Annotated in this window: 95 protein-coding genes and 2 pseudogenes; 36 read left to right on the top strand and 61 right to left on the bottom strand. The window is 70.1% G+C overall.

The window, feature by feature from the left end; all coding sequences use genetic code 11:
- The 4 genes and pseudogenes from G3I54_RS30080 to G3I54_RS30060 all read right to left on the bottom strand — a co-directional run.
- Positions 1 to 486, bottom strand: a pseudogene (locus G3I54_RS30080) (hypothetical protein); the annotation flags it as partial.
- A gap of 175 nt (positions 487 to 661) precedes the next feature.
- Positions 662 to 1,135 (bottom strand): DUF6113 family protein, encoded by a 474-nt coding sequence (locus G3I54_RS30070; protein WP_164619099.1) that lies wholly within the window; start codon positions 1,133 to 1,135, stop codon positions 662 to 664.
- Positions 1,132 to 2,061: an N-acetyl-1-D-myo-inositol-2-amino-2-deoxy-alpha-D-glucopyranoside deacetylase gene (gene mshB, locus G3I54_RS30065; protein WP_164619097.1), complete on the bottom strand. Its 930-nt coding sequence runs from the start codon at positions 2,059 to 2,061 to the stop codon at positions 1,132 to 1,134. Before mshB ends, G3I54_RS30070 begins: the two co-directional genes overlap by 4 nt.
- An 84-nt stretch (positions 2,062 to 2,145) precedes the next feature.
- Complete coding sequence (locus G3I54_RS30060) at positions 2,146 to 2,340, bottom strand: hypothetical protein (protein WP_010063247.1); 195 nt, start codon at positions 2,338 to 2,340, stop codon at positions 2,146 to 2,148.
- 176 nt (positions 2,341 to 2,516) lie between these two features.
- On the opposite strand from G3I54_RS30060, the gene G3I54_RS30055 reads away from it, so the two are divergent.
- Positions 2,517 to 4,643 (top strand): prolyl oligopeptidase family serine peptidase, encoded by a 2,127-nt coding sequence (locus G3I54_RS30055; RefSeq protein WP_164619094.1) that lies wholly within the window; start codon positions 2,517 to 2,519, stop codon positions 4,641 to 4,643.
- 50 nt (positions 4,644 to 4,693) lie between these two features.
- Here the strand turns inward: G3I54_RS30055 and G3I54_RS30050 are convergent, their stop codons facing one another.
- Positions 4,694 to 5,728, bottom strand: a complete 1,035-nt coding sequence (locus G3I54_RS30050) for a hypothetical protein (RefSeq protein ID WP_164619092.1) — start codon at positions 5,726 to 5,728, stop codon at positions 4,694 to 4,696.
- A 343-nt stretch (positions 5,729 to 6,071) separates the two neighbouring features.
- Here G3I54_RS30050 and G3I54_RS30045 point away from each other — a divergent pair, with 343 nt between their 5' ends.
- The gene (locus G3I54_RS30045) at positions 6,072 to 6,548 is read left to right on the top strand and encodes a DUF3515 family protein (protein WP_164619090.1); all 477 of its coding nucleotides are present in this window, start codon (positions 6,072 to 6,074) and stop codon (positions 6,546 to 6,548) included.
- Between the two features lie 20 nt (positions 6,549 to 6,568).
- Here G3I54_RS30045 and G3I54_RS30040 read toward each other — a convergent pair whose 3' ends face one another.
- The 12 genes from G3I54_RS30040 to G3I54_RS29985 form a co-directional block, all read right to left on the bottom strand.
- The gene (locus G3I54_RS30040; protein ID WP_164619088.1) at positions 6,569 to 7,846 is read right to left on the bottom strand and encodes a dipeptide ABC transporter ATP-binding protein; all 1,278 of its coding nucleotides are present in this window, start codon (positions 7,844 to 7,846) and stop codon (positions 6,569 to 6,571) included.
- A complete protein-coding gene (locus G3I54_RS30035) occupies positions 7,836 to 8,813 on the bottom strand; it encodes an ABC transporter ATP-binding protein (protein ID WP_164619086.1) in 978 nt (325 codons plus the stop codon). Before G3I54_RS30035 ends, G3I54_RS30040 begins: the two co-directional genes overlap by 11 nt.
- Before the next feature lie 13 nt (positions 8,814 to 8,826).
- The gene (locus G3I54_RS30030) at positions 8,827 to 9,804 is read right to left on the bottom strand and encodes an ABC transporter permease (RefSeq protein ID WP_164619084.1); all 978 of its coding nucleotides are present in this window, start codon (positions 9,802 to 9,804) and stop codon (positions 8,827 to 8,829) included.
- Positions 9,797 to 10,720, bottom strand: coding sequence for an ABC transporter permease (locus G3I54_RS30025; protein WP_164619082.1), 924 nt, complete (start codon positions 10,718 to 10,720; stop codon positions 9,797 to 9,799). The genes G3I54_RS30030 and G3I54_RS30025 overlap by 8 nt, the downstream gene beginning before the upstream one ends.
- Before the next feature lie 103 nt (positions 10,721 to 10,823).
- Positions 10,824 to 12,458, bottom strand: coding sequence for an ABC transporter substrate-binding protein (locus tag G3I54_RS30020; RefSeq protein ID WP_164619080.1), 1,635 nt, complete (start codon positions 12,456 to 12,458; stop codon positions 10,824 to 10,826).
- 164 nt (positions 12,459 to 12,622) lie between these two features.
- Positions 12,623 to 13,765, bottom strand: coding sequence for a dipeptide ABC transporter ATP-binding protein (locus tag G3I54_RS30015; RefSeq protein ID WP_164619078.1), 1,143 nt, complete (start codon positions 13,763 to 13,765; stop codon positions 12,623 to 12,625).
- A complete protein-coding gene (locus G3I54_RS30010) occupies positions 13,758 to 14,816 on the bottom strand; it encodes an ABC transporter ATP-binding protein (protein ID WP_164619076.1) in 1,059 nt (352 codons plus the stop codon). Before G3I54_RS30010 ends, G3I54_RS30015 begins: the two co-directional genes overlap by 8 nt.
- A gap of 11 nt (positions 14,817 to 14,827) precedes the next feature.
- Positions 14,828 to 15,781 (bottom strand): ABC transporter permease, encoded by a 954-nt coding sequence (locus G3I54_RS30005; protein ID WP_164619074.1) that lies wholly within the window; start codon positions 15,779 to 15,781, stop codon positions 14,828 to 14,830.
- Positions 15,774 to 16,703 carry an ABC transporter permease gene (locus tag G3I54_RS30000; RefSeq protein ID WP_164619072.1) on the bottom strand — a complete coding sequence of 310 codons (930 nt, stop codon included), beginning with the start codon at positions 16,701 to 16,703 and terminating at the stop codon, positions 15,774 to 15,776. The genes G3I54_RS30005 and G3I54_RS30000 overlap by 8 nt, the downstream gene beginning before the upstream one ends.
- Before the next feature lie 128 nt (positions 16,704 to 16,831).
- Positions 16,832 to 18,451: an ABC transporter substrate-binding protein gene (locus G3I54_RS29995; RefSeq protein ID WP_164619070.1), complete on the bottom strand. Its 1,620-nt coding sequence runs from the start codon at positions 18,449 to 18,451 to the stop codon at positions 16,832 to 16,834.
- Positions 18,452 to 19,007: 556 nt separating this feature from the next.
- On the bottom strand, positions 19,008 to 20,882 hold the full coding sequence (gene typA / locus G3I54_RS29990; RefSeq protein WP_164619068.1) for a translational GTPase TypA: 1,875 nt from the start codon (positions 20,880 to 20,882) through the stop codon (positions 19,008 to 19,010).
- 409 nt (positions 20,883 to 21,291) lie between these two features.
- Positions 21,292 to 23,718 carry an ABC transporter family substrate-binding protein gene (locus G3I54_RS29985; protein WP_164619066.1) on the bottom strand — a complete coding sequence of 809 codons (2,427 nt, stop codon included), beginning with the start codon at positions 23,716 to 23,718 and terminating at the stop codon, positions 21,292 to 21,294.
- Between the two features lie 364 nt (positions 23,719 to 24,082).
- On the opposite strand from G3I54_RS29985, the gene G3I54_RS29980 reads away from it, so the two are divergent.
- Positions 24,083 to 25,153, top strand: a complete 1,071-nt coding sequence (locus G3I54_RS29980) for a LacI family DNA-binding transcriptional regulator (RefSeq protein WP_164619064.1) — start codon at positions 24,083 to 24,085, stop codon at positions 25,151 to 25,153.
- Positions 25,154 to 25,277: 124 nt separating this feature from the next.
- Entirely contained in the window at positions 25,278 to 25,742 is a 465-nt protein-coding gene (locus G3I54_RS29975; RefSeq protein WP_137231879.1) for a PaaI family thioesterase, read from the top strand.
- A 176-nt stretch (positions 25,743 to 25,918) separates the two neighbouring features.
- Here the strand turns inward: G3I54_RS29975 and G3I54_RS29970 are convergent, their stop codons facing one another.
- Complete coding sequence (locus tag G3I54_RS29970; RefSeq protein WP_164619062.1) at positions 25,919 to 26,932, bottom strand: acetylxylan esterase; 1,014 nt, start codon at positions 26,930 to 26,932, stop codon at positions 25,919 to 25,921.
- Between the two features lie 253 nt (positions 26,933 to 27,185).
- On the opposite strand from G3I54_RS29970, the gene G3I54_RS29965 reads away from it, so the two are divergent.
- The 6 genes from G3I54_RS29965 to G3I54_RS29940 all read left to right on the top strand — a co-directional run bounded on the left by G3I54_RS29965 (position 27,186) and on the right by G3I54_RS29940 (position 34,077).
- Positions 27,186 to 28,430: a sugar ABC transporter substrate-binding protein gene (locus G3I54_RS29965; protein ID WP_164619060.1), complete on the top strand. Its 1,245-nt coding sequence runs from the start codon at positions 27,186 to 27,188 to the stop codon at positions 28,428 to 28,430.
- A gap of 2 nt (positions 28,431 to 28,432) precedes the next feature.
- Complete coding sequence (locus tag G3I54_RS29960; protein WP_164619058.1) at positions 28,433 to 29,413, top strand: sugar ABC transporter permease; 981 nt, start codon at positions 28,433 to 28,435, stop codon at positions 29,411 to 29,413.
- Positions 29,410 to 30,294 (top strand): carbohydrate ABC transporter permease, encoded by an 885-nt coding sequence (locus G3I54_RS29955; RefSeq protein WP_164619056.1) that lies wholly within the window; start codon positions 29,410 to 29,412, stop codon positions 30,292 to 30,294. Before G3I54_RS29960 ends, G3I54_RS29955 begins: the two co-directional genes overlap by 4 nt.
- A 97-nt stretch (positions 30,295 to 30,391) precedes the next feature.
- Positions 30,392 to 31,615, top strand: coding sequence for a family 1 glycosylhydrolase (locus G3I54_RS29950; protein ID WP_164619054.1), 1,224 nt, complete (start codon positions 30,392 to 30,394; stop codon positions 31,613 to 31,615).
- Between the two features lie 220 nt (positions 31,616 to 31,835).
- Complete coding sequence (locus G3I54_RS29945) at positions 31,836 to 33,299, top strand: glucoamylase family protein (RefSeq protein WP_164619052.1); 1,464 nt, start codon at positions 31,836 to 31,838, stop codon at positions 33,297 to 33,299.
- Between the two features lie 211 nt (positions 33,300 to 33,510).
- The gene (locus tag G3I54_RS29940) at positions 33,511 to 34,077 is read left to right on the top strand and encodes a DUF1345 domain-containing protein (protein WP_164619050.1); all 567 of its coding nucleotides are present in this window, start codon (positions 33,511 to 33,513) and stop codon (positions 34,075 to 34,077) included.
- Here G3I54_RS29940 and G3I54_RS29935 read toward each other — a convergent pair.
- The 9 genes from G3I54_RS29935 to G3I54_RS39825 form a co-directional block, all read right to left on the bottom strand.
- On the bottom strand, positions 34,071 to 34,268 hold the full coding sequence (locus G3I54_RS29935; RefSeq protein ID WP_343240465.1) for a hypothetical protein: 198 nt from the start codon (positions 34,266 to 34,268) through the stop codon (positions 34,071 to 34,073). The two genes, G3I54_RS29940 and G3I54_RS29935, sit on opposite strands and share 7 nt — an antisense overlap.
- Before the next feature lie 133 nt (positions 34,269 to 34,401).
- Complete coding sequence (locus G3I54_RS29930; RefSeq protein WP_164619047.1) at positions 34,402 to 35,595, bottom strand: methyltransferase domain-containing protein; 1,194 nt, start codon at positions 35,593 to 35,595, stop codon at positions 34,402 to 34,404.
- 237 nt (positions 35,596 to 35,832) lie between these two features.
- A complete protein-coding gene (locus tag G3I54_RS29925; RefSeq protein ID WP_164619045.1) occupies positions 35,833 to 36,681 on the bottom strand; it encodes a helix-turn-helix transcriptional regulator in 849 nt (282 codons plus the stop codon).
- Between the two features lie 12 nt (positions 36,682 to 36,693).
- Positions 36,694 to 37,212, bottom strand: coding sequence for a DUF6879 family protein (locus G3I54_RS29920; protein WP_343240464.1), 519 nt, complete (start codon positions 37,210 to 37,212; stop codon positions 36,694 to 36,696).
- Complete coding sequence (locus G3I54_RS29915; protein WP_164619041.1) at positions 37,193 to 37,474, bottom strand: hypothetical protein; 282 nt, start codon at positions 37,472 to 37,474, stop codon at positions 37,193 to 37,195. The genes G3I54_RS29920 and G3I54_RS29915 overlap by 20 nt, the downstream gene beginning before the upstream one ends.
- Positions 37,475 to 37,645: 171 nt before the next feature.
- Positions 37,646 to 38,023 (bottom strand): hypothetical protein, encoded by a 378-nt coding sequence (locus tag G3I54_RS29910; RefSeq protein WP_164619038.1) that lies wholly within the window; start codon positions 38,021 to 38,023, stop codon positions 37,646 to 37,648.
- Positions 38,024 to 38,047: 24 nt separating this feature from the next.
- The gene (locus G3I54_RS29905) at positions 38,048 to 38,521 is read right to left on the bottom strand and encodes a hypothetical protein (protein WP_164619036.1); all 474 of its coding nucleotides are present in this window, start codon (positions 38,519 to 38,521) and stop codon (positions 38,048 to 38,050) included.
- Positions 38,522 to 38,525: 4 nt separating this feature from the next.
- Positions 38,526 to 38,954 (bottom strand): hypothetical protein, encoded by a 429-nt coding sequence (locus G3I54_RS29900; RefSeq protein WP_164619034.1) that lies wholly within the window; start codon positions 38,952 to 38,954, stop codon positions 38,526 to 38,528.
- Between the two features lie 43 nt (positions 38,955 to 38,997).
- Positions 38,998 to 39,258: a hypothetical protein gene (locus tag G3I54_RS39825; protein WP_164619031.1), complete on the bottom strand. Its 261-nt coding sequence runs from the start codon at positions 39,256 to 39,258 to the stop codon at positions 38,998 to 39,000.
- 93 nt (positions 39,259 to 39,351) lie between these two features.
- On the opposite strand from G3I54_RS39825, the gene G3I54_RS29890 reads away from it, so the two are divergent.
- From G3I54_RS29890 to G3I54_RS29875, 4 genes are all read left to right on the top strand, one after another.
- Positions 39,352 to 40,191, top strand: a complete 840-nt coding sequence (locus tag G3I54_RS29890; RefSeq protein WP_164619029.1) for a DUF5753 domain-containing protein — start codon at positions 39,352 to 39,354, stop codon at positions 40,189 to 40,191.
- The gene (locus tag G3I54_RS29885) at positions 40,188 to 40,394 is read left to right on the top strand and encodes a DUF397 domain-containing protein (RefSeq protein ID WP_164619027.1); all 207 of its coding nucleotides are present in this window, start codon (positions 40,188 to 40,190) and stop codon (positions 40,392 to 40,394) included. Before G3I54_RS29890 ends, G3I54_RS29885 begins: the two co-directional genes overlap by 4 nt.
- Before the next feature lie 47 nt (positions 40,395 to 40,441).
- Positions 40,442 to 40,660, top strand: a complete 219-nt coding sequence (locus G3I54_RS29880; protein WP_164619025.1) for a DUF397 domain-containing protein — start codon at positions 40,442 to 40,444, stop codon at positions 40,658 to 40,660.
- A gap of 112 nt (positions 40,661 to 40,772) precedes the next feature.
- Complete coding sequence (locus G3I54_RS29875; RefSeq protein WP_164619115.1) at positions 40,773 to 41,297, top strand: GNAT family N-acetyltransferase; 525 nt, start codon at positions 40,773 to 40,775, stop codon at positions 41,295 to 41,297.
- On the opposite strand, the gene G3I54_RS29870 is transcribed toward G3I54_RS29875, so the two are convergent.
- Positions 41,294 to 41,728, bottom strand: coding sequence for a hypothetical protein (locus G3I54_RS29870; RefSeq protein ID WP_164619023.1), 435 nt, complete (start codon positions 41,726 to 41,728; stop codon positions 41,294 to 41,296). The genes G3I54_RS29875 and G3I54_RS29870 overlap by 4 nt on opposite strands.
- 279 nt (positions 41,729 to 42,007) lie before the next feature.
- Between G3I54_RS29870 and G3I54_RS29865 the strand changes: the two genes are divergently transcribed.
- Complete coding sequence (locus G3I54_RS29865; RefSeq protein WP_343240467.1) at positions 42,008 to 43,453, top strand: PQQ-binding-like beta-propeller repeat protein; 1,446 nt, start codon at positions 42,008 to 42,010, stop codon at positions 43,451 to 43,453.
- Between the two features lie 145 nt (positions 43,454 to 43,598).
- On the top strand, positions 43,599 to 44,369 hold the full coding sequence (locus tag G3I54_RS29860) for a D-Ala-D-Ala carboxypeptidase family metallohydrolase (protein ID WP_164619019.1): 771 nt from the start codon (positions 43,599 to 43,601) through the stop codon (positions 44,367 to 44,369).
- A 95-nt stretch (positions 44,370 to 44,464) separates the two neighbouring features.
- On the opposite strand, the gene G3I54_RS29855 is transcribed toward G3I54_RS29860, so the two are convergent.
- Positions 44,465 to 45,475 carry a YdcF family protein gene (locus tag G3I54_RS29855; RefSeq protein WP_164619017.1) on the bottom strand — a complete coding sequence of 337 codons (1,011 nt, stop codon included), beginning with the start codon at positions 45,473 to 45,475 and terminating at the stop codon, positions 44,465 to 44,467.
- Positions 45,476 to 45,600: 125 nt separating this feature from the next.
- Positions 45,601 to 46,053 (bottom strand): hypothetical protein, encoded by a 453-nt coding sequence (locus tag G3I54_RS29850; protein WP_164619015.1) that lies wholly within the window; start codon positions 46,051 to 46,053, stop codon positions 45,601 to 45,603.
- 458 nt (positions 46,054 to 46,511) lie between these two features.
- Between G3I54_RS29850 and G3I54_RS29845 the strand changes: the two genes are divergently transcribed.
- Entirely contained in the window at positions 46,512 to 47,564 is a 1,053-nt protein-coding gene (locus G3I54_RS29845; protein WP_164619013.1) for a hypothetical protein, read from the top strand.
- A 199-nt stretch (positions 47,565 to 47,763) separates the two neighbouring features.
- A complete protein-coding gene (locus G3I54_RS29840) occupies positions 47,764 to 48,774 on the top strand; it encodes a glycoside hydrolase family 6 protein (protein WP_164619011.1) in 1,011 nt (336 codons plus the stop codon).
- A gap of 63 nt (positions 48,775 to 48,837) precedes the next feature.
- Here G3I54_RS29840 and G3I54_RS29835 read toward each other — a convergent pair whose 3' ends face one another.
- Entirely contained in the window at positions 48,838 to 49,446 is a 609-nt protein-coding gene (locus tag G3I54_RS29835) for a TetR/AcrR family transcriptional regulator (protein ID WP_164619009.1), read from the bottom strand.
- A gap of 87 nt (positions 49,447 to 49,533) precedes the next feature.
- Here G3I54_RS29835 and G3I54_RS29830 point away from each other — a divergent pair, with 87 nt between their 5' ends.
- Positions 49,534 to 50,220 (top strand): SDR family NAD(P)-dependent oxidoreductase, encoded by a 687-nt coding sequence (locus G3I54_RS29830; RefSeq protein WP_164619007.1) that lies wholly within the window; start codon positions 49,534 to 49,536, stop codon positions 50,218 to 50,220.
- Between the two features lie 60 nt (positions 50,221 to 50,280).
- Here the strand turns inward: G3I54_RS29830 and G3I54_RS29825 are convergent, their stop codons facing one another.
- The gene (locus tag G3I54_RS29825) at positions 50,281 to 51,171 is read right to left on the bottom strand and encodes a LysR family transcriptional regulator (RefSeq protein ID WP_164619005.1); all 891 of its coding nucleotides are present in this window, start codon (positions 51,169 to 51,171) and stop codon (positions 50,281 to 50,283) included.
- A 120-nt stretch (positions 51,172 to 51,291) separates the two neighbouring features.
- On the opposite strand from G3I54_RS29825, the gene G3I54_RS29820 reads away from it, so the two are divergent.
- A complete protein-coding gene (locus G3I54_RS29820) occupies positions 51,292 to 51,975 on the top strand; it encodes a hypothetical protein (RefSeq protein ID WP_343240463.1) in 684 nt (227 codons plus the stop codon).
- Positions 51,976 to 51,999: 24 nt separating this feature from the next.
- Here the strand turns inward: G3I54_RS29820 and G3I54_RS29815 are convergent, their stop codons facing one another.
- Together G3I54_RS29815 and G3I54_RS29810 are read right to left on the bottom strand one after the other, a co-directional pair.
- Complete coding sequence (locus G3I54_RS29815) at positions 52,000 to 53,544, bottom strand: DUF6056 family protein (RefSeq protein ID WP_164619003.1); 1,545 nt, start codon at positions 53,542 to 53,544, stop codon at positions 52,000 to 52,002.
- A gap of 7 nt (positions 53,545 to 53,551) precedes the next feature.
- The gene (locus G3I54_RS29810) at positions 53,552 to 55,063 is read right to left on the bottom strand and encodes a glycosyltransferase (protein ID WP_164619001.1); all 1,512 of its coding nucleotides are present in this window, start codon (positions 55,061 to 55,063) and stop codon (positions 53,552 to 53,554) included.
- A 361-nt stretch (positions 55,064 to 55,424) separates the two neighbouring features.
- Between G3I54_RS29810 and G3I54_RS29805 the strand changes: the two genes are divergently transcribed.
- On the top strand, positions 55,425 to 57,530 hold the full coding sequence (locus G3I54_RS29805) for a TPM domain-containing protein (protein ID WP_164619111.1): 2,106 nt from the start codon (positions 55,425 to 55,427) through the stop codon (positions 57,528 to 57,530).
- A 73-nt stretch (positions 57,531 to 57,603) separates the two neighbouring features.
- Positions 57,604 to 58,317, top strand: coding sequence for a PspA/IM30 family protein (locus G3I54_RS29800; protein ID WP_164618999.1), 714 nt, complete (start codon positions 57,604 to 57,606; stop codon positions 58,315 to 58,317).
- 18 nt (positions 58,318 to 58,335) lie between these two features.
- Here the strand turns inward: G3I54_RS29800 and G3I54_RS29795 are convergent, their stop codons facing one another.
- The 5 genes from G3I54_RS29795 to G3I54_RS29775 form a co-directional block, all read right to left on the bottom strand.
- Complete coding sequence (locus tag G3I54_RS29795) at positions 58,336 to 60,903, bottom strand: SpoIIE family protein phosphatase (protein WP_164619109.1); 2,568 nt, start codon at positions 60,901 to 60,903, stop codon at positions 58,336 to 58,338.
- Between the two features lie 214 nt (positions 60,904 to 61,117).
- Complete coding sequence (locus G3I54_RS29790; RefSeq protein ID WP_164618997.1) at positions 61,118 to 61,561, bottom strand: ATP-binding protein; 444 nt, start codon at positions 61,559 to 61,561, stop codon at positions 61,118 to 61,120.
- Positions 61,562 to 61,726: 165 nt separating this feature from the next.
- On the bottom strand, positions 61,727 to 62,131 hold the full coding sequence (locus G3I54_RS29785; protein WP_343240462.1) for an NUDIX domain-containing protein: 405 nt from the start codon (positions 62,129 to 62,131) through the stop codon (positions 61,727 to 61,729).
- A 194-nt stretch (positions 62,132 to 62,325) separates the two neighbouring features.
- Complete coding sequence (locus tag G3I54_RS29780) at positions 62,326 to 62,526, bottom strand: hypothetical protein (protein WP_103510091.1); 201 nt, start codon at positions 62,524 to 62,526, stop codon at positions 62,326 to 62,328.
- A gap of 237 nt (positions 62,527 to 62,763) precedes the next feature.
- The gene (locus G3I54_RS29775; protein WP_030630823.1) at positions 62,764 to 63,516 is read right to left on the bottom strand and encodes a GntR family transcriptional regulator; all 753 of its coding nucleotides are present in this window, start codon (positions 63,514 to 63,516) and stop codon (positions 62,764 to 62,766) included.
- 284 nt (positions 63,517 to 63,800) lie between these two features.
- On the opposite strand from G3I54_RS29775, the gene G3I54_RS29770 reads away from it, so the two are divergent.
- Complete coding sequence (locus tag G3I54_RS29770; protein WP_164618993.1) at positions 63,801 to 65,216, top strand: glycoside hydrolase family 18 protein; 1,416 nt, start codon at positions 63,801 to 63,803, stop codon at positions 65,214 to 65,216.
- A gap of 113 nt (positions 65,217 to 65,329) precedes the next feature.
- Here the strand turns inward: G3I54_RS29770 and G3I54_RS29765 are convergent, their stop codons facing one another.
- Positions 65,330 to 66,925 carry a S8 family peptidase gene (locus G3I54_RS29765; protein ID WP_164618991.1) on the bottom strand — a complete coding sequence of 532 codons (1,596 nt, stop codon included), beginning with the start codon at positions 66,923 to 66,925 and terminating at the stop codon, positions 65,330 to 65,332.
- A gap of 240 nt (positions 66,926 to 67,165) precedes the next feature.
- On the opposite strand from G3I54_RS29765, the gene G3I54_RS29760 reads away from it, so the two are divergent.
- From G3I54_RS29760 to G3I54_RS29750, 3 genes are all read left to right on the top strand, one after another.
- Complete coding sequence (locus tag G3I54_RS29760; protein WP_239144646.1) at positions 67,166 to 68,302, top strand: threonine synthase; 1,137 nt, start codon at positions 67,166 to 67,168, stop codon at positions 68,300 to 68,302.
- Positions 68,303 to 68,559: 257 nt separating this feature from the next.
- Entirely contained in the window at positions 68,560 to 71,280 is a 2,721-nt protein-coding gene (locus tag G3I54_RS29755) for a glycosyl hydrolase family 65 protein (RefSeq protein WP_164618989.1), read from the top strand.
- Between the two features lie 73 nt (positions 71,281 to 71,353).
- Complete coding sequence (locus G3I54_RS29750; RefSeq protein WP_164618987.1) at positions 71,354 to 71,602, top strand: SCO4226 family nickel-binding protein; 249 nt, start codon at positions 71,354 to 71,356, stop codon at positions 71,600 to 71,602.
- A gap of 146 nt (positions 71,603 to 71,748) precedes the next feature.
- On the opposite strand, the gene G3I54_RS29745 is transcribed toward G3I54_RS29750, so the two are convergent.
- From G3I54_RS29745 to G3I54_RS29735, 3 genes are all read right to left on the bottom strand, one after another.
- The gene (locus G3I54_RS29745; protein WP_164618985.1) at positions 71,749 to 72,387 is read right to left on the bottom strand and encodes a hypothetical protein; all 639 of its coding nucleotides are present in this window, start codon (positions 72,385 to 72,387) and stop codon (positions 71,749 to 71,751) included.
- A gap of 77 nt (positions 72,388 to 72,464) precedes the next feature.
- Positions 72,465 to 73,562, bottom strand: a complete 1,098-nt coding sequence (locus G3I54_RS29740) for an SPFH domain-containing protein (protein WP_164618982.1) — start codon at positions 73,560 to 73,562, stop codon at positions 72,465 to 72,467.
- Positions 73,563 to 73,630: 68 nt separating this feature from the next.
- Positions 73,631 to 74,068 carry an NfeD family protein gene (locus G3I54_RS29735; RefSeq protein ID WP_164618980.1) on the bottom strand — a complete coding sequence of 146 codons (438 nt, stop codon included), beginning with the start codon at positions 74,066 to 74,068 and terminating at the stop codon, positions 73,631 to 73,633.
- 165 nt (positions 74,069 to 74,233) lie between these two features.
- On the opposite strand from G3I54_RS29735, the gene G3I54_RS29730 reads away from it, so the two are divergent.
- Genes G3I54_RS29730 through G3I54_RS29720 form a run of 3 tightly spaced genes read left to right on the top strand, consistent with a single transcriptional unit; the run spans position 74,234 to position 77,165 of the window.
- A complete protein-coding gene (locus G3I54_RS29730) occupies positions 74,234 to 74,986 on the top strand; it encodes a hypothetical protein (RefSeq protein WP_239144645.1) in 753 nt (250 codons plus the stop codon).
- Positions 74,974 to 76,149, top strand: a complete 1,176-nt coding sequence (locus tag G3I54_RS29725) for a hypothetical protein (protein ID WP_164618978.1) — start codon at positions 74,974 to 74,976, stop codon at positions 76,147 to 76,149. The genes G3I54_RS29730 and G3I54_RS29725 overlap by 13 nt, the downstream gene beginning before the upstream one ends.
- Positions 76,146 to 77,165, top strand: coding sequence for a hypothetical protein (locus G3I54_RS29720; RefSeq protein ID WP_164618976.1), 1,020 nt, complete (start codon positions 76,146 to 76,148; stop codon positions 77,163 to 77,165). Before G3I54_RS29725 ends, G3I54_RS29720 begins: the two co-directional genes overlap by 4 nt.
- A 27-nt stretch (positions 77,166 to 77,192) precedes the next feature.
- Here G3I54_RS29720 and G3I54_RS29715 read toward each other — a convergent pair whose 3' ends face one another.
- The 6 genes from G3I54_RS29715 to G3I54_RS29690 form a co-directional block, all read right to left on the bottom strand.
- Entirely contained in the window at positions 77,193 to 77,543 is a 351-nt protein-coding gene (locus G3I54_RS29715) for an isomerase (protein WP_164618974.1), read from the bottom strand.
- A gap of 163 nt (positions 77,544 to 77,706) precedes the next feature.
- Positions 77,707 to 80,811, bottom strand: coding sequence for a glycoside hydrolase family 38 C-terminal domain-containing protein (locus G3I54_RS29710; RefSeq protein WP_164618972.1), 3,105 nt, complete (start codon positions 80,809 to 80,811; stop codon positions 77,707 to 77,709).
- A gap of 57 nt (positions 80,812 to 80,868) precedes the next feature.
- The gene (locus G3I54_RS29705) at positions 80,869 to 82,047 is read right to left on the bottom strand and encodes a glycoside hydrolase family 76 protein (RefSeq protein ID WP_343240461.1); all 1,179 of its coding nucleotides are present in this window, start codon (positions 82,045 to 82,047) and stop codon (positions 80,869 to 80,871) included.
- Positions 82,048 to 82,099: 52 nt separating this feature from the next.
- Positions 82,100 to 82,960 (bottom strand): carbohydrate ABC transporter permease, encoded by an 861-nt coding sequence (locus tag G3I54_RS29700; protein ID WP_164618970.1) that lies wholly within the window; start codon positions 82,958 to 82,960, stop codon positions 82,100 to 82,102.
- A 2-nt stretch (positions 82,961 to 82,962) separates the two neighbouring features.
- On the bottom strand, positions 82,963 to 83,922 hold the full coding sequence (locus G3I54_RS29695; protein ID WP_164618968.1) for a sugar ABC transporter permease: 960 nt from the start codon (positions 83,920 to 83,922) through the stop codon (positions 82,963 to 82,965).
- Positions 83,919 to 85,106, bottom strand: a complete 1,188-nt coding sequence (locus G3I54_RS29690) for an extracellular solute-binding protein (RefSeq protein ID WP_343240460.1) — start codon at positions 85,104 to 85,106, stop codon at positions 83,919 to 83,921. Before G3I54_RS29690 ends, G3I54_RS29695 begins: the two co-directional genes overlap by 4 nt.
- A 413-nt stretch (positions 85,107 to 85,519) precedes the next feature.
- On the opposite strand from G3I54_RS29690, the gene G3I54_RS29685 reads away from it, so the two are divergent.
- The 4 genes from G3I54_RS29685 (at position 85,520) to G3I54_RS29670 (ending at position 92,566) form a co-directional block, all read left to right on the top strand.
- On the top strand, positions 85,520 to 87,229 hold the full coding sequence (locus G3I54_RS29685) for a class I mannose-6-phosphate isomerase (protein WP_164618965.1): 1,710 nt from the start codon (positions 85,520 to 85,522) through the stop codon (positions 87,227 to 87,229).
- Positions 87,226 to 88,230 carry an ROK family protein gene (locus G3I54_RS29680; RefSeq protein ID WP_164618963.1) on the top strand — a complete coding sequence of 335 codons (1,005 nt, stop codon included), beginning with the start codon at positions 87,226 to 87,228 and terminating at the stop codon, positions 88,228 to 88,230. Before G3I54_RS29685 ends, G3I54_RS29680 begins: the two co-directional genes overlap by 4 nt.
- Positions 88,231 to 88,418: 188 nt before the next feature.
- Complete coding sequence (locus G3I54_RS29675) at positions 88,419 to 89,402, top strand: LacI family DNA-binding transcriptional regulator (RefSeq protein WP_203687370.1); 984 nt, start codon at positions 88,419 to 88,421, stop codon at positions 89,400 to 89,402.
- A 101-nt stretch (positions 89,403 to 89,503) separates the two neighbouring features.
- Positions 89,504 to 92,566, top strand: a complete 3,063-nt coding sequence (locus G3I54_RS29670; protein WP_164618959.1) for a glycoside hydrolase family 38 C-terminal domain-containing protein — start codon at positions 89,504 to 89,506, stop codon at positions 92,564 to 92,566.
- Here the strand turns inward: G3I54_RS29670 and G3I54_RS40190 are convergent.
- The 8 genes and pseudogenes from G3I54_RS40190 to G3I54_RS29635 all read right to left on the bottom strand — a co-directional run.
- Positions 92,493 to 92,697 (bottom strand): annotated as a pseudogene (locus G3I54_RS40190) (hypothetical protein); the annotation flags it as partial. The gene G3I54_RS29670 and the pseudogene G3I54_RS40190 overlap by 74 nt on opposite strands.
- A 583-nt stretch (positions 92,698 to 93,280) precedes the next feature.
- Positions 93,281 to 94,093 (bottom strand): hypothetical protein, encoded by an 813-nt coding sequence (locus G3I54_RS39820; protein WP_239144644.1) that lies wholly within the window; start codon positions 94,091 to 94,093, stop codon positions 93,281 to 93,283.
- 361 nt (positions 94,094 to 94,454) lie between these two features.
- Positions 94,455 to 95,861: an N-6 DNA methylase gene (locus G3I54_RS29660; protein WP_343240459.1), complete on the bottom strand. Its 1,407-nt coding sequence runs from the start codon at positions 95,859 to 95,861 to the stop codon at positions 94,455 to 94,457.
- Positions 95,858 to 96,043: a hypothetical protein gene (locus tag G3I54_RS29655; RefSeq protein WP_018100890.1), complete on the bottom strand. Its 186-nt coding sequence runs from the start codon at positions 96,041 to 96,043 to the stop codon at positions 95,858 to 95,860. Before G3I54_RS29655 ends, G3I54_RS29660 begins: the two co-directional genes overlap by 4 nt.
- A gap of 225 nt (positions 96,044 to 96,268) precedes the next feature.
- A complete protein-coding gene (locus G3I54_RS29650) occupies positions 96,269 to 99,592 on the bottom strand; it encodes a type I restriction endonuclease subunit R (RefSeq protein ID WP_164618957.1) in 3,324 nt (1,107 codons plus the stop codon).
- Positions 99,589 to 100,692 carry a restriction endonuclease subunit S gene (locus tag G3I54_RS29645; protein WP_164357148.1) on the bottom strand — a complete coding sequence of 368 codons (1,104 nt, stop codon included), beginning with the start codon at positions 100,690 to 100,692 and terminating at the stop codon, positions 99,589 to 99,591. Before G3I54_RS29645 ends, G3I54_RS29650 begins: the two co-directional genes overlap by 4 nt.
- Positions 100,685 to 102,319 carry a class I SAM-dependent DNA methyltransferase gene (locus G3I54_RS29640; RefSeq protein ID WP_164357149.1) on the bottom strand — a complete coding sequence of 545 codons (1,635 nt, stop codon included), beginning with the start codon at positions 102,317 to 102,319 and terminating at the stop codon, positions 100,685 to 100,687. The genes G3I54_RS29645 and G3I54_RS29640 overlap by 8 nt, the downstream gene beginning before the upstream one ends.
- A 17-nt stretch (positions 102,320 to 102,336) precedes the next feature.
- Complete coding sequence (locus G3I54_RS29635; RefSeq protein WP_164618955.1) at positions 102,337 to 104,502, bottom strand: hypothetical protein; 2,166 nt, start codon at positions 104,500 to 104,502, stop codon at positions 102,337 to 102,339.
- Positions 104,503 to 104,853: 351 nt separating this feature from the next.
- On the opposite strand from G3I54_RS29635, the gene G3I54_RS29630 reads away from it, so the two are divergent.
- On the top strand, positions 104,854 to 106,602 hold the full coding sequence (locus G3I54_RS29630; protein WP_164618953.1) for a DUF6119 family protein: 1,749 nt from the start codon (positions 104,854 to 104,856) through the stop codon (positions 106,600 to 106,602).
- Between the two features lie 351 nt (positions 106,603 to 106,953).
- On the top strand, positions 106,954 to 107,913 hold the full coding sequence (locus G3I54_RS39815) for a hypothetical protein (protein WP_239144643.1): 960 nt from the start codon (positions 106,954 to 106,956) through the stop codon (positions 107,911 to 107,913).
- Between the two features lie 234 nt (positions 107,914 to 108,147).
- Here G3I54_RS39815 and G3I54_RS29620 read toward each other — a convergent pair whose 3' ends face one another.
- The 4 genes from G3I54_RS29620 to G3I54_RS29605 form a co-directional block, all read right to left on the bottom strand.
- Positions 108,148 to 108,561, bottom strand: a complete 414-nt coding sequence (locus tag G3I54_RS29620) for a DNA-binding protein (RefSeq protein WP_164618951.1) — start codon at positions 108,559 to 108,561, stop codon at positions 108,148 to 108,150.
- Positions 108,543 to 108,827, bottom strand: a complete 285-nt coding sequence (locus tag G3I54_RS29615; protein ID WP_164618949.1) for a hypothetical protein — start codon at positions 108,825 to 108,827, stop codon at positions 108,543 to 108,545. Before G3I54_RS29615 ends, G3I54_RS29620 begins: the two co-directional genes overlap by 19 nt.
- A 287-nt stretch (positions 108,828 to 109,114) precedes the next feature.
- A complete protein-coding gene (gene ychF / locus G3I54_RS29610) occupies positions 109,115 to 110,203 on the bottom strand; it encodes a redox-regulated ATPase YchF (protein ID WP_164618947.1) in 1,089 nt (362 codons plus the stop codon).
- Between the two features lie 214 nt (positions 110,204 to 110,417).
- Positions 110,418 to 111,341 carry a carbohydrate kinase family protein gene (locus tag G3I54_RS29605; RefSeq protein ID WP_164618945.1) on the bottom strand — a complete coding sequence of 308 codons (924 nt, stop codon included), beginning with the start codon at positions 111,339 to 111,341 and terminating at the stop codon, positions 110,418 to 110,420.
- A gap of 301 nt (positions 111,342 to 111,642) precedes the next feature.
- Here G3I54_RS29605 and G3I54_RS29600 point away from each other — a divergent pair.
- A partial coding sequence (locus tag G3I54_RS29600) for a DUF6542 domain-containing protein (protein ID WP_343240466.1) occupies positions 111,643 to 112,171 on the top strand: 529 nt, incomplete at its 3' end.

Below are 112,171 nucleotides of genomic sequence, written 5' to 3'. Positions count from 1 at the left end.
GCCGCTCTTCTCCCGGGCCGGCTTCTCCGCGGGCGTCGGGTCGGCGGCCGGGCCGCCGCCCCGGGACCGGTCCGCGGGCGCTCCGCCGTCCGGGCCCGCCGCACGGGCGGAACGATCGGAGGGGCCCGAGCCGCCCCCGACGCCGCTTCCGGCCGCGGGCGCCGACGGCGGCGTGCCGGGGCGCGGGGTGGCGCCGGTGCGCTCCGCGTCGGAACGGCCGCCGGAGATGTCGCTCTCCGCCATCGGCGTACGCATCACGACCGGCGGGATGGGACGCGATCCGGGGATGTTGATCCGGATGCGCGTCGTCAGCGTCGTCTCGGTCTTGGGTTCCTCGGGCCGGGGCGGATCCACGGATTCCGGGTTCTCGTCAGAGCCGTCCTGCGACGGATACTGGCGGGATCCGTACGGCGGCGTACCCGACGGGTACGCGGCTCCGCCGCGACCCTGGGGCCCGGAGGACGAACTGTCAGTTTCACGACTCAAAGCAGGTTCTCCCGATTGGCTCCGCCGCCCGTACTTCCCCCATGCCGCAGGCCAGGGGACGGCTCGGCGCGCGCACCACCATACTGGCCGCCGCCGTCGGACACTCCGCGACCGGGGGAAACCTCCACCCCTGCATCACACCTGTGGGGGTCGCGGCGGACCCGGACTTGGCACTTCACGTACCGGACCGGCCGCTGCGGATGGCTGATTGCGGCACTTTGGACGTGGTGGCACAGATCACAGCGGCGGCCGTCCCGCCGAGGACGAAGAGCGCCAGGCCGAGTTCGTCGCCGAAGACGTAGTCGCCCTCCGACGTACCGCTCAGCAGAAGGAAAACCGTGACGAACCAGCCGGCCGCCGGGGCGAGCGCGCCGAGCTGGGTGCCGACCAGGATCCGGCCGCCGTAGAAGAGGCCCGCGCAGGCCACCAGCGCGATGATCAACCCGCCCGGGAACCAGGCGGCTTGGACGAGGGTTCCGGCGATCGCGACGAGTACGCCGAGCACGCCGAAGCCCAAGTAGGCGGCGATCCGGGCCGGGTTCGGACGCGAGAGAAGACCGGTGGGCTCGGGCGGCCTGGGCGGCGCGTTGCGCAGCGACGCGCGGGCGGACTGCGCGCGGTCCCGGCCCTTGCCGGTGTTCCCGCTCATTCCGTGCCTCCAGCGGCGCCCGTGGAGTCCGTACCGTTCGTACCGTCCGGCAGGCCCGCGAACAAGTCGTCCTCACGCGCGCCCTTCGGCACACCCGCCACACCCCGCACCAGTTGGTAGCACTCGGACGTCAACAGGGGCTGGCCGAGGTCGTTGGAGAGGGCGAAGAAGGGGCCGTCGACCGCGATCTGGGTGGCGTGGGCGCGCATCGCCGCCGACTTCGCCCCGGCGTACGCCGATCCGTCGATCTCCGCGGTGATCTGCTCCCCGCCGGTCACGCCCGGGACATCGCCCACAGCGGCGATGCCGGGGAAGGCGTCCGGCGCGGTGGCGCGGAGGCGGTCGAAGGCGGCCTCCAGCACGGTCCGCTCCACCCGGTTCCAGTAGATCTTGGCGATGGTGTGCGGTGCGCCGGAGCCGTACGCCGGGTCGGCGGCCAGGTCGGCGGCGCGCATCGCGACCCGGTGGGCCTGGATGTGGTCGGGGTGGCCGTAGCCGCCGTCCGGGTCGTAGGTGACCAGGACCTGGGGGCGGACCTCGCGGATCACCTCGACGAGGTGGGCCGCCGCCTCGTCGACCGGGGTGGACCAGAAGGAGCCGGGGCGGTCGTTCTGCTCGGCGCCCATCATTCCGGAGTCGCGGTAGCGGCCCGCTCCGCCGAGGAAGCGGTGGTCGCCGACGCCGAGCTCCTTCATCGCCGCGGCCAGCTCGCCGACGCGGTGGGGGCCCAGCGCGTCGTCCCGGTCGGCGGTGAGGCGGGCGAGCGAGGGCGGGATGACCTCGCCCTCCTCGCCGAGCGTGCACGTCACCAGGGTGACGTGGGCGCCCTCGGCCGCATACCTGGCCATGGTGGCGCCGTTGTTGATCGACTCGTCGTCGGGGTGCGCGTGCACGAGCAGCAGACGGCGGGCGGGGAGGTCCTTCATGGGGACCACCCTACGAGCCCGGAGCCCCCCTGTGCCCCCGCGCCCCTGCGCCCGCCACCCCTCGCCCGCCGCTCGCCGCCCGGGTCAGAACTTGATGCTGCTGATCATCCCCGCCACATTGGTCGTCAGGTCGGAGATGGTCGGTGCGATGGACGAGCTCGCGATGTAGAACCCGAGCAGCATGCAGACCACCGCGTGTCCTCCCTTCAGTCCGGATTTCCGGATCAGCAGGAAGACGATGATCGCCAGCAGCACTACCGCCGAAATCGAGAGCGCCACGGCGGTTCACCTCCATCAGTACGGTCGGGACGGGAGCACACGCGGAGTCAGCAGGTTCCTACCCACCGAGCGCTACGGATCATAACTATCCGTGCCAACGCATTGATCGGGGCACAGCAGCACGAGGGGCGCACGAACCGTGCCGCGCGGCCGAGTTCGCGGCTAGGTTCGGAGCCATGACCTCGCAGAAGCTGTCCTTTCCCCGCCAGCAAGCACGGACCCAGCGCTTCACTCTCGGCGCACCTCGCGCCTTCACCGTCTCACCGGATGAGACGCGGGTGATCTTCCTCCGGTCCGCCTCCGGAACGGACCGGACCAACCGGCTCTGGGTGCACGACCCGGCGACCGGCGAGGAGCGCGTCGCCGCCGATCCCGAAGTCCTGCTGGGCGGTTCGGCGGAGAAGCTGTCGGCGCAGGAGCGGGCCCGGCGCGAACGGACCCGGGAGGGTTCGTCGGGCATCGTCTCCTACGCGGTGGACGCGGCGGCGGAGTTGGCGGCGTTCGCCCTGTCCGGAAAGGTGTACGTGGCCGAGCTGCGGGCCGGGACCGCGCGGGCGCTGCCGGTGCCGGGCCCGGTGATCGACCCGCGCCCCTCCCCCGACGGCCGGCACATCGCGTACGTGGCCAAGGGCGCGCTGCGGGTCGTGACGGCGGGCGGCGAGGAGGACCGGGCGCTGGCCGAGCCGGAGGACTCCCATGTCACCTACGGTCTGGCCGAGTTCATCGCGGCCGAGGAGATGCACCGCCACCGGGGTTTCTGGTGGTCGCCGGAGTCGGACCGGCTGCTGGTCGCGCGGGCCGACGACAGCCCCGTACAGCGGTGGTACATCGCCGATCCGGCGCACCCGGAGCGCCGGCCGACCGAGATCGCCTACCCGGCGGCGGGCACGCCCAACGCCGAGGTGCGGCTCTTCGTCATGGACCTGGCGGGGGCCCGTACCGAAGTGGTCTGGGACCGGGCCGCGTTCCCGTACCTGGCCCAGGTGCACTGGTCGTCCGCGGGCGCCCCGCTGCTGCTGGTGCAGGCCCGTGACCAGCGCAGTCAGCGGTATCTGGCGGTGGATCCGGAGACCGGTGCGACCCGGATCGTCCATGTCGACGAGGACCCGGTGTGGCTGGATCTCTTCCCCGGGGTGCCCGCGTGGGCGCCGGACGGGCGGCTGGTGCGGATCGTGGACGAGGGCGGCGCGCGGGTGCTGGCGGTCGGGGACCGGCTGCTCACCGGGGCGCAGCTGCACGTCCAGTCGGTGCTGGACATCGGCGAGTCGGACATCCTGGTCTCGGCGGTGGCCGGTGAGGACGCGGTCGAGCCGGAGATCGGGCAGATCCATGTGTACCGGGTGAACGAGCTGGGAATCGAGCGGATTTCCGAAGGGGTGGGTGTGCACTCCGCGGTCCGCTCGGGCGGTCTCTCGGTCGTGGTCTCGGCCGTTCCCGAGGAGCCCGGGGCCGCCGCGTGGGTGGTGCGGGACGGCAAGCGGCTGACCCGGATCGCGAGCTTCGCCCAGGAGCCGGTGCTCGCCGCCCGGGTGACGCTCACCGAGGGGGGCGCACGGCGGATTCCGTGCGCCGTGCTGCTCCCCTCGGACTACCAGGAGGCGGACGGTCCCCTTCCGGTCCTGATGGACCCGTACGGCGGTCCGCACGGCCGCCGGGTGGTCGCCGCCCACAACGCGCACCTGACCTCGCAGTGGTTCGCGGACCAGGGCTTCGCGGTGGTCGTGGCGGACGGGCGGGGCGCGCCGGGCCGTTCGCCCGCCTGGGAGAAGGCCGTACGGGACAACCTCGTGCTGACCATGGAGGACCAGGTCGAGGCGTTGCACGGGCTCGCGGACCGGTTCCCGCTGGACCTGTCCCGGGTGGCGATCCGCGGCTGGTCCTTCGGCGGCTATCTGGCGGGGCTCGCGGTGCTGCGGCGGCCCGATGTGTTCCACGCGGCGGTCGTGGGGGCGCCGGTGACGGACCAGCGGCTCTACGACACCCACTACACCGAGCGCTATCTCGGCGACCCGGCCGAGCGGCCCGAGGTGTACGCGTACAACTCGCTGCTCACCGACGACGGGCTGTCCGAGCCCGCCGCCGAGGTCCGGCCGATGATGATCGTGCACGGTCTGGCCGACGACAACGTGGTGGTCGCGCACGCCCTGCGGCTGTCCTCGGCGCTGCTGGCGGCCGGCCGGCCGCACGAGGTGCTGCCGCTGAGCGGGGTGACGCACATGACTCCGCAGGAGCAGGTCGCGGAGAACCTGCTCCTGCTCCAGGTGGACTTCCTCAAGCGGTCGCTGGGGCTGACCGGAGCCTGAGCCCCGCACGCCCGGACCGCCCGGCCCGCCCCGGACCCCCCGTCACCGGCTCACCAGCGCGGCGGCGGGGAGGAGGGCGGCGGCCCGAAGCCGCCGCCCTGCGGAGGCCCGAAGCCGGGGGCGGGTGCGGGCGGGTGGCCGGGGGCCTGGGGCGGCACGCCGGGGCCGGTGGCGGGCGGGTGGCCGGGAGGCTGGACGCCCCAGGGGCCGGAGCCGCCCCACGGGCCCGGGGAGCCGCCGGAGGTCCTGGGGCTGCCCTTGAGGGCGAGGACGATGAGCACGATGGGCGCGACGACGAGCGAGAAGACGGAGCTCAGCATGTTCAGCTGCGCCTCGAATTCCATGTCGAGGAACTGCTCGTACATCTCGTAGTGGACGATGCGCACCACGCCCAGGACACCGGAGGAGAGCATGAACCCGCCCGCGATCAGGCCGAGCGGTCGTGCGTGGGCCGCCCCGGCGACCGCGCCGACGGCCGCCACCAGGAGCATCAGGATGAGCACCCCGCCGACCCAGCCGGGCGGGCCCTCGGTCAGCGGGATGTTCAGAGGCTCCCCGCCGATGAACCACGCGGGGTAGAGCTCGGACGGATAGACGAAGGGCTGCCGGATCTCCCAGCCGGCGAAGACCACCGCCTGGAAGCCGAGGAGCAGGAAGGCCGCCACCCCCGCGCCGCGGCCGGGTCCGGCGGGGCGCTGCTCGCCCTCCGGCACGGGGCTGCGGCCCGCGGCCCCGGCGACGATGAGGCCGATCGCCGCGGCGAGCACGGCGTACGTGGTGAGCAGGGCCCGGTCGCGCAGCTCCTCCGGGGCCGGGGCGTCGGCGACCATCCAGACGCCGGGCAGTCGCAGGGCGAAGGTGACGACGCCGGTGACGATCAGGACCGAAGCGGCCGAGGCGGACCGGAGTGCCGCGACGGCGGCGGCGATGTAGGCCACCAGCAGGACGAGGCTGGTGGACGAGGTGGTGGGCCGGACCGTGTCCCGGAGGTCCGCGGTGCCCGCCCAGTAGTCCCAGACCGGTCCCGGTCCGTCGGCGGCCCGGATGTCCCGCACGATCCAGGCGATGGTCAGTAGTGCCAGCACCGCGCAGAGAACGGCGCCGGTGATTCTTGCTCCCCGTGTAAGTGTCACCCGGTGATACTCCATTGCCCCGAACGGATGAACAAGGGCGCTCGCCGGGCAAGGCCGGGCGGAGGCGGCGGGCGACCGGCCGGAGCGACAAGACGACGCTCCGACCGGTCCACGGCACCCGCACGGCCGTACGTTGTTCAGCATGGAGCGTCCGTATATCGGAGTGACGACGGCTGAGTTGCCTGCCTGTTAACGGATCGGCCGACGGTGCGGAAGGTGTCCGCCCCGAGGTCGGCGTGCCGCCGGGCGATAGATTTCCGTATCGACCGACAAATCACCCGCACGGGGGAACACGTTGACCAGCAACACACGTGGGGCGCTCCGCCTCACGGCCGCTCTGACCGTATGTACGGCCGCCCTCGCCGGCTGCGGCAGCGGAGACGGCTACAACCTCACCAAGCCGCCGTATTCGGGCAGTCCGGCGTGCGGCACGCTCACCGGCAAGCTCCCCGGCGAGCTGGGCGGATACGGCATCGAGAAGTCGCAGGTGACCGGCGCCGCCGCCTGGGGGGACGGCGGCGACATCATCCTGTACTGCGGCATGCCCGAGCCCGAGGCCGGCGCCGAGTGCACCGACGAGGGCGGGGTCGGCTGGGTCGCCCAGAAGCCCGCGGACGACCGGACCGCCAAGATGTTCGCCACGCGGGGCCGCACCCCCGGCGTCCAGGTCCGGATCCGCAACGAGAGCGTCGAGGCCTCGGCCGTGCTCTCGGCCCTGGCCCCGGCCGTGAAGGAGATCGAGGCCGACCGGCCCTGCGGCGCCACGGACTGACCGCGCGACGGGAGCCGGGCTCAGGGCTGCGTAGGCGCCCCGGGCTCCGGCGGCTCGTCCGGGGAGTCCGGCCCCCCGGGTCCGGGCACGTCCTCGACCGGGCGGCCCCGGGTCGTCGTGCCCGGGGCCTCCACGTCGGGGCCCGGCGGCCGCCCCGGGACCTCCAGCTCGCCCTCCGGCGGCACCACCCGCTTCTCCTCCGCGAAGTGGCACGCGGAGTCGTGCCGGGCCGGGGTGTCGACGAGCCGGAACTCCGCGGGGACCGCCAGCAGCGGGACCTCCAGTTCGCACCGCTCCTGCGCCTTCCAGCAGCGGGTGCGGAAGCGGCAGCCCGAGGGGATGTTGGCGGGCGAGGGGACGTCGCCGTGCAGGATGATCCGTTCCCGGTGCTCGCGGGCCGTCGGGTCCGGGACGGGCACGGCGGAGAGCAGCGCCTGGGTGTACGGGTGGGTGGGGTGGTCGTAGATCTCCGCGTCGGAGCCGATCTCCACGATCCGGCCGAGGTACATCACGCCGACCCGGTCGGAGATGTGCCGGACGATCGAGAGGTCGTGGGCGATGAAGACGAAGCTGAGGCTGAATTCGGCCTGGAGCCGGTCCAGCAGGTTGACGACCTGGGCCTGTACGGAGACGTCGAGCGCGGAGACCGGTTCGTCGGCGACGATGATCTCCGGGTTGAGCGCGAGACCGCGGGCGATGCCGATGCGCTGGCGCTGGCCGCCGGAGAACTGGTGCGGATAGCGGTTGATGTACTCCGGGTTGAGGCCGACGACGTCCAGCAGGTCCTGCACCTTCTGCCGTCGGCTGCCCTTCGGGGCGACCTCGGGGTGGATCTCGTACGGCTCGCCGATGATGTCGCCGACCGTCATCCGCGGGTTCAGCGAGGTGTACGGGTCCTGGAACACCATCTGGATGTTGCGCCGCACCGCCTTCAGCGCCCGGCCGGACAGCTTGGAGATGTCCTCGCCCTTGTAGCGGATCGCACCGGCGGTGGGACGTTCCAGGTGGACGAGCATCTTGGCGACGGTCGACTTCCCGCAGCCCGACTCCCCCACGATGCCCAGCGTCTCGCCCGCGTGCAGGTCGAAGTCGACGCCGTCGACGGCCCGGACCGCGCCGATCTGCCGCTTGAAGAGGATGCCCTGGGTGAGCGGGTAGTGCTTGGCGAGGTCGCGGACCTGGAGGATCGGGTCGCCCTCCGTGTACGGCGTGACGGCGTCCTCGCGGGCCTTGGAGAGCAGCGTGGAGCCGGCCGCGCCACCGCCGGCCCCCGCACTTCCGTCGCGGTCAGCGTGCATCGAGCGTCTCCTTCCAGAAGTGGCAGGCGCTCCGGCGCTGCTCGTCCACCTCGTAGAGCGGCGGCACATCGCTGCGGCACACGTCCTGGGCCATCGGGCAGCGGGGGTTGAACGCGCAGCCCGGCGGGATGCGCGTGAGGTTGGGCGGCAGGCCCTTGATCGCGTAGAGCTCCTGGCCCTTCTGGTCCAGGCGCGGGATCGACTGGAGGAGGCCCTTGGTGTACGGGTGGGCCGGGGCCTTGTAGATCTCGTGGACGGGGGCGGTCTCGACGATGCGGCCCGCGTACATGACGGCGATCTTGTCGGCGACGTCGGCGACCACGCCGAGGTCGTGGGTGATCAGGATGAGGCCCATGTTCAGCTCGCGCTGGAGCTCGGCGAGGAGGTCCATGACCTGGGCCTGGACGGTGACGTCCAGGGCGGTGGTCGGCTCGTCGGCGATGATCAGCGACGGTTCCAGGGCCATCGCCATGGCGATCATGATGCGCTGGCGCATACCGCCGGAGAACTGGTGCGGGTAGTTGCCGACCCGTTCCTTGGCGGCCGGGATGCGGACCCGGTCCATCAGCTCGACCGACCTGGCCTTCGCGTCCTTGCGGGACATGCCGCGGTGCACGACGAACATCTCGCCGAGCTGCTCGCCGACGGTGAGGACCGGGTTCAGCGAGGAGAGGGCGTCCTGGAAGATCATGGCCATCTCCTGGCCGCGGATCTTCCGGCGCTCCTCCGGCTTGAGCTTCAGCAGGTCCTGGTCCTTGAAGAGGATCTCGCCGCCGGCGATCTTCCCGGGCGGCATGTCGAGGATGCCCATGATGGCCTGGGCGGTGACGGACTTGCCGGAGCCGGACTCGCCGAGGACGGCGAGCGTCTCGCCCTCGGCCACCGAGTAGTTGACCCCGTTGACGGCCTTGGCGACGCCTTCGCGGGTGTGGAACTCCACGTGCAGATCGCGCACTTCGAGCAACATGGCAACCGGCTCCTCAGCGCAGCTTGGGGTCGAGGGCGTCGCGCACCGCGTCGCCGAGCATGATGAACGCGAGCACGGTGATCGCCAGCGCTCCGGCGGGCCAGAGCAGCATGTGCGGGGCGTTGCGGATGTAGTTGGCGGCCGCGGAGATGTCGATGCCCCAGGAGACGGCCGGGTCCTTCAGGCCGACGCCGAGGAAGGAGAGGGTCGCCTCCAGCGAGATGTACGTGCCGAGCGCGATGGTCGCCACGACGATGACGGGCGCGATGGCGTTCGGGGTGATGTGGCGCAGCATCATGCGGGAGTTGGAGGCGCCGAGCGCGCGGGCCGCCTGGACGTAGTCGTTCTGTTTGGCGGTGATGACCGAGCCGCGGGCGATGCGGGCGATCTGCGGCCAGCCGAGCAGGACGATGAAGCCGATGACGGGCCAGACGGTGGAGCTGGTGACGACGGACAGGAAGACCAGGCCGCCGAGGACGACGGGGATGCCGAAGAAGACGTCGGTGAGGCGGGAGAGGATCGAGTCCCACCAGCCGCCGAAGAATCCGGCGAGTCCGCCGAACACGCTGCCGAGGATCGCGACACCGAGGGTGGCGCAGACGCCGACGGTCACCGAGGTCCGGGTGCCGTACACGACCCGGGTGTAGACGTCGCGGCCCTGCGGGTCGAAGCCGAAGGGGTGGCCGGGCTCGGAGCCCTTCTGGGCGTCGTCCAGGTTGGCCTGGAGGGGGTCGCCGCTCGCGATGAGCGAGGGCCAGATCGAGATGATCACCAGGAAGAGGATGACCAGCGCGGAGATGATGAAGACCGGGTTGCGCCGCAGGTCGCGCCAGGCGTCCGACCAGAGGCTGCGCGGCTTTCCGGTCGGCCCGGCGCCGTCGGGGCCGCCCGGGTTCTTCTCCAGGCTGGCGCCCTCCTCCAGGGCGAGGTCCATGGGGCCGCCGGCGCCCGCCGGGGAGATCGCTCCGTCCGATGACTGCGGCTCAGGCATAGCGGATCCTCGGGTCGAGTACGGCGTACAGGAGGTCGACGATCAGGTTGGCGGCCAGGAAGACCAGGACGAGGATCGTGACGAATCCGACGACGGTCTGGGAGTTCTGGCGCAGGATCCCCTGGTAGAGCTGGTAGCCGACCCCGTGGATGTTGAAGATCCGCTCGGTGACGATGGCCCCGCCCATCAGCGCGCCGACGTCGGTGCCGATGAAGGTGACGACGGGGATCAGCGAGTTGCGCAGCAGGTGCCGTACGACGACGCGGCGGCGGGGCAGGCCCTTGGCGACGGCGGTGCGTACGTAGTCGGCGCGGGCGTTCTCGGCGATCGAGGTCCGGGTGAGCCGGGTGACGTAGGCGAGCGAGACCGAGGCGAGGACCAGTCCGGGGACCAGCAGTTCGTCGAAGGTGGGGTCCGCGGAGACCGAGGGCTTGATGATGCCCCACTTGACGCCCAGGAGGAGCTGGAGCAGCAGACCGGTGACGAAGGTCGGGACGGCGATGACGACCAGCGTCAGGATGAGGACGGTGGTGTCGACGGGGCGGCCGCGCCGCAGGCCGGTGACGACGCCGAGGCTGATGCCGATGACGACCTCGAAGACGATCGCGACGATGGTGAGCCGGATCGTGATGGGGAAGGCCGTGGCCATCAGCTCGGTGACCTTCTGCCCGTTGAACGCGGTGCCGAAGTCGCCGGTGAACACGTTGCCCATGTACGTGAGGTATTGCTGCCAGACCGGCTTGTCGAGGCCGAACTCGGAGCGCAGCTGGGCGGCGGTGGCCGGGTCGCACTGGCGGTCGCCGCAGAGGCCCGCGATGGGGTCGCCCATCACGTTCACCATGAGGAAGATCAACAGCGTGGTGCCGAAGAAGACGGGGATCATCTGCAGCAGCCGCCGGATCACATAACGTCCCATGAGGGGCTCCGGGGGTCGGTTCGAGCAGTACCGGGGACGGGGTGCGCGGACGGCCGGGGCGCTGGTGGTTCGGGCGTCCCGGCCGTCCGCTTCGCTCAGCGCGTCACTTGACGGTGATCTCTTCGTAGACCGGGACGCTGAAGGGGTTCAGCGCGACGTTGTCGACCCGGTCCGAGTAGCCGGCGCTGCCGTTCTGGTACCAGAGCGGGATGACCGGCATCTCGGTGACGAGGATCTTCTCCGCGTCCTGGAAGGTGGTGACAGCCTTCGCCTTGTCGCTCTCGGCGTTGGCCTTGTCGACCAGGTCGTCGAACTGCTCGTTGCTCCACTTGCCGTCGTTGGACGGGGCGTTGGTGTAGTAGAGCGGCTGGAGGAAGTTCTGGATCAGCGGGTAGTCCATCTGCCAGCCCGCGCGCCAGGCGCTGGTGAGCTTCTGCGTGGAGACCTGGGCGCGGAAGTCGGCGAAGGTGCCGACGGGGCCGCCGACGCAGGCCTTGTTGTTGCCCATGACGTTGTTGATGCTGTTGCAGACGGCGTCGACCCATTCCTTGTGGGAGCCGGTGTCCGCGTTGTAGGAGATCTTCAGCTGGCCGCCGGGGATGCCGCCGCCCTCGTCGATCAGCTTCTTGGCCGCGGCCTTGTCGTACGTGCACTCCTTGCCGCAGAGCCCTTCCTTGAAGCCGCCGTCCTCGCCGAGGACCGGGGAGGTCCAGTCGGATGCGGGGGTGCGGGTCTTCTGGAAGATCTGGTCGGTGATCTGCGGCCGGTTGATCGCCATCGACAGGCCCTGGCGGACCTTGCGCGCGTCGTCGGTGTCCCACTTCTCGTCGAAGAAGGGGAAGGCCAGGGTCTGGATGATGCCGGCGGGGGTGTTGATGTACCGGTCGCCGAGGTCCGCCTCGACGTTGCGGAGCTGGGAGGCCGGCACGTCGTCGACGAGGTCGAGGTTGCCCGAGGTCAGGTCGGTGTAGGCGGTGTTGTTGTCGGTGAAGACCTTCAGGTCGACGCCGCCGTTCTTCGCCTTGTCGTCGCCCGGGTAGTCGTCCCACTTGCGCAGGTTCATCGAGGAGCCCTTGGCGTACGACTCGATGGTGTACGGGCCGTTCCCGACGGGCTTGGAGAGCCAGGCGTCGTGGTCGTCGTAGAACGCCTTGGGCAGCGGGACGAAGGCGGAGTAGCCGAGGGTGTCGGGCCACAGGGAGAACTTCTGGGTGAGCTTGGTGGTGAAGGTCAGGTCGTCGACGACCTTCAGGCCGGACAGGGTCTCGGCGGAGGCGGATCCGGACTCCGGGTGGACCTTGTCGTAGCCCTCGATGTACTGGAAGAAGTAGGCGTTCTTCTGGTTGTTCTTCAGCGCGGCGCCGTAGTTCCAGGCGTCGACGAAGGACTTGGCGGTGACCTTCTCGCCGTTGGAGAACGTCCAGCCGTCCTTGAGCTTGATCGTGAAGTTCTGGGAGTCCGTCGAGTCGATGGACTCGGCGACCATGTTCTTGGCCTCGCCGGTCTTCGGGTCGTAGCGGATCAGTCCGCGGAAGACCATGTCGAGGACCTTGCCGCCCTGGACCTCGTTGGTGTTGGCGGGCTCCAGCGGGTTCTGCGGGTCTCCCCAGGAGGAGCTGACGATGCCGTCGGCGCCGCCGCTGCCGCCGCCGTCGTCACCGCCGCCGCCGCAGGCCGTCGCTGCCAGGGCGACGGCCACCGCACATGCGGCCCACCTGACCTGTGTGGCTCCGCGCATGAAGTGCCTCCTAGAGTCATCGAGTAGCTCAATGCCTCATATCACCCCATAACGCCACGTACCGCATGCGGGCTTACCCCGTACGGGCAGGGGCGGGCGCGGACGCGACGATGCCCGGTCCCCCGAGGGGAACCGGGCATCGGCCGGTCAGGAACCGAATACGGTCACGCCGCGTGCACGACGTCCCGCTCCTCGGCGAAGTGACACGCCGACTCGTGCGAGGCCGGGGTGGCCCCCGCCACGAAGCGCTCGGGGATCGCCAGCAGGGGCTCCTCCGTCGCGCAGCGCTCCTCCGCCTTCCAGCACCGGGTGCGGAAGCGGCAGCCCGAGGGCGGGTTCGCCGGTGACGGAACGTCACCGGTGAGGATGATCCGGTCGCGTCCCTCCCGGGCCGCCGGGTCGGGGACCGGGACCGCCGACAGCAGCGCCTGGGTGTAGGGGTGCGTCGGGTGGTCGTAGATCTGCGTGTCCGTGCCGATCTCGGCCATCTTGCCGAGGTACATCACGCCGACCCGGTCGGAGATGTGCCGGACGATGGACAGGTCGTGCGCGATGAAGAGGTAGGACAGGTTGAACTCGTCCTGGAGCTTCTCCATCAGGTTGATGACCTGGGCCTGCACCGACACGTCGAGTGCGGAGACCGGCTCGTCGCAGATGATGATCTCCGGGTTGAGCGCGAGGCCGCGGGCGATGCCGATGCGCTGGCGCTGACCGCCGGAGAACTGGTGCGGGTACCGGTTGATGTACTCCGGGTTCAGGCCCACGACGTCCAGGAGCTCCTGGACCCGGCGGCGCCGGTCGCCCTTCGGGGCCACCTCGGGGTGGATCTCGAAGGTCTCCCCGATGATGTCGCCGACCGTCATGCGCGGGTTCAGCGAGGTGTAGGGGTCCTGGAACACCATCTGGATGTTGCGGCGGACGGCCTTCAGCGCCCGGCCGGACAGCTTGGTGATGTCCTGGCCCTTGTAGAAGACCTCGCCGGCGGTGGCCCGCTCCAGGGTCATCAGGAGCTTGGCGACCGTGGACTTGCCACAGCCGGACTCGCCCACGATGCCCAGGGTCTCACCGGCGTACAGGTCGAAGGAGATCCCGTCGACGGCCTTGACCGCGCCGATCTGCTTCTTGAAGAGAATGCCCTGCGTCAGCGGGAAGTGCTTGACGAGGTTCCGCACCTGGAGGATCGGCTCGCCCTGGCTGACGGGCGCGTCGATGGCGGCTACGGCCTCCGCCTCGGTCGCGGCGTCCACGGTCTCCACGTCGGAGACGTTCGGGGTGGCGTCCACGGGCTCCTTCTTGAGCTCAGCCATGGATCGTCTCCTTCCAGAAGTGGCACGCGCTGCCGCGGCCGACCAGCTCGAGGCCGTCCCGCTCGGTCACCGGGGCGAGCGGCGGGATGTCCGTACGGCAGATGTCCTGTGCCTTGGGGCAGCGCGGGCTGAAGGCACAGCCCGCGGGGATGCGCGTGAGGTTGGGCGGCAGACCCTTGATCGCGTAGAGCTCCTGGCCCTTCTGGTCCAGGCGCGGGATCGAGTCCAGCAGACCCTTGGTGTACGGGTGGGCCGGGCGGCTGTACAGCTCGCCGACCGGGGCCGTCTCCACGATCCGGCCCGCGTACATCACGGCGATCTTGTCCGCGACGTCGGCGACGACGCCGAGGTCGTGGGTGATCAGGATCAGACCCATGTTGTACTCGCGCTGCAGCTCGGCCAGCAGGTCCATGACCTGGGCCTGCACCGTCACGTCGAGCGCGGTGGTCGGCTCGTCCGCGATGATCAGGTCCGGCTCCAGGGCCAGCGCCATGGCGATCATGATGCGCTGGCGCATACCGCCGGAGAACTGGTGCGGGAAGTCCGCGATACGGGCCGCCGCCGCCGGGATCTTGACCTGGTCCATCAGCTCGATGGACTTGGCCTTGGCCGCCTTCTTGGAGAGGCCCTGGTGCACCCGGAACATCTCGCCGAGCTGGTAGCCGACGGAGAGGACCGGGTTCAGCGAGGACAGCGCGTCCTGGAAGATCATCGCGATCTTGCGGCCGCGGATCTTCCGGCGCTCCTCGTTGGACATCTTCAGCATGTCCTGGCCGCGGAAGAGGATCTCGCCCTGCGTGATCTTCCCGGGCGGCATGTCGAGGATGCCCATGATGGTCTGCGCGGTCACGGACTTGCCGGAACCGGACTCGCCGAGCACCGCGAGCGTCTCGCCGGCGCTGACGGTGTAGTTCACACCGTTGACCGCCTTGGCCACACCGTCGCGGGTGTGGAACTCCACGTGCAGGTCGCGGACGTCGAGCAGTGGACCGTCGCCACTCACGGACTCCCGCGGTGCGGGGACGTGAGCCGTCTTGTCGATGGTGGTCACGAACGCCTCCCTCAGCGCATCTTGGGGTCGAGGGCGTTGCGGACCGCATCGCCGAACATCAGGAAGGACAGCACCGTGATCGAGACCATCACCGAGGGGATGACCAGGACGTACGGAGCATTGCGGAGCTGGTCCTTCGCAGCGGACACATCGATGCCCCACGAGACCGTCGGCTCGGCGAGGCCGATACCGAGGAACGACAGGGTGGCCTCGGCGGCGATGTAACCGCCGAGCGCGATGGTGGCGACCACGATCACCGGAGCGATGGCGTTCGGCAGGATGTGCCGCGTCAGGATCCGGGTGGTGGAGGCGCCGAGCGCCTTGGCGGCGACCACGTAGTCGGACTGCTTGATCGTGATGACCGAGCCACGGGCGACACGGGCGATCGAGGTCCAGCCGAGGAAGGCCATCGACAGGATGACGACCCAGACCGAGCGCTCCTCGAAGCTGGTCAGGATGACCATGGCGCCGACGATGAAGGGAACGCCGAAGAAGACGTCGGTGATACGGGACAGGATCGTGTCGATCCAGCCGCCGAAGTAACCGGCGATCATGCCGATCGCCAGGCCGGTGATGGTGACCGCGAGGGTCACGACCACGCCGACGGTGATGGAGGCACGGGCCCCGTACACGAGACGCGCGTAGATGGAGCGCCCCTGGACGTCGTAACCGAGCCAGTCGGGGGCGAAGAAGTTGCCCCACTTCGGGTGCTGGAGGTAGTGCTCGGCCAGGTTGGCGTCCCGCGGCGAGGCGCTGGTGAACAGGCCCGGGAAGATCGCCATGACGGTGAGCAGCAGGATCAGCACCATCGAGATGAGGAAGAGCGGGTTGCGGCGCAGGTCGTGCCAGGCGTCCGACCAGAGGCTGCGCGGCTTGCCGGGCGCGGGCCCGGCGTCCGTCGCGGGCGGCGCGTCGACGGCCGTGGCCGGAGCGTCGGTGCTCTTGAGTGCGGTGGTGTCAGGCATACCGGATCCTCGGGTCCAGGACCGCGTAGAGCAGGTCGACGAGCAGGCTGCAGACGAGATAGACGACGACGAGCAGCGTCACGACGCCGACGACGGTGGCGCCCTCGCGCTTGCCGAGAGCCTCGAAGACGAGCGATCCGACGCCCTTGATGTTGAAGATGCCCTCGGTCACGATCGCGCCGCCCATCAGGGAGCCGATGTCGGTGCCGAGGAAGGTGACGACCGGGATGAGCGAGTTGCGCATCAGGTGGACGCCGACGATGCGGCGACGCGGCAGGCCCTTGGCGACGGCCGTACGCATGTAGTCGGCGCGCATGTTCTCGGCGACCGAGGTACGGGTGAGGCGAGCGACGTAGGCGAGTGACAGCGACGCCAGCACGATGGCCGGCATGATCAGCTCGGTGTTGGTCGGCTCGATGCTCACGTTCGGCTTGGCGATGCCGAGCTGGAACGCGAAGAAGTACTGGACGAGGAAGCCCAGCACGAAGGACGGCATGGAGATCAGCACCAGCGTCAGGCCGAGCAGACCGCGGTCCCGGATGGACTCGGCCTTGAGGCCCGCGACGATGCCGAGCGAGATCCCGGCGACGACCGTGAAGACGAAGGCGAAGATCGCCAGTCTGACGGTGATCGGGTAGGCGTCGGCGATGACTTCGGCGACCGGACGCTGCGTCCCGATCTGATTGCCGAGGTCGCCCTGGAACAGATTGCCCAGGTAGTTCAAATACTGCTGCCAGATCGGCTGGTCCAGACCCAGACTCGCCTTCATCGACGCGATCTGCGCAGCGTCTACGTGCTGTTCACCGGCAAGAGCTCTGACGGGGTCGCCGGGCAGTGCGTACATCATCAGGAAGACCAGCAGGGTCGACCCGATGAAGACCGGGATCATCTGGAGCAGTCGTCGTGCGACATAGCGCCCCATGGGTGCCTCCGTGTGGGGATAACTGCGGCGCGGGGGCCGCCTCTTCGCAGAGACGACCCCCGCGCCTCCGACCGTGCTGAGGGGCAGCACGGGCGGATGACGGCCAGTTGGGGAATGACCCGCAGGCGTTACTTGGTGGTGACGCCGGTCAGTTCGAGGTCACCGTGGAAGTCGACCTTGACGTTGTCGACGTTCTTGCCGTGGCCGCCGTTGATGGCGTAGTACCAGAGCGGGATGGCGGGCATCTTGTCCACCAGGGCCTTCTCGACCTCCTGGTAGGCGGCGACGGAGGCCTCGAGCGAGTCGGCCTTGTCACCCTTCGCCATCAGCTCGTCGATCTCCTTGTCGGCGAACCGACCGTTGTTCGACTCCGCCTTGGAGTGGTACAGCTCCTTGAGGAAGTTCACGTTGACGGGGTAGTCGGCCACCCAGCCACCGCGGTAGAAGCCCTTGACCTCGTTGTTGTCACGCGCTTCGAGGTCGGTCGGGAAGTCCGGCTTGGCGTCGCCCACGCACTCGACCCCGGTGGCGTTGCGGATGGACTCGCAGACAGCGGTCACCCACTCCTTGTGCCCACCGTCGGCGTTGTACTGGATGGAGATCTTGTTCTCCGGGACACCGCCGCCGGCCTTGATGAGCTCCTTGGCCTTGGCCGGGTTGAACTTCAGGATGTCCGAGTCGAGCGTCTGGTTGCCCTTGACCTGCGGGGGCGTGAAGCTCGTCGCCGGGATGCGCGTGCCGTTCAGGACGGTCTTCGTGATGGTCTCACGGTCGATCGCCATGGACAGACCCTGGAGGACCTTGGGGTCGATGTCCTTGAACGTCTTCGAGTAGAACGCCGGGTTCAGCGACTGGATGGCCGCGTACGGCTGGTCGATCGCGCCGTCGCCGAGGTCCGTCTTGTACTTCGGGAGGTCACGCGGGCCGACCTGACGGATCATGTCCAGGTTGCCGGAGATGACGTCCGCGTAGGCCGCCTCGACGGTCGAGTAGTTCTTGAACTGGATGCCCTTGTTGGCAGCCTTGTTCGGGCCCTGGTACTCGGGCCAGGCCTTGACCTGGATGAGCTTCTTGTGGGTCCACTTCTCGAACGTGTACGGGCCGTTGCCGATCGGCTTCTGGCCGAACGCCTTCGGGTCGTCGTAGAAGACCTTGGGCAGCGGCGCGAACGTCGCGTAGCCGAGCTTGTAGTTGAAGTACGGGACCTTGTTGTTCAGCTCGATCGTGAACGTGGTGTCGTCCACGGCCTTCAGGCCGGACATCTCCTTGCCCTTGGGCGCACCCTTCTCGGGGTGGACGTCCTCGTAGCCCTTGATGTCGGAGAACCAGAACGCGTTCTGCTGCTTGTTCTCGACGTTGGCGTACCAGTTCCACGCGTCGATGTACGACTGCGCGGTCACGGCCTCACCGTTGTGGAACTTCCAGCCGGACTTGAGCTTGACGGTCCACGTCTTGGAGTCCTCGGTCTCGACGGACTCGGCGTTCGTGAGAACGATCTCGCCCTTGTCGTCGAAGTCCAGCAGCTGGGTGAACAGCGACTGGATGACGTAGGAGCCGTTGCTCTCGTTCGTGTCGGCCGGCATCAGAGGCTTCTGGGGCTCGCCGACGTCGATCGAGACGTACCCGGCGGGCTGGCCCGACGTGTTCTTCTTGCCTCCGTCACCACTGTCGCTACCACCACAGGCAGTCGCGGCCAGGGCGATGATTGCCGCTCCCGCGACCCACTTGGCGCTCTTGGCACCGCGCATGGGTTTCCTCCTCATGAGTCCACTTTTGACTACAAGAAGGGCACTGGAGAGATTCACCGACACCCCTGACGGTGATCGTTCAGTGCCCCGAGTGTGCTCGTGAGTCGGCACTCCCCACAGTGCGTGACCCATTGACCCGAGCTCAATGGAGCCAACTATTGAGTACGGCCGGGCTGTAAACCACACTTAAAGGGTCTCGGTTTGACAACATCAGACCCTCTCGTGTGCCCGAAATCCGGACAAAGCGATCCCAGACAGACACGCCCGAAACGGACTGTTAACACATGTTCCGGAGAGCGACCCCCGATATCCGGACACCACGGTCAGGAAAAGCGATTGACGAAGGCCCGGCCCACCACAGTGTCCGTGGTGGGCCGGGCCTTCTGTCAATGCCTGTGCTGACGGACCGTCCGACGCGATTCCCGAGGGTGCGGCGGGCCTCCGCATACGGAGCGTACGGCTCCGGGACTCCTGGAGCCGCACACAGGACCGCCCGGAAGCCGACAGGGGCGTCCGGGCGGTCCTCAGGGCCTGTTGGGGCCGGGTGGGGCGGGGATCAGCCGTGCTTGGCGCGCGAGGCCGTGCGGCCGCGCTGCTTGGCGTCCAGGACGACCTTGCGGATACGCACGGTCTCCGGGGTCACCTCGATGCACTCGTCCTCGCGGCAGAACTCCAGGGACTGCTCCAGCGACAGCTTGCGGGCCGGAACCACGTTCTCCGTGGTGTCCGCGGAGGCCGCACGCATGTTGGTGAGCTTCTTCTCCTTGGTGATGTTCACGTCCATGTCGTCGGCGCGGGAGTTCTCGCCGACGATCATGCCCTCGTAGACCTCGGTGCCGGCCTCGGTGAAGATGACACCGCGCTCCTGGAGGTTGACCATCGCGAACGGCGTGACCGAACCCGAACGGTCCGCCACCAGCGAGCCGTTGTGACGGGTGCGCAGCTCGCCGAACCACGGCTCGTGGCCCTCGAAGATGGAGTGCGCGATGCCGGTGCCGCGGGTCTGCGTCAGGAACTCCGTACGGAAGCCGATGAGGCCGCGGGACGGAACGATCCACTCCATGCGGACCCAGCCGGAGCCGTGGTTCGTCATGGTCTCCATGCGGCCCTTGCGGGTCGCCATGAGCTGCGTGATGGCGCCGAGGTGCTCCTCGGGCGAGTCGATCGTCATGCGCTCGATCGGCTCGTGGGTCTTGCCGTCGATCTGCTTGGTGACGACCTCGGGCTTGCCGACGGTCAGCTCGAAGCCCTCGCGGCGCATCTGCTCGACCAGGATGGCGAGCGCGAGCTCACCACGGCCCTGGACCTCCCAGGCGTCGGGGCGCTCGGTGTCCAGGACGCGGAGCGAGACGTTACCGATCAGCTCGCGGTCCAGGCGGTCCTTCACCTGGCGGGCGGTGACCTTGTGGCCCTTGCCGCCCTTGCCGACGAGCGGCGAGGTGTTGGTGCCGATGGTCATCGAGATGGCCGGCTCGTCGACCGTGATCAGCGGGAGCGCGATCGGGTTCTCGGGGTCGGCCAGGGTCTCGCCGATCATGATGTCCGGGAATCCGGCGACGGCGCAGATGTCGCCCGGGCCCGCCACCTCGGCCGGCTTGCGGGTGAGCGCCTCGGTCATCATCAGCTCGGTGATGCGGACGTTGGACATGGTGCCGTCACGCTTGATCCAGGTGACGGTCTGGCCCTTGCGCAGCTCGCCCTGCTCGACGCGGCAGAGCGCGATACGGCCGAGGAAGTTGTCGGCGTCCAGGTTGGTGACGTGGGCCTGGAGCGGCGCCTCCGCGTCGAACTCCGGGGCCGGGACGTGCGACAGGATCGTGGAGAAGAACGGCTCCAGGTTCTCGCTGTCCGCCGGGACGGTGCCGTCCTCGGGCTTGGTCAGCGAGGCGACGCCGTCACGGGCGCAGGCGTAGACGATCGGGAACTCGATCTGGTCCTCGTCCGCGTCGAGGTCCAGGAACAGGTCGTACGTCTCGTCGACGACCTCGGCGATCCGGGAGTCGGGGCGGTCCGTCTTGTTGATGCACAGGATGACCGGCATCTTCGCGGCCAGCGCCTTGCGCAGCACGAAGCGGGTCTGGGGCAGCGGGCCCTCGGAGGCGTCGACGAGCAGCACGACCGCGTCCACCATCGACAGACCGCGCTCGACCTCGCCGCCGAAGTCGGCGTGGCCGGGGGTGTCGATGATGTTGATCGTGATCGGGTCCCCGCCGTCCTTGGGGTGATACTTCACCGCCGTGTTCTTGGCGAGGATCGTGATGCCCTTCTCACGCTCCAGGTCGTTCGAGTCCATCATGCGGTCGTCGAGGTGCTCGGCGGCGTGGGCGGCGAACGCTCCGGCCTGCTTGAGCATGGCGTCGACCAGCGTGGTCTTGCCGTGGTCGACGTGGGCGACGATGGCTACGTTACGGATGTCGTGGCGCGTGGGCATGGGTGGCTTGCGCTTCTCTCGGATCGTGGGATCAGGCGTCTCAGTCGGTCTTCGAGTCCTCGTACGCCCGCCGGGCGGCACGCCACGGCTCGTCCCATCGTACGGGCCTTGGGCCCGCCGGGCTTCCCGGGCCGATCCGCAGAGGCGGTCTTCCCGTGTGATTCAGGCGATATTCAGCCGCTGTCAAGGGCCTGGCTCCGTGCCGAGCCATGGAGACGGCCGGATTCGGGCGGAGCTGTGGCTGAGCTATGGCGGGGCCATGGCGAGGCCATGTGGGGGGGTGAGGAGCGGTGAAGCGATGGAACGGCCCGGGTCAGGGCAGAAACCACACTGCCCGCCGGGGGAACCGGCGGGCAAGGGTTTTGAGGTGCATCTGAGCTTGGCGGTGGGAGTCGGTGGTGCTTGGCCGCTACTTCTTGCGGTCTGCGGGGGAACCTGCCGCTTGCCGGTTCTTGAACCCGATGTCCTGATACCGGGGGGCCGCGAAACCGAACGCCCCGACGTTCGCGAGCTTCTTGTCGACCGCGACGAGCTGCGGACGCTGGAAGAGCGGAATCGATCCGGCGGCGGCCCAGATCCGGGCGTCCGCCTGCTTCATCAGCTCCCGTGCGGCCTTCTCGTCCAGCTCGGCGGCCGCCTGGTCGAAGAGCTGGTCGATGTGGTCGGTGCCGACCCGGGTGTAATTCTGCTCCACGAGGAGCGACCCGTCGGTGGCGGGCTCCGGCTTGGCGTAGATCGGGCGGCCGTCGGTGGCCGGGTAGGCGGTGGCGGGCCACGAGTAGAGCGCCAGGTCGTACTCGCCGGAGGCGATGTGGTCCTTGAAGTAGCTCTCGTCGGGCACCTTGGTGATCTCCGTGCCGATGCCGATCTTGTCCAGCATCACCGCGATCTTGTCGCCGACGCTGCGCAGCGACTGGGAGCCGGGTCCGGAGGGGAGCACGAAGCGCAGGGTCAGCGTCTTGCCGTCCTTGCCGAGCTGCCCCTTGGCCGCGGCGGGCGCCGGAGCGGCGGTGCCGACGGGGGCGTACGCTCCGGCGGCTCCCCCGGGCTGCTTGTCCTGGGCGGCGACGGCGCCGTCCTCACCGAGGAGACCGACCTGGCGGAGCAGAGCGGCGCGCTGGGCGGCGGCCGTCCGGGCGGGGGCGATGATGTGGAGGCCCGAGGCGCCGCTCGCGGAGGCGTGGGCGGGGGCCTGGGCGCCGGGCTTGTTGTCCTCGCCGACGATGTAGAGGCCCTCGTCGCGAGAGGCGGCGCTGTCCTCGGAGGCGGCCTTCTTGTCGCCCTTCTCGTCCTCGGCTTCCTTGTCCTCCTCGGTCTTCTCGGTCTTCTCGGTCTTCTCGGTCTTCGCGTCCTTGTCCGCGTCCTCGGCGGTCTTCTTCTCCGCCTCGGCGTCTTCCTTCGCGTCCTTGTCGCTCTTGTCGCTCTTCTTCTCCGCCTCGCTGCCCGCCTTGGTGTCCTTCGGCGGCTGGGCCGCGCCGCCCCGGGTCCAGCCGGCGTCCGCCAGCAGGGCCTGGGCCTCCTTGGTGTTCTGGTCGCCGAGCGCCCCGCTGCCGTCCTTGTAGCCGGGCTGGCCGGCGAGGGCGAGGTGGCTGCCGAGCGGCTTCGCCGGAAGACCCAGCGGCCCCAGCACCGTCTGGGCCAGCTCCTGCCGGTCCAGGGCGCGGGCCACCGCCCGGCGGACCCGGTCGTCGGCGAGCGGGCCGGACTCGCCGTTCAGCGCGAGCTGGGTGTAGGCGGGCTCCAGGGACTTGCGGACGGCGAAGTCGCGCAGGGCCTTCTGCTCGGTGGCGTACGCGACGACGGCCTTGCGGTTCTTCTCCCGGGCGGCCTGCGCGATCTCGGCGGCCTCCTCGTCGGAGCCGTGCGCCAGGGCCCAGGAGCGCAGGGCCGCGGCGGGCGTGATCTCGGAGCCCGGGCCGTGGGCGGGCGGCTGGCCGTTGCTGCCCCGGTCGCGGCGGGCGAGGGTGATGCGGTCGGCGGTGGCCGCGTCGATGTCGGCGACGTCCACCGTGCCGTCGGCGAGGGCCTGGGTACGGTCCTTGGCGGCGACCGCCCGGAAGACGAGGGTGTCCAGCTTGGCCTTGTCGCCCCACCAGCGCGGGTTGCGGGCCAGCGTGACGGTGCCCTTGGCCTTGCTGACGCCGCGCAGGACGAAGGGCCCTGCGGTGTTCTTGAGGGTGGTGCGCGCGCCGTCGTTGAAGGCGTCCGGCGAGCCGGTGATCTCCTTCGGGTAGAGCGGCGAGAACAGCGAGCGCCAGTCCGCGTAGGGCTTGGAGAACGTGACCCGCACCTGGAGGTCGTCCGAGCCCCGTTCGATCTTCTCGATCCGCTCGTACCCGGAGTTGCGGGCGGTCCAGAACGCGGAGTCCTTGCCGCTGAGCGCCCGCCACTGGGCGACGAAGTCGGGGGCGCCGATCTCGCGGCCGTCGCTCCACACCGCCTGCTGGTTGAGCTTGTAGAGCACGACCTGCTTCGGCTCGCGCTCGATGACCTTCGCGGACTCCAGGTAGTCCGGGTTGAGCTTCGGCTGCCCGGTTCTGTCCATCGGGAAGAGCGTCGGGAGCAGGGCTCCGGTGATCCGGGTGGTGGCGCTGTCCGCGTCCGCCTGGAAGGCGTTGAAGGTGACGGGCAGCGCGTCGACCGCCCAGTTCACCGTCGAACCGTCGGTGACCGTCTCGCGGGCGGCGGGCGCGATGTCCTGGGGCACGCCCCGGGAGGTCTCCTCGCTGCCGGAGCTGCAGCCCGCCAGCACCGGGATCGTGAGCACCCCCGTCGTGAGGAGCGCGAGCGATCGGCGCTTTCGAACCGTCCCGCGCGGGACGCCGACGTGGGACATGGCTGTTACCTCCGGGGCCGGCCCGGACCACCCCGTACCGGAATGGACCGGATAGTGCGTATGTGGTGGCATTTGCAGTTGATCACACTGATTCCTTCCGCCCACTGAAAACGCCCCTGCGCGCGAGGGGGCGGCGACACGGCGGACGAGAGGGCCAAGCTCACCCGCCCGGAGGAACGTTTCGCTCACCCCCGGCCCACCCCCGGCTCACTCCCCGGCCGCGACCGCGCGTGAGCGGGCGTGAGTCCCGGCACGCCGGATCGAGCGGCCTTGCTCCGCCCGCGGCCCAGGATTTAGGGTGAATGCGCTTTCACGAGCCCTCGTGATCGCCTCGCGGAAGAAAAGCGGACGGACGGTCGGTCGAGTGAGCGCCCCCACGGTGTACGACGTCGCCGAGCGGTCGGGCGTCTCCATTGCCACGGTCTCCCGGGTCTACCGGAACCCCGATTCCGTACGCGTACAGACGCGCGAGAAGGTCATGGAGGCGGCCCGTGAGCTGGGATACGTGCCGAGCGGCAGCGCCCGGGGCCTGGCCAGCCGCACCACCGGCGTGCTCGGGCTGTGCTTCCCGGACTTCGCGGACCAGGACGCCGAGACCGCCGCGGCCGCGAGCGACGCGGACGACGACCAGGCCGTCATGCTCTACTCCGACCAGATCATCCGGGGCATGGAACGGGCGGCCCGGCGGCACGGCTACGCCCTGCTGATCGCGGCCTCGCTGGAGGGCGGGCCGGAGAGCCTGGTGGCGAAGGTGGCGGGGCGGGTCGACGGCTTCGCCGTACTGGCGCGGACCGTGCCGACCGAGGACCTGGAAGTGATATCGCGCCGGCTGCCCGTGGTGATGCTCGCCGGGCCGCGCGAGATCGACCACCTGGATCACATCGTGGTGGCCAACGCCGAGGGCGAGCGCGAACTGACCCGCCATCTGATCGAGGACCACGGACTGCGCCGGCTGGCGTTCGTCGGCGGCGGGGAGGACTCGCCGGACTCCCAGGCCCGGTTCCGGGGCTTCCAGGAGGCCTGCCGGGACGCGGGCCTTCCGGTGCCCTCCCGGCCGGAGCTGCGCGCCGGGATGATGACGCAGGCCGAGGGCGCGCTGGCGGCGGGCACCCTGCTGGACCGGTCGGAGGGTACGGGGGTGGAGCGGCCGGAGGCGATGCTGTTCGCCAACGACCAGATGGCGGTCGGCGCACTCCAGGCGCTGGAGCGACGCGGGGTGCGGGTGCCCGAGGACATCGCCGTGACCGGGTTCGACGGGATCCCGCTGAGCCGGATCGTCCGCCCGCCCCTGACGACCGTCCGGCAGCCGATCCGGCTGCTGGGCGAGCAGGCGGTGGAGCTGCTGGTGCAACGCCTGGCCGACCCGGGCCGCGCCCCGGTCTCGCTGGAACTGCCGGTCTCGGTGACCCGGCGGGCCAGCTGCGGCTGCGGCTGAGCGAGGCGCGTGCCGGCGGGCCGGCGCACCGACGGGCCGGCCGACACCAGCACGTCCGCCCGAGGCCCGGCCTCCCGAGGCCCGGCCCCCGGCCCCGTACACCGTTACCGCCGAAGGAGAGCCCATGACCGAGCACGCCGGGCAGGACCGCACGAGCCCCGCCACCGAAGCCCGGGTCCGCGACAGCTTCGGCCGCCAGGGGCTGATGCACCACCTCGGCGCCCGCATCACCGAGATCGCGCCGGGCCGCGTCCGTATCGTCCTGCCGGCCCGGCCCGAGGTGACCCAGCAGCACGGTTACGTCCACGCCGGCGCCACCAGCGCCATCGCGGACAGCGCGGGCGGTTACGCGGCCCTGACGCTGTTCGCCGAGGACAGCGAGGTCCTCACGGTGGAGTACAAGATCAACCTCCTCGCGCCCGCCGCCGGCGACCACCTGGAGGCCGTGGGTACGGTCCTGAAGTCCGGGCGCACGCTGACCGTGTGCCGGCTGGAGGTCTTCGGCGTTCAGGAGGACGGCAGCCGCAAGCTCGTGGCCAACGGGCAGCAGACGCTGATCCGGGTGGACGCCCCGAAGACGGCCGCCTGACCCGCGGCATCGGCCACCGCACGCCCGCCGGACGAGGCCGGGCTTCCCAGGCGTCGGGGCTTCCCAGCAGCCCGACCCCTCAGGCACACGCCCGGACCCCTCGGGCGCACACCCGCCCGCCCCCTCAGGCGGCCGGACCCCTCAGGCACAGGCCCGGGCCCCTCGGCCCCCCTGGATCAGCCCACCGCCCCCAGCCGTTCCCCGAAGAACCGGGTCCGGTTCGCGTCCAGCTCCGCCGCCTCGGCCGTCATCCCGCGGTACGCGAAGTGCCCCGCCGTCAGCACCTGGAGCTCGCGCTCGCCGGCCAGCGCGTTGTGTACGGCGAACTGCCCGGGCGGCGGGACGGACGGGTCGAACAGGGCGGCCGCGACCAGCGTGGGCAGCGTCAGCCGGGTCGCCGCCGTCGCCGCGTCGAAGTAGCCGAGGACCTCGGTGACCTCGGGGTGTTCGCGGTGGTGCGTCCGGACCGCCTCGCCGCTGCCCGCGCAGGGCAGGGTGAGGCGCAGCGGGTGGTTGCCGAAGGTGGGGACGGTGAGCTGGGCCGCGCCGAAGCGGTCGTCCCAGGGCAGCGCGAGGGCCCCGAGCCCGCCGCCGAAGCTCTCGCCGAGGTAGCCGAGGCGGGGCCCGCCCGGGAGGCCGGCCGGAGCCAGCTCGGGCACCAGCTCCATCAGGGCGGAGGCGGCGCACCACAGGTCGGCCGCGCAGTCGCCGATGACGTAGGTGTCGCGGGAGCCGATGCCGTGCAGGACGTGCTCGTCGGCCAGGTCCGGGACGCCGTCGACCCGGCCCCGCTCCCCCATGCCCCGTACGCACGGCAGGATCGCGGCGGCCCCGGGCAGCGGCGGCGGAAGGTCCCGGCCGGGCTCCTGGCGGCCGCCGTAGCCGTGCCCGACGACGAATCCGTACCGTACGGGCCCCTCGGCGGGCAGGGCGAGCCAGCCGCCGAGCCGGACGCCGCCCACGGAGGTGTAGCTCACTCCGTGGATCGTCACGCCGTCGCGCTCCTCCTCCACCGGGCCGAGGACCGGCCGCGGGTCGACCGCGCGGGCCCGCGCGTACCGGGCCCGCCAGAACGCGTCGAAGCCGTCGGGGGCGGGCGGGGCCGGGATGTCCAGCAGGGCGTTCGGCGCGTCGTACCCGTAGGCCGGGTCGAACGGGAAGTCGTGGGCGAACGCGACGGATGAGGCCATGCCGCGAGGGTAGACGCCGACCACGCCCCGCCGGTCGCGGGCTCCCGGGCGACGAATCGGTCACATCGCCTGTTGTTCCACAAACGGCGCGTTTACGGTTCAACAACAAGACGCCCGGGTGTCGAGCACGTTGCACGAGTGTGACCCAGCACCCTCTTGCGGATTCCCGAACGACTGGCGCAGAGTGATGTATGCGCTTACAGGCAGCGCATACATCGCGCAGCATCAGGATTGCTCAAGGAGGAGCCCTCCCATGTCCCGCATCGCCAGAACAGCTCCCGCCGGCATAGCGCTCGCGCTCGCCGTGACCCTTTCCGCCTGCGGCTCCTCCGGCGGCGACGTCGCGGCGGACGAGAAGCAGACGCTCACCGTGTGGGCCATGGGGGCCGAGGGCGAGAAGCTCGCGGACGTGGCCGAGGTCTACGAGAAGGCCAACCCGAACATCACCGTGAAGGTGACCCCGATCGGCTGGGACGTCGCCCACCAGAAGCTCGTCTCGGCAGCGGCGGCGGGCAATCTGCCCGACGTGGCGCAGATGGGCGGGAGCTACCTGGGCGAGTTCGCCGAGCTGGGCGTGCTGGAGCCGGTGGACGGCAAGGTCTTCGACAAGAAGGACTTCTTCCCGGCGGGCTGGGAGCAGGGTGAGGTGGACGGCACCGCCTACGGCGTGCCGTGGTACGTCGACACCCGGGTCCTCTACTACCGCACGGACCTGGCCGAAAAGGCGGGCGTCGACAAGGCTCCGGAGAACTGGAAGGAACTCCAGGACCTGGCAGGCGCGTACCAGAAGAAGGCCGGCACGAAGTGGGGCCTGTCCATCCAGCCCAGCGGCCTGGACACCGTGCAGAACTTCTACTCCTTCCTGTACTCGGCGGGCGGCGAGATCGTCAATGACAAGGGCGAGGCGGTCATCGACAGCCCGGAGGCGGTCAAGGCGCTCAAGGAGTACGGCAGTTACTTCGACAAGGGCCTCGCCAACAAGTCCGTGCAGCCCGGCTACGACGTGGCGAAGGACTTCGGCAACGGCCGGGTCCCGATGTTCTTCGGCGGCCCCTGGTACGTGACGCTCCTCAACGAGGGCCAGCCGCAGATCAAGGGCAAGTGGGCCATCGCGAACGTTCCGGCGGACGCCTCCTCCACCTCCATGGCCGGCGGTTCCTCCCTCGTCGTCTCCAAGGACAGCGAACACAAGGCGGCGGCCACCGAGTTCATCAAGTACCTGACCGACACGAAGGGCCAGTCCGACTGGTACGAGCGGACGAAGGACCTGCCCGCCAACACCTCCGCGTGGGAGTCCGGCACGCTCGCCGACGACGCCGACCTGCAGACCTTCAAGAAGCAGATGGACACCGCCAAGTCCTCGCCGTCCCTGGCCAACTGGACCGAGATCACCGACAAGGTGGACCAGGCCATCGCCAAGGTGACGCAGGGCAAGGCTTCCGCCGAGGACGCGCTGAAGACGGCGCAGTCCGAGATCGAAGGCCTCGTGAAGCAGTAGCCATGGGCACCTCGACCACCACGACCGAGAAGGCCGCGCGGCCCGCGAAGGCCGGGGCCGCACCGTCCCCGCCGCCCGCGGGCGGCGGCCGCCGCAAGCGGACGCTGGGCGTGCAGAACGCGGCGGGCTGGCTGTTCTCCACCCCGTTCCTCGTCCTGTTCACCGTCTTCATGGCGTTCCCGATCCTCGCCACGCTGGCGATGAGCTTCACGGACTTCGGGCTGCGCAATGTGACGCGCCCGTGGGAGGCGGAGTTCATCGGGTTCGAGAACTACGTCAACCTCTTCGGCGACGAGAAGTTCCTCAAGTCCCTCTTCAACACGGGGTACTTCGTGGTCGTCGGCGTACCGCTGACGATCGGGATCGGGCTGGTCGTCGCCGTTCTGCTGAACAACGGCATCGACCGGGCGCGGACCTTCTTCCGGGTCGGCTTCTACGCCCCGGTGGTCACCACCATCGTCGCGGTCGCCGTCGTCTGGCGGTTCGTGCTCGATCCGAGCGACGGGCTGATCGCCGGCCTCTTCTCCGAAGTGGGCTGGACGGCGCCGGACTTCCTCGGCTCCGAGACGCTGGCGATGCCCTCGCTGATCGTCATGGCGGTCTGGCGGAACGTCGGCACGGTGATGGTGCTGTTCATCGCGGGCCTCCAGGCGATCCCCACCGAGGTGCGGGAGGCGGCGAAGCTCGACGGCGCGAGCGTCTGGCAGGAGTTCCGGGGCATCACGATCCCGCTCCTGCGCCCGACGGTCCTCTACGCCACGGTGATCACGACGATCGGCTACCTCAACGTGTTCGAGGAGCCGTTCGTGATGACCCAGGGCGGCCCGTCCGACTCGACCCTCACGGTCTCGCTGAACATGTACCGCGAAGGGTTCAACTTCTTCCACATGGGCTACGCGAGCGCCATGGCATACGTCCTCTTCGTGGTGATCATGGGCATCACGGTGCTCCAGCTCCGACTGCTGAAGGACAACACGAAATGAGCGCCACCAGCAGCCCCAACGCACCGGTCAAGGCCCCGGAAAAGCGGGCTCCCGGGAAGCGGAGCACCGCACGCCCGCTGGTCTACGTCCTGCTCTCGCTCGGCCTGCTGGTCATGTCGGCGCCCTTCCTCTGGATGGGGCTCTCCGCCTTCAAGACGCAGAGCGAGCTGTCGGCCAGCCCGCCCGTGTGGATCCCCACCGAGTGGACCCTGACCAACTTCCGGCAGCTGCTCGACAAGCTGGACCTGCCGCTGTATTTCATGAACTCGGTGATCGTGGCGGTCCTGGTGACCATCTCGAACCTGGTGTTCTGCTCGATGCTCGGCTACGCCCTGGCGAAGCTGAAGTTCGTCGGCCGCAACAAGATCTTCGGCCTGGTGCTCGGTGCGCTGATGGTGCCCGGCAATCTGATGCTGCTGCCGCTGTTCGTGCTGATGAGCAAGCTCCAGCTGATCGACAGTTACGCGGGTCTCGTGCTGCCGTTCGCCGCCGGGGCCTTCGGGGTCTTCCTGATGCGGCAGTTCATGCAGTCGATCCCGGACGAGCTGCTGGAAGCGGCCCGGATGGACGGCGCGAGCGAGTGGTACATCTTCTGGCGGATCGTGATGCCGCTGGTGAAGCCCGCCCTCGCGACCCTGTCGATCTTCACGTTCCTGGGCTCCTGGAACAACTTCGTCTGGCCGCTGATCGCGACCAACGACCCCGACAAGTACACCCTCCCGGTCGCCCTGGCGACCTTCGCCACCGACCCCAACAAGGCCGGCGGCTCCAACGGCATGCTGATGGCCGGGGCCTTCCTGATCGTGCTGCCGGTGCTGGTCGTCTTCATCGCCCTGCAACGGCACTTCACCCAGGGCATCGCCACGGCGGGCATGAAGTAGCCCCCGGGCCGCCCGACTTCACGTAACGAGGCCGCCGACCCCACCCCGTACCAGACGGCGGCCACACCCCTCACCACCACCAGAAAGACAAGTCGCGATGACGCACCCCCCTGCCCCGAACCAGTCGACGACCTCCGTCCCGTTCCCCGAGGGCTTCCTCTGGGGCGCCTCCACGGCGGCCCACCAGATCGAGGGCAACAACACCGACAGCGACTGGTGGGTCAAGGAGCACGCCGCCGGCACCCACATCGCGGAGCCGAGCCTGGACGCCTGCGACAGCTACCACCGCTGGCCCGAGGACATGGACCTGCTGGCCTCGCTCGGCTTCACCGACTACCGCTTCTCCATCGAGTGGGCCCGCATCGAGCCGGTCGAGGGCCACTTCTCCCGCGCCGAACTCGCCCACTACCGGCGGATGGTGGAGGGCGCGATCGAGCGCGGCCTGCGCCCGATGGTGACCCTGCACCACTTCACCGTGCCGCAGTGGTTCGAGGCGCGCGGCGGCTGGACGGCCGAGGGCGCGGTGGAGCTGTTCGCCCGGTACGTGGCGGCCTGCGCGCCGGTGATCTCCGAAGGCGTACGGCATGTCTGCACGATCAACGAGCCGAACATGATCGCCGTGATGGCGGGCCAGGCCAAGCGCGGCGACAACAGCTTCCCGCCCGCCGGCCTGCCCACCCCCGACGACGAGACGACCGCGGCCGTCATCGCCGCGCACCACGCGGCGGTGAAGGAGGTCCGGGCTCTGGACGCGGGCATCCAGGTCGGCTGGACCATCGCCAACCAGGTCTACCAGGCCCTCCCCGGCGCGGAGGACGTCACCGCCGCCTACCGCCACCCGCGCGAGGATGTCTTCATCGAGGCGGCGCGCGGCGACGACTGGATCGGCGTGCAGTCCTACACCCGTACGCGGATCGGCCCGGACGGCCCGATCCCGGCGGCCGACGACGTCGAGCGGACGCTGACGACGTGGGAGTACTACCCGGGCGCGGTCGGCGAGGCGCTGCGCCACACGGCCGAGGTGGTCGGGGACGTCCCGCTGATCGTCACGGAGAACGGCATCGCGACCGCCGACGACAGCCGCCGGGTCGACTACTACACGGGCGCTCTGAACGAGGTCGCCTCGGCGCTGGAGGACGGCCTCGACATCCGGGGCTACCTGGCGTGGAGCGCGCTGGACAACTACGAGTGGGGCACCTACAAGGCCACGTTCGGCCTGATCGCGATCGACTGGGAGACCTTCGAGCGCACCCCGCGCGACTCGGCGAAGTGGCTGGGCTCGCTGGGCCGCACCCGCGAACTGCCGCGCACGGAAGCGTAATTCCGGCGCCCCCACTACCGGAGGCGCGCCCCTGATACGGGGAGCCACCTGACGGCTCCCTCCGGCCCGGGAGCCGGCGGAACCTGACGACCGCCGGCTCCCGAGCCGCCCGCACAGCACCAGCACCACTCCCCCGCCCCACCCCGCACACCTGGCTTCACCCCGCACGACCGAGATCACGACTCATCCCCCTCCCCCTTCTGCCACAGGAGCCGGACCGATGGACCGTCGCACGTTTCTCACCGCCGCAGGGACCGGGGCCGCGGCCCTGTCGCTGGGAGCAGTCACCTCCCCGGCCGCGCATTCCGCCGCCCCGGCCGACCCCCGCCTTCTGAAGCACTGGTTCGCCGACACGTACCGCTCGATCGAGGCGATGACGACCGACTTCGGCCTGGTCACCGACAAGATCGACCTCAGCGGCCCCGGAGCCCCCGCCCAGTCGCCCCAGACCTCCCCGACCAACATCGGCTGCGGCCTCTGGTCGACGGTGGCGGCGGCAGGCCTGGGCGTGATCGGCGAGAGCGCGATGATCCGCGCCCTGACCCGTACGGTCACGGCCGTGGAGAAGCTGGAACGCCATCACGGCTTCTGGCTCAACTGGTATGACGCGCACGACGGTTCGGTGCTCACACAGTGGCCCGGCACGGGCGACCCGGTGCGTCCGTTCCTGTCCTCGGTGGACAACGCCTGGCTGGTGACGGGCCTGCGCATCGCCGCCGACGCCGCGCCCTCGCTGCGACCGCGCATCCACCGCATCCTGGCCACGGCCGACTGGTCGTACTTCTACACGCCGTACGACCCGGCCGACCCGGTGGCGGGCCCCGGCCAGCTGCGCGGCGGCGTCTGGACGGACACGGAGGAGCCGACCCCGCACCACTACGGCGCGCTCAACACCGAGCCGCGCATGGCGAGTTACCTGGGCATCGCGGACGGATCACTGCCCGGCGACCACTACTGGCACCTGCTGCGCACGATGCTGCCGGAGCACGAGCAGGAGCAGAAGCCGGGCGGCGCGTACGTCACGGTCGACGGCGTACGCGTATGGAACGGCCACTACACCCACCGCGGCCGGAAGGTGGTCCCCACCTGGGGCGGCTCGATGTTCGAGGCACTGATGGTGCCGCTGTTCGTGCCGGAGCCGGAGTGGTCGCCGCGCGCGTGGGGCGTGACGCACCAGCGTTACGTACGGGGCCAGATCGACCACGGCCTGCGCGAGGCGGAGTACGGCTACTGGGGCTTCTCCCCCGCCAATGTGCCGGAGGACGGCTACCAGGAGTACGGCGTAGACGCGCTCGGCATGGCAGTCGACGGCTACGCCTCCAACACCGACCGCACCCACACCACGGACGGCGAACCCCTGCCCCCGCCCTCCGCGTTCACCAACGGAGTGGTCACCCCGCACGCCTCCTTCCTGGCGCTGCCGTACGCGGGCCGGGAGGCGGTGGCCAACCTCCGTTCCCTGGAGCGGGACTTCGGGGCGTACGAGGACGGGCTCGGCTTCCGGGACTCGGTGAACGTGTCCACGGGCCGGGTCAGCGACTTCATGCTCGCCCTGGACCAGGGCATGATCGTCGCCGCCCTCGCCCAGGAGCTGCGCCCGGGCCTGCTCCAGCGCCCCTTCCGCACCGGCGGCTTCCGGACCCGGGTGCGGCCGCTGCTGGAGCGGGAGCGGTTCTCGATCTGAGGCAGCGGCGGCTGTCCGGGGGGCGACCGCCTTTCCGGTGCGGCGCTCGGCGTGCGGCGCCGGGAACGGGCAGCCTGGCGGCCGGCCCGGCAACCGGTGGGGCCCGTACATTGCCGGAAGTCGGCATACCGGGGGTCGGTTGCACGCCTATACCCTCACGGCGTATCCGGCACAGACATCTGCCGGACAGATTCCGGGGGCGGGTGGCACGATGTTTTCGTTGGTCTGGGGAACGTTCGCGACAACGCTGGGCTGGGTCGTCGCGACGGACTTCCGGGGAGCCGCACACCGATTCTCCGCGTTCTCCCACGCCGCCGCTCCGTTCGGCGGTTCCGGAGCGACCGTCATGGGCGTCGGCTTCTTCCGCCTGGTGGCCGGGATGTTCGCCCTGACCGGTCCGATCGTCCTGGTCACCGGGCTCCTGGACCTGTGGCGCGGCGAGGCGGAAGCGTTCAGGCTGCCGCCGGTCGACGGCTGGTTCGTCGTCATGGAGGCCGTGATCCTCGGCGCCGCCCTCTGGAGCTATTGGCGACGGTCCGGCTTCCTACGCCGTCAGTGGGAAGCCGGCAACGGTCCGCGGCGCGCGGCGGTCGCCGGTGTCACGGCGTCGATCGTCGCCTTCGCCGCGCTGCTCGCCCTCGGCCGGGGAACGTGGATGATGGCCGCCTGGCTGCTCGGCGGCCTGTGCGGCATCGCCCTGCTGCTGAGCGATCCGGCCGGCACGCCGTCGGACAGCTCAGCGGCCTCCCCGTCCCCCGCTCCCCCTGCGGGTCAGTGACCCGTCTCCTCTTCGGGACGCTTCTTCTTGGCACGGGAGCGGACGACGATCTCGTTGACGCCCTGCATGAGGATGGTCGCGGCCACGACCGTGATCAGGCGAAGCCACCACGGAAAGCCGAGGAACTCGCCGCTCGCGAAACCGGCCCCGACCGAAACGACGAACGTCAGCCAGTAGGGCAGGCCTTTCACTTCGTCATTTCGAGACGGAGTTCTCACACCCGAATCAGCACACACGTCAATTCCCCCGCATTCTTCCACTCATGGTTCTTCTCTGAGCCGCGTGGTCCGATGTGGTCAAGATCGGGTGCGGCGGATATAGACCCTAGCGTGGAGCAGGAATCGGGTTGTCCGGGGTGTCGAGCCACGGCACATGCGTGCCGTCAGGAGCCACGGTCAGACCGAACCGCTCCGGCCCCGGACACCCGGCATCGCACCACCAGCCGTACGCGGCCTCGACCGCCTCCCACAGCCGACGAGGCCCGTGCTCCCACACGGTGAAGCGGTCGGCGGTCCGCCCGTCCACGTCCACGGCCGCCCAGGAGGTCGCGTCGGTGGTGGCGAGCCACAGGCGGGAGGCGACGCCCTCCACGTCGGGGTTCTCGTGCCAGGTCCGCCATACGTCGCGGAGCTGAAGGCCGATCGCGAACTGGGCGGCCCGGTCCTCACCGGCGACGGCCCCGGGCGACAGCCGGGTCGAAGACTCCTGAGGTGCGTGGCTGTCACGCACGACATCGCGATAGATCCGCAGGTCCGTCCGCTGCCCGCGCATCAGCATGAACGCCGAGTGCGGCGAGAAGGAGCCCGAGGCACCGCCGTAGCCGTCCACGGTGAGCCTCAGCAGCCCGTAGCAGAACCACGGCGACTCCCACGGAACGAGGACCACGCCGCCCGGCCGGGCCTGCGCGATCCACGCCGGAGGAACGGACCGTACGGAACAGGTCGCGATCACCCGGTCGTAGGGCCCACCGGCCTCATGGCCCCGGGCCCCGTCGCCATGGACCGCGTGTACGTCCGCCCCAGCACCCTCAAGACAGCCCGCCGCGGTCGCCGCCAGCTCCGGGTCCACCTCGATGGTGGTCACCCGCCCCGGCCCGAGGCGGTGTGCGAGGAGCGCCGCGTTCCACCCGGTACCGGTGCCGATCTCCAGGACATGGTGGCCCGCCCGCACGTCCAGCAGGTCGAGCATGCGGAAGACGATGGACGGGGCGGAGGCCGAGCAGGATGCCCAGCGCTCCTCCGGCGCGACCGTGGCCCCGTCGTTGACCTGGGTGACGACGGCGGTGTCGGCGTAGGCGTGCCGCAGCCATTCCGCCGGGGCTGTCGCCCGGTCGCACTCCACCAGATCGTCCCCCGCCCACACGGTCCCGGGCAGGAACGCGTGCCGGGGCACGCTCCGGAAGGCGGCTTCCCAAGCCGGGGCCATTGGCGCCCCGAGGCTCTCGTTCACCGAGCCGAGCAGGCCGTCGATCAGGGCGGAAAGGACGGCAGCCCGCTCGTCCGCTGCGTTCAGCTCCATCTGCGGTGCGCCTACTTCCCTTTGTGCTTCGGCTCCGGCGCGGGCTTGGCGGTGTCCGAGGACGGCTTGGCCGTGCCCGGATCCTTACCGCCCGCGTGCTTTCCGTCGCCACCGCCGCCGCCTTTGCCTGTTCCCCAACCCATGGCTGTCCGTTCCTCTCCGTCGGCCGTCCCGATGAGGTGACCGTAGGGAAGGGGCGGGCAGAGGAGCTACGCGGTTGCACGCAGTTGCACGGATTCACCGAAGAGAGTTCAGAGCAGCCGTAATCAATGTGCGTGCGTTCGCGCCGTGAAGAGCCATCTCCGCCAGTTCGGCGAAGGTCTCGGCATACATCGCGACCTCACTGGGCTGCGTGATCGTGAGATACCCGGAGACCAGCTCGACATTGACCTGTGCGACATCGAAGATCCAGAACCCTTCCACAGGCATCCTGGAACGGTCCGGTCCCATCGGGACCACGCCCAGACTGACGTTGGGCAGAGAACCCACGGTGAGCAGATGACCGAGCTGCCCGACGAGGACGTCCGTTCCGCCGATGCCGTTCCGTAGCACCGACTCCTCAATCAGGAAAGCGAATCGGCGCCCTCCCTCGTACAGCACGCGCTGCCGCTCCACGCGTGCGGCCACCGCATCGGCCACGTCGTCGACCTCGACGCGTCGTCGCTGCACCGCACGCAGTACCGCCTCGGTGTACCCGCGAGTCTGGATCAGCCCCGGCACGAACCATGACGAGTAGGCCCGGAAGCGACGGGTGCGTTCGAACAGCGGCAATCGCGCGTCCTGCGCCTGCTTGAGCCCGGGCTGCTCCATTCGCCTCCAGCCGATCCACATTCCTTCGGCGTTCCGGAGCGAGGCGAGCAGATCGGCGGTCTGGTCCTCCGCCCCGCACGCCCGGCACCAGGCCCAGATGTCGGCGGCGGACGGGGGCGTGCGGGCATTCATGATCCGCGACGACTTCGATGGGTGCCAGCCGCAGCGCACAGCGATCTCGCGCCCGGTCAGCCCAGCATCCCGGCAGAGGCCGGCAAGCCGATCCGCGAGAATCCTCCGGGCCTGCTGAGCACTTGAGGAAGGAGATTCAGCCATGATGGGAAGGGATCAGCGGGGCCGGTACTGCTCATGCGGCGCAGCACGTTCCCACACGGCGTCGAAGGCGTCCGCGCACAGCTTCACCAGCACCGGATCGTCCGTGTACTCCCGCCCGTCCTCGTCCAACTGCCCGTTGCCGGTGAAGTGGTGGAAAAGGACCTGCCCACCGTCGAACACCCAGAAGTCCGTGCTGGGCAGGGCGAGACCGGTCGCCCGCCGCCTGGGCAGCCAACGGACCACTTCGCCCGCCGCGATGTTCGTGAACGTGCTGTCGTACTCGTACCGCACATAGTCGCTGATCGGCTCGGAAACCACTCGGGCACGCCGGACCGCCACGCCACGGCCGACGGCTTCGTGCACCGCGTCGTGCCAGCCGCCCCACCAGGCCGTCCGCTCGGCGCGGTCCAGCCGCTCGCCTCGCTGCCATGCGATGTACCCGGGGTCGTCGAGCATGTACGAATCACGCAACTCAAGGTGGACTGCCGATCGTTGAGCTCGCGCCAGAGCATCACGCGCCGGGGGCTGCACGTCCCGCCTCTCCACCGCCGTCGCCTTCCCGACGAGCGGGAAGGTAGTCCAGCATGGCCGCCGGGAGCCGGATGATCGTCTCGTTGTCCGGGACGTCGGTGGAGTGACCGGGAATGGAGCCGACTTCCTTGCAGTCGTTCACTTCGGCCTCCGTCGCTCGGTACGACTGGATCAGAAGATCTCCCGTTTCCTCGTGAAGCCAGATCGTCGGCGACTCGTCGGTGGGAGATTCGGGGTCGATGCCGAGGAACCGTAAAGCCATGACTTCCTCCCGCTGTTGAGGGTTGCATCAGCTTGCACGAGCGTTCCTCCGAGACGCGGCGGCCATCAAGGGCTCCGAGGGGGCGCAGGGAGGGAAAGCGGTCGGCTCGGGGGCGCGCGGGCCGAGACCGTCGTCCGGCCGCCCATGAGATCGTCGCCGCTGGCACTCCCGTCACGCGCCGTCACGCGGTGCGAGATGCGGGTGCTCCCGCGCGAGTACGGCGTCCACCGCTGCGAGCGTCGGATCGACGATGTCCCAGTCGTGGGCGGAGGGGTGGTCGACGTACAGCCCGCACGCGTCCTCGCCCCGGGGGTCGACCGCACCGCACCAGGCCTGCTCCGCCAGCGTCGCCCGCTCGCCCCTCCAACGGGCCCAGACGGCGGTGTGGTTCGCGTCGTCGTCCCATAACACCATCGCGTGGTCGCCGTCGTGCTCGGCGGCCAGCTCGCAGAGGAGGTGTCCGGCCTCCGGGCGACGGTCGCCGGGAGCGGCCAGCCGGATGACGAACTCCGGGGGCGGCAGCAGGGTTACGGCGGTGCACTGGTTCATGGGGCGGGAGTCCTCCGGTCGCCGTCAAGGCGCGTCGGTGTCGGGTACGTCAGGGGCGTCGGGCGTGCCGGGAGCCTCGCCCTCGGAAACGAGTCGCCGGACCTCGCTGTGGACGTGTTCGGCGATGAGGTCGCCGAGCGGGTCGGTCACGGAGAAGGAGTGCGGGCCCGGGTGGTGGTCGAAGAGCGCGCACGTCGTGACCGTGCGGGTGGCCAGCTCGCGGAGCACGGCGGGGCACAGGGGCAGCGTGTCGAGCCGGTGGACGCGGTGGGCTCCGGTCCCCGCCCACAGGAACCACAGGTCCCGGTCGTCCGGGGTGTCCGCCGTCCACAGGTGCGCGGCGTGCTCGGCCGACTCGTCGTGGTCGCCCAGCTCGCACAGGACGAAGTCTTCCGGCTCCACGATGTCGGGCGGGTGCACGGGCCCGCCCTCCATGGTGGCGAGCGCCAGCAGCGTTTCCGGGTAAGGGACTTGGGTCACGGCGGTGCATTGCAGCACGCGGTCAGCCACCTTCCGTACGGGGCGGGGCCGCATGGTTCGCCGAGGCTTCCGCCGCCCACCCGCACAGGTCCACGGGCCACGCGCCGAGGGTGACGCGCAGCCCCACGAAGGGGTCGACCACGGTGAGCAGGGCGGGTCGACCGGATTCCAGCGCGTTCATGGCGTGGCCCTGGCTGCCGTGGTCGCCTGCCCACGCCCGGAGCGCTTCGGGGGCGTCGGAGCCGTGGAAGGCGACCGGCCGGACGTCCCGCGCCCCGAGCCACGGGGCGGCCGGAGGCAGGTTCCGCCCGTGCCCGTCCGCCAGCCGCAGCGCCTGCCGCCGGAGCCAGCGGAGGACGAGCCGACGATTCGGCAGCGCGACCCCGCCGAGCCGGAGGGCCCGGCCGCCGGCCTTGACCGTGACGGCCGCGACGTAATCCATCTTCTTCATGCGGCACGCCCCCGACTGCTGCCGCCGCCCGTAACGGCCGCCCTCACAGCACTTCTCCCCTGCTCCGGGCGTTGAGCCGTGCGGTACGAGCCCGAAGCTGCTCCATGAGCAACGCGGGCCGTACGTAACGGGGTTCGACTTCCCACTCGCGCCCGCCGCCGACCGGCCGGAGGGACCAGTACGGACCGGCGACGCCCTGGAACTCCCCCACGCGGTCACCGCGACTGGTGTCCGCCAGGAGAGCCCCGGGGGACGGGACATGTGGGGGTGACTCCGTATTCGGGCTGACGTTCTCGCCGTACACCGTTCGCTCCTCTCTGTAGCCGAACGACTACCGGGGCGACTCAGCGTGGCCTAGCGTGGAGATGTCTTCAACGTTTCGGATCTGGGGGATACGTTGGTCAACCGCAAGGAAGTGAACCCTGACGGGGGCCCGGAGGCCGCCTACGGAGCACGTCTGCGTAGGGAGCGCGAAGCACGGGGCTGGAAGCAGGACGATCTCGGCGCGCGTATCGGCTACACGGGGAGGCACGTTTCCGGTGTGGAATTGTGTCACAAGTCCCCAACTCGCAAGTTCTCGATCGCCGTTGATGTGGCGATGGGTTATACGGGAACCGCTGATTCGTTCGAGCGCGAGTGGCGCAAGATCAAGCACGGGGTGCTGTTGCAGGGCTTCCCGGAGTACGTGGCGCTGGAGGGCCGGGCGGCGGAGATCCGACTGTTCGAGGTGGGCGTCATCCCGGGGCTGCTGCAGACCCGGGAGTACGCGGAGGCGCTGGCGCGCGGGGCGGTCGACCGGGGCGTCATCACCACCGAACAGGCCGATCAGCGCGTCTCGTTGCTCATGGAACGCCAAGGCGCTCTGTTACGCACCGTCCCGCCGATGCTGATCGCGGTGCTGGACGAGAGCTGCATCCGCCGACCGATCGGCAGCCCTGCCGTGATGGACGCCCAGTTGCAGTATCTGGTCGACTTCGCCACGCAGTCCCACACCATGCTGCAGATCGCCCCGTTCAGTGTCGGTGAGCAGCGACCCTTCAACCGGCTGGTGAATCTGCTGACGCTCCAGGACCGGTCCGCGGTCTCCTACGTCGAGTCCGAGACGCAGGGGCATCTGGACCGCGAACTCAGCTCTGTCATCCCGATGGTGAGGGCCTACCATCAGTTGCAGGCCGTGTCTCTGTCGCAGACAGATACCGTGGACATGATCCACCAGCATCGAAAGGGCACCCCGTGACGACCGAATCCACGACCCCGCAGTGGGTCAAGTCCTCCTACAGCGACAACGGCGGTTCGTGCGTCGAGTGGGCCCCGCGCACCGCGTCCACCACCGGCATCGTCCCCGTACGCGACTCGAAGAACCCGGGCGGTCCGGCCCTCACCGTCCGCGCCGCCGCGTTCAGGACGTTCATCGCGGGCATCACGTCAGGCGAGCTGTAACACCCACCGCAGCCACGACCGAACAGCAACGAAGGGGCGGCCCATCGATGACGACCTGTTCCACGACCCAGCAGTGGGTCAAGTCCTCCTACAGCGACAACGGCGGCACCTGCGTCGAGTGGGCCCCGCGCACCGCGTCCACCACCGGCATCGTCCCCGTACGCGACTCGAAGAACCCGGGCGGCCCGGCCCTGGCCGTCGCCGCCGCCGCGTTCTCCACCTTCGTGGCGGGCGTCAAGGCCGGGGGCTTCGACACCACCGCCTGACCTGCACCGCTGCCGCCACCGCCCCGGTTACGCCCCACCGTGCCTGCACGCACGGTGGGGCGTCCCGCCGTCCGGGGCAGGGGGCCCGGCCTACACTTTCGGTGTGACAGCCATGGAGCCGGTGATTCGCCCGGCGGTCCCGGCCGACCTGAGCGCCGTCGCCGAGATCTACACGTACTACGTCCGCCACACCGTGATCACCTTCGAGGAGAACCCTCCGCCGGTAGCCGCCTGGCACCAGCGCCTCGACGACCTCGCGGCCCGCAACCTGCCGTTCCTGGTCGCCGAACTGTCCGGCGAGGTCGTGGGCTACGCGTACGCGGCTCCTTGGCGCCCCAAGCCCGCCTACCGGAACACCGTGGAGAACTCGATCTACCTGGCACCCGGCCGCACGGGCCGGGGTCTCGGCGGAGCGCTGCTGGAGGCCCTGCTGGCCGCCTGCACCGGGACTCACGTACGCCAGATGATCGCCGTCATCGCCGACGCGGGCACCGACGCCTCAGCCGCGCTGCACCGCCGTTACGGCTTCACCGACGCGGGCCGGCTGGCCGCCGTCGGCTACAAGCACGACCGTTGGATCGACACCGTGCTGATGCAACGGACACTCGGCCACCCGGTTCCGGGCGTGAGCTCCTAAGCGATCCAGCAGTAGACGCCCCGGCCCTGGCGGCGGGCGCTGCCGGTGAGCGCGGCCAAATCGCCCACGATCGCGTCGGCGATGTCCGCGTCGATGATCTCGCCCTCCTCCGCGCGGAGTTGAACCCACGATGCGGCGGCGTCGCGCAGCGTGGGCTGCTCGGCGTCCGCGAGGGCGGTGAACAGGTCGGACGAGATCGCGAGGACGAGACATCCGCCGCCGTCCTCGACGGCGACGACACGCGGTTCACCGGCTTCGGCGACATCCTCGAAGCTGCGGCCGGTGAGCAGGGACCGCCATTCGACCACCGCCCCCAAGGGATCGAAGTTGCCCAAGGAGAGCGACTCGTACGCCTCTCCCGGTCCCGTCCGGAGTGTCAGCGCCGCCGATGTGTCGTCCGGCGCGACGAAGAACTTGACGATGAGGCCCACCCGGGCATTGTCCCTGACCGCCCACACCCATGGCCGACCGGACAATCACTGCCCGCGGCCTTCCCGACAAGAGCCGAAAACCGCCCTGTCCATCGTCGCCGACACGTTCACCACCTTCGCGGAGATATTCGGGTCGTTCACCTGTTCGGGGCGATACGATCACCTTTCGCATCTCTGGGGAGAGATACGGGAGTTGACGCCTTGGGGGGCGATGTGGTGGAGGACAGCAGGCCTGCGCGCGGAAGACGGGGATCCGTATGGGGGACGGCGTTGCTCGTCGTGGTGGCCGGGCTGGTCCCCGGACTCGCCGTGGCCTTCCACTGGTTCGGCTGGACCTCGATCCCGGGCAACAGTTGCGGCGGCAGCAGCTTCCGCCCCTGCCCCGAAGGCACCACCCCCACCATCCTGCTGGCGTTCCTGTGCACCTTCGCGGGCATCGCCGTGGTCACCTGGCGGATCGAGAAGCTGGCCAGGGTCCGGCCCGGAAAGGCACTACCCGCCGTGCTCGTCGTGACGGGCATGGTCCTCGCCCTCTGGCCGGGCCGGCAGACGTACGCGTGGCTGCGCGGCCCCGTCGTCGACCGGGCCTGGGACACGCCGATCGACCGGCCGGACAGCGTCACGGGCGTGGGCAACTGGGTGCTGGGCGACGCCGTCGTCCGCGCACGCACGGACGGGCTGACCGGCTACGGCCTCGCCGACGGGCGTGAGCTGTGGAACCTGGCCGCGCCCGAGCGCGGGTCGGCGTGCGCGATGAGCGACTCCGTGGTGGACGGCGTCGGCGTGATCGTCTTCGGTCGTGTGGACGCGCCGTGCGACACGGTGTGGGGCGTGGACACCGCGAGCGGCCGCAAGCTCTGGGAACGGAAGATCACGGGCGGCACCGGCTTCGAGTCGCCCACCGACGGCAGGGTGGCTGTCGACGGCGGCGTCGCCGTCACCCTGGAGGACACCGCGGTACGGGGCTTCGCCCTGCGAGCGGGCGATCCGCGCTGGGAACTGGACCTCGACGCGGGCTGCTCGCCGGTCGTCGCCTCGGCCGCGGCGGGCCGCACCCGGGTGGTCGTCCAGTGCCTGCGCGACGGCGAGTTCGGCTCGCTGGAGCTGTTCTCGCTCGACACCGCGACCGGCAAGGCCGTACGCCGTACCGCTCTGCCGGTGGAGAGCGAGTGGGAGGCGGCCGTGGTCGTCTCCGCCCGGCCGTTCACGCTCTGGCTCAAGGAGAAGGACGCCCGGGGCACCGACGCCGCGCTGGCCTTCGACGACCGGGACCGGCTGCGCGGAACGGTGAAGGTCTCGGGGCCCGAGGAGGATCTCCGGATGACCGCGTACGGGGACCAGGACTTCGACGCCCGGCCCGCGCTCCGCGCCGCGGTCGTCGGAGACGTTCTGGTGACCGCGGTGACGAAGCCGGGCAAGGTCATCCCCGAAGCCCTGTCCGGCTACGGGCTCGACGACGGACAGCGCTTGTGGCACACCGGGGCGGGCGGTCCGGTCACGGCCCTCACCCGACTGTCCGGGAACCGGCTCGCCGTGCTCGCGGACGGGCGGATCCGCTCCCTCGACCCGCGCACCGGGCATCTCGCCGAGGGGCCCCTGATCCGCGAGGGCCTCGACGACGTCGCCGAGGCCCCCCAGCTGGTGCGCGGCCGCGACGGCGACTGGGTCCTCGTCAACCCCGAGGGGGCCGGCGCCACGCCGCCCCTCCTCGGCTTCAGCAGCTGACGACCGGGAGGGCGGCGGCCGCCGCCCTCCCGGTCCGCGTTCGGGCCGCTTGGCAGCATGTTGACATGCACTTGACACCCACAGGGCCCACGCCGGAGGCTCGGATTCCTCCAGGGACAGCCTGACGACAATGAGGTGCAGCCCCATGCGATCACGCCCCATCGGATTCCTTCTCGCGACCCTCGCGGGCGCGGCACTCGCGCTCGGCGGCACCACGGCGGCCACCGCCACCGCCGCCCCCGAATCCGCGCCGACCGGCAACGTCGGTACGGCCGACGCCTGTTACACCTGGAGCGGCACGCTCCAGGAGGGTTCCAGCGGTGAAGCGGTACGGCAGCTCCAGATCCGGGTCTCCGGCTATCCGGGCACCGGAAACCAGATCGCCGTCGACGGGGCGTTCGGGCCGGCCACGAAGGCGGCCGTGCAGCGCTTCCAGGCCGCGTACGGCCTGGCCGCCGACGGCATCGCGGGCGCCCAGACGTTCAACAAGATCTACCAGCTCCAGGACGACGACTGCACCCCGGTCAACTTCACCTACGCCGAGCTGAACCGCTGCAACTCCGACTGGTCCGGCGGCAAGGTCAGCGCCGCCACCGCGCGCGCCAACGCCCTGGTGACCATGTGGAAGCTCCAGGCCATGCGGCACGCGATGGGTGACCGGCCGATCACCGTCAACGGCGGCTTCCGGAGCGTGTCCTGCAACAGCGCGGTCGGCGGCGCCGCCAACAGCCGGCACATGTACGGGCACGCGGCAGACCTCGGCGCCGGGCCCCAGGGCTTCTGCGCCCTCGCCCAGGCCGCGCGCAACCACGGCTTCACCGAGATCCTCGGCCCGGGCTACCCGGGCCACAACGACCACACCCACGTCGCCGGGGGCAGCGGCCGCTTCTGGTCCGCGCCCAGCTGCGGCATCTGAGACGTGAGGGGCCTCTCCCGCCGCTCCGGCCGACGGGCCCGAGCCGCGCGGGAGAGGCCTCTCGCCGGTGCGCGGCGCACCGGCCCGCCAGGCCCCTACCAGCCCATCCCCACGACCACAGCCAGCGCCGCCAGCAGCACGCACAGGGCCGCGTTGACGAGCCGGTGTTCCCAGAAGACGGCGACGAACTCCCGGATCGTCGCACTCGGCCAGAAGTACGCGGCGGTGGGCGAGCCGATCACCTGGCCGCGCACGCCCTCCTTGCGGGCGGTCATCGCGGCGCGGAACGCGTGGAAGTTGTTGGTCACCACGACGCATACGTAACCCGCGTCGGCCGCCTCCATCATCCGCCGGCTGAAGCGCAGGTTCTCCGTCGTCGTACGGGAGCGGTTCTCCTCCAGGACGAGCTCCGGGTCGGCGCCCTCGGCCACCAGCCAGCGGCCCATCGCCTCGGCCTCCGGCAGCTTCTCGTCCGGGCCCTGGCCGCCGGAGACCAGCAGGACCGGGGCCGGGCCGCCCCGGGCCGTCTGCTGTTCCTGGACCCGGAGTCCGGCGCGCAGGCGCGAGGCGAGCAGCGGGGGCACCCGTTCGCCGCCGATGAGGCCCGATCCCAGCATCACCACGAAGTCCACGTCGCCGCGCACCCGGATGCGGCCGTACAGAAAGGCGTAGGCGAGGAAGCAGAGGAAGAGGAAGGCGACATAGCCGGTGATCAGCACGACGGCCAGGATGAAAGAACGGTACGCGTTCGAGCCGCCTAGGTAGTCGGCGGTGACCACGAGCGCCAGGACGGCGAAGATGCCGAGCCCGGCCAGGCCCGAGAGGAGGTTGGCGGGGCGACGGCCCTCCTTGCGGACCATGGTGAGGCCGTTGACCACGAGGAAGCCGCCGAGGACCACGATCGCGAGCACGGGCACGAGGAAGACCAGCGCGTACACCAGCACGGCCAGGTTGTCCGGCAGCCGGTCCACCTGGGTCAGCAGGGCGAACGACAGACTCAGCACGGTCAGGCCGAGCAGCACCGCGTTGCGGAACTGGCGGCGGTCCTGCCGGACACCCCAGCAGAACCAGAGCAGGAACACGGCCGTCGGCGCGAAAGCGATCACAGGGGACCTCGGGTTCGTCAGTACGTCTCGTCGGACGACACGTCTCGTCGGAGGACTTCGTCGGTGCGTCTTGGGTACGTCTTCGGCGGTGCGGCTACCTCGGCACACCTGCCTGCGTACGGCGGCTACCCCGCGGACCGGCGGTTCTCCTCCACCCAGTCGTCGTTCGTCTGCCAGGCGTACAGCGTGCGGTCCTCCAGCGATACGTAGTAGGAGCCGCAGCGACCCTTCGCGCCGTTCGCAGCCCCCGAAGGGAACCAGGACGCGCTGATCTCGGGGTCCGGGGCGCTCTTGCCGCCCAGCGGTTCGCACTGCGCGGGCAGCCGGTCGCCGGAGAGCGTGGCCTTCAGCAGGCGCTCGCCTCCGGTCGTCCGCATGGCGTACTCGACCGACGTGGCGTCGTCCGGCAGCCACCGGGGAACGGACTCGCGCTCCTCCTTGGCCTCCTTGCCCGTGGCGTAGGAGGAAGTCTGCTCGTGGCGTCCGTCGTACCACTCTTTGGCCTCGGGCACGGCCACCGCGCCCGCCACACCGAGCACTGCCACCGCGGCCACCACGCCTATCAGAACGCCACGCATTTTCTCTCCTGTTCAGAGCCGAAGAAGGTTCCTTTCCTCCATTTTCATGCGTTTATCGAACGGAAACGTCAGACTTCCAGACATATACGAGTACGCCTCTGGTCGCACGTCCCGGAGAGCGTCCCTGAGCCGGCAGCCGGCGCCCGTACCTCCTGATCACCTGGTGTCGGCCGTCAGCAGCGGCTCGGCCAGCTCGTCCGGCACGGCGAACTCGTCGACCTCGTCGAGCCGATCGCCGTCCTGACGGACTGGGCCAGGTCGCACGGCGAGGCCATCGACCGGTTCACCGTCGGCCGCGCCCGCCGTTCTGGGCGTCCAACACCTTCTGCCCGAATGCGAGTTGTGGGGCCTTCTCCGCCTCCATGCTCCACCTCATCTCTCCGAAGTCATCGGTGGCATCGGAGTCATCGGAGTCATCAGTTTCATCGGTGTCATTGGTGCCACCTACTGTTTGCCGGATGCAGAACACGATCCCCCGGGGCAGTTGGCTCGAATCGGACAGCTTTCGCGAGCTGGTGAAAGAGCTCGACCCGCTCCGTCCGGGCTCATGGAGCCTGCCGGATTTCGAGCACGCTATCTCTCCGCTGGGCTGGGAGCTTCGGGAGCCCAAGGAGATCGCGGGTCAGGTCTGGCGTCGCTTCGCTCCCCGGAAGGGGCCCTGGGGCGGATACGGCACCGTGATCTCCGACGCCTCGACGCCCGAGCAGGTGCGCAAGCTGAACGTACGCGTCGTCGACCTGCCCGCCGAGGACGTGTTCGCCGCCGCGGGCCTTGTGCGCGCCGCCTGGTGGGTCATGGAGGAGGAGCTGGGGCCGCCCACGATGTGGGGAGGCGACTCCGGCCCGTGGATGCTGTGGCGGCGGCCCGGCGCCGGGCTCCTCGTGCACTCGCACGACGAGGGCGAGGTGAGCCTCGAACTCCTGCCTCCCGAAGCGGGCGCCGATTCCGCCGGGCGCGGCTACTCCCGCGGTCGCTGGCGCGCCGCCGAGCCCGCCGGTCTGCCGCCCGCCTCCGCCCCGGCCACCGCTTCGCCGGATGCGCCCGGCATCACGTGGGAAGAGCCCGGCATCACGTGGGAAGAGGTGGAGAAGCGCCTGTCCGAAGCGCTGCGGTCGCTCACCTATGACACCCCGTTCTTCCCGGGCCGGTTCATCCTGCACCTGGGGGCCGCCCGCGACGACCGACGCTTCGTCCAGTGCTGGAGCCAGGATCTGAGTCTCGTCGTCGAAGCCACCGGATACCTGCACCACCCCGGCCTGGCCGACCCCGCCCGCCTCACCCGGAGCGGCTGGGAGTTCTCCCGCTCGATCTGGCAACGCCGTTTCCCCGAGGCCATGGACGATCGCGCGCACGCCGCGACAGCCTCCCGCATGCTCGTCGAGGAGCTGCGGCAGCTGGGCGTCGAGCCGGCCGGCCTCGGCTACGACGGAACGATGAGCGGTCGCGGACACGGCTTCCACCTCGATCTGCCGGACCTGGGGCTGCCGCGCGTCCACCGCCCCGCCGGGTGAGACCTGCTGCGCGGGTGAGCCGTTGCCGGACTCATTGACAGCGGGGTGTCCCGCTGTCACCGTCTCGTCTGACGGCGGCAGTCGCGGACCGGCGCCCCACCGGTTCGCCGTACGCACCTCCCCCCACCCCCGCGCTCCCCTCCCCCACCTCCCAGCCGCCGCCGACGATTGGGAGCGCTCCCACAGAAGGGCCGCACTCGTGAAGAGACTTCTGCGCACGCTCGTCGCCTCGACCTTCGCCTGCCTGCTCCTCCCCCTCGGCGCAGGGCAGCAGGCCACCGCAGCCGACCTCACCACCACCCCCGCCACCCCCACCACCGCACAGGCCGACCCCATCGGCATGACCAGCGGCTTCTACACCGACCCCGACTCGACGCCCGCCGTCTGGGCCGCCGCGAACCCCGGCGACGGGCGCGCCGCCGCCATCCGGGACGGCATCGCCTCGCGCCCCATGGCCCGGTGGTTCGGCTCCTGGAGCGGCGACATCGGGGCGGCGGTCGGCTCGTACGTGGGCGCCGCCGACGCCGCCGACAAGCTGCCCGTCCTGATCGCCTACAACATCCCCGGCCGCGACGCCTGCGGCGGCCACTCCGGCGGCGGCGCGGGGACCCCGAGCGCCTACCAGGCCTGGATCTCCGCCTTCGCATCGGCCATCGGCACTCGGCCCGCACTGGTGGTCGTCGAGCCCGACTCGCTGGGCGACTTCAGCTGCCTGACCCAGGCCCAGATCGATGAGCGCAACACGATGCTCAAGGACGCGCTGGCCCGGTTCAGCGCCCTCGCGCCCAACACCTGGACCTACCTGGACGCCGGAAATCCGGCCTGGATCGACGCGGCCACCATGGCGCAGCACCTCGACGGCGCGGGAGCCCGGCAGGCGCACGGCTTCTCGCTGAACATCTCGAACTACTACGGCACCGGCGAGAACTCCGCGTACGGCAACGCCGTCAACGGATCGCTGTCGGCCTCCTACGGCTACACGAAGCCGTACGTCATCGACACCAGCCGCAACGGCAACGGCTCCGACGGAGAGTGGTGCAACCCGGGCGGACGCAGGACCGGAGCGGTCAGCCAGACCGGCGGCGGAGCCGAGATGCTGCTGTGGCTGAAGACCCCGGGCGAGTCGGACGGCGACTGCGGGGTCGGAGCCGGTTCCGTGGCCGGGCAGTTCCTGCCGGAGGTCGCGTACAAGATGATCTACGGGTACTGAGGGCGGGGCGGGGGCCGCTCCCGGACCTCCGTCAGAGGGGCGGGGGCTGCTCCCGGACCTCCGTCAGAAAGGGGGCCAGCTGCGGAGGGCCGCGTCGGCCATCGCCTGGAGTTCGTCGCGGCAGACTCCGCCCGCGGCCTGTACGGCGATGCCGAAGGCCAGGGTGGTGACATAGCGCGCCAGGAGCGCCGGATCGATCTCCGGAGGCAGGTCGCCCTCGTCGACGGCTCGCCGGAAACGCTCCTGGACGAAGCGGTGGCTCTCGTTGCGCCAGGCGGCCAGGAGGTCACGGACCTCCTGGCCGGAGTCGCTCGCGGCCAGCGCGCCCTGGACGCCCAGGCAGCCCTGAGGACCGGCCGGGCGGGTGGTGGTCCGGATGGTGCCGGCGAGGAGCTCGGTCGCCACGCCATGGGCGGTCGGCTGTTCCAGGGCCCGGACCAGATAGTCGCTGGGGCCGGTGGCGTAGCGCTCCAGGGCTTTGCGGAACAGCTCCTGCTTGTTGCCGAAAGCCGCGTACATGCTGGTGGTGGAGATGCCCATCGCCTGCGTCAGGCAGGCCAGGCCGGCGCCTTCGTAGCCGTGTTCCCAGAACACCAGCATCGCGCGTTCCAGGGCTTCGTCGGCGTCGAACCCTCTCGGCCGACCGCTCGGGCCCTTCCGTCTCGTCTCCACGTCCCCATCCTATCTCTTCTGTAGCGATCGATGCGGAAATGCTACGGTGAAGTTCCGCATCGATCACTACAGAACCCGGGGAAGACCATGACCGTCACACTGATCACCGGCGCCAACAAGGGCATCGGCTACGAAACCGCCAAGCAGCTCGTCGCGTCGGGCCACACCGTCTACATCGGCGCGCGCGACGTCGAGCGGGGCGAGAAGGCGGCGGCGACGCTCGGCGCACGGTTCGTCCAGCTCGATGTGACCGACGACGCCTCGGCGACCGGCGCGCTGGCGACGATCGGTGCGGCCGAGGGCCGGCTCGACGTCCTGGTGCACAACGCGGGCGTCCTGGGCGACGGCGACATCGACGGCCCCAAGGCCCTGCGGGTCTTCGACACCAACGCGGTGGGGATCGTACGTGTCACCGAGGCGGCGCTCCCCCTGCTGCGCGAGTCCGCGAACCCCACCGTGGTCACCGTCTCCAGCAGCGCCGGGTCGTTCTGGGCGGTGAACAACCCCGACCGGGTGGAGTCCAGCCTGCCGCTGCCGCTCTACTCCGCCTCGAAGGCGGCGGCCACCATGCTGACGGTCCAGTACGCCAAGGCCTATCCGGGCATCAGGTTCAACGCGGTCGAGCCCGGCCCCACCGCCACTGACATGACCGCGGCGTTCGGCATCGGGCGCTCACCCGAGGAGAGCGCCCGGGTGGTCGTACGGCTCGCGACGCTCGGCGCGGACGGCCCGACGGGAACGCTCCAGGACGAGGACGGCGTACTGCGCTGGTAGGAGCGGGGAGACGTCCGGACGGGACGAACGGGCTCTGTGATCACCGTGATTGACTCGTCGTCAGATCTTCGGCGGACCCGCGTCGCGTACCGCGCGGGCGAGGTCGCGGACCGGGCCCGTCTCGCCGGCCGTCGGCCAGATCAGCGCCCAGCTCACCAACGGCGCGTCGTACGGGCGGAGATAGCGGAGGCCGGGCCACGGGTAGTAGCGTGCGGCGACGCCGTGGACGAGGCAGATCACCTCGCCCGCCACGACCATGGCGGCGATCTCCTGGAACGTGGAGACCTTCGGCCCTCGCCGGATCGGCCGGCCGGACGGCGTACGGGCGGGGACGAGCGTCTGCTGCCAGTACTCGGGGATGGGCTGCGCGGACTGCGGCAGGGTCCAGTCGCCCAGGTCCTCCATGCCGACCGTGTCGCGGGAGGCGAGCGGATGGCCGGTCGCGACCATGAGCAGCAGCGGTTCGGCGATGACCAGCGGACCGACGGTGAGATCCGGCTCACGGACGGGCAGCCAGGCGGTCGCCACGTCGACCGATCCGTCGCGGAGCGGGCCGAACGGGTCCGTGAAGTTCAGCTCCTGGATGCGGAGTTGGATCTCGGGGTGCCGGGAGCGGAAGAGGTTGAGGACGCGCGCCTGATCCTGCGGCTGGGGTCCGTGCAGCCCCAGGGTCAGCGTGCTCGCCGTGCCCCGGGCGGCGGCGGTGGCCGCGCGGGTGCCGTCGAGAATCCGTCGGTAGCCCGCGCCGAGGTCCTCACGCAACTGAGCCCCGATGGGAGTCAGTTCGACCCGGCGACTGCTGCGGGCGAAGAGCCGCGCGCCGATCCGCCGCTCCTGCTTGGCGATCGACTGGCTCACCCGCGCCTGCGACACATGCAGCCGTTTCGCGGTCCGGCCGAAGTGCAGCTCCTCGGCCAGCGTCAGAAAGATCTCGATGTCGCGCAGTTCCACGCGCCCGCCCCCGGCCTTCAGCGATAACTCCTGGGTTATCAGACCATGTGAAGCCGACGATTGTTCACCCGCTGCCGACACTGCATCCTGAGGCACGTCCTCGCGGGTCCGATCTCCGCGGTGTCCAGGAACCAGGAGAACACCATGCGGTTGCGGTACATGGTCGTCGTCGGCGCGGCAGTCCTGGCGCTGACGGCGGTCACCGGCTGCGGCGGTGACGACGGCGCCGACGGCAACGGCAACGGCAGCGGCGGTGCCGTTGGCAGCAGTGGTGGCAGTAGCAAGGGCGGCAGTAGTGGTGATGGCGGAGACGGTGCCGCCGACGACGGTTACGGGCAGTCCGCCGGCAGCGGCGGCCGGCTCATCGACCCCGACCGGGACGGTCCGCCGAGCGCCCCCACGATGGCCGCCATCGAGATGTTCGTGTTGCAGTACACCACCTGCACGGGTCTGGTCATGCAGGAGAAGGACTACGAGGACTCCGACTTCCCGTATCCGGAAGAGGCCGGTGCGACCTGGGGCATCAGGGAGCGGGCCATCTGCTTCAACGACCAGCGCAACTCGGTCCGGCTCATGGCGATCGACGACATGAAGAAGTTCCAGACCCAGGCGAAGAAGCAGGGCGGCGAGTACTTCGTCGGCAAGGACTTCGCCGTCGCCAGCGGCACGAGCGAGACCAGGAGCGATCTGCGGACCTCCGGTCTCCTCATGCTCGCCTGCGACCCGGACGAGCCGATTCCGAGCGGCTACAAGCAGGAGAAGTCGCTCGTGGACGGATGCACGCTGACGGACTTCATCTCTTGAGGTCCCCGTCCCCTGTCCCGGCGCTCAGCGGTTCCTGGCCCCGTCCGTGACCCGGTCGAGGCCGTAGAGGTCGGCGACGCAACCGCCCGGCCAGTACCTGCGGCCGCCCTGGCTGAACGGCTCCAGCATCTGGCTGATCACCAGCCGCTCGTACGGCAGGACCCGTTCGCCGTTCGCCGCGCCCTCGCGCAGCCGCTGATCCTGGGCGTCCCACTTCTCGGCCCGGGCCCGCATCGCGGTGTCCAGGTTGGTCAGGGCGACGGCCGGGCCCACGCAGACCAGGACGCAGAGCGCGGCGCACACCGCCTTCGCCGGGGCGGTGCGGCGGGCGTACCGGCGGACGGCCAGGCCCAGCAGCGCACCCGCGCCGACGAGGAGGATCACGTACAGCAGGAGGTAGTCGTTCCACAGCCGGTTGGCGCTCGCGTCGCTCACCCGGTCGCCGAACACGGGGTAGGCGATGACCGTGCAGAGGTAGCCGGAGACGAGGAGTACCAGCACCCCGGCGGTGGTGAGCCGCGGCCAGTGCGCGGGCGGGCGGGGTGTGGTCCCGTCCGCCCGCCGGCACAGCAGCCCCAGCAGGACGCCCGCCGCGACCGCGCCGACGTACTGCCAGGTGGTGACCACGGTGACGGTGATCTCGGCGAACGCGCGCAGCGAGGCGGCCAGGGAGTCGGAGGCGAGCAGCGACGTGGTCTCCGCGCCGAACCGCTCCCTGCGGCGCATGGAGCCGGGTGAGGTGATGAGGACGACGGCCCCGGCCGCCGTCCCGGCGAGGCCCGCCGCGCACCACCGGCGGACGAGCCCCCGGTCGGACGCGGGCACGACCCGGCCGGACAGGAGGAGCGCGGCCAGCAGCACCATCACCACGACGATCGCCGTCTCCTCGGACAGCGTGGCGAGGAAGGCCCCCGCGAGCACCGCGACGACGAGCGCGAGGGCCCGGCCGCGGCGGGAGCGGGCGAGGAGGAGCGGGATCAGGGCGGCGCAGGCCAGGACGGGCGGCAGCGTGTGCGAGACGGACGCGGCGGGCCAGTAGAACGTCTTGTACGTGTTCGGCGTGGCGAACAGGAAGAGCGCCGTGGTCATCGCCGCGAGGAGCAGCGGCAGGCCGCGCGGGGTGCGCAGGCCCGCCCGGCGCAGCGCCAGAACGGCCACCGCCCAGAGGACCGCGAGCACCAGCACCCCGCTGACCAGGGGAAACCATTGGTGTCCCGCGACCTGGAACTTCGCGTACGCGCCGACCAGGAGCGCGTTGGCGACCCGCCCGTTGTCGTCGAAGTAGAACTTCCCGACGAGGCCGGTGACGCCGTCGTCCCGTACGACGGGCAGGAAGCACCAGTCGTCGGCGCCGGGCCTCACCCACCGGCCGAACCAGGAGGCCGCGGCGAGCAGGGCGAGGGGCGGAAGCGCGAGGGCGCTCACCCAGAGGGCGGCCCAGGGGCGGTCCGCGTCACGTCCGGCCCGGTCCGGCGCACCCTCGTCCACACTCCTGCCGCTGTCGCGACTCCTGCCTCCGTCGCGCGGATTCTCCGGGGCGGCAGCGGTTACGGGAACGTCGTCGGACATCACGGCCTCACCGGTCCTGGGGCGAGCGGGTGGGCAGCGGTGCGGGCGCCGGGCGGCCGGGCAGCGGTTCGGCGGGGACCTCCACGGCCTCCGGTACGGCGGCCGACCTGGCCTGGCCCGAGGTGATCGCCCACCGGGCCAGCAGGAACGAGACGGGTGTGACGAGGACGCCGGCCGCCAGCGCGGCGAGGTTCTTGTCCATCCCGAGTCCGCTGACCGCGCCGTAGAGCAGCGCTCCGGACGCCACCAGGTTGACCAGGCTGGAGAGCGGATAGCGGACGAACGCGTGCCAGGTCGGCCGGGTCCGGCAGGTGACGTAGGAGTTGAGCAGGAACGAGCACACGATGCTGACCGCGTAGCCGATGACATGGGCGGTCAGGTAGGGGATCCAGCGGTTCAGCGAGGCGTAGACACCGAGGTAGACGGCGGTGTTCACACAGCCGATGAGGACGAAGCTGCCGAACTGGCGGACGGTACGGGACCGGCTGGGCGTGCCCGGGGCGGTTGCGGGGGCGCGGGCGGGGGCGGCGCGTTCGGCCGGGCCGCCGGTGAGCCGCGGTAGCTGCGGCGGGCCGTCCGGCAGCGCCCGGCAGGTCGCGTCGGTCTCCCGCACCACGTACGGCGGGCGGTGCTTCGCCTCGTGGTAGATGCGGCCGACGTACTCGCCGATGACGCCGAGCGTCACCAGCTGGATGCCGCTGAGGGCGACGACGGCGATGAGGAGGGTGGCGTAACCGGGGGTGTCCACGCCGTGCAGGACCACCCTCACGACCGTCCACAGCGCGTAGGCCAGGGCCGAGACGAAGACCCAGAAGCCTGCGTAGATCGCGAGGCGGAGCGGCCGGTTGTTGAAGGAGAGCAGTCCGTCGATGCCGTAGTTCAGCAGCCGTTTGCTGCCCCACTTCGACCGGCCCGCCACCCGCTCGCTGTTGCGGTAGCGGAAGGTGACCGTGTCGAAGCCGATCCAGGAGAAGATCCCCTTGGAGAAGCGGTTGCTCTCCGGCAGCGACAGCACGCTCTCCACCGCCCGCCGCGACAGCAGCCGGAAGTCCCCGGACCCGTCGATGAGCTCCACGTCCATGCAGCGGCGGACGAGTGCGTAGTAGGTGTGGCTGAGGGTGCTGCGGAGCAGTCCCTCGCCCGTGCGGTCGCGGCGCGGGATGACCTGGTCGTAGCCGTGCCGGTGCAGTTCCAGCATGCGGGGGATCAGCTCGGGCGGGTGCTGAAGATCGGCGTCCATGATCACCACGGCCGCCCCGCTCGACATGCGGAGACCGGCGAGCATGGCGGCCTCCTTGCCGAAGTTCCGGCTGAAGGCGGTGTAGTGGACGCGCGGGTCGCGGGCGGCGAGGGCGTTCAGCAGCACCCGGGTGCGGTCCCGGCTGCCGTCGTCCACGTAACAGATCTCGAAGCTGTCGCCGAGGGGTTCCAGGACGCCGACCAGCGCGGTGTGGAAGGCCTCGATCACCTCGGCCTCGTCGAAGCAGGGCACGACGACCGACAGCTGAAGGCCAGTCACACGCCACCTCCGGACTTCGGGCCTCTCATGGGACGCGTCCTGGGAGACCGGGCCCCTCGTGGGACGGGCCTCCCGTGCGACCGGGCCTGACCGGCGCGGCGCCGTCGGCCTCCGGCGCCGGGCCCGGAACGCGCCACGTCGCCCCATCTGACGACGGGCGGCGGCCGCCGCCGCTCCGCACACGCACGGAGCGACTTCTTTCGCGCGCCCTTTCATGCGAACAGCCGACGCCGACCGGCAGAACGTCGGGTCGCGGGGGCCAAAAAGCACACATAGCCTCGCAAAGGTGACACCTCCTCGATTGCCACGGGCCCGGAGCGCCGCGCCCGGCAGGGCCTGGCCCACCGGTCTGCCCGCCGGTCTGCTCACCGGCCTGCTCGCCGCGCTGTCCGCCGTGTGCTGGCTGGTGCTCCCCGCCGCCGGGCCCGCCCGCGCCGACGACCCCGTCGAGCTGTCCCGGGACGGGCAGATCACCGACCGGGTGGGCGCGCTGGGCGACCGGACGGAGCAGGTGGAGGACGCCCTCGACCGGCTGTACGAGGACGAGCGCGTCCAGCTCTTCGTGGTGTACGTACGCGATTTCTCCGGCCGGTCCGGGCAGACCTGGAGCGACGAGACCGCCGACCGCAACGGCCTGGGCCAGGACGATGTGCTGCTCTCCGTCGCCACCCACGACCGGCAGTACGCCTACTCCGTCGACGCGGGCTCCCCGCTCACCGACGCCCAGCTGCGGGACGTGGCGGGCACCGCGATCGAACCCGCGCTGCGGGAGAACGACTGGGCGGGGGCCGCGATCGGCGCGGCGGACGGCTACGCCTCCGTACGGGCCGGACGCCCGGTGACCGCCCCCGCGATCACCCCGGGGCCGGCCGACCCCGGTACGGGCGACTCCGGCGCCACCGGCGCCCGCGACTTCATCCTGCCGGTGGCCGTCGTCGGGGGCGTGGGCGCGGTCGGCGCCTACGCGTACGCCCGGCGCAAGCGGCGCAGCACGACCCGCACCACCCCGGCGGCCACCGGCTGGGGCCGGGGCGCGGGGGCGGGCGGTGCGCCGGAGCCGCCGACGCCGCTGCCGGAGCTGGACGCGCGGGCGAAGCAGGTGCTGGTGGACACCGACGACGCGGTGCGCACCAGCGAGGAGGAACTCGGCTTCGCGACCGCCCAGTTCGGCGAGGAGGCGGCGAAGCCCTTCACCGAGGCGGTGGCGCGGGCGAAGGACGAGCTGACGCGGTCGTTCCGGTTGCGTCAGCAGCTCGACGACGCCTTCCCCGAGGACGACGCGACCCGCCGCCGGATGCTGGAGGAGATCCTCACGCGCTGCGCGGCGGCGAACGAGGGTCTGGACACCGTCTCCGAGGACTTCGACCGGCTGCGCGCCCTGGAACGTACCGCTCCCGACGCCCTGGCCACCGTGGACGCCACGCACCGCGACCTCGCCGGACGGGTCGCCGCGGCCGAGGCGGGCGTCGCCGGGCTGCGCGAGCGGTACGGGGAGGGCGCGGCCACGCCCGTGGCGGGCGACGTCGAGCAGGCGCGGGACCGGCTCGTCTTCGCGGCCTCGGCCGTGGAGCAGGCCCGTACGGCGGTCGAGGGCGGCGAGAACTCCCGGGCCGCGGTGTACATCCGGGCCGCCGAGGGCGCGGTGGGCCAGGCGGGCACGCTGCTGGACTCGGTGGACCGGCGGGCGGCGGAGCTGGCCGAGGCCGCGCGCCGGCTGCCCGCCGCGCTCACCGAGACGGAGGCCGACCTCGCGGACGCGGGCGGGCTGCTCGAAGGGACCGCCGAGGGCGCGTCGACCGCCGATCTGCGCGGCCGGATCGCCCGCGCCGAGGCGGTGCTCGCCGATGTGCGGGGCGCGACGGCGGCGGGACCGTACGACCCGATCGACGCGCTGCGCCGGGTGGAGGAGGCGGACGCGGCGCTGGACGAGGCGCTGGCGGGGGCCCGGGACCAGGAGCGCGGCGAGACGAAGGCCCGCACCCTCCTCGATCAGGCGATGCTCACCGCCCGGTCCGCGATCGGGGCGGCGGCCGACTACATCACGACCAACCGGGGTGCGGTCGGCAGCCAGGCCCGTACCCGGCTCGCGGAGGCGCAGCGGCGGTGGGAGCGGGCCCGGGAGCTGTCGGGCGCGGACGCGCAGGGTGCGCTGGCCGAGGCGCAGCAGGCGGACGCGCTGGCCCGGCAGGCGATGAGCCTGGCGGAGCAGGACGTCCGGGGCTTCGGCGGCATGCAGGGGCCCGGCGGTGTGCGGGGCGGGGGCGGCGGCATGGGCGGCGCGGTGCTCGGCGGCATCATCCTCGGCGGGCTGTTCGGAGGCGGAGGCGGCGGCCGGGGCGGGGGCATGGGCGGCGGGTTCGGCGGAGGCTTCGGCGGGGGTGGCCGGTCGGGCGGCTTCGGCGGCAGTCCCGGCAGTTTCGGCGGGGGCGGAACGCGGGGGCGCAGGGGCGGTGGCGGCCGCTTCTGAACGACCGGACCTCATCCGCTCTCCCGAACCTCCTCACCCCTACCAGCGATCTCGACCTCCAAGGAGCGATCCCATGACCAAGCAGACCGTCCTCGGCCGCGTCACCCAGCTCGCGAAGGCCAACATCAACGCCCTCCTCGATCAGGCCGAGGACCCGCAGAAGATGCTGGACCAGCTGATCCGGGACTACACGAACAACATCGCGGAGGCCGAGCAGGCCGTCGCGTCGACCATCGGCAACCTCCGGCTGATGGAGCAGGACCACAAGGAGGACATCGAGGCGGCGGCCGAGTGGGGCGGCAAGGCGCTGGCGGCCAGCCGGAAGGCGGACGAGCTGCGCGGGGCCGGGTCGGTGGCAGAGGCCGACAAGTTCGACAACCTGGCCAAGGTGGCGCTGGGCCGTCAGCTCCAGTCGGAGCAGGAGGCGAGGACGGCCGAGCCGACGATCGCCTCGCAGTCCGAGGTGGTGGACAAGCTGAAGACGGGGCTCGACCAGATGAAGGTCAAGCTCTCCGAGCTGAAGGCCAAGCGCGACGAACTGGTGGCGCGCGCCAAGTCCGCGCAGGCGCAGAACCAGATGATGGACGCGGTGAAGAACATCGACGTGCTCGACCCGACGAGCGAGCTGAGTCGCTTCGAGGACAAGGTGCGGCGCGAGGAGGCGAAGGCGCTGGGCAAGCAGGAGCTGGCCGCCTCCTCCTTGGACGCCCAGTTCGAGCAGCTGGACAGCCTGGGCGCCAGCGCGGAGGTCGAGGCCCGGCTGGCGGCCCTGAAGACGGGCGCGTGACGCGGGCGCTGCCCCGGGTCAGTACATGCTCAGGAGCTGCTCCACGGAGAGTTCGGCGGCCGGGGCCCCGTCCGGCAGGGCCAGTTCGAACCAGACGGTCTTGCCGCGCGGGGTGCGGCGCGAGCCCCAGGCGGCGCTGAGCAGGCCGACCAGCTGGAGGCCGCGGCCGCCCTCGTCGGTGTCGCGGGCGCGGCGGCGGCGCGGCTGGACGAGTCCGGCGTCCCACACCTCGCAGACCAGGGTGCGGTCGCGCAGCAGCCGGAGCCTGATCTCGCCCTCGCCGTAGCGCAGGGCGTTGGTGACCAGCTCGCTGACGAGGAGTTCGGTGGTGTCGACCAGGTCGTCGAGATCCCAGGCGACCAGCTGGGAGCGGGCCAGCTCGCGGGCGCGGCCCACCGAACGGAGTTCGCGCGGCAGCGTCCAGTCCCCCACCGCCTCCGCGGGCAGCCCTTGGATACGGGCCATCAGCAGGGCGATGTCGTCCTCGCCGTGCCGGGTGTCCAGGGTGCTCAGGACGTGGTCGCAGGCGTCCTCCAGCTCCATCTGCGGACCGGTGAGCACGGCCCGCAGCGCGTCCAGGCCCTCGTCCAGCGGCTGGTCCCGGGACTCGACCAGGCCGTCGGTGTAGAGGGTGAGCAGGGCGTTCTCGGCGAGCTCGACCTCGACCTCCTCGAACGGCTCGCCGCCGACGCCCAGCGGCATGCCCGGGGGTACGTCGATGAGCCGGGCGGGCCGGCCGGGCTCGACGACGGCCGGGGGGAGGTGGCCGGCGTTGGCGAACGTACATCGCCGGGTGACCGGGTCGTAGACCGCGTACACGCAGGTCGCGAGATACACCTCGGAGAGGTCGGCCTCACGGGACTTCTGCGCGGCTCGGGAGGGCCACTGCGCTCCGCCGCTGCCGCCGAGGCCCTCGCTGCGCTCGCCGCCGCCCGGGGAGCCGAGGCCGCGGGCGACCTCGTCGAGGGCGGAGAGCACTTCGGCCGGCTCCAGGTCCAGGAGGGCCAGGGTCCTTACGGCGGTGCGCAGTTCGCCCATGGCGACGGCGGCGCGCAGGCCGCGCCCCATGACGTCGCCGACGACGAGGGCGGTGCGGTGGCCCGGCAGCTCGATCACGTCGAACCAGTCGCCGCCGACCTCGGTGGCGGTGTTGCCGGGCAGATAGCGGCAGGCGATGTCGAGACCGGCGGCCTCGGGGTCGCCTGGGGGCAGCAGGCTGCGCTGGAGGATCAGGGCGCGTTCATGCTCGCGGCGGTAGAGGCGGGCGTTGTCGATGCAGACGGCGGCGCGGGCGGCCAGTTCGGTGGCGAGCGCCCGGTCGCGCTCGCCGAAGGGCTCGCTGCCCTTCGTACGGGAGAACTGGACGAGGCCGACGACGGTGTCGTGCGCGACCATCGGCACGGCGAGCGTCGACTGCACGAAGCCCATCTCGTCGCCGGGGACGTCCTCGACCTGGCCGGAGCGCAGCGCCATGGCGCAGGGCGAGCCGAACGGGAAGCGGTGGACGGAGCCGAGCGCGGGCGGCAGGTCGTCCGGACCCGGGGGCCCGCTGCCCGCCACGGCGGTGGGCAGCGCGTCGGCGACCGCGCTGGCGTGGGCCACCCGGCGCAGCTCCGCCGAGCCTCCGGCGGACTCGCGGTGCGCGGGCGCCCAACTGCCGGGAGCGGCCTCCTCCCCGGTGAGCAGCCCCTGGTAGAGGTCGACGGTGGCGAGGTCGCAGAAGCCGGGGACGGCCACGTCGAGGAGTTCGCGGGCGGTGGTCTCCAGGTCCAGGGAATTGCCGATGCGGGCGCTGGCCTCGTTGAGGAGGGCGAGGTTGCGGCGGGCGCTCGCGGCCTCGCGGGCGGCGATGTGCCGGCGGGTGACGTCGGTGGCGAGGCCGGCGACGCCGACGGGGCGGCCGGCTCCGCTGTGCACCCGGTAGAGGTTCATGGACCAGTGGCGGCGATCGGTGCCGCCGGGGGCGGTGCCGACGAGCTGGAGGTCGGTGACGGACTCCCCGGTCTCCAGGACCCGTTTCAGCGTGGCGGACAGCCGGTCGGCCTCGGCGCGCGGCAGATAGTCCTCCACCGTGCGGCCCCGGTGGTCTTCGGCGGCGCCGCCGAAGACCGTGGCGAAGCGCTGGTTGGCCCGGACGACGGCGAAGTCCGTGCCGAACAGCACGAAGCCGAAAGGAGATTGGCCGAATATGGCCTGTGATGCGGCGAGGTCCGTCTCGATGCGCCGCAGCGCCCGGACGTCGACGACGATGCAGAGCGCGGCCCGCTCGCCCCGGCCCGTCAGACTCGGCATCACATAGACCTCGGCGACGCCGTGCGCCCCGCCCTCGCCCGGCATCCGGAACGGGACGAGGCCCGTCCACTCCTTGCCGTCCAGGATCTCGCCGACCCGCCGATGACCGTCCGAGCGCAGCTCGGCGGGCATGAAGGCCTCCACCGGGTCGCGGCCGATCGCCTCGGTCGAGGTCATGCCGAAGAGACCGGCGGCCCGGCTGCTCCACTGCTCGATCAGGCCGTCGGGGCCGATCGAGAAGGAGGCGACCCTGATGTAGTCGTAGATCGAGCCGGGTGGGCTGCTCTGCCACACGACATCGCCCGTGGTCCCGACGACATCACCCGTTGTCCCAGGTATTTCGCTCACGCGACCGTCCCCTCCAGCTCACACACCGGACCGGTCCTGCCCGCAGTATTCAGCACTACGGCCCCGACCGACACGGCGTTCACGATCACAGCAAGGTCTCAGTCCCTTTCAGCCAGGTTCTGCCCGACCTCTGGTGATCGCTGTGCGTCCCTCCACTCTCCTAACCAGGGAGAGCCAGCTCGAACCACACGGTCTTGCCACTCTTTCCACGACGGGTCCCCCAGCGACGTGCGGAACAGGCCACGAGCTGGAGTCCCCGGCCGCCTTCGTCGTCGGGTCCCGCACTGCGTTCGGTGGGTGGATCCGGAAGCGGATCGGAGACTTCCACCCGCAGTCCCGGGCCGGTGGGAGGGCTATCGGTGAGCGACAAGTCCCCGTCGGGGTACGAACGGACCAACCGTACGCCGATGGGACCGGAGGCGTACCGCAGGGAATTGGTCACCAGTTCGCTGACGAGCAGCACCGCGAGATCACCGACCGCCGCGTCGAGACCCCACGAGCCCAGGGCGCCCCGGACGGCGTGCCGGGCGCTGCGCACGGAACCCGGTTCGGCCGGGAAGGTCCACTCGGCGCAGTCGCCTTCGGTCTCGATCACGCCGATCACTTCCCAGGGACGACCACGGGCGCACCCACATAAGTAAATGGGGACTAAACAGCCCATACCCACCATTTATTGCTTACTACCGCACAACGGGCTGTTTGGTGCAGACGGGTGCACCGCGGAGGCGCCGAAGACGTACCCGGGAACGCACCGGGAACGCACCGATGATCAGGTCAGCGCGCCCGCCGCCTTGAGGTCGTCGAAGAGCAACCGGTCCACGGGCGGCACGAGGGCCCGGTCGGCGAAGGAGAACCACGCCATCTCCTCGATCTCGCTGCTCGCGGCGAGCGTGCCGCGGTAGTCGCCGTAATAGCAGCTCATCCGTACGACGGCGGCGTCGGGCCGGTCGTCCACGGGAGCCTCGTACGTACCGGCGTGAACGACGGTCTCCCGGATCAGGCCGACCGTCAGCTCCTCCTCGATCTCCCGCAGGAGGGTCTGCAGATCGGTCTCCGCACCCTCGCGCTTGCCGCCCGGGATGTAGAAGACATCCTTGCCCCGGGGCCGCGCGCAGAGGATCCTGCCGCCCTCGATCCGCACCCACGCCACCGTGTCGATCAGCACCGCCATCACTCCGCCCCGCTCGCCGCACCTCCGGCGGCTTCCGCACCCCCGGTCGGGCGGGACCCTACCGCCCGGGGCGGGAGACGCGCACAAGCGCGACGAGGCGAAGGGCGCACGCGGGCGCCGGAGACGCCCCGGGAGGCCTGCGGGGCCCCGGGCAGGCCGTTCCGCCTCCCCGGGGCCCCGCAGGGCCGTCCGTCGCGTCAGGGCCTGTTGCCCTGGCCCACGCGCTCCACCCGATAGACCTGATGGCGGTGGCGGTCGTCGAGGCCGTCGGCGACCTTCTGCGCCTCGGCCTGCGTGGCGTACCTGCCCACGCGATAGCGGTTGCCGCCGTCGTCCTGCCGTATCACCTGCCAAGGGAGCACGGCGCCGCTGTCGCTCATCGTGTCACTCCCCCGCATATCGCCCCTCTTCCCACCGGCGTGCACGTCTCTAAGGATCCCCAGGAAACCGCAGTACGCATATGCCCGAGCGTACGCCTGACCTTCACTCAGTGCAGGCGGCTTTACACAAAGAGATACACATCCGGCCAACACGAAAGGGGCGCATCCACAGAATGCGCCCCCTCATGACCCATCAACATCCCCCACCGGCCCGCCCGGCACCCCTCACCGGACCCGACGGGCCGTCACCTCACCTCATCGCACCGGCAGGTGGTAGGCGACCCGATACCGGTCGGCCGGCACCACCACGTCGGCCGTCTCCACGGCCCGACCCGAGGCGTAGTACGTCCGCCCGATGACGATGACCACATGGCCGGGCACCCCGCCGAGCGCCAGGAGCTCCTCCGCCAGCCCCGGGCGCGCGCCGACCTCCTCGGCGACGTTGTCCACGACGACATCGATCGCGGCCATCCGGTCCACCACCCCGCAGCCGCCCAACGGGCCCTCCTCCGGCAGCATCACGGGCGTACGGCCGGTGACGGCGAGCGGCTCCCAGGAGGTGGAGAGCATGATCGGCTCACCCGCCTCCCGGAAGACGTAATGCGTGCGCATCACCCGGTCGCCCGGCTCGATGCCCAGCCGCCCGGCGATCTCGGGGCTCGCCCCCTCCTGCTCGCTGCGGGACTCCCAGGTCCCGCGCGCCCCCTCGGCCGTCTGCTCCTGCCGGAACGGGCTGGCCCCCTTGTCCGGGCGGTAGCCGGAGCGGGCGATCATGCGGGGGACGGGACGCTCGCGCACATACGTGCCGGAGCCGGAACGCCCCTCGACCAGCCCCTCCGCCATCAGGACCTTCCGCGCCTCCAGGGCGACGGTGTCCGAGACCCCGTACTCCTCCCGGATGCGGGCCTGCGACGGCAGGCGGGTATGGGGCGGCAGCGCGCCGTTGACGATCTTCTCCCTGAGATCGCTCGCCACGCGCAGATAGGCGGGCTGCTCACCGAAAGTCACAGGCCACTCCCAACAGGTTGACAGTCTGCGACAGCCTGACAACCGTGGGTTGTGCACCGCAAGCATGGGCCAGAGTTTCACCCAATGTGATGATCTTGTGCCGGTCCACGCATACCTCGAACGCGGATACCAGATCCTTCCCGGACGTTCTCCGGCAACTCCCGTACCCTTGACCATTTTTGGTCCAGACCAATACCTTCCTGTGCACAGCACGGCTCCCGCTTTTCCGTCCGCTTTCTCTCCGTACCGGACCACGCACCGGATCACGCACAGGAACGAGCCTCATGCGCCGAAGAAGCCTGTCCCGAATGACCATCGCCGCCGTCTCCCTGGCCCTGCTGGCGGGCGTCGCGCCCGCGGCCACGGCCAGCGCCGGCCACGACCGGAGCAAGGGCGGCGACCGCGACAAGGGCCATCACCGCCCCGCGTACAAGAGCATCGGCTACTTCACCCAATGGGGCGTCTACGGACGCGACTTCCAGGTCAAGGACCTGGACACCAGCGGGACCGCGGCCAAGCTGACCCACATCAACTACGCCTTCGGCAACGTCAGCGCCGAGGGCAAGTGCTTCACCGGCAACATCCCCGGCCAGGCCGACGCCTGGGCCGACTACGCCCGCCCGTTCGACGCGGCGGGATCGGTGGACGGCGTCGCCGACACCGACACCCAGCCGCTCGCGGGCAGCTTCAACCAGCTGCGCGAGCTGAAGGCCAAGCACCCCGGCCTCAAGGTCATGATCTCGCTCGGCGGCTGGAGCTGGTCCACCCACTTCTCCGACGCGGTCCGCACCGCGGCCTCCCGCAAGGCGCTCGTCGCCTCCTGCGTCGACCTGTACATCAAGGGCAACCTCCCGGTGGACGGGGCGCGCGGCGGCGACGGCGCGGCGGCCGGCCTCTTCGACGGCATCGACGTCGACTGGGAGTGGCCGGGCTCGGCGGCGAACGAGGGCACCGTCTTCCGCCCGGAGGACAAGAAGAACTTCACCGCGCTGATCCGCGAGTTCCGCACCCAGCTCGACGCCCACGCGAAGAGCGAGGCGAAGGCCGAGGAGAAGACGGCCAAGGGCAAGGGGCACGGCCACGGGCACGGCAAGCCGAAGCCGAAGCACTACGACCTGTCGGCGTACGTACCGGCCAACCCGGCCGCGATCGACGCGGGCTTCGATGTGAAGCGCCTCATGAAGGACTTCGACTTCGTCAACATCCAGGGCTACGACTACCACGTCTCCGGCGAGAAGAAGACGGCCCAGCAGTCGGCCCTGTACGCGAAGAACGACTTCAGCGTCGACCGGACCGTCCGCGACTGGGTCCGCCGCGGCGCGCCCAAGCACAAGCTCGTGGTGGGCATGCCGACCTACGGCCAGGGCTGGACCGGAGTGAGCGGCGGCGGCAAGGGCATGGGCCAGCCGGCCACGGCCCCGGCTCCGGCCACCTGGGCGGCGGGCTACGAGGACTACAAGGTCCTCAAGCAGCTGGCCGCTTCGGGGACGTACAAGGTCCACCGTGATGTGAAGAACGGCCACGCGTGGCTGTTCGACGGCACCACGCTGTGGACGTACGACGACCCGCAGGTCCTGCGCACCAAGGCCGCCTACGTCCGGGACAAGGGTCTCGGCGGGGCGATGTTCTGGTCGCTGGACGGGGACACGGAGAACGGCGAGCTGATCACCGCGGTCGACCGCGGGCTCAACCGCCGCTGACACCGACAGGGCCGGGGCGGTCGCATGACGCGACCGCCCCGGCCTGTGCGTGGTGCCTGGTTCCTGTGCCTGGTGCCTATGACTCAGCCGTTCAGAGGTTCAGCGGTGCGGGCTCAGAAGTGCAGGCCCCAGCTGTTGATCCGGCCGGTGTCGTACGTCCAGTTGTCGCTGACCCGGAGCTTCCAGGTGCCGTTGGCGGCGACGGAGGAGGCGTTGACGGTGTACGTGGTGACCACGTCGTCGCCGCTGCCGCCGGAGCCGTACGCCTTCAGGTTGAAGACGGTGCCGTTCGGTGCGACCAGGTCGATCTTCAGGTCACCGATGTAGGTGTGCGAGATGTTGACCGGCACCTTCAGCGCGGAGGGCGCGTTGCCGGTGACGCCGGTGACCGTGACGGGCGACTCGACGGTCGCGTTGTCGTTGATCGGGTACCCGGTGGTGTTCTCGAACTTCTTGGGGTCCGGGTCCGGCGGGTTGGTGGTGCCCGTGTTGACGTTCAGGAGGCGGTTGGGCGAACCGCTGCCCGGGTTGCCGACGACCCCGGTGGTGGCCGCCGCGACGAGACCGGCGGAGACCTGCGCGGGCGTCGAGGACGGGTTCTCGGCGAGGTAGAGGGCGGCGCCGCCGGCCACGTGCGGGCTGGCCATCGACGTGCCGGAGATGGTGTTCGTGGCGCTGTCGCTGGTGTTCCACGTCGAGGTGATCGAGGAACCGGGCGCGAAGATGTCCACGATGGAGCCGTAGTTGGAGAAGCTGGAGCGGGCGTCGGTGTTGGTCGTCGAGCCCACGGTGATGGCCTCGGGGACGCGCGCCGGGGACTTCGTGGAGGCGTCGGTCGACTCGTTGCCCGCCGCGACGGCGTAGGTGACGCCGGAGGCGATGGACCGCTTCACCGCGGCGTCGAGCACGGAGTCCGCGCCACCGCCGAGGCTCATGTTGGCGACGGCGGGCTTGACGGCGTTGGCCGTCACCCAGTCGATGCCCGCGACGACCTGCGCGGTGGTGCCTGAGCCGCTGTTGTTCAGCACGCGGACGCCGACGATCTTCGCCTTCTTGGCGACGCCGTGGGCCGTGCCCGCGACGGTGCCGGCGACGTGCGTGCCGTGGCCGTGGCCGTCCTGCGCGACGTTGTCGTTGTCGATGGCGTCGTAGCCGTTGAAGGCCCGGCCGCCGAAGTCGCTGTGGCTGATCCGTACCCCGGTGTCGATGACGTAGGCGGTGACGCCCTCGCCCGCCTTGTCCGGGTAGGTGTAGCGCTGGTCCAGCGGGAGGTTCTTCTGGTCGATGCGGTCCAGACCCCAGGAGGGCGGGTTGGTCTGGGTGGCGTCGACCGTGAAGGTGCGGTTCTGCGAGACGGAGGCGACGGCCGGGTCGGCGGCGAACTTCTTCGCCTCGGCGGCGGAGGCCTCGACCGCGTAACCGTTGAGGGCCGAGCGGTAGGTGCGCTCGATGCTCGCGCCGTACTTCTTCGCGAGGGCCTTGCCCTGGGCGGAGTCGGACTTCGCGGCCGAGTCCTTGAGGGTCACGATGTAGCTGTTGCTGATGACGCCCGGAGCGCCCGCGTTCTCGATCACGCCTTCGGGTGCCCGCTCGGCCGCGGTCGCCGGAAGGGCGGAGGCGGTGGCGAGCGCGACGGCGGCTGCGGTGGCTATGACGGTCGCCGTGGCGAGTCTTCGCCGTGCATGGGGGGTGTGACGCATCACTGACATGTGAGGGGTCCTCCTCATAGGCGGTGCTCTGGTGGGGGGTGGTGCCGGAGCCGCACGACGACTCCCGACAGGGGCATGACAAATCAGCCGTCGGAACGCCCCGGTTTCTGCGTCCTCCGGTGACCGGCATGCCCTGCTGCCAGCGAAAGATTGACCGATCCATGGCGAACTCACAAGGGTGCCTTGGGGCACGCCATACGCGCGCCATTCATCTGCCATATGCCTGACATGCTGGCGAACATGACGACCTATCACTGCCCGGTGGACGGGACCCGGTCCGAGACCACCGCCCTGACCTGGTGCTGCCCGGTCTGCCGGGGCCCCTGGGACCTCGACTTCACCCCCGTACGGGGCGTCGCGCCGAACGCGCTTTCCGTGCGGGCCAATTCATTGTGGCGTTACGAGGAATTCCTGCCGCTCGCCGCCCCGACGATCTCCCTGGGCGAGGGCCGCACCCCGCTCGTCCCGCTCACGGACACCGTCTCGGCCAAGCTCGACTACCTGATGCCGACGCTGTCCTTCAAGGACCGCGGCGCGGTGCTGCTCGTGGAGCTGGCCCGGCGGCTGGGGCCGGACCGGGTGGTGGCCGACAGCACGGGCAACGCGGGCACGTCGGTGGCCGCGTACTGCGCGCGGGCCGGGCTCGCGTGCACGGTGTACGTCCCCGAGGGCACATCGGCCAAGAAGACCGAGCAGATCCGGGCCCACGGCGCACACCTGGTGACCGTCCCCGGCGGCCGGGAGGCGACCGCGCTGGCCGCCCGCGCGGCGGCGGACGAACCGGGGGTCTTCTACGCCTCGCACGTCTTCAACCCGTACTTCCTGCACGGCACGAAGACGTACGTGTACGAGCTCTGGGAGGACCTCGGCGGCCGGCTGCCGGACGCGCTGGCCGTCCCGGTCGGCAACGGCACCCTGCTGCTGGGCGCGGCCCTCGCCGTCGCCGAACTGCACGCGCTGGGCCTGATCGAGACCCGCCCCCGCCTGATCGCCGTCCAGGCCGAGGCGGTCTCCCCGCTGGCCGCCGCCTTCCACGCGGGCCTGGACGACCTGCCTCCGGCGGACCCGGCCGCGATGCCCTCCCCCACCCTGGCGGAGGGCATCGCGATCCCGCGCCCGCCGCGCGCCCGGCAGATCCTGGCAGCGGTACGGGCCTCGGGCGGCACGTTCCTGACGGTGCCGGAAGACCACATCCGCGAGGCCCAGCGGGACCTGGCGTCCCGCGGCTTCTACGTCGAGACGACGGGCGTGGCGTGCTGGGCGGCGGTACGGGACGGGGGCGGCGGAGGCGGCGACGCCGCCGGGGGCGGGGTGACGGGCAGCGTGGTGGTGCCGCTGTGCGGGGCGGGGTTGAAGACGGGGATGGCGGCGGGGTGAGGGGGCGGGGGCCAAGAGTGGCTGGTCCTCCGCCCCCGGCGGACGGGCGGGGGACCGAGAGTGGCTGGTCCTCCGCCCCCGGCGGACGCCGAGGCCGGAACGGGGCCGCCCCGGCGGACGCCGAGCCCGCTCCTCCTCTGCTCCTCCGCTCCTCCTGCTCCATCCGGCCGTCCGGCGGACGCCCGGTGCGGGGTGCGTACGCCCGGGCGTGCGCGGCGTGACGGCCGACCGGACCGCCGCGTCCCTACCTTCGTACCGTGAGCCTCTCGCGTATCTCCGTCCTCGCGCCCCTGGTCGCGGCCGCCCTGATCGCACCGCTGCCGCCCCCCGCCGACGCGGCCGAGTCCCCCGGCCCCGTACCGCGGCCGGGCCCGGCCCACCCGTCCGCCTCCCCCGCGCCGGGCCCGTCCCCGGCCTCGCCCCCGTCCTCGGCCGTCCCCGCCTGCGGCCGGACGGACGGTCAGGGCGCCCCCGGGACCTCCTGGTCCCCGACGTCCACCCGCTTCGGCGAGGCCGGCGGCTACGACCCGTACGTCGGCAACGGCTATCTCGGCCACCGCGTCCCCGCCACCGGCGCCGGATACGCGGCCGCCGGCGAGAAGACCGGCTGGCCGCTCTACACACCGCGCTACGACGGCGCGTTCGTCTCCGGGCTGTACGCACGGGACGAGGCCGTCACCGAGGGCCGCGAGGTGATCGCCGCGCTGCCGAGCTGGACCGGCATCGACGTGGGCGTCGGCGAGGAGACCCTCGGCACGGACACCCCGTCCGGCCGGATCTCGCACTACCGCCAGACAGTCTTCCTCAGCTGCGGCCTCGTCCGCACCTCGCTGCGCTGGACGACCGCGGACGGCCGGGCGACCGACATCTCCTACGACGTCCTGGCCGACCGCTCCGACGTCCACACCGGAGCCGTACGCCTGCGGATGACTCCGCGCTGGAGCGGCGCCGCGACCGTCACCGGCCGGCTCGACGACCGGGGCGCGCGCCGGATCACGCTGCGCGAGGACGGCTCGTTCCGCACGCTCGGCACCGGCATCGAGGGGGCCGTGGCGCAGGCGATGCGGCGCGGCTCGGGCGTGGTCGAGACGCTGCGGCCGGACGCCCGTACGTCCCCGAGGCAGACCCCGGTCCGCGCGGGCCGGACGTACACCTTCGAGAAGTACGTCGGCGTCGACACCGCCCTGACCTCCCGCACCCCGGCCGAGGACGCCCGCGAGGCGGCGCACCGGGCGGCTCGGCGCGGCTGGGACCGGGTCTTCGCGGCGAACGAGGCCGCCTGGCGCGAGGCCTGGTCCGCCGATGTGCTGGCGTCCGGCAGCCCCGACCTCCAGCGCTGGCTGCGCTCGGCCCAGTACGGACTACTGGCGAGCACCCGGCGCGGCTCCTCCGACAGCATCGCTCCGGCCGGCCTGACCAGCGACAACTACGCGGGCCTGGTGTTCTGGGACGCCGAGACGTGGATGTTCCCGGGGCTGCTCGCCACCCGCCCGGAGCTGGCGCGCTCGGTCGTCGAGTACCGCTACCGCACCCGGGACGCGGCCCGCGCGAACGCCGAGAAGCTGGGCCACGACGGCCTGTTCTTCCCCTGGACCAGCGCGAGCCGGGGCCGGCTGGACTCGGAGTGCCACAGCGTGGACCCGCCGCACTGCCTGACCCAGAACCATCTCCAGGGCGATGTCTCGCTGGCCGTCTGGCAGTACTACCTCGCCACCGGCGACCGCGACTGGCTGGCGGCGCGGGGCTGGCCCCTGCTGCGCGGCATCGCCGACTTCTGGCGGTCGCGCGCCACGGCGAACGAGGACGGCAGCTACTCCATCAAGAACGTGGCCGGGCCCGACGAGTACAGCAACGGCGTCGACGACGGCGTCTTCACCAACGCGGTCGCCGCCACCGCGCTCCGCAACGCGACCCGCGCCGCCCGACTCCTCGGCCACCGCCCGCCGTCCGGCTGGAACCGGGTGGCGGACGGCCTGCGCATCCCGTACGACGCGGAGAAGAAGGTCTTCCTCCAGTACGCGGGCTACAACGGCTCCACGATCAAGCAGGCGGACACGGTGCTGCTGACGTACCCGCTGGAGTGGCCGATGGAGCCGGGCGCGGCGGCGGCCACCCTGGACTACTACGCGGCCCGCACCGACCCGGACGGCCCGGCGATGACGGACTCGGTGCACGCGATCGACGCGGCGGAGATCGGTGAGCCGGGCTGCGCGGCGTACACCTATCTCCAGCGTGCGGTGCGGCCCTTCATGCGGGGCCCGTACGACTTGTTCTCCGAGGCGCGCGGCGAGAAGTCGGGCGCCGAGGACCCGCTGTCCGGCTTCCCGGCCGAGGACTTCCTGACCGGGAAGGGCGGCTTCCTCCAGGTGTTCACCCATGGCCTGACGGGCCTGCGGCTCCGTGAGGACGGCGTGCGCCTGGACCCGACGCTGCCGCCGCAACTGCACGAGGGCGTCACGCTGAAGGGCCTGCGGTACCGGGACGCCGCGTACGAGGTCGAGATCGGCCCCCGGACGACCACGGTCCGCCTGACCTCGGGCGCCCCGTTCACGGTCCACACGGCACAGGGGCCGCGCCGGTTGTCCTCGGCCCTCACGCTTCCCACCCGCCGCCCCGACCTGACCCCGACGGCCGACGCGGCGCGCTGCCGCACGGTGACGGCGACCTCCGAGGCCCCGGGCCTCTACGCGGAGGCGGCGGTGGACGGGGCCCCGGCGACATCCTGGTCCCCGGACGGCGCGGCGGGTTCCCTGACGGTGGACCTGGGCGCCCGGCCCCTCCGGCTCGCCTCGGTGACCCCGGTCTGGAGCGACGTACCGCCCGCTTCTCACACGTTGGAGACCTCGCTCGACGGCCGCTTCTGGCGCCCCTACCTGGCGGGCGACACGGCGCGCAAGGTCCGGGTGACGGTCCGCTCCGAGGACCCGGAGAAGCCGGCGGGCGTGGCTGAGCTGCGGGTGGAGACGGGCGGGCGGTAGGACGCGCCCGTACCCGGCATCGGGTGGAGCATGGAAGAGGGGCCACAACCGAACATCCGGAGGTGTACGAGTCATGGGCATGTACATGGATGTCCACCGGGGCATGAAGGGCATCACGTCGGAGCAACTGAAGGAAGCCCACGAGGCCGACGCGGCGATCGAGAAGGAGGAGGGCGTCCACTTCGAGCACGCCTGGGCGGACCCGCAGTCCGGCACGGTCTACTGCCTGTCCACGGCCCCCTCGGCAGAAGCGGTCCAGCGCATCCACGAACGCGCGGGCCACACGGCGGACGAGATCCACGCGGTGCCGCTGGCGGTGTGACCGGGCACGCGGTGCGGCTGGAGATGTGACCGGGCGCGGTGGCCGTCGGCGGTGTGACCGGGCCGGCCCCGGGGTGCCGACGGCGGGCGCCGCCGGACCGCGCCGCCCGCCCGCCGGACCTGCCCTACCCGGTCTCGGCTCGGTCTCTACCCGGTCGGAGACTTTCCCCCCGGAGGCCGTACTTCTGGAGGCCGCGCCTCCGGACGCCGCACCTCAAGGATCGTCGCCGTGCCGCCCGGGACGGCGGTCTCGTACAGCGTGATCCGGTCACCCGGGACGAGGTGCGTCCACCGCGCCGGGTTCAGCGGCAGCAGACGCACCGGAGCCCGGGCGCCGGGCTCCAACTCCCGCGCGAACTCGACCCACACCCGGGCGATGTCCAGCGCCCGATCCGGGACACCGCCGTCCCGCCACGCGCCCGTGCCGGTGTCCCACATCGGGCGCAGCACCCCGCCACCGGGAATCGGGGGGCGCCGGGGCCCTTCGTCGGCGGGGAGGAGCGTGAGGTCGGCCCGGATGACGCCGGAGCGCGTCTCCATCTCCCGCCACCAGCACCACTCCCGGCTCCGCTCGAACCCCAGCGCCCCGGCCACGCGCGCCAGTTCGTCCCAGAAGCCCGCGGGCGCGGTCCACGCGCCGCCCAGCGCCTGGAGCAGATCGAGCGCCACCTCCCACTCGTCGTGCGCGAGGTAGTCCCAGACATCGGAAACGGTCATGTCGTTGTCGGTGGCGACGCCCTCCGGCACCAACAGCGAGGCGGCTTCAAGCATCCGGACGACATCCATGCACGGATTGTCCACTCACCCGTCGGCTTGTCCACTCACCCGCCGTCCGCCGACGGTCCGCCCGGTCGCCGAGGGTCTTACCCCCGCCCCGGCAGCCGCGTCTCTCCCGCGGCCTCGGCCTCGGCCTTCGCGTCGCTCACCGCGGCGGCGGCCTCCTTCGCGGCCTCGTCGGCGGCGGCGACGGCATCCAGTGCGAGCGTCGAGTTCGGCTCGATCTCCGGAACGCCGACGTTGTCCTTGTCGCTCTCCGCGACATCGGCGGCCGCCTCCTCGCGCTGCGCGGACGGGGCCGGCCCCGTGGCCGACGACTGGTCGCCGAACGCGGTGGTGACCGTACGGATCGCCTCGGTCAGCTCGCCCGGGATGACCCAGAAGGTGTTGTTGTCGCTCTGCGCCAGATGCGGCAGCGTCTCCAGATACTTGTACGCCAGAACCTTCGCGTCGGCGTTGTTGCGATGGACGGCCTGGAAGACGAGCTCCACCGCCTTCGACTCACCGTCGGCCCGCAGGATCATGGCCTGCTGTGTGCCCTGTGCCTCCAGGATGTCCTTCTGCTTCGTGCCTTCCGCGGTGAGGATCTTGGCCTGCCGCTCACCCTCGGCGTGCAGGATGGCCGCGCGCTTGTCACGCTCGGCCCGCATCTGCTTCTCCATCGCCTCTTTGATGGTGTTCGGCGGATCGATCGCCTTGATCTCGACCCGGTTGACCCGGATGCCCCACTTCCCGGTGGCGTCGTCGAGTACGGCACGGAGCCGGGCGTTGATCTCCTCACGCGAGGTGAGCGTCCCCTCCAGGTCCATGGAGCCGATGACGTTACGCAGGGTGGTCACCGTGAGCTGGTCGATGGCCTGCAGATAGTCGGCGACCTCGTAGGCCGCCGCCCTCGGGTCGGTGATCTGGTAATAGAGCACGGTGTCGATGTTGACCACGAGGTTGTCCTCGGTGATCACCGGCTTGGGGTCGGACGAATACACCTGCTCACGCACATCGAGCTTGGTGTTGACCCGGTCCGCCACCGGCAGGACGAAATTCAGGCCTGGCTGCAGCGTCCGGCGATATCGGCCGAACCGTTCGATGTTGTAGCGGCGCGCCTGCGGAACGATCCGCACGGTCGCGGCCACGAGAAACACCACGACGAGCGCCGCCACAAGAATCGGGATGACCACCGGATCCATACTTCCTCCTTCGCTGCCCGTTGCGTGCGCTGCTCCCTGCGTGCGCTGCCCGCTACGTGTTCAGTCGTTCATGGAAGGAGCTCGCGGGGATACACGACGGCTGTGGCGCCTTCGATCTCCATGACGTCCACCAGCGCTCCCACCGGAATCACATGGCTCTCGTCGAGGGCGCGAGCGGTCCACTCCTCACCGGAGATCTTGATCAGCCCGTGGGTCGCGGTGACCTCCTGCATGACCTCGGCCCGCTTGCCTATGAGCGCATCGCTGCCCTCGCGCGTCAGGGGCGTCCGATCCATGTACCGCATCGCGACGGGACGTACGAGCGCGAGACCCGCCGCCGACGCCAGACCGAGCGCCACGAGCTGGCCGAGCAGGCCGACGCCCACACCGGCCACGACGGCGGCGACCAACGCCGCTCCGGCCAGCAACCCGAAAACCAGCGTCAGAGTGAAGAACTCCGCGGTGCCGAGCGCCGCGGCGGCGAGCAACCATGCGAACCACGGCATCGAATCAGCCTCCCCAAGGGGACCTATACACCTACCTACCCCTTCAGACCCCGGACGGAACCGTTTGTCCCGCCCGATCTACGATCGGGACGCGGGAGGCGGCGCGCGTGGATCACGCCCGGAGCAGGCCCGGAGCACGCTGAGACGTCGGGGGAATGGATCAGAATGCGTTGGATACGGGGGATACGGCGGATACGGGGGCGGCGCGCATGGCTTCCCCATGTGGTGGCGGGCGGTGTAGTCGCCGCGGTCGTCGCCGGGACCATCACCTGGTTCGCGGCCGACCGGGCCGAGCAGCGCGCCGCCAATCTGGATCAGCTGGACCGGGCCTGCGCGGGGTTGCTGCCCGGTGAGCGGTTGCGCGGCTTCGTGCCGGGGAACAGCGCCGGAGTCCTTGAGGAGTACGGCACGATGCTCGATCCCGGCCAGGAGAGCCGGGCGCTGTTGAACTGCACGCTGTCCTGGGGCTCGGGGCGGTGGGAGCCGGAGCACCGGGTCAGGATCAGGGCGGAGGCCCAGATCGCGGCACAGGCGGAGAAGGCCGACACCGGGAGCCGGCGCATCAGCGACTTCCCGCTGCCGCTGCCGCCCGGCGCGACCGGCGGCACGGGATCGGAGGACCGGGTCGAGGGCAGCGAGGTGAGCGCCTGGCTGCGGGTGGAGTGCCCCGGTGGGCTGCGCGGCCGGAGCAAGCCTTCCCGGACGTTCGAGGTCTCGGTGGAACTGCCGTCGAACGCGGAGTACGACCACGACGTTCCGGCCGCCGAGCACCAACTCGCCGCGCGCACCGCGGTGGCCACCGCCGACTGGGTCACCGAGCGTCAGGAGTGCGGCCGCAAGCCGATCCGTACCGACGCGTCGCCGCGTCCGGCCGAAGGCCCCGAGGTCCTGGGCGAGGTGGAGGAATGGCCGCGATGAAGCGCTGGGCGACAAGAGCCGGCGCGGGAGCGGGTGCGCTGGTGGTACTCGCGGGCGGTGTCTTCTGGTTCGGCGGCGGCTACGACCGCTGGGCGACCGACCGGGCGCTCACGACCGCGTGCGACGGCGTGCTGCCGGCCGACGAGGTGCGTACCGCCCTCGGCGAGCGACGTCTGAAGGCCTTCGACGACAGGAGCGAGGGAAGCCTCGACGACACCACGACCTCGCTGCGGGTGACGTGCGGCATCAGCCGGGAGACCGGTGAGAACGACGGTCGGCACGTCGGCGAAGGATCGGTGACCGTCAGCGTCAACGGCGTACCGACGCTCGACCGGGAGGACCGCCGGTACGAGAGCCTCTATCCGCAGGTGGGGCGGGCCTCGCTGCCGCCTGCTCCGCTCGGTCAGGGATGGCACGGCGTGTTCACCACGCATGACTCCGGTACGGAGGCCAAGGCCACCACCGCCGTCCTGCTGGACTGCGCCCCGGGCCGCGGCGACCTGCTGGTCACCGTCGCGGTGGACGTGGGCAAGAACCTCGGCGACATGCCGCTCGACAACCCCGAGCGCCGCACCGCGTTCGCGCGCATCGCCACCGACACGGCCGCCAACGCCTCCCGCCGGTGGAACTGCGACGCCGACCTCGGCAAGACGCTGAAGACCGTGCCGCTCCCGGTGAACGAGGACGAGTACGTGGCCCCGGCGGACGCCGAAGGAACCTGTGCCGGTATCGCCGCCCGGGGGAAGTCGGTCGCCCGGGCCTGGGAAAGCGAGCGCGGCAGCGCACCGTACGAGCAGTGCGTGCTGGGCGACGAGGAAGGCAACCCCACCCACACGGTCACCGCGCACTACGGCCCGTACGCGGAGGGGGCCTGGCACGACTACTTCGAGCGGCCCGGGGCCCCCGATCCGGCCGGCACCGGGCCGCGGTCGGGCGTCCTGCGGAACGGCGGCTACTGGACCACGGCCGACTGCCCCGACAGCGAAACGCCGGCGTTTTTCTCGCTCACCGTGTACAGCGACGAAGCCAAGCGGACGAACGCCGACCGGGCGTACGGGCTCTCCGCCCTGAAGGCCTTCGCCGAACGCTCCGCGAAGGCCCACCGCTGCACGGCGCCTGCCGCACCCACCACACCCACCGCATCCGAGAAGGACCACCGATGACCGGACGACGACGGACCAAGGCAGCGGGGCTGGCGCTCGTCCTGGCGCTCACGGCGGGCGGGCTGATCTGGGGCTTCGGCCCATGGGGCAACGGCTCGGGGCAGGACCCGGCCGACACCTGCCGGGGAGCGCTGGCGTCCGAGGAGGCCGGGAAGTTCTTCGGCGGAGCGGAACTGGAGTTCCGCGGCCACACCGGGGAATGGATGGGCTTCGACACCGAACACTGCGAGGCACAGGCCCGTGGCCAGGAATCCGGTGGCGTACGACTAGAACTGACCCTCCGCCCCTCGGCGGCCCACCGCTCCAGCCACGCGGCGGAGGAGACCTCGGCGGCACCGATCGGACACGACTGGAACGGCTCGCTCCAGTCCGACTACTTTCCGCAGGCCGCGGTGCTCGTCGACTGCACGCCGCTGCCCGGCGAGGGCCTCCTCATCCTGACCGACGTATCCGGCGGGGACATCAAGAATCTCTCCGCCGAGCAGGCCCTCGCCCTGGCCCGCTTCACCACCGAGTCGGCGCGTAACGCGGCGGAGCGCTTCGGTTGCGAAGGCGCCCTGGGAAAGCGCCCCTCGACCGTGGACCGCACCGAACCGCAGAAGCGCCCTGTCGTGGCGGCGGAGGGAACCTGCCGCGGAGTCGCCGACGCGCAGGACACGGCCCGGCTGCGGCTCACGACGGCTTCGGAGATGCCGGCCGGCCGCGCGCTCACCGAGGAGTGCTCCTTGGAGCTGCCGGCCAAGGGCCACAGCATCCGCCTGACCGCGTACTACGGCCCTTCCGCCCAGCAGGAGATGTACCTGGACAAGCGCTACCCCGGCAGCGTGAAGGGCGCGATCATGCGGTCGCACCCGTGCAAGGGCGCTCTGGACACGGCGTACTTCAAGTTCGAGGAGCTGCCGATGCAGGACGCCGGGAAGGACGTACCGCGCACGGTCCGCGGCGAGGACGGACAGAGGCTGCTGACGGCGTTCACCACCGCTTCGGCGGCACGGCACGGATGCCCGGTGACCTGACGGGCGTCGCGGAAGACGACGAGCGGGTCAGCGCTTTCGGTACGACACGTCCAGGGTCGGGATCTCGACGGAGGAGTGCAAGGTGACGCCGTCGACCGGCTTGACGTGTGCGGCGATCAGAGCGAGTACGGCGTCCGAGAGGCGAATCTTGGTCGCGTCGGTACGCCCGTGGAGCAGGCCGATCTCGATGTGCAGCACGGCTTTGCCCTCGGTCTCGGCGCCGACGACGAAGTCCTCGACCCGGCGGAAGCGGGTCTTGCAGGCCTCCAGCCGGGCGTCGACGGTGGAGACGACGAGCGGGTGCAGGGCGAGCGCGAAGGCCTGCCGGTCGAAGGCCCCGTCGAGCGCTCCGGAGTAGTCGACGGTGATCTGCGGCATGGAAGGCAACTCCTCGGAGAACAGCATGGTTGGGAAAGGTCCACCCGTACGGATCGAACGGTAGCCGACCACGCGGCGAGTAGTGCGAGGGCGGCCCCTGAGTCACGCCAGGGGCCGCCCTCGGCGAAGCCCTTTCGCCTCGCCGGAGGCCAGGGCCGCCGCCCTAAGTCGTCAGGGACACCGCCGTGGTGCCGAGCCGGGGCACCGGGACCGGCAGGGAACCGTCCTCCTCGGTGCGCAGTGCGGCACCCGCTGTGCCGAGGTAGTCGGCGGATGCCGCAGCCGTGACGGCGAACCCGGGAGTGAGGCGGCAGACGACCGGTTCCTCCGCGAACGACTGAAGGCGTACGAGCAGACGCCCCGGTTCCGGCACGGTCAGGCCCACGACCCGTACCCGCGGGTCGTCGAGTGTGAGCAACGAGTACGTGCTGCCGGGGTCTGCCTCGGGCGTCCGGCCCGCGCGCACGGGCACCAGGGGCCGGCTGCCGACGGCGGCCGTGCGCATGCCGAGTACCGCACCGTCGGGAGCCGGTTCGTCCTGCCAGCCGACGCTGTAGCGAAAGACGTGGTCGAATGCTTGCTCCGAGGGGAAGTTGGTGTCCCAGATGTTGTTGTGGACCCACGAGAACACCGTTCCCGGCTCTTCCTGGGCCAGTGACCGCGGATACGGCGCATAGGGGATGGCGACCCCGCCCACCTGGATCAGCGGTGCGTCCTGGGTGGCGAGCGCCGCACCGGTGCCGTTCTCCTGGAGGCTGACCCAGCGGCGTATCGCCCGCATGTGCTGGGCGGAGCCGGGCACCGTGGGCAGTCCCGTTCCCGTGACTCCGCCGGTCGCCTCCATCCGTACGACCGGGGAGTTCATCGCGAACGGGAAGGCGAAGAACGCGCTCTCCTTGGTCAGGGTCGCGGTCTTGTCGATGCGGTTCTCCAGGTCGATCCGCGCGCTGGCGCGCGGCAGATGGACCGTGACCCGCAGCCGCCGGGCGCCGGGCGGGGCGCATTCATAGATCAGGGTTTCTCCGGTGGCGTCCGAGGTCCGTTCCACGAGGGCTGCCGGCGGAGCCGTCCGCCGCGTCGCCAGGAGGTGCATCGAGTCGTCGGCGGTGGTCTTGCTCGACTGGTGGTTGAACCCGCCGGCCGTCGCGTACTCGTCGTACAGATAGCCGTTGAAACCGACGGTGGCGTCCTGGCGGACCAGTTCGTCGCCGGTCCGCTTGTCCAGGACCGAGTCGATGCACGCGGACGACAGGTCGACGTGGACGCGCAGGAATTCGTTCTCCAGGACCGTGGACGCGTGGGCCGGGGTCCCGTCCTTCGCCGACAGCCCGGGCGAGGGGGCGGAGGCGGGCTCGACGTCCACCCGCACCGCCCCGTGCGCCGGTACGCCGGCCAGCCGGAACAGCAGGAAACGTCCTGCCGCGCGGTGGAGTTCGTTACTCTGCTCCTCCTCCGCCACCTCCAGCGGGGTGCCGTCGCGGGAGTCGACGACCTGTACGGGGTCGGCGAGGGGCACGGTGCTCTCCGGGAGAAAGAGCCGGACCGTCTCGGATCGCTCCCAGCTGCACGTGTTGACGACGTAGTAGCCGGCGAGCGTCCCCTCGCGCGGGGAGAGCCGCTCCCCCAGTGCGGCGCTCGCGGCATCGAGCAGGGTGCGTGCCCCGTCGTGGGCGCGCAGGGCCTGGGCGTACTTCCAGTGCCACTGCCGCTCACCCGAGGCGTGGCCATGGTCGCCGTGCGTCCAGGGGTCGCCCGCGCCCCAGGTGTGCTCGTTGAACAGCGACGCGGCGCGATACACCTCGGGGGCCGCTTCCGTGATGCGCGGACCTTCCGATGACCCCAGGGCCTGCGCGTATCCCGCGAGGGTCTGTGCGTCGGCGAGTGCCGCCTGCCCGTCGCGGGTGGCGGCCAGCGGTACGGCGCCCGCACCGACGCCGTCGACCCACCAGTCCGTCCAGTCGCCCTCGAACGTCTCGATCCGGTCGCCGAGGCGTTCCTCGGCGTCGGTGAAGAAGTCCTCGTTGCGCGAGGTGCGCAGGACGGGGAAGGCCCACTCCTCGTTCCACCGGCGCACGGTGTCCGCGATGATGCGGCGCGGCGGCCCGTTGTCGGCGAACTTGCCCAGGACGCGCAGGTGAAGGATGTCCCACGGGTACGGATCGCCCTTGAACTCCTCGTCCAGAATGGGGAATCCGGGAATGCCGCGGCCCTCGTGCGGATACTGGTGGTTCGCGAGCGCCGACAGGTAGTGCGGCAGCAGGTCGTCGACGCGGTCGAAGGATTCGTCGAAGCCGAGGATCGACCCCTCCATGTAGGCGAGGCCGTGCGGGGTGTCGGTGCGCCATACGAGCACCTCGCGCCCGCTCGGCGCCCGCCAGCGGAACAGGCGCGGCAGGTCCTGGCCGCCGACGCGGTGCGGCACCGCCCGCCCCGCCCAGTTGTGGGCGACCGACAGATAGCGGATCCCGCTGTCGGCGAGGACGTCGGGAAGGCCGACGACCTGGCCCGGCACGTCCGTCTGCATGGCCGTGGTGATGTGGATGCCATCCCGATCCCGCAACTCCCGCACAGGTCGCAGGAGTTCGTGCAGCTCATCGGTGGAGCAGGTCTCGGTGTGCAGATTGAAGGGCATCGCCGCCAGTTCGATACGGCCTTCTCGTACTCGGTCCAGGAACTCCGCGACCTGCCGGGCCGGCCGGTTCTGCGACCAGTTCTCGTAGCTGAAGAACCCCTCGACCGCCCAGCGGAACTTCGACTCGTCCGGCCAGTCGTCCGTGGTGCGGCACAGTTCGAGCAGGGAGTCGAGGTACTTGCGTCCCTCGGCGAGCACCGTGCTCTGCGGGTCGGTGTATCCGATGTCCAGGTGGGCGTGCTGGACGAGGTGCAGCGTCCAGTGGCGCTGCGGGGTCAGCAGCACTTCGACGCTCTCCCCGTCGGCCAGCTCCGGCAGCTCCACGAGAACCGGTGTGGGCGCTTCCACCTCCGGGACCAGGAGCCGGGTGTCGCCGCCCGGTCCAGGCAGGACATCACAGCGCACGGCGCTTCCGCTGACGGTGGTGACGCGTGCGCGGGTGAGCGGCCGGTCCGCCGTCACACGGACGGACTGGAGCAGACCTCCTGCGCCGTCGTGGCGCAGGAGCGGTTCGCAGGCGAGCCGGATCCGGTGTCCGCCGAGGACTCCCTCGGCGGACACCGCGCGGTCCCGCAGAATGTCGCGGGCCATGTTCGAGTCCCACCAGGAGGGGCGGACGAGTTCGGGGCGGGGCATGGGAGAGGTCTCCACTCGTGTGGGGTGCCGGGGTGTGCTGGCCGGGGGGAAGCGGGGTCAGGAGTCGTCGGTGGCGAGGCCGGCGAAGATCTGGATCATGGCGGACTGGTGGAGGGTCTCGGCCTGTGCGGCCGGGTCGTGGTCACCGCCGCCGGAAGGCTGGAAGCGGAACAGTCCGTCGGAAGGCGTCCGGTTCCGCTCCCAGGTCTGCTCGGCGTAGACGGCGGCCACCTCGCGGTAGGCAGGGTTCGGCCGCACCTCGTCGAGGATGCGGAGGTTGTCGAAGTAGAAGGCGTTGAAGATGGCCGGCTGGTCGTGCAGCCGGTCGCCCTGCTCCCAGTACGCGAGTGAGCCGGTGGCGTCCTCGACGGCACGGTCGAGGTAACTCCGGTCCCCGGTCGCCTCATAGAGGGTGGCCGCCGTGCCGATCATCGCGCCGGAGTTGTACGTCCACAGAGTTTCGTTGACGGTGCCGTCGTCATCTCGGCTGTTGTTGTACAGACCGGGAGAGCGGCGCAGGCACGACCAGTTCCACTCGTACCACTTCTTCGCGCTCGCGAGGTACCGGTCGTCGCCCTCGATGGCGTAGAGCTCCGCCGCCAACTGGGCCGACAGCCCTGTCACGTTGGCGGCGCGCATGTAGTTGTCCGGGGAGTCGACCCAGTGCAGGCCCCCGGGGCACGGCTTGGCGGGATCGTCGTCCCAGCCACGCCCGACGACGTCGAAGGTCTCCGCCGCCCGCTCCAGGTAGGGCCTCTCACCGGTTGCCCGGTACTGGTCGAGGAAGGTCAGTCCGACGACGGCGTTGTCGTCGTAGAAGACGTCGCCGCCCTGGCCGAGCGGGGCGGGCAGGTAGGAGTCGTATCCGGGCCTGCCGTCGCGGGGGTTGAAGTACAGGCGCAGCGTCGTGAAGCGTTCGGCGGCATCGTGGTCGTAGCGCCCGTCGGTTCCCGGCAGTTCGGCCATGTCGACGGTGGCGGCGGCCGCCTCGCGCAGGGGCCAGAGGTACGAGTGAGGGTTCTCCTCCTCCGTACGCGGCGTCTTCTCCAAGTACAGGCCGTGCTCCTGCGGTCCCTGGTAGAGGTGCTGCTGCAGGGAGTCGTAGCTGACCTCGGCGCGGTGGGCCCAGGTGGCGGGTGTGGTCTCCCGGTCGTGGCCGGCTGCGGCGGCGGGGCTCACCCCCAGCGCTCCGGAGAGAACGGCGAGGGCCAGTGCGGCGCGTACGGTTGTCTTCACCAGGGTCTGCCTTTCGGGAAGGTGGATCGGTGAGGGGCGTTCGGGATACGGCTCAGCCGTGCAGCTTGAGGCTGCTGACGAAGAAGCGCTGTGCGGAGAAGAACAGGACGACGGTCGGCAGCGAGACGAGCAGCGCGCCGCCGAGCACCACCGGCGGGCCGACGTTGGAGTAGTTGCCCTGGAGTTCGGCCAGCGCGGCCATCACCGGGCGGATGTTGCTGCTGGTGGACAGCGTGATGCCGAACAGCAGGTCGTTCCAGACGGCGACGAACTGGAAGACGAACGCGGCCACCATCGCGGACCGGGACAGCGGCACGTGGATCTGCCAGAAGATCCGCCACCACGAAGCGCCGTCCATCCGGGCGGCCTCGATGATCTCCGATGCCAGGGTCAGTGCGAAGTTGCGCATGATGAAGTACGCGAACGGGACGGCTATCGCCACGTACACCAGGAACAGCCCGAACTGGGCGTCATAGAGCCCGGTATTGGCGTAGGCCAGGAACAGCGGTCGCAGGAAGACCTGGAGCGGCAGGAGGGTGCCCGAGTAGATCAGCCAGAACCACAGCGTCTTGTGTTTCACCGGCATGATGACGGTGGCGAATGCGGCGGTGGTGGCCACCAGGATGGCGGCGGCTGCGCTGGTGACGGCGTAAAGCAGGCTGTTGCCCATGGCGGGGCCGAGCTCCGCCTTCGTCCATGCCTGGGACATGTTGTCGAAGAGACCGAAGCCCTGCGGCCACCAGTGAGGTGCCCCGCTGTAATCAGCGGCCGGAATCAGGGCGGTGACGAGGAGCAGCCAGGTGGGCACGGCCCAGGCCAGGGATATGACCACCAGGGTCGTGTTGCGCAGGATCCGGCCGGGCGTGGGCCGCGCTCGCGGAGCGGTCCTCCGTGTGGTGCGGATGGTGGTCATGATCAGTTGCCTTTCGGGGTCAGCTGACGCCGTAGGTACAGCCACGAGGCGAGAAGCACGATCGCGGTGAGGACGACCGCGACCGCCGCGCCCGCTCCGGGGTGCAGAGCGAGGAAGGTCTCCTGGTACATCGAGACGGCGAGGGTCTCGGACTGCCGACCGGGCCCGCCCTGGGTGAGCACCCAGACCAGGTCGAAGGACTTGAGTCCGCCGACCAGGCTGGTGCCGACGACGATCACCGAGACGGTCCGCAGCTGGGGCAGGATGACGTACCAGAATTTGCGCCAGCCCGCCGCACCGTCGAGGGAGGCGGCCTCCAGAGTTTCGGGCGGGATGGTCTGGAGGCCGACCAGGAAGAGGATCACCGCGACGCCCGCGGCCTGCCACGTATTGGCGATGATCATGACCAGCGTGTTGCCCGGCCATTCCAGGAGCCAGCCCTGGGCGAGCGAGTCCATCCCGAACGCCTTGAGCACCTGGTTCGCGGCACCGTCGGTGGTGAGGACGAAGTTCCACACCACCGCCACGGCCGATCCGGACAGAGCGTAGGGAAGGACGACGAGCAGGCGTGCCACCCGGGACCACCCGCCGCTGTGCGTCAGCACCGCGATGGCCAGGCCCAGCACCATCGGCAGTGCGACCGTGCCGACCACCCACATCAGGGTGTTCTGGATCGACCGGGCCAGCGCCGGGTCGCTGAGGAAGAGGGCGTAGTTGTCGAAACCCGCGAAGCCCGAGATGCGCCGGTCGTCGAAGAAGCTCCGGTAGACGGTGGTGGCGAACGGGAGCAGCAGCAGTGCGCTCACCAGGAGCACGGCAGGAGCCAGGAACCCGGCCCCGGCCACCTTGTCCCAGATCCGCCGGACGGACTGGCGCGCGGGCGTGACGCGGGCCGGCCGCGGGTCGGGCGAGGTGCCTGAAAGAGGGAGCGGCGGTCGCCGCTGCTCGACGGAAGAACTCATGCCTCGTCCCTCTCCCACTCGGCCCACTCCTTCGACGCCCGGCTCGCCATGCTGCGCAGCGTGGCGCGCGAGGAAGAGGCACCGGTCATGAAACTCCCCAGGTCGTCGGTGTTGCCCTGGACGAGGTTGGGCGGGCCCGACTCGCCGTAGCGGGGCAGCAGCGTCCAACGCTCCTTCAGTGCGCGGTCCTTGAGGCCCGCCATCACCGGGTTGCCCGGCCGGGAGAGCGGATTGGCCGAGGCGTCCTGGAGGAAGTCGGTCCACACCTTCTGGACCGTCGGGTCGAGCCAGTGCGCCGCGTTGGCCATCGCCGCCTCGTGCGAGACAGCCTTGCGGGGGACGGCGAGCACACCGGACTCGGTGATCACGGAACGGCGAGTGGAGCGCTCGACGGAGGGCATGACGAAGGCGTCGAAGTCGGCGCCCGGCTTCATGCCGGTGGCAGCGATCCCCTGCGACTGCCAGGAACCGTGCAGGAACATCCCGACCCGTCCCGCCTTCAGCGCGGCGGGACCGTTGTTCTGGTCGAAGTCCGCCGGCGTCATCCAGCCCTTGCGCATGAAGTCCTGCCAGATCTGCAGTGCTTTCTGCGCCTGCGGGTCGGTGTACTGCGCCTTCCCGCTGATCAGCTCCGCGTAGAACTCGGGGTCCACCTTGCTGACGAGCTCCTGGAACCACTCGTACGCGGGCCAGTTGCCGGTCTGCGTGGCGACGAACGGAATGACACCCGCCTTCTTCAGCACCTCGGCGTTGTGCAGCAGCTCGTCCCAGGTGTCCGGCGCTTTGAGGCCGTGCTTGCGGAAGAGCGCCGTGTTGTAGAAGAGCACGTAGTACGACTCGTAGAGCGGTATCCCGTACACCGAGCCGCGGTAGGACATCGCCTCACGCGTCTGAGGAATGACCCAGCCCTTGCGTTCGTAGTCGGCCCACACCGAGGACAGATCGCTGAGCTCCCCGGTGCGGGCCAGCGACTTGAGGAAGTAGCCAGAGGCCCACTTGATCATGTCGGTGGCCTTGGTCGTCTGCAGCGAGATCTGCGTGACCTGCTTGTACGACGTGGGGTTCGGGTTGGACAGGGGGCGCAGCGCGTACCCGGTGAGCTTCTTCAGCTCGCGCCCGGCCGCGACATAGCCCTGGTCCCAGGTGGCGTTGTCGTTGGCGAGGGAGGTGGTGCCTGGCTTCACCGCGGTGCTGTCGCCCCGGGCGCAGCCGGCCAACGTCGCTACGGTGCCCGCTCCGATGCCCGCCAGAACGCTTCGGCGGCCGAGTGGGTGGGACGACGGCTGTGTCGCCCCGCCGATTGATCTCATGGGTTCCCTTCCCTGTGGATCCCGGCGGGGATCCCTGGCTCTGGGGTGTGGTGGGTGAGAGGACTCGGGGCCCTCCGCGAGATCTCGCCGTACCGCATGGCATCCGCGGTTCGGATTGCGAGGATGTTAACGACACCATGTGGCCGAAACAAGACTCCGCGACAAAATTCCCTGGCGCACCCACTTCCAGCTGGGACTATGCCCAACAGGGAGATCAGCTCCTTGTTACACCTGATGGTTATCGATACCATTCCGGCGGTTGCCCGCTCACCTCTTCAGGAGTACCTGTGCACTCAGAGCCCCGACCGTACGAACGCAACCCCCGCTACCCGGCCACCGGCACCGTGGTCACCGGGTGGGACGAAGCCGTGGCGACCCTGCCCGACCGGCCCACCGTGCTCGCCCTGGACGGCCCCGCGGCCCTGGACTGGAACGAGGCCGCCCGGGGGATCGCCGCTGCCCTGCGTGCACGGTCCACCGTCGTCGGCGTCCTCGATGTGCGCGAGCGCTGGTCCCCCGCAGCCGTCGAGCGGTTGTGCACCCCTCACGACGAGGCCGACGCGTTCTTCCTTCCGCTCGCCGAGTTCGAGATGGCCGACCTCTTCGAGGTTCCGCCGACCGTCGAACGGCCCACGGACGGCGTCCTGCTGGTCTTCGGACCCGGCGCCGCCCTGTGCTCACCCGATCTGACCTGGTGGGCGGACCTGCCCAAGCGATACGCCGAGAGCGCCGTGGCCTCCGGAACCCTGCCCGTGGGCGTCAACCTCGGGCGTCCCGACGTTCCGGGCGAACTGCGCCGCCTCTTCTACACGGACTGGCCGGTCGCCGACCGCCACCGCGACGCGCTCGCGCCCCGGATCGACCGATGGATCGACGTACAGGACCCGCGGTCGCCCGCCTCCCTGGGCGGCGCGGCGGTCCGCGCCACCCTCGCCGAGCTCGCCCAGCAGCCCGTGCGCACCCGGCCCTACTTCAACTCCACGGCCTGGGGCGGGAAGTGGGCCTCGGAGAAGCTCGGCTTCGAACCCGACACCGGCAACACCGCACTCGGCTACGAGCTGATCGCTCCCGAAGCGGGCGTTCTCGTCGGCCAGGACTCCGGGGCACAGGTGGAACTGCCCTTCCAACTGCTGTGCGTCCTGCACCCCGAACCGTTCCTCGGCACGGACGTGCACCGGCGCTACGGCACCTCGTTCCCGATCCGCTTCGACTACCTCGACACCGTCAAAGGCGGCAACCTCTCCCTGCACTGCCACCCGCGGGAGCAGTACATGCGGGAGCACTTCGGCTGGTCCTACACCCAGCACGAGACCTACTACGTCACCGCGAGCGAGCCCGGCTCCCGCGTCTTCCTCGGCCTGCGGCAGACTACGGACGTGGATCTGCTGCGCAAGGAAGTGGAGGCGTCCGCGGCGCACGGCACACCACTGCGCGTCGAGGACCACGTCCAGACGTTCCCGGCCGATCCCGGCCAGCTGTTCATGATCCCGGCCGGTACGCCGCACTCCTCCGGTGCGGGCAACCTCGTACTGGAGATCAGCGCCACGCCGTACCTCTACTCACTGCGGTTCTACGACTGGCTGCGCCGCGCCTCCGGAGTGCCCAGGCCGTTGTCGCACCGGCACGCCTTCGCCAACCTCGACACCGCGCGGCGCGGCACCGAGGTCGTCAAGGATCTCGTCCAGCAGCCCCGGGTCCTGCGCACAGGCGAGGGCTGGCGCGAGGAGGTCCTCGGCTCCCTGCCGGAGATGTTCTACGCGGTCCACCGCTTCGTACTCGACGGAACGGGCCCGGCGCACGACGACACGGAGGGCCGATTCCACATCCTCAACGTCGCGGCCGGTGACGGAGTGGTCGTGGAGACCGCGGACGGGCGGCGTCACGACCTGGCGTTCGCAGAGACGCTGACCGTACCCGCGGCCGTGGGCGGCTACCGTCTGCACCCCGTCGGCGCACGGCCCGTTCAGGTCGTCAAGTCCCTGGTGACACCCTCATGACCCGGGTGCCCGTGCTGGAGATCGGCGGTACCCATGTCACCGCCGCCCTGGTGGACATGGCAACCGGTCTGCCGGTCGCCGACTCCGTCGTCCGCAGGCCGGTGCCCGCCGATGCCGGCGCCAGGGAGATCCTCGACTCCTTCGCCGAGGCAGCCCGGCGTATCCCGGCGCCCGACGGGGCCCACTGGGGCGTCGCCGTGCCGGGCCCGTTCGACTACGCGGCCGGCGTCGGAAAGTTCCGGGGCATCGGCAAATTCGAGACGCTGCACGACGTGGACGTCGGGGCGGAACTGAGCTATCGACTGCCGCGTCCCCGGGCCATCAGCTTCCTCAACGATGCCGACGCCTTCGCCCTCGGGGAGCACCACCGCGGCGCAGCGGCGGGGCGGAACCGGTCGGTGTGCGTCACGCTCGGCACCGGTGTCGGCTCCTCCTTCCTGCGCGACGGCCACCCCGTCACCGAAGGACCCACCGTCCCGCCCGAAGGCCGGGCCCACCGCATCAGCGTCGGCGGACGGCCTCTGGAGGAGGTGATATCACGGCGGGCGATCCGTACGAGGTACGCCCGGGCCGCCGGGCTCGACGGACCGTCCGAGGGCCCGGACGTCAGCACCATCGCCGAGCTGGCCCGTGGAGCGGACCGGCACGCGACGGAGACGATCAGTGGGTGCTTCACCGCGCTGGGGCGGGCCCTGGCGCCCTGGTGCCTCGCCTTCCGGCCGGACGTGATGGTGATCGGCGGCTCCATGGCGGCGTCCTGGGACCTCATCGGCCCCGCGCTGCGCGCAGGCCTTGCCACCGGGGCCGAGGCCGCCGGGCCGGAAGCGGATCGCATCGTCGCCGCGATGGACCTGCGTACCGCCCGACGGCCCGACGACGCACCCCTGATCGGCGCCGCGCACTGGGCTCTGGGCCGTCGGACGGCGGGGGATCCGCCGGTCCGGGCCGCCGTCGCGGCCGCCCCCGTACCCGGTGGCGTCCACTCTGCGGCCCAACCGTGACCGTCGCGACCCGCGAATGCGGACCGCAGGAGCCGCCCGCCGGGGCGGACGGCGCCGCGGGCCCGGCACTCTCTAGAATGACGGCGCCCCCAGCACCGACGACCCGCCGACCGCACAGCCCCTCCGGCGGCACCGAGGAAGGACCGGCCGTGGCGCAGCACCGACCGAGTGACGCCGCCGCGCCGACGATGCGTGACGTCGCCGCCCGTGCCGAGGTCAGTGCGATGACCGTCTCCCGCGTACTCAAGGACGACCCCCGGGTCACCGAGGCGACCAGGAAGCGGGTCCTGAGCGCCGTCGACGCGCTCGGCTACCGGCGCAACGAAACCGCTCGCCGGCTACGGGTCGGCGGCAGCGGGATGATCGGTCTGCTCGTCACCAACCTGGCCAACCCCTTCTACTCGCGCCTGGCGCTCGGCGTCCAAGAGGTGGCCTACGCGCACGGCCTGCGGGTCCTGCTCGGCAACACCGCCGAACAGGTCGACCGGGAACGGGGGTTGGTGGAGGACCTCGCTTCCAGCCAGGTCGACGGGATGATCGTGGTGCCGGCGAGCGGCAGCCACCGGCACCTGACACCGGCAGCGCTGCACGGCATGCCTCTCGTCCTCGCCTCCCGGCCTCCGGCGGGCCTGGAGGCCGACTGTGTCCTGGTGGACGACTTCGGCGGAGCGGAGGAGGCGACCGGCCGACTGATCGAGGACGGACACCGGCGCATCGGTTTCCTCGGTAATCCGCCGGCGCTCTACACAGGCGCCGAGCGGTTCCGCGGTTACTGGGCCGCTCACGAGGCGGCCGGTCTGGAGCCGGACGAGCGCCACATCCGCCGCGGACTGTCCGACGTGGCCACGGCCGAGAGCGCCGCCGTCGCCCTGCTGAGTCAGCCGGACGCCCCCACCGCTCTCTTCTGCACCAACAACCGACTCACCCAGGGAGCCATCCGAGCCGTCCGCACGCTCGACGCCCCGGTGTCCCTGGCCGGATTCGACGATTTCGACCTCGCGGACGTCCTCGGGCTCCCCCTGACGATCGCCTCCTACGACGCCGACGAGATCGGGCGCAGGGCGGGCCAGATGCTCATCGACCGCATCAACGGCGGCCCCGGCGCCCCGCTGCCCGTACGACGTTCGGTCGTCCCCATCGAAGTCATCCGATACGGGACCGACCTCACCTAAGCCTTCCACCGTCGGCCCTTCCTGCCCCCGCCGGCACCCGCCGGGGGCACGACAAGGGCTGCCCTGCCGCCCACGCGCGCGGAATTCTGGACGGAGTCCCCATGCACGACGACCGCACGCTGACCGAACGCCGACTCGCTCGGGTACTCGACCAGCGCCTCAGGCCCGCAGTCCACGCCCGCTCCTTCCCTCTCGATGTGAGCGCCCACCACATCTCGGGCGAACCCGTACCGGTGAGCGAGGGGATCGCCGGGCCCTACAAGCCGATCGACACCGGTTCGCACTGGGGGCCGGCCTGGTCCACCAGTTGGTTCAGGATCCGTGGCACCGTACCCGCGGACTGGGCGGGGGAACGGGTCGAAGCGGTGCTCGACCTCGGCTTCGGCGCCACCCAGCCCGGTTTCTCCGCCGAGGGGCTCGTGTACCGGGCCGACGGCACACCGGTGAAGGCCCTCAACCCGCGCAACACCTGGCTCCTGATAGCCGAACGGGCCCAGGGCGGCGAGGACTTCGAGTTCCACATCGAGGCTGCCGCCAACCCGCTGATCTTCGATTTCGACGCCGCGGGCGACCCCTTCGTCCCCACCCGCGCGGGCGACGTCGCCCCCTGGCTACGCGCCGACGAGCGCACCGGGCCTGCGGGAGAACCGCTGTACCGGCTGACCCGCATGGACTTCGCCGTCTTCGACGAAACGGTCTGGGAACTGGTCCAGGATCTCGACGTCCTGTCCGGGCTCATGCACCAACTGCCCGAGGACTCCACCCGCCGCAGCCGGATCCGGCACGCGGTGAGCGGGGCGCTCGACGCGATCGACCTCCAGGACATCAGCGGCACCGCAGCGCAGGCCAGGGCTCTGCTGGCCCCCGCGCTCGCCACTCCCGCGCACGCGAGCGCCCACCGCATCTCGGCCGTCGGCCACGCGCACATCGACACGGCCTGGCTGTGGCCCGTACGGGAAACCGTCCGCAAGGCGGCCCGCACCGTCTCGAACGTGACCGCCCTGATGGACGATCACCCCGACTTCCGGTTCGTCATGTCCCAGGCCCAGCAACTGGCCTGGCTCAAGGAACAGCGCCCCGAGGTGTACGCCCGGGTCCTCGAGAAGGTGGCGACCGGTCAGTTCCTGCCGACCGGCAGCCTCTGGGTCGAGCCCGACACCAACCTCTCGGGCGGCGAGTCCCTGGTCCGCCAGTTCGTCCACGGCAAACGTTTCTACCTGGAGGAATTCGGCGTCGAGACGCGTGACATGTGGCTGCCCGACACCTTCGGCTACAACGCCGCGCTGCCCCAGCTCATGAAGCTCGCCGGCATCGACTGGTTCCTGACGCAGAAGATCTCCTGGAACACCACGAACGCGTTTCCGCACCACACCTTCTGGTGGGAGGGCATCGACGGTTCCCGCATCTTCAGCCACTTCCCGCCCGTCGACTCCTACAACGGCGACCTCTCCGGCGCCGACATCGGCCACACCGAACGCAACTTCCGCGACAAGGGGGCCGCCAACCGGTCCCTGGTGCCGTTCGGTTACGGCGACGGCGGGGGCGGCCCGACCCGCGAGATGCTGGCGCGCGCCGACCGGCTCGCGGATCTCGAGGGCTCGGCGAAGGTCGAGCTGGAGGGGCCGGCGGACTTCTTCACCAAGGCGCAGGAGGAGTACGCCGACGCACCGGTGTGGGTCGGCGAGCTCTACCTGGAGCTCCACCGGGGCACCCTCACCAGTCAGCTCGCCACCAAACAGGGCAACCGACGCTGCGAACACCTTTTGCGCGAGGCGGAGTTGTGGTCGGCCACAGCCACCGTGCGGACCGGTGAGCCGTACCCGTACGCCTCACTCGACCGGATCTGGAAGACCGTTCTCCTGCAGCAGTTCCACGACATCCTGCCCGGCTCCTCCATCGCCTGGGTACACCGGGAAACGGAACAGGCCCACCAGGAGGCCGCCCGCGAACTGAACGCCATCATCGATTCCGCCCAGCGAGCCCTGGCCGGTTCGCCGGACACGGATGGCGGTGAGGTCGTCTTCAACGCGGCCCCGCACGAGCGCGACGGCGTCCCCGCCCTCGGCGCCATGGCCCGCGACACGTCGCCGCGGACGGTACCCGTACGAGCGGGCCACGACGGCGCTCTCGTCCTGGACAACGGCCTGGTCCGCATCACGGTCGATGCCCGTGGACTGATCACCTCCGCGTATGACCTGACCGCCGAGCGTGAAGCGCTCGCCCCCGGAACAGTGGGCAACCTGCTCCAACTCCACCAGGATTTCCCCAATCAATGGGACGCCTGGGACATCGACGCGTTCTACCGCAACACCGTGCAGGGCCTCGTGCAGGCCGACGAGGTCACCGCCACCGGCGACGCCGTCGAGGTCGTTCGGAGCGTCAACGGGTCGCTTATTCGCCAACGGCTGTCTCTGGGCGAGGGCGCCCGCCGACTCGACATCGACACCACCGTCGACTGGCGTGAGCGAGAGAAGATCCTCAAGGCCGCGTTCCCCTTCGACCTCCGGGCCGGCCACTCCACCGGCGAGATCCCGTTCGGCCACGTCCAACGGCCCACCCACGCCAACACCAGCTGGGACGCGGCCCGCTTCGAGATCTGCGCCCACCGTTTCCTGCACCTCGCGGAGCCGGGCTGGGGGGTGGCCCTGGTCAACGACTCCACCTACGGCCACGACGTCACCCACGACGTGCGGCGCGACGGCGGCACGACGACGACGGCGAGGCTCTCGCTGCTGCGCGCCCCGCTCTTCCCCGACCCGGAAACCGACCAGGGCGAACACCGGTTCCGCTACGGCCTGGTGATCGGCGCCGACATCGGCGACGCCGTCCGCGAGGGCTACCGCTTCAACCTCGCCGAACGCACCGTTCCCGGAACGGCCGTCGTCACCCCGTTGGTCGAGGTCGACCACTCCGGTGTCGTGATCGAGGCGGTCAAGCTCGCGGACGACGGCTCGGGCGACGTGATCGTACGTCTCTACGAGTCGCTCGGCGGCCGTGCCACGACGACCCTGCGCGCCGGATTCCCCCTGGCCACCGCCACGGTGACCGACCTCCTGGAACGCCCCCTCGCGGACGAACCCGAACCGTCCGTCACCGACGACCGCGTGGCACTCGCCCTCCGCCCGTTCCAGATCGTGACGGTGCGGCTGCTCCCGCGCGGCTGAAGACGGCGTCGAGACCCGGGGAATCGACGCCGCTCCGCGAGACCGCCACGGCAGCCGAGGAAGAGCAGCTCCTTGGCGACGGGGGCGCGGACCGCACCGACGACGCCGATCTCGACGTCGTCGGTGCGGCTCAGACGTTGAAACGGAACTCCACCACAAGGCTGTGACCTGCGGAAATGCGGGCGCATCCCAGCACCATCCCAGCACGGAATGCGCGACAAAGTACAAGAAGACCGAAGATCGCCAACGCTACCCGGAAGCGCCCGCACATGCCTGAAGTCTGCGGAACTTCTACGAGCGCCGCATCAGGCTCGTGCCACCACACCGAACCTCGCAGAGCAGCACAGCGCTCGCGCTCACTCGCGGTCTCCCCGGACGCCAGCGGCCAGCTCCGACACCTGGCCGCCGCCCAGAATGTACGTCCAGACCTCGGGCCGGCACGAGCCTCCACAGGTCCCGTATACCCCCGGCTTGGCGGGGCATAGTCAGAAGCTTCCGCGCTGTCGCAGGTCAGCCTGCATAGCTCAGCGGGTGGAGCAGGCCCCTTCTAAGCGCTTGGCCGCAGGTTCGAGTCCTGCCGGGGGCGCCCCAAACATGGCTGGCCAGGGCGCTCTCGGACCGCTAGCGGAGAAACGGTGCGCGCGGTACTGCGCCGTTCGTTCAGAGCGTTGGATTCCGTGCTCCAGAGAGGGGCAACGTGGGTCAGCTCGGCTTTCAGCCGACTGAAGGGAGACGCGCCAGGCCCCCCTTCTCCAGCTCGTGCACCACCAGCTCCTCCATCACGTGTCGCTCCCTGGCGGAGACGTAGGCGAGGTCGTGCAGGGCAGCAGCACGCCTGGCGAAGTCCCGCCTCACCGCATCGGTCGGCCAGGGGATCTTGTAACGGGAAAAGTCCTTGCGCCTCATCGCACGGGCCTGCTCACCCTGCGTAACGGCCGTCAACTCCCGCTTCCGGTAACGCAGAGAGTGCAACAACCACATCCGATCGACCTCGGACTCCGTGTAAATCGCGAGCGTCCGCCGACCTGGCACTACCGGGGTAGTGGTGAGCACGGTCCGCACCTCCCCGGGACGGGGCGCGATCAAGAGGCTGCCGGACGGGCATACAACCTCCGCTTGCGCCACGGTGTGTGAAGTCACTGCACCCAGATGTACTGTCTTGCAGTTCAGTACTTCGCGGGGAGACACCCACGGCATAGCCGACTGCTCGCTGTCCGGCAGAGACTGTGCCGCACCAGCCGTAACCTGACACACTTCGCCCACTGCACGCTCGGTAGCGGGACCTTGCCCGCACGTCTGCAGCGCCTCCATGAAATGCGCATCCGCTAGTTCCGTCGCGCAAGACACAATCCGGGTGTTCAATGCATTCTTGCGCTCAGCAAGCGAGATCAGCGAAAGCAGCCTCTCGCGCACCGGCGCTGGAGGCACTGGCACGGGAAGTCGGTTGAGTGCCTGCAGAGGCAAGGTCATGTGCTCGGCGTTCGACGAGGACAGCGTGAGATAGCTCTGGCTCTGCGAGGTCTTCAACCACCATCGAAGCCACAGATCCCATTGTTGGGAGCGGCCCTCTGGTGTCCAGCGGACGACAGCGAGCGACCTGGCGACATTCCATCCTGCGTGCCCCTCCCCTGCAACTGCTGCCTCCCCCACACGCCCCACGAGCACGACAAGGAGGTCCCCAGACCTCAGCGTGCTGCGTGGGTGGCGTCTGGCCACATCGGGAGGCACAAATGTGAACTCCTGGACGTGCACACCTCCCTCGACGATCTCTGTGGCGCGGATCATCGGAATTCCGCCGGATGCCTTCTGCTGTCGCGCAATTCCGTAGGCGGCGTACTCGACCCCAGGGAACTCACGCAACTCAACGACGGGCCACGGAGTGGGGACATCATCCGATTCTGTAGTCATGCCTGCTCTCCAGGGCATCACGGACTCGGTTCCTGGCTGCGGCGCTACGATCCATGCACTCATACAGCTCGGCCTTCCGGTTCCGGTCTCCGTCACTTGAATGCAACTGCGCGGTGCCCCCGTTCCGTACGTAGCGTGCGGGAGTCAGATCGAAGCCCGCCTCAGCGATTTCCTCGTACCTCGCCGCACGGCACCATGGGACGGATTCAGGGTCCCCCTCGCCCTCACGGCGTCGAAGTCCCTGCCATTCACCGAAGATCTGCAGCAGGCGTTCGGCCGAGTCCTTTGCGAAGTGGCGCCGCTGCCCCTCCTTCGCTGCTGGCAGTTTCCCTGCATCCGCGAACAAGACCTGATCGGAGTGCAGCCGCTCCCCTTTGGCCAGCAGCCACAGCGCCGTGCTCGCGCTGGCGTGCGGAAAGAGCCACGTCGGCAAGGCCACGACGCCCACGACCAGGCCGTTCTCCAGCAGCCCCCGGCGGATCAGTCCGTCGGTGCTGTTGCTGCTGTGCGCCGCGCCGGAAGACAGCAGAACGACGGCCCGTCCTTGTGGCGTGAGATCGGCAAGGATGTGCTGGACCCAGGCGAAGTTCGCGTTACCCGGACGAGGCACCCCCAGGGTCCAGCGCCAGTCGTCCTTCAGTTCACCGTGCCCCCAGTCCCGCTGGTTCACAGGAGGGTTGGCGACGATCACGTCGGCCGGTATCGGTGAAGTGCCGGCCCTGAGGGTGTCAGCTCCTTCCTTGCCGAGGTCGGCAAGGAATCCGTGCAGGGCGAGGTTGACGGCTGCGGCATAACGCGCCGTCCGGTTGATATCCGCACCGGACAAGCGCACTTCACCCCCCTGCGCCCGAGCCCGGTGTGCGGCGGCGCGCAGCAGTCGCCCGCTGCCGCACACCGGGTCCCGAACAATCTCGCCTCCTCGGGGAGCGGCCAGCCCCGCGAAGAGGTACGCCAGGTCGTTTGACGTGAAGTAGTCATCGCCACGCGCATAGCGTGTCGAGTACGTGTCGAGGAGCACGTCAAGGAGTCTCGGGTCCGGATCCAGCTGCCGCACCTCCGCGATCAACTCACGGAGGGCCGGGTCGATGAGCTCAAAGGGACGGCTCACACCTTCGTCGCGATACGCAGGAAGACTGTGAGCGCGAGCAACGGGCGTATGCGGCCACACTGCGCCGAGCCTGGCCCCCGCAGACTCCGAACCCGGCCCCCACAACCGGCCCACCTCCGCTAGTGATCCATGGCGGGACCAGCAGTGAAGGTAGACCACTTGAAAGGCAAGCCGGTACGTCGTCGCAGCATCGGCGACGCTGCGTAGCTTCTCGACGGCCCGCAACACTCGCCGGTACTTCAGCCGCCCCTCTTCGTTCGCCCATTCCTCCTGGGTCACGACGACCTCAGCCAGGAGACGACCGCCAGCCCGATGAGAACAGCGGCTCCGCAGGCGGCACCACCGTTCTGGATGGCCGTGACGACCTCTCCCGCGCCCACGAAATCGAGGATGCCGGCCACGAGCCCCACCACCACGGACGCCAGGACGACCACCACCAACAGCAGCGCTCGCTGCGACATGCCACGACTCCCTCGGTTCCACCAGCAGTTAGCAGTTCTGCGGTTCGTTCCGCGGACTTGAAAGTAGTGGACTGACGCACCTCACGTCTCGCAGCACGGGAATTTGCTTTTGCCGTAAGGCGGTCGGGCGCAGCCCCTGCCGACCCCACGAAGGACATCCGGTCGGGCAGACGACCGCCCCGGTAAGCAGACGCTTGCCGGGGCCAGAAGCAAGATGAGCGAGGGTTATGCGTCGGCGGCCGAGCCGTCCTGGGACCACTTGTCGGCAAAGTGTTCCATCTGACGGATCACCAGGTCGATCGCTTCCTTGGACTGCTCCGGCGGGTAGCCGTGGCGGGCCAGGAGGCGCCTGATCGTGGCGCGGAGCCTGGCCCGGACCGGTTCGCGGGCGATCCAGTCCTTCTTGAGGTTCTTGCGGACCTGGACTACAAGGTCCCGGGCGATACCGGAGAGGACCTCGTCGCCCATGAGGTCGCGAGCGCTGCCGAGGTCGGCGACCGCGTCGTAGAAGGCGAGTTCGTCGTTCCCCAGCGGCGGGGTGAACTTCTCACCTCGCCGGGCGTCTTCCGCGACCGTCTTGGCCAGTTCCACCAGCTGGGCGATGATCTCGGCGCTGGTGAGCTGCTGACGCATGTAGCGGGTCATCAGGTCCTGGAGGCGGACCGAGAACGCGGTCTGGCGGACGATGTTGTGCCGGGTCTGCTCGCGCATCTTCTGCTCGACCAGGCGGCGCAGGGCTTCGGCGGCCAGGTGCGGGGTTTCGCTGTTCTGCAGGCGGCCGACGAGGGCGTCGCTGAGGTGGGTGAGGTCTGCCTTTTCCAGTCCGGCCTCGGAGAAGAGGTCGGTGACGCCGCCGGTCTCGACGACGGCGGAGGTGAGCTGGGAGAGGTAGAGGGCGACGTCGCGGGCGACGGGCAGGCCCTGGGCCTCACGGTCCATAGCGTCGAGCTTCGCCATGTACGTACGGACCTCGACGAGGAACTGGATGTCGCGCTTCCAGAAAGGCTGGTCGGTGAACCGGGAGGAGATGTTGGCGGAGGAGCCGGCCAAGGCAAAGAAGCGCTCCAGGCGGTAGCCGTGCTCGCGGAAGCGGCGGCTGAGGGTCTGATTCGGGTCGTCGAGCTGGTCGGGGTTGTTGCCCGGGGTGGCGGGGCTGCGGAGGTACTCGGCCGTGGTGTAGGCCGCCTTGATGAAAGCCTTCGGGTCGGGGCGGGAGAGGCGTTCGCGCCAGTTCCAGCCGAGGAGCATCTGGTCGAGGATGTCGTACTCGTTGCGGAGTTCGTCCAGGGCGCGGTCGATGTCCTGGCCGAGGGTCCGGTCCGCCTGGTCGTCGGCGGAGTACTCGGCGATGGCCTTCTGGAGGTTCTCGGTGAGGGGGGCGTAGCCGACGAGAAGGCCCTCCTCCTTCTTGCGGAAGCGGCGGTTGACGCGGGCGAGGGCCTGCATCAGGCCGGCGCCGCGCAGCGGCCGGTCCAGGTACATGGTGTGGATGGACGGCGCGTCGAAGCCGGTCAGGAGCATGTTGTTGACGATGAGGAGCTGGAGTTCGTCCTCGGGGTCCTTGGCACGGTTGATGACGGCCTTGCGCTGGGAGTCGCGAAGGGCGTGGGCGCGCAGTTCCTTGGAGTCCTTGCGGGAGTCCGAGGAGTAGACGATCTTCATTGCGCCGGTGGTCGGGTCGTCCGTGTGCCAGTCGGGGCGCAGGATCTTCAGGGCGTCGTAGACGTGGACGCAGATCTCGCGGGTGGCGCAGACGAGCATCGCCTTGCCGGGGGCTCCGCCGGGTGCGTCGTCGGCGTCCGCGACGAACGGCAGCATCGCCGCACGGCGCGCTTCCCAGTGTTCGACCAGGTCCTGGGTCAGGTCGCGTATCCGGGCGGGGGCGCCGTACATGGCGTTCATGGTGGCGACGGCCTGCTCGACGCGGGTGCGCTCGGTGTCGTCCAGGCCGTCGGTGATGCGGTCGGCCTCGGTGTCGATGGTGGTGGGGTCGACGTCGTGGTCGAGGACGAGCTGGACGACGCGGCTCTCGTGGTAGACCTTCACGGTCGCGCCGTCGCCGGCGGCCCGCTTGAGGTCGTAGGTGTCGATGTAGTCGCCGAAGACCTCGCGGGTGTTGCGGTCGGCCTCGGAGATCGGGGTGCCGGTGAAGGCGAGGAGCGTGGCGTGCGGGAGGGCGTCGCGCAGGTGACGGGCGTAGCCGTCGAGATGGTCGTAGTGACTGCGGTGGGCCTCGTCGACCACGACGACGATGTTGCGCCGCTCGGAGAGGAGCGGGTGGTCGGTCCCGGACTCCTTCTCCTGCTTGGTACGGCCGAACTTCTGCAGGGTGGTGAAGAGGATGCCGCCGGTGCGTTTGGCGGCAAGCTCTTCGCGGAGGGCAGCGCGGTTGAGGAACTGGTGGGGCTGTTCTGGGAGGACCTCGCTCTCCTTGAACGTGTCGAAGAGCTGGTCGTCGAGGTCGGTGCGGTCGGTGACGACCACGACGGTGGGGTTGTGCAGGGCGGGGTCGCGCATGACGAGGTTGGTGGTCAGCACCATTTCCTCGGACTTGCCCGAACCTTGGGTGTGCCAGACCACGCCGGCCTTGCCGTCGGTCGCGGCGGCGCGGCGCACGGCGTCGGCGGCGCGGGTGACCGCGAAGTACTGGTGCGGCTTTGCGATGCGCTTCATGCGCTTGGCCGGCACGAAGTTGATGAAGGACCGGACGAGGGCGAGGAAGCGGGGCTGGGTGAACAGGCCGTGCAGGGCGAGGTCCTGGCCGGTCGGGATGTCGACGTCGGCGTGGACGGCGGCAGCGTCCACGGTGTCCACGCGGGCGCCGAACTCGTCAGTGTTCCACGGGGCGAAGTGCTCGTACGGGGTGAAGGGAGTGCCGTACTTCGCTGTGATCCCGTCGGAGAGCAGCACGACCGAGTTGTAGCGGAAGGCGGTCGGGAACTCCTCGACGTAGTGCCGGATCTGGGTGTGCGCGGCGGCGAGGGTGGCATTCGGGTCGCCGGCCCGCTTGAGCTCGATGACGGCGAGCGGGAGACCGTTGACGTACAGGACGAGGTCGAAGCGACGGTTGCGCTCACCGTTGATCACGGTCACCTGACGGACGGCGCGGTACGTGTTCGCGTCCGCGTGCTCCAGGTCGACGATCCGGACAGTCGGCGTGTGCTCGGCGCCGAGTGCGTCGGTGTACGTGACGGAGTGGACGCCATCGGTCAGGTAGCCGTGCGCGGTCCGGTTCTCCTCGTACGTGTCCTGCGAGGTCGGGGTCGCGGCGGTCGCGAGAGCCTCACGCACGGCCTCCGGGGGGAGGGCAGGGTTGAGCCTCTCGATCGCCTCGCGGAGATCGGAGTAGAGGATCAGATCGTCCCAGGAACGGCGGTGGCCGGAGCCGGGGGTGAGCTCATTGCCCTCGGCCTTCGGCCAGTCGAGCTCCAAGAGCTCTTCGAGCGCGAGGAACTCCCAATCGATTTCGAGGGGGCGGAAGTTGTCGGGGGCGGGGGTGGGGGTGTCGGGGGTGTTGCTGCTGTCGTTGTCGTTCCCGTGTGTGGTCATACGTGGTCCTCGACAATCTTCTCGGCGTCCTTGACGCGGAGGCGGCCGGACATGAGTTGGGGGAGGAGGGTGTCGCGGAGAGTGGCGAGGGTCTTCGACTCACGGCGAGCCGCGAGAATCGACTGGGCCAGGGAACGAATCTGGTCGCCGACCTCACCAAACTGCCGGGGATCGACCACCTCCGTCTCCATCACCTCTGCTGGACGCACACGCTGGTGACTCTTGGAAGTGCCGGTGACCTTCGACGCCAGCTCCTCAAGGAACCTCCGCTGCGCCACTACCGACCAGAGATCATGCGTGGAGATGCCGAGGCCAGGAACAAGAACCAGGAACTCCGTTGACGCCAGAGAGGGAACCGACCCTTCAGGCACCACGTCCCAAACCCTTGGAATCTCAGGGTTCAGCTTGGACAGAAGGACCGCGGGGGAATCGATCACGAACTTCCCGCTCTTAATCGAGAGCGGAGAACAACGATCAGGAGCCTTCCCGGAATCGAAGGCCGGCAGGCTGTAGTGATCGACAAGATAGTCAGACATCTCCTGAGGGACCTTCTGAACCTTACTGAGATCGGCGATCTCGCTCAGCCGAATCCGCTTTTCCCATCGCTCATCGAAAGCCAGGGACAATGCCAGTTCGTCCGCCGTGGCCGCGATGCGCTCATTGACGGCGATCTTGTCGTCCAGCGCCCCGAGGATCCCCGAGACCGACTGCTGCACAGAAAGCGAAGGCCAAACAATGGGAACCGGATGCACATGGTTCCGATTGAGCGTCGGGTTCGACGATCCCACATCCATTCCCAGAAAATTGAGCGTGCCCAGGAAATAGTAGACAAACTGCGGATCATTCCCCTTGAAGTCCTTAACCCACAACGTAGTGTCGTGCGGCCAAAAATCACCATCTAGATAGAAGACCTTCCCCAAAGTCCCCTTCCTGCCCATCGCTACACCAGGGCCAGAAACCATCGCCGTATCGTGAAAACTTGAAATCCCGCCGGACGATACAACTGGTACATCGCCTGGGTTCTGCTGGGACTTAGTGATGTCGAACCCTCGCTGCAACGTCATAACGTCGCCCACCGTGGTCTGCCGCCAATCAGCCATCGATCTTCTCCAGCTGCTCCCGTACCGACTTCGCCAGCGCGTCCGACTTGTCGAACAGCTCGTACAGCTCCTCGGTCAGCCGTGTGATCTTCTCCGCGACCGCCTCTGCGTCCTCTTCCTCCGTCTCGGCCGCCCCGACATACCGCCCCGGCGTCAGCACGTACCCGTGCTCCTGGACCGTCTTCAGGTTCGCGCTCGCGCAGAACCCCGGCACGTCCGCGTACGACTCCCCCGCGTCCTTCGCGCTCGTCGTCCCGCGCCACGCGTGGTAGGTCCCCGCGATCTTTGCTAGGTCGGCCACCGTCAGGACGCGCTCGGTACGGTCGACCATCTCGCCCATGTCTCGGGCATCGATGAACAGAATCTCGCCCCGACGATCCGCAGCCGCTGTCCTTTGCCCCTTCACCCCCCCAGGCGACTTATCCTTCGCCAGGAACCACAAACAAGCCGGGATCGCCGTCGTCCGGAATAGCTGCGCCGGCAGCGCGACCATGCACGCCACCATGTCCCCGTCTACCAGCGCCTGCCGGATCTCGCCCTCGCCGCTCTGCTGGCTGCTCATCGAGCCGTTGGCGAGGACGACACCCGCCGTCCCCCGCTCCCCCAGCTTGCTGATCATGTGCTGGAGCCAGGCGTAGTTGGCGTTGTTCTTCGGCGGGACCCCGTACTTCCACCGCGCATCCGACTCGTTGCGCGCCCAGTCCTTGATGTTGAAGGGCGGGTTGGCCATGACGTAGTCGGCCTTCAGGTCCGGGTGCTTGTCGTCGGCGAAGGTGTCTCCCCAGCGGGCGGCGAGGTTGCCGTCGATGCCATGGATGGCGAGGTTCATCTTGGCCAGGCGCCAGGTGCGTTCGTTGAGTTCCTGGCCGTAGACAGAGATGTCGGCCTTGTGGCCGCGGCCGCGGTGGGCCTCGATGAACTTGGCGGCCTGGACGAACATGCCGCCGGAGCCGCAGGCCGGGTCGTACACCCGGCCCTCGTACGGTTCCAGGACTTCCACCAGGAGGCGGACGACGCTGCTCGGGGTGTAGAACTCGCCGCCGCGCTTGCCTTCCGCGCGGGCGAAGTTGCCAAGGAAGTACTCGTAGACCTCGCCGAGGACGTCCTGGGCGGGCTTGTCGTCGCTGCCGCCGAAGCGGGCGTCGGTAATGAGATCGACGAGTTCGGCCAGGCGCTTCTTGTCGACGTTGTCCTTGTTGAAGATCTTGGCGAGGACGCCGGTCAGCGACGGGTTGGCCTTCATGATGGCGTCCATCGCCTGGTCGAGGACCTCGCCGACGTTGCCGCTCTTGGCGTTGGCGGAGATCGAGGACCAACGGGCGCTCTCGGGCACCCAGAAGACATGGTGCCCGGTGTACTCGTCCTGGTCCTCCAGGAACTCCTCCAGGCGGTCTTCGGCGATGCCTTCCTCCGCGAGCTCCTTGGCGAGCTGTTCGCGGCGCTCTTCGAAGGCGTCGGAGACGTACTTGAGGAAGATCAGGCCGAGGACGAACTCCTTGTACTGGTTGGCGTCCATGGAGCCGCGCAGCTTGTCGGCGGCCTTCCAGAGGATGGCCTGGATCTCCTTGGGCGTGGAGGCGGTGAACAGCTCCACCTGGTCGGCGGGCTTCTTCTTCCGGGGAGGCATGGGCGCTCGGGTCTCCTTCAAGAGTCGGACGAGGGTCGGACGAGAGGGGGTTCGGTGAGGGTCAGCGTGCCGTCGACGAGGCCGGCGGCGGTCAGGGAGGTCAGGTCGTCGAGGGCCGCCGCGTGCTGGCGCAGCAGGGCCGTGCGGCGGGCGATGTCGGCCAGGAGGGTGTCGTACCGCTCGGCCTCGTCGCCGGGGAGGTCGGGGATGAGGAGGTCCTCTATGCGGCGAGCAGAGCGGACCGCGCCGCTCACCCGCCGGTGTTCGGTGGCCGCCGAGCGCAGGAGCGCCGCCAGGACGCGAGGCCGTACGGGATGCTCGGCGTCGGACCGTACGCGCAGGACGCGGGCGGAGAAGGCCACCACCGACAGACCCTCGTCGTCGACGTACGCGCCGAAGCTCGGGGTGGCGGTGACGACGATGTCGCCGGGTTCGGTGAAGTAGGCATGCTCGTAGGTGTTGAGGAGTACGGCGCGGTCGATGCGGTGGCTGTCGACCGGCGCGCTGCCGGTGATCTCGGCCGGGGTGAGGACGGTGTAGTGGCCGCCGCCGTCCGTGAGGAGGTGTTCGGCGGCGATGCGGTGGCCGGGCAGTCGGCGCAGGCGGCGGTCCTTGAGCAGGCGGGCCACGGTGGTGCGGCGGGTCGGCTGGTCGTCGGGGCGCAGGACGGCGTTGGCGCGGATCGTGGGCGTGTGGTCGAGGGCGCTACGGGTTTCGTCGATCAGCTGCTGCAGCCGGAGTTCGGTCTCGGAGATGCGGGCCGGGCGTTCGACGACGGTGCGGGTGTAGCGGTCGGCGTGCGGGCGGTGCTGCGGGGTGAACGCGGCACCGGGTGCGCCGGTCAGCGCGGTGGCCCGGACGACGGCAGCATTGCGCGGTTCGTGACGGCTGTCTGCCCGCCAACCGGCATCGCGGAAGATGTCGATGTCCTCGGCCAGCGCGTCCAGGGCCTGCGGGGTGAGGCTGCGTGAGGAGAGGTCGGCGAGGAGGACCTGGCCGGTGCGCTTGCCTTCGGGGGTGCGGTGCAGGATCCAGATCGCGGTGCGGTGGGCCGGGCGGAAGGGGAGTACGCCTTCGGGGAGGCTGATCGCGGCCTTGAGGAGGTGCTGTTTCAGGAAATCCCGGCGGAGGCGGTCCGCTTCCCCGCGTGCGGGCAGGGGCCGGACGAGCGCGTCGGCGGGTCCCAGGACGACGGCCGTGCGGTCCTCGGCGAGGAGGTCGGTGAGGTCCTGCAAGCTCTGCAGGACGGCGAGCGGGCTGCGGGTCTCGGCCGCCTCGTAAGGGAGGCAGCAGGCGATGACGTGTGGATTTCCCCAGTCTTCCGTGGCCAGTTCCTCACCGTCGGCAAGGTCCATCTCAAATTCCTGGACGCCCTGTGCCATGAGGCGGCGGCGGGCGAGCCGGGCCAGGTCCGGCATCGGGTCCGCGGAGAGGAAGAAGGGCGAATCCTCGGCATCGGACACTGATTCGCGCAGGGCGACTAGTAGATCGCCGCTTCGGGGATGGAGGACGGCGGCCGTTGCCCCTTCTTCGCGTTCGTTCAGTCGCGCGAGGCCGGTCAGGCGGGCCATCGTCCGGCTCACCGGCGGAATCGGTTCCTCGGCGGTGAGGTCGTCGCAGCCCAGGCGGCGGCGTGCGTCCATGACCCGTTCGAGCGCTTCGGCCGGGGTGTAGGCGGCCTCGGCGAGCTGGTCGGCGAGCACGGCGAGCAGAGGGCCCTGCCGTTCGGCGTCCGGCAGTTCGCGCAGCTCTCTTCGGAGGAAGGTGTCGTCGAAGTCGGTCTCGGCAGCACGCTCCAGGATCGTCTGCCAGGGCAGGTTGGCGAGCGGTTCGTCGAGGAGCTGACGCAGGCAGAGCAGTGCGGTCACTGTGTCGACCAGGGTGCGGGCGGGGATCACGCGCCTCCAGGCGGACAGGGTGTGCAGCACCAGCTCCGCCCGGATCTGGCCGGCGTCGGCATTGCCGCGGCCGGTGGACAGAAGCCATGCGGCGACTTCACGGCCGTCGAAGAGCGGGCTGACCCCCTCGTAAGCGACGGGCTCGGGGAAATCCGCGTGCCGACGGGCCCAGGTGGTGACGACGGGACGTTGGACCTGGGCCAAGGTCCCGATTTCGGCGTAACTGATCCGCCAGGAGATCTCCTCGGGCAGGATGGGAGCGGTTGCTTCACGTGTGCCGGCCATGCGGTTCCGCTCCCTTCGTGACGACTGCCTCGTGCTCTCGGTCGAGAACGTTTCTCCCAGTGCACCTCACACGCTACCGCCAGTCGAGCTCTCGGCTTCGTCAGCGGTTGATAACCAGGGTTATCAGGTTCTCGAACCATTTCACTCCAATCTTCTGGCACCTTCGTCACCATCACCCCGGCACCACCCGCCGGGACGCCAGCCCCATACGAGTCCGACCGCACCGGCGTCCTCATCGCCGCACCTCTGCTCCCTTGCCGGGCACTCACACCTGTCCGCATCGCCACCACCCGTCCCGCAAGGCCGCTCGTGTTAGCGAACCGCACCGCAACCTCGCCCCAGGAGACCTCTGTGTCCAGCACCGCGTCGAAGCGCACCCTGTACCGCCTGACCCACGTCAAGGCGACCACTGAGTCGATGCTCGAAGCCCTCGACGTCGGCGCCCTCGACACCCTGGACGCGGTCGTGCGCGACGTCAGCGATCACATGGGAGTTCCCGCCCTCGCGGTGTCCTTCGCCGTAGCGAAGGAGGAAGCCGCCTGGAGCAAGGATGTCCTCCGGCTCGCCGCCGAATCGGACTTGCTGCAGAGCGAGCAGCGCACCGGCGCACTGCTCGTGCTCGCCGTCGACGACGTGGTGTACGCGATCGGCTTCGACCAGGGCTACCGGCTTCTCCCCGCCCAGCTCAAGGACGCGCACTTCGGTCTGTCCTTCGGTATCCGCGCCATCAACCCCCGTCAGGTGCGGGACTTCACCGCCAGCGTCCTCGGCCAGGCGCGCATCGACAGTTCCCTGATCCATGCCGGCGCCTCCGTACCGGCACTCGGACTCCGGGACCACGGGCGGATCATCCGCCACCTCGGCGGCTACCTCGACGAAGTCGACCTCACCGCAGGGAGCGGCACCAGGAACGGGGCCATGACCGCGGAGGGCGGCATCGGTCTCCGTATCAAACTCGGCACCACCCCCGCCACACTGATCAAGGACATCCGCGCCATCGCCGCGATCTGCGAGCACGTCGTTCCCCAACCCGACCTGGCCTTCGTCGAGCACATCACCGCGGTCAAGGACCCTTCCCTCATCGACGCGCTCGACGCGGAACTGGACGCCACGCTCGGCCGTCCCGCAGACGGCCGGATCATCACCGCCGTCCCCTTCTCCCAGAGCACCGACCTGCCCCGGTCCACCGCCTGCACCATCAAGATCGGGTCCTGCCCGCCACACCTCCGGGACGAGTTCAGTCTCGACTACGTCCTGGAGCGGGCCCGTGTGATCAAGGCAGGCGCCCGCGTCTCGGCGCTCCGGCAGGGCACCGTCGAACTGTTTCGTGACACGCTCTCCGCACGGACCGCGCTCGCCCCGCGCACCGCCTCCCTGGAAGCCCTGTCCAAGGAAACCGCCATGAAGTGGATCGAGGCCACTTTCTCCCTCCGCTCCCGCACTTTCTGTCTGCTCGACGGTGAGTGGTACGAGCTCGGGGCGGGCTACCTGCGCAACGTCAACGAGACCGTGGCTCCCTTGTTCCCCGACGCGGCCTCCGTCGATCTCCCCCGCTGGCCGCTCGTCGAGAAGCTCAACAAGAAGGGTATGCGCGTGATGCGTCCCGTAGACGAAGGCGACTACAACAAGCTGGCCGCCCAGGCCCGTCGCGGCTGGGTCTGCCTGGACAAGAAGAATGTCCACAACCCTTTTCGGGCAAGCAACTCCGTCGAGATCTGTGACCTGTTCACCGAGGACGACACTCTTGTCCTCGTGAAGCCCGCGCACTCCTCTAGCCCGCTGAGTCACCTGTTCAGCCAGGCGCGCGTCTCCGTTGAGCTCCTCTTCGAGAATGCGGCCGTACGCGCGGAGTTCGCCCGGTCCGTACACGTCAACAGCGATCCGGCCCGCAGCATCCCCGAGGACTTCACCCCGCGCCGCGTCGTCTTCGCGATCCTTCTGAAGGACGGAGCCAAGCTCACGCCGGACTCCCTCTTCCCGTTCTCCGCCATCACCCTGGCCCAGACCGCGAAGGCCCTCGCCGCTCGCGGCGTGACCGTCGAAGTCATCGGCATCGAAAGCGAGTCGGCCCAGTCCGCCATGCGCGACGAGGCTGCGTAGCCGCCCGGGACTCTCGCCGTAAACACGCCCTCAATATCTCTCATCCGAACGAGGAGTCCTTTCAACAACCCAGAATTCCCGCAAGGGCAGCGGGCATCGTCTCCGGAGTCAGGGCACCCAGGGGACGGCGGGAGGCTACATGGAACAGGACCTCAACAAGCGGCAGCGGGCAGTGCTCGGCTGGGTGGGCCAGGGGTGTCCCGACGGAGTCTGGCCAGACAGCACGTACAAGACCAGCGGACAAGCCCTCAGAACCGAGGGCTCATCAAAGTCACCAAACGCCGCGGGCATTGGAGCGCCCACCTCACCGAGAAGGGGCGGCAGCATCTCATCGAACGCGGCATCCGCCCCGTGGAGCAGAGCACCCGACCGCCGGAGCGCCCCGCCCGAAAATCGGCACCGTCGCGCCCCCGAGCCGTGCCGAAGGCCCTTGCGAACTACGCGGACCAGCTACTCGATGAACTGGCCGTTGCGAACGACGGCTGTCTCATCAAGCCCATCGAATCCGGCCCGCACGCGGTGAATTGGGCGTCACGGGTCAACGCCGCCCGCAAGTCCGGCAAGATCCCCCACACGCAGGAAATCCACGGATACCGCACCCACCGCGGCTACGAGATCAAGCTGGTCGACATCCCTGCTTGGCGCCTCGCGGAACTCACCCCGCTCCCTGTGCTGGCCAGACTCACCAAACCCCATGCCGTCGTGGCCGCCCTCCAAAAGCAACCGCAGCCCATGGGCCTGACCAAACCCCTCCAGGGCCGAGCCCTGCGCATCATCCAAACCCTCATCGCCGCCACCACAGCCCAAGGCCACACGACATCGCTCGGAACCACACAAGGCGCGCCCCCGCCCCATAGGCGCCGCACGGCACCACCGCACTTCTCCATCACCGCCCAAGGCGAAAGTGTCGGAGTCCTCGTCCTCCAAGAACAGGACCGCAGCGAACACGTCCCCACAGACAAGGAACTCGCCGACGCCAAGAAGCACTCATGGATGCGCATCCCCCGCTTCGACTACACCCCCTCCAGCCGCCTACGCTTCATACTCCGCGGCGGCAGCCCGCACCGTGCAAGCGAATGGGCAGATCTCCCCGACCGGCCTCTGGAAGAACAACTCGCCGAGATCGTGCAGGAGGTCGGACTCCGCGGCGAGGTCGCAGAACGCAAACGCCTTGCAGACCAGCAAGCCAGAGAGGTACAGCAAAAGCGCTGGGAAGCCGCCATGCAGGAAGCCCACGCCGCCTACGCCCACGCCTACCGCGTCAAACACCTGGGGAACAGGCAGACACCTGGTACCAGGCCAGCCGCCTGACTGAATACGTCGCAGCAGTAGGCGTCCATGCCACATCACTTCCGCCCGGGCAGGAGCGGACCGAGGTCGAGGCGTGGCTCGCGTTCGCGGACGCGCACCTCCAAAACCTCACCGAATCGGCCTCAGCGCCGAAACTGCCCACGCCGCCGAAACCCAGCGGCGACGACCTCAAGCCCTTCCTCGGTCACTGGAGCCCCTACGGACCTCGCTCCTACTGAGCCGGACCAAGGGAAATCACACCGCCACGAGCCGGACCCGCTCGCCGCACAGCTTGGCCATGTCGTCAATATCGGAAGTCAGCATGACCACGGGCCGGTGCTGTCGCAGCGCGGCCTCGGCGACGGCCGCGTCGATCGCGTACTTGTGTCCGTGCAACCCGGCATTCATCAGCAACTGCGAGGCCGCCCTCGCCTCCTCGTCACCGACCGGGACGACCCGCAGCCCGGAAAGCACCCAGTTCAGACGGGACTTGTTCGTACGAGCGTGCACGGCTTCGATAATGGTGAGCGCACAGATCACGACCTCCATGCCGCGCGAGCGCGCCTCAGCGATCAGAGCCACCACCTGCTCGTCGTCAGCGAGCAACTTCGAGAGTCCCTCACTGTCGAGGACCAGCGTCCCCTCGTGACTCAACCTACGGCGGGCCACTCGGCCTCCTCGGCGAACACCTCGTCGAAGACCTGCCGCGCCCGCTGACGAGCCGGCTCGGAGACCGGCCCCTTACGACTCTCGTAGTCCGCCAGGTACTCGTCCAAAACCTGCCCACGCAGCTCACGCTCGACCGCCTCGGCGATGAACGCGGAAAACTCCCGCTTCCCCACTCGCGCCCGGATCGCCTCCGCCGTCCCCTCCGGCAGCGACAGGCTCACCCGCGTCGCCGGCCCTTCTCCGATGCCGTACATCGCCTCACCCATACCTCGAGTGTGTCAAACGAGTAGGAAAAGCGCCACGCCGCGCACTACCTTCACAGCTCGGCCTGTGCCCTGCTCGCGCAAATCCCAGCACGGGGCACCCCCATCCCATCCCATCCCAGCGCAATCCCAGCACGGTACGGATGACCAGGGGTGACGGCAGGTGACAAGGGGTCAGCTATCCCAGCACCATCCCAGCACGGGAAAGAACCAAGGGCCCGACCCTGAAGAGTCGGACCCTATCTGACCTGCATGTTTGCCAGATCAGCAACGTGGTGATAAGTCAGCCGCTACACATTGAAGCGGAACTCCACCACGTCCCCGTCCTGCATCACATACTCCTTGCCCTCCATGCGGGCCTTGCCCTTGGCGCGGGCCTCGGCGACGGAGCCGGTTTCCACCAGGTCGTCGAAGGAGATGATCTCCGCCTTGATGAAGCCCTTCTGGAAGTCGGTGTGGATCACACCGGCCGCCTCGGGGGCCGTGGCGCCCTTCTTGATGGTCCACGCGCGGGCTTCCTTCGGGCCTGCCGTGAGGTAGGTCTGGAGGCCCAGGGTCTCGAAGCCGACGCGGCCGAGGGTGGCGAGGCCGGGCTCTTCCTGGCCCATGGACTGGAGCAGTTCGAGGGCCTCGTCGTCGTCGAGCTCGATCAGCTCGGACTCGATCTTGGCGTTCAGGAAGATAGCCTCGGCGGGGGCGACCAGGGCGCGCTGCTCGTTCTTGAAGTCCTCGTCGACCAGTTCGTCCTCGTCGACGTTGAAGACGTACAGGAACGGCTTGACGGTGAGCAGGTGCAGCTCGTGGAGGAGCCGGCCCTTCTCCGTGCCGGCGGTGATGCCCGCGGCGAAGAGCGTCTGGCCGGACTCCAGGATCTTCTGGGCCTCCTCGACCGCGGCCAGGACCGCGACCTTGTCCTTCTGGAGGCGGGACTCCTTCGTCAGGCGCGGGACGGCCTTCTCGACGGACTGGAGGTCGGCGAGGATCAGCTCGGTGTTGATCGTCTCGATGTCGTCCTTCGGCGAGACCTTGCCGTCGACGTGGATGACGTTCTCGTCCTTGAAGGCCCGGATGACCTGGCAGATCGCGTCGGACTCGCGGATGTTCGCGAGGAACTTGTTGCCCAGGCCCTCGCCCTCCGAAGCGCCGCGGACGATGCCGGCGATGTCGACGAAGTCCACCGTCGCCGGGAGGAGCCGCTCGGACTTGAAGATCTCCGCGAGCTTGTTCAGGCGCGGGTCCGGGACGCCGACCACGCCGACGTTCGGCTCGATCGTGGCGAACGGGTAGTTGGCCGCCAGCACGTCGTTCTTGGTCAGGGCGTTGAACAGGGTCGACTTGCCGACATTCGGCAGACCGACGATTCCGATACTAGTACTCATGGCACAAACATCCGCTCAAGATCAAGAAGGGTGGGATCGGCCGCGACTCCAGGCGTGCTCACCGGCCCCTCGTTTCCGCGGCAGCCCGAGCACGCCATCGCCTACGTGCGCGTATCACGGTACAGGGACAAGGGCGAGTAGGTCTCCTCCGAACCCCAGTTCGACACCTCGGTGTGGCCCGTCGCCGCCGGCCCCGGAGCCGCCACCAGAAGTGTCACTGCTTATCGGGGTCGCCTCCGGCCCGCAGTGAGGCCCTGCGGAGTTCCTCTGCGGTGATCAGGGCCTCATGCGTACCGTGATGACCGCAGGCGAACGCGCCCGACACCGAACCGGCGAGGACGCTGGCGCCCAGGTCCCCACCGTTGAGCCGGGTGTGCAGGAACGCGGTGAGGAAGGCGTCGCCGGCGCCGTTGCTGTCCACGACCGGCCGTTCCGGCACCACTGCCGGGAAGTGCCGGACCACGCCGTCCCCGTGCCGTTCCAGTACGAAGCACCCGTTGTCGCCGTCCGTGGCGACGGCCACCTCGGCCCGCCCCTCCGAGATGATCGTGCGGAGCCCGTCGGCCACCCGGTCCTTGAGCACCGCCGCGCTGAAGAAGACATGGTCGGCTCCGTACGCCCAGGGGTGGGAGGCCGGGTTCGATCCGTCCCAGGCGTGCAGGTCCGTGGAGACGGTACGACCGCCCGCGCGTGCCGCGTCGAACAGCTCCCGATTGAAGTGGCTGTAGGACAGGTGGATGTGCCGGGCGCGGTCGAAGTGCGGGCCGCAGAAGGTCTGCGGCATCAGCAGGTCCGCGGGATGGCGTCCGTCGTAGAAGGAGAACCGGCGTCCGGCCTTGTCCACCAGGTTGACGCTGCGCGGTGTTCCCGCAGGGGCGGGCAGGTAGTCGCAGGGCAGGCCGACGTCCCGGTACCGGTCCAGGATCTTACGACCCAGCAGGTCCTCACCGATGTAGTCGATGAACTGCGTCTTCCTGCCCAGTGCGTGGAAGCCCAGGGCCACGCCGTTGCCGGTGTGCGCCACGTAGTCGCGGATGGGCGGCACCGGCAGATAGTCGCCGTCGGGCACGGTCAACTCGTCCACGCGCACGATCGAGTCGATGCCGGAACCGCCCACTACCAGTACGTCGTATTCCATGTGCTGTTCCCCTGTCTCCAGTGCCACAAGTGGTCCAGTAGACCTCGGTCCGAGTGGTCGGTCGACACCTGCTTCGAGATCGACGGCGCGGGTGCTCAACAGTGCGGCTTTTCGGCCGTGTGACATCGAACGCAACCCCAAGGTCGGCCAAAGCGCGTGTCCAACGCCTGATTCCCCGCCCTCCGCGACCTACGTTGTGCGGGTGGAGCAGCACAGGACACGACCCCCGCAGCGCAGGCAGCCCCCGCAGGCCGCGCCCGCCCCGCCCGAGCCGGGCGGCATGCCCGTCGAGAGTTCCGCCGTGTACCGGGTGCGGGTGCGCAGCGTGCCGCCCGTGGTCCTCGCGCTGCGGCGGTTCCCCAACCCCCGGCTCACCGGGATCGGGGCCGGGCTGTTCGCCGCGCTCACGATGTTCGTGCTCGCCTGCGTCGACCGGCTGCTGTTCGGCAGCTCGGAGCTCGTCTACGGGCTGCTCTTCCTGCCCGTCAGCGCGCTGACCGCGCTCTGGGTCCGTCCCGCCGATCTGGTCACCGCGCCGATCAGCGTGCCCATCGCCTTCGCCGTCGGGGTGTTCCCGATCTCCGGAGGGTCCGACGGGGTCGGCGGGCAGATCATGGGCCTGGTCACCGCCCTCGCCGTGCACGCCGGCTGGCTGTACGGCGGAACGCTGATCGCCGGCCTCATCGCCTCCGTACGCAAGGTGCGGCAGATGCGGGCCCGGCGGCGCTATGTGCTGGCCCAGGGGCGTGGCGCCGCCCCCGAGCGGGCGCCCCGGGCCGCCGCCGCGGCCGCGAAGCCCGTACGGGCCGGGGCGGGCGGTACGGCCGGTG

The sequence above is a fragment of the Streptomyces sp. SID14515 genome, assembly GCF_010548505.1.
Taxonomy (GTDB): domain Bacteria; phylum Actinomycetota; class Actinomycetes; order Streptomycetales; family Streptomycetaceae; genus Streptomyces; species Streptomyces caviscabies.
Note: the sequence above shows the minus strand (reverse complement) of the source record. Positions and strands in the feature narration are given on the sequence as shown.

Excerpts from the sequence above, each read along its gene's own strand:
- G3I54_RS30070 (WP_164619099.1), bottom strand. The coding sequence starts at position 1,135 with ATGAGCGGGAACACCGGCAAGGGCCGGGACCGCGCGCAGTCCGCCCGC.
- mshB (WP_164619097.1), bottom strand. The coding sequence starts at position 2,061 with ATGAAGGACCTCCCCGCCCGCCGTCTGCTGCTCGTGCACGCGCACCCC.
- G3I54_RS30055 (WP_164619094.1), top strand. The coding sequence starts at position 2,517 with ATGACCTCGCAGAAGCTGTCCTTTCCCCGCCAGCAAGCACGGACCCAG.
- G3I54_RS30040 (WP_164619088.1), bottom strand. The coding sequence starts at position 7,846 with ATGCACGCTGACCGCGACGGAAGTGCGGGGGCCGGCGGTGGCGCGGCC.
- G3I54_RS30035 (WP_164619086.1), bottom strand. The coding sequence starts at position 8,813 with ATGTTGCTCGAAGTGCGCGATCTGCACGTGGAGTTCCACACCCGCGAA.
- G3I54_RS30030 (WP_164619084.1), bottom strand. The coding sequence starts at position 9,804 with ATGCCTGAGCCGCAGTCATCGGACGGAGCGATCTCCCCGGCGGGCGCC.
- G3I54_RS30025 (WP_164619082.1), bottom strand. The coding sequence starts at position 10,720 with ATGGGACGTTATGTGATCCGGCGGCTGCTGCAGATGATCCCCGTCTTC.
- G3I54_RS30020 (WP_164619080.1), bottom strand. The coding sequence starts at position 12,458 with ATGCGCGGAGCCACACAGGTCAGGTGGGCCGCATGTGCGGTGGCCGTC.
- G3I54_RS30015 (WP_164619078.1), bottom strand. The coding sequence starts at position 13,765 with ATGGCTGAGCTCAAGAAGGAGCCCGTGGACGCCACCCCGAACGTCTCC.
- G3I54_RS30005 (WP_164619074.1), bottom strand. The coding sequence starts at position 15,781 with ATGCCTGACACCACCGCACTCAAGAGCACCGACGCTCCGGCCACGGCC.
- G3I54_RS30000 (WP_164619072.1), bottom strand. The coding sequence starts at position 16,703 with ATGGGGCGCTATGTCGCACGACGACTGCTCCAGATGATCCCGGTCTTC.
- G3I54_RS29995 (WP_164619070.1), bottom strand. The coding sequence starts at position 18,451 with ATGCGCGGTGCCAAGAGCGCCAAGTGGGTCGCGGGAGCGGCAATCATC.
- typA (WP_164619068.1), bottom strand. The coding sequence starts at position 20,882 with ATGCCCACGCGCCACGACATCCGTAACGTAGCCATCGTCGCCCACGTC.
- G3I54_RS29985 (WP_164619066.1), bottom strand. The coding sequence starts at position 23,718 with ATGTCCCACGTCGGCGTCCCGCGCGGGACGGTTCGAAAGCGCCGATCG.
- G3I54_RS29975 (WP_137231879.1), top strand. The coding sequence starts at position 25,278 with ATGACCGAGCACGCCGGGCAGGACCGCACGAGCCCCGCCACCGAAGCC.
- G3I54_RS29970 (WP_164619062.1), bottom strand. The coding sequence starts at position 26,932 with ATGGCCTCATCCGTCGCGTTCGCCCACGACTTCCCGTTCGACCCGGCC.
- G3I54_RS29965 (WP_164619060.1), top strand. The coding sequence starts at position 27,186 with ATGTCCCGCATCGCCAGAACAGCTCCCGCCGGCATAGCGCTCGCGCTC.
- G3I54_RS29960 (WP_164619058.1), top strand. The coding sequence starts at position 28,433 with ATGGGCACCTCGACCACCACGACCGAGAAGGCCGCGCGGCCCGCGAAG.
- G3I54_RS29955 (WP_164619056.1), top strand. The coding sequence starts at position 29,410 with ATGAGCGCCACCAGCAGCCCCAACGCACCGGTCAAGGCCCCGGAAAAG.
- G3I54_RS29950 (WP_164619054.1), top strand. The coding sequence starts at position 30,392 with ATGACGCACCCCCCTGCCCCGAACCAGTCGACGACCTCCGTCCCGTTC.
- G3I54_RS29945 (WP_164619052.1), top strand. The coding sequence starts at position 31,836 with ATGGACCGTCGCACGTTTCTCACCGCCGCAGGGACCGGGGCCGCGGCC.
- G3I54_RS29940 (WP_164619050.1), top strand. The coding sequence starts at position 33,511 with ATGTTTTCGTTGGTCTGGGGAACGTTCGCGACAACGCTGGGCTGGGTC.
- G3I54_RS29930 (WP_164619047.1), bottom strand. The coding sequence starts at position 35,595 with ATGGAGCTGAACGCAGCGGACGAGCGGGCTGCCGTCCTTTCCGCCCTG.
- G3I54_RS29925 (WP_164619045.1), bottom strand. The coding sequence starts at position 36,681 with ATGGCTGAATCTCCTTCCTCAAGTGCTCAGCAGGCCCGGAGGATTCTC.
- G3I54_RS29915 (WP_164619041.1), bottom strand. The coding sequence starts at position 37,474 with ATGGCTTTACGGTTCCTCGGCATCGACCCCGAATCTCCCACCGACGAG.
- G3I54_RS29910 (WP_164619038.1), bottom strand. The coding sequence starts at position 38,023 with ATGAACCAGTGCACCGCCGTAACCCTGCTGCCGCCCCCGGAGTTCGTC.
- G3I54_RS29900 (WP_164619034.1), bottom strand. The coding sequence starts at position 38,954 with ATGAAGAAGATGGATTACGTCGCGGCCGTCACGGTCAAGGCCGGCGGC.
- G3I54_RS29880 (WP_164619025.1), top strand. The coding sequence starts at position 40,442 with ATGACGACCTGTTCCACGACCCAGCAGTGGGTCAAGTCCTCCTACAGC.
- G3I54_RS29875 (WP_164619115.1), top strand. The coding sequence starts at position 40,773 with ATGGAGCCGGTGATTCGCCCGGCGGTCCCGGCCGACCTGAGCGCCGTC.
- G3I54_RS29860 (WP_164619019.1), top strand. The coding sequence starts at position 43,599 with ATGCGATCACGCCCCATCGGATTCCTTCTCGCGACCCTCGCGGGCGCG.
- G3I54_RS29850 (WP_164619015.1), bottom strand. The coding sequence starts at position 46,053 with ATGCGTGGCGTTCTGATAGGCGTGGTGGCCGCGGTGGCAGTGCTCGGT.
- G3I54_RS29845 (WP_164619013.1), top strand. The coding sequence starts at position 46,512 with ATGCAGAACACGATCCCCCGGGGCAGTTGGCTCGAATCGGACAGCTTT.
- G3I54_RS29830 (WP_164619007.1), top strand. The coding sequence starts at position 49,534 with ATGACCGTCACACTGATCACCGGCGCCAACAAGGGCATCGGCTACGAA.
- G3I54_RS29815 (WP_164619003.1), bottom strand. The coding sequence starts at position 53,544 with ATGTCCGACGACGTTCCCGTAACCGCTGCCGCCCCGGAGAATCCGCGC.
- G3I54_RS29800 (WP_164618999.1), top strand. The coding sequence starts at position 57,604 with ATGACCAAGCAGACCGTCCTCGGCCGCGTCACCCAGCTCGCGAAGGCC.
- G3I54_RS29780 (WP_103510091.1), bottom strand. The coding sequence starts at position 62,526 with ATGCGGGGGAGTGACACGATGAGCGACAGCGGCGCCGTGCTCCCTTGG.
- G3I54_RS29770 (WP_164618993.1), top strand. The coding sequence starts at position 63,801 with ATGCGCCGAAGAAGCCTGTCCCGAATGACCATCGCCGCCGTCTCCCTG.
- G3I54_RS29765 (WP_164618991.1), bottom strand. The coding sequence starts at position 66,925 with ATGTCAGTGATGCGTCACACCCCCCATGCACGGCGAAGACTCGCCACG.
- G3I54_RS29760 (WP_239144646.1), top strand. The coding sequence starts at position 67,166 with ATGACGACCTATCACTGCCCGGTGGACGGGACCCGGTCCGAGACCACC.
- G3I54_RS29750 (WP_164618987.1), top strand. The coding sequence starts at position 71,354 with ATGGGCATGTACATGGATGTCCACCGGGGCATGAAGGGCATCACGTCG.
- G3I54_RS29745 (WP_164618985.1), bottom strand. The coding sequence starts at position 72,387 with ATGGATGTCGTCCGGATGCTTGAAGCCGCCTCGCTGTTGGTGCCGGAG.
- G3I54_RS29740 (WP_164618982.1), bottom strand. The coding sequence starts at position 73,562 with ATGGATCCGGTGGTCATCCCGATTCTTGTGGCGGCGCTCGTCGTGGTG.
- G3I54_RS29735 (WP_164618980.1), bottom strand. The coding sequence starts at position 74,068 with ATGCCGTGGTTCGCATGGTTGCTCGCCGCCGCGGCGCTCGGCACCGCG.
- G3I54_RS29730 (WP_239144645.1), top strand. The coding sequence starts at position 74,234 with ATGCGTTGGATACGGGGGATACGGCGGATACGGGGGCGGCGCGCATGG.
- G3I54_RS29725 (WP_164618978.1), top strand. The coding sequence starts at position 74,974 with ATGGCCGCGATGAAGCGCTGGGCGACAAGAGCCGGCGCGGGAGCGGGT.
- G3I54_RS29720 (WP_164618976.1), top strand. The coding sequence starts at position 76,146 with ATGACCGGACGACGACGGACCAAGGCAGCGGGGCTGGCGCTCGTCCTG.
- G3I54_RS29715 (WP_164618974.1), bottom strand. The coding sequence starts at position 77,543 with ATGCCGCAGATCACCGTCGACTACTCCGGAGCGCTCGACGGGGCCTTC.
- G3I54_RS29710 (WP_164618972.1), bottom strand. The coding sequence starts at position 80,811 with ATGCCCCGCCCCGAACTCGTCCGCCCCTCCTGGTGGGACTCGAACATG.
- G3I54_RS29700 (WP_164618970.1), bottom strand. The coding sequence starts at position 82,960 with ATGACCACCATCCGCACCACACGGAGGACCGCTCCGCGAGCGCGGCCC.
- G3I54_RS29695 (WP_164618968.1), bottom strand. The coding sequence starts at position 83,922 with ATGAGTTCTTCCGTCGAGCAGCGGCGACCGCCGCTCCCTCTTTCAGGC.
- G3I54_RS29680 (WP_164618963.1), top strand. The coding sequence starts at position 87,226 with ATGACCCGGGTGCCCGTGCTGGAGATCGGCGGTACCCATGTCACCGCC.
- G3I54_RS29675 (WP_203687370.1), top strand. The coding sequence starts at position 88,419 with ATGCGTGACGTCGCCGCCCGTGCCGAGGTCAGTGCGATGACCGTCTCC.
- G3I54_RS29670 (WP_164618959.1), top strand. The coding sequence starts at position 89,504 with ATGCACGACGACCGCACGCTGACCGAACGCCGACTCGCTCGGGTACTC.
- G3I54_RS29655 (WP_018100890.1), bottom strand. The coding sequence starts at position 96,043 with ATGTCGCAGCGAGCGCTGCTGTTGGTGGTGGTCGTCCTGGCGTCCGTG.
- G3I54_RS29650 (WP_164618957.1), bottom strand. The coding sequence starts at position 99,592 with ATGACCACACACGGGAACGACAACGACAGCAGCAACACCCCCGACACC.
- G3I54_RS29645 (WP_164357148.1), bottom strand. The coding sequence starts at position 100,692 with ATGGCTGATTGGCGGCAGACCACGGTGGGCGACGTTATGACGTTGCAG.
- G3I54_RS29640 (WP_164357149.1), bottom strand. The coding sequence starts at position 102,319 with ATGCCTCCCCGGAAGAAGAAGCCCGCCGACCAGGTGGAGCTGTTCACC.
- G3I54_RS29635 (WP_164618955.1), bottom strand. The coding sequence starts at position 104,502 with ATGGCCGGCACACGTGAAGCAACCGCTCCCATCCTGCCCGAGGAGATC.
- G3I54_RS29615 (WP_164618949.1), bottom strand. The coding sequence starts at position 108,827 with ATGGGTGAGGCGATGTACGGCATCGGAGAAGGGCCGGCGACGCGGGTG.
- ychF (WP_164618947.1), bottom strand. The coding sequence starts at position 110,203 with ATGAGTACTAGTATCGGAATCGTCGGTCTGCCGAATGTCGGCAAGTCG.
- G3I54_RS29605 (WP_164618945.1), bottom strand. The coding sequence starts at position 111,341 with ATGGAATACGACGTACTGGTAGTGGGCGGTTCCGGCATCGACTCGATC.